Here is a 115,343-nt window from a genome sequence, read left to right as displayed (position 1 = left end):
ATCACATCAGATCGAGTTGCTCAGACTGCAACACTACTCTCCTCCTATTATCCGTTATTTTTGACCAAATGTAGAGACTTTGTAGAGAATATCTCAATTGGCTTAGATTTTAACCCAAATCAGAGAAAACCCCCACCAGAATTTTTTGTGAGGTTTTCTTAGCGTGTTCAAGTTTTCAAGTAGAACTAAAGATTTACTTCAGACTAGAAATTTGCTTCGCCATTGCAAAATCTTTTTCGGTTAAACCACCCGCATCATGGGAAGTTAAACTAATCGTTACTTTGTTGTAAGAAATGGCAATATCTGGATGATGTCCTGCTGCTTCAGCCGGTTCAATCAACTTGTTCACAAAATCCATTGCAGTGACAAAATCCTTAAATGTCATCACTTGCTTTAATTCTTTTCCTTCAACCTTCCAGTCAGGAACCTGAGTCGCCATTTCCTTGACTTGAGTTTCTTTTAAGACTTCAGACATATTCAAGCTCTCTCCTCTTAACTACTGAGGTTTATTACCCCTAAAATAACTATCCGCTCTTACCCGGAATAGCCTCAGCACTAAGCTTTAGCATTTTAAGGATAAGAGCGGTCTAGCGGGTCATCTGAATTGGAACCTGACTGCCGGAAGAACTCTTGAGTGCAGCCAGTCCTTCTAGAACATCCGTAGCTCCAGAGGGAAACTAGCCTGACTCTAATTGTCAGCTCCGGCGCACAGCCGGCATTTTCCAATCAGGTGACCCATGCGTTTACTACTATCAATCATGGGCATCACCTCCTTTTTTCCTGTACGGTTTGTTATTACTTCAACGCTAGCTAGCATAACACACACTCTAGGCTTTTGTGCAACCCCTTTCGCAAAAAAAGTTCTGAAATGCCGATTAGGGTTGGATTTTAGGTTTTGGGTTTTGGTTCGGGGTTCGGCCAGCTAGCCCCTCAACCCCACAGAGGAAGTCAACCCTTCCCCTTGAACAACTTGGGAATTTCTGCGATCGCCAGTCTCGGAGTTTCGCTCACCGCCACTGCCAAACCTCCTTCCATGATGCCGCGCAAACCTTCTAGGGGATGACCTTTGGCCGCCAATTTTAAATTCCACAAATAAGAATCGATTTTTAACGCCCTTTCCCTCTGTTGCACCGGGTTTATATTGGTTTTTGCGGGTTCTTTTTTATCGGCTTTTGCTTCCCAGACTCGTTGATACAAATCTTCAATTCCCGCCAATGTTTTATCCCAAGTCAAATAATTATTAACAGTTTCCAGACCCGCTTTCGCTAATTGTTCGCGTAAGTCCTCCGATTTTAACAGACGAGAAATAGCATTAGCCGTCGCTTCTGCATCGTCTTTTGGTACTATTAAACCGTTGACACCATCTTCTAGATAATCTTTAACAATTCCGACCGGTGTGGTGACGACCGGAACACCACAAGCCATACAATTTAACACCGGAACCGGCCCGCCTTCAACTTTTGAGGTGACCACATAAAGGTCGAGAGCATTATAACAAATTGGCATTAATCTATCGGGCAGAAAAGGGAAATAATAGACCTGATTAATCCCATAACTTTTAATTTCCTTAACCACTTTATCCCAACCCGGTCCCGTGATTAAAACTCCGAATTGTTCTCCTTGATTTCCCAACTTTTCTAAGGCTTTTAAGAGAATATTTACCCCTTTTCTTCCATCAGTATTGCTGGTATATTTGGCACTGTATCCGATCAGGGGAGTCTCGGAATTTATCCCCAATTGTTTCCGGGCTTTTAAGCGGTTGTTCAGAGGATAAAACTTAGATTGTTCCACCCCATTATTAAACAAAAATAACTTCTCTTCGGACACTCCCTGTTGACAAACAAATTCTTTCCATTCGTTGGCAACCATCATAATTGCATCGCTTTTTTCTGCGATCGCAATTAGCTTAGGCCAATTGGTAACGTGATGGATAGAACCGACTAAGGGGAGAGGATCGGGTAGAGTCAATTTATCAAAATCAAAGTCGCTTAAAACGTGAACTATATCGACTATTTTGATTAAAGATTCCCACTCTTTTTGATGGTAGGGTAACATCTGTTGGGAGAAAAAATAATAATCGTGTTGGCTTCCGACTCGGACAATTTGTTTCGCCCAAGTTCCCAGAATCCAAGTTAAGTAATCCGGCACCAGTAAAACTTTTAATTTAGTCACTTTTTTTGATAAAATGTAGGTAAATTAAACGGATTAAGCTCTCACAAAAGGACTGATAAACCGACCAATTCTTGCTTGTAACTCGCAAGCTTTCGTTAAGTCTGAATCAAATTCATGGCGATAACGTAAGTAATAATAAGCCAGTTTATAACCATCGGACAGCAAATATAAAGGAGTTAGTAAAATCATCAAAGGTCGCTGCCAGGGGTAGAGTCGAGTCAGTCTTAATTTATGATTGGCTAAACCAAAACCTCGGGAAAGCTTCAGCAAATATTCTTTTTCTAAACGTTTGCTCGGCAGATGATGCCAGATTTCCCAGTCACTATTTTGGATATAAAAAAAAGCTAAAGCGATCGCCCCGTTCCACTTCAACTTGACTTAAGCTTTTGTTTTAAATTCGGAACGTTAACTGTCGGCGAAGTGCAAAACTAATTAACTTCATCGGATGAGTTTATCAAGAATTACCCAACCAGCCCGTACCCTGAAATCTTCAATTTTCGGGGTTCAGAGTTCCTGACGGGCTATACCCATGAACCCCAAACAATTAACGACTACCAGCCAATTGCCCCGTGATTAACGACGGGGAAACCCATTGAAAATGGCTGCGGGGGTCGTCATTGCGATTAACCCTATTTTATCAAAACATTTTCTACGATCGCGTTAAGATTCTTAATTAGAAGCGAGCATCTGCGAATCACAATAACTCCTCAGTATCTTCTCCTACTCTACCCCTTCATATCGCCAAGGTACCGGATCAACCGCTTGAGCGTGAACATATAACCCCCAGTGCAAATGCGGCCCGGTGGAAATGCCCGTCGAACCCACTCCACCGATCACTTGACCAGCTTTCACCATATCCCCTTCTTTGACATCAACCCGACTGAGATGAATCAAAATACTGCTAACTCCTTGACCATGATCAATCCCCACCGTATTCCCGTGTAGTTCAAAACCTTGAGACTCTAACCCCACCAACGCGATCCGACCCGCCGCCGGCGCCATTACCGGAGAACCCGTACCCGCCGCATAGTCAACACCTCGATGGTAATAATCTTCAGCAAATTCACCGTTGTAATAGCGACGCACCCCATAAATGGTACTCACATAACCCTCACTCGGTCGCATAAACGGCCCATTCCAGTATTTTTCCGGCGTGACTAACGCTTTGAAGGCATCCACTCGGTCAAATTCAAAATCAGTCCCCTGAATGCTGTTCTTATCGTCTGACAGCCAAATAGACTGGGTAGGGAAACTGCGATCGCGCACTTGTACGGTGAGACTCTGCTGTTGAGTTCCGTCACTGACTTGGAGTTGTCGAGTTCCGGGCTGATCTAACGGTATTGTGGGGATTAACGCTCGATAACGATTTCCACTGAGAGGAAACATCGGATAAGTTTTACCATTTAATACCACAGTAGGGTTAGAACTCGGTGTATTTCCCGTTGCATTTAAAGTCACCGAAACCGTATCCCCTAACTGCGGAGAAGACGGCTTCACCTGAACTTGAAAAGAAGCGCTCGCCGGAATTGCCATGGTCAAACCGACAGTCATCAAACCTAGCATCAAACTTTTCAGCCAACGTGATTTTCTCAACCCCCCGCTAGAAAAAGGGGAAAATGCGAATACATTTAAAATTTTCATTAAAACACCTCTTTTGAGTTATCACTCACCCGTGATCATTGATCATTCTTCCCGGTCATCGGTTCCCTGTCCATATGGCACTCCCATCTTGGAGTTGCTACCCTAATATTTAATTAACACGTTGTTACATTTTGTCGTTTTATTTAAAATCCGTGCAAGAAGACTTTAGATTAATTGTTGATTTAGTGATCGTTCTCGCCGCCGCCACAGCCGGAGGTTTACTCGCCTCTTTGCTGAAACAACCTGCCCTCTTGGGTTATCTGATTGGCGGTGTCGTCATTGGCCCTTCGGGACTGGGTGTAATCAAAGAGTTAATACAAGTCGAAACCCTTGCCCAGTTTGGGGTGGCGTTTCTGCTATTCGCCCTCGGTGTAGAGTTTTCTTTTGCCGAACTCAAGAAAGTGCAAGGGATCAGTTTAGGGGGCGGGGGTTTACAAATTGTCCTAACTATGCTGCTGACAACCGTTGTTTCTCTGGGTGTGGGTTGGGTGAGTTCTCCGGTTCAAGGCATCTTTCTCGGGGCAATTTTATCCCTTTCCTCAACGGCGGTTGTCCTCAAATGTTTGATGGAACGGAACGAAACCACCACCCCTCATGGTCAAGTGATGTTGGGAATGTTGGTGGTGCAGGATTTAGCTTTAGGCTTAATGTTAGCGGTTCTGCCTGCTTTAGATCAACCCCCCGAAGCCCTGGGTTTAGCCGTTGGGCGTAGTTTATTGTTAATTGGATTATTTGCGCTTGGTGCTGTTGCTGCGGGTATTTGGATTATCCCCTCATTATTGCGTTTTTTGGCTCAAACTGAAAGCCGCGAATTGTTTTTATTAGGTGTGGTTGTTTTATGTTTAGGAATTGCGTTATTAACTGAACATTTAGGATTTTCAATTGAAATGGGGGCTTTTGTCGCCGGGTTAATGATTTCTGAGGTAGAATACGCCGATCAAACCCTGACTTATGTTGAACCCCTGCGTGATATTTTTGCCGCTTTATTTTTTGTTGCTGTAGGAATGTTAATTGATCCGGTTTTCTTGTGGCAACATTTAGAACTGATTTTAGGATTAGTTTGTCTGGTTGTGCTGGGAAAATCACTGATTATTATTCCGATTGTTCGGAGTTTTGGTTATACCATTAAATCCTCAATTATTGTCGGATTAGGACTCGCTCAAATTGGAGAATTTTCTTTTGTACTCGCCAGCGCCGGACAAGGTTTAGGCTTAGTTTCTCGTCGAGTTTATCTCCTAATTTTAGGAACAACAGCCGTAACCTTAGTGATTACTCCTTTTGTCTTACAACTGATTCCTCGTCTATTAGACTGGATGGAAAATGTACCTTGGTTGTTTGCACTCTTAGAAGAAACCTCTTTACCCATTGCAATTTCTGACGATTTACCTCAACAAAATCATGTGATTGTTTGTGGGTATGGACGAGTGGGACGAAACTTGGTACAAATCTTGACTAATCATGACTATCCCGTGACTGTCATTGATCATTCTGAACGGAAAATTCAAGAGTTGCGCCATGCTAAAATTCCCTATTTGTATGGGAATGCTGCAAGTTCTCATGTGTTAGAAGCGGCTGGAGTTGATCGCGCCTGTACAATGGCAATTGCGCTTCCTGATCCGATGAATACTCGACTGTGTTTAAAGCGATCGCTAGAATATTCACCGGACCTCGATATTACCGTGATGGCATACCGAGATAAAGATATCGAACTGTTGTACCATTTGGGCGCCAAAGAAGTCGTACAACCCGAATTTGAAGCCAGTTTAGAATTATCAACTCATTTGTTGGTGAGTATGGGATTACCCCTCAATCAAATTCAACAACAAACCCAGAAAATTCGCAACAGTCATTACCTCGATCTCCGCCCAGAAGAATCTCCTGTAAAAATTTCTCGCAACTTACAGCAGGCGGCGCAAAATATGAATAGTAAATGGTACACTCTCCCCGAAGGTTCTCCCTTAGAAAAAATGACGATTCAACAAACGGATTTACGTCATCTCAGTGGAGTAAGTGTGATGGCAATTCGCCGATCTAATGGAGAAGAAATTGATTATCCCAATAGTAATACAACGCTGGAAAAAGGTGATCGTTTACTATTAGTGGGAGAACCCGAAGCTTTAGGGATTTTAGATCAACTGGCAAAAGGAGAGGTTAAACTTCCCTCTGATAGTGTGTCTTGTCAGTGGTTAGTAGTCCTCGAAAATAGTCTGGCGATTGGGAAAACCTTAGCAGAAATTGATTTACTTCGACGCTACAGTGTTCAAGTGCAAGCCTTACGCCGTGAAGGAAAATTTATGCGTTGGCCTCATCCGACAATGGACTTACAAGCTGGCGATCACTTGTTGCTGTGTGGTGGTTTCCAAAATCTAAATCAGGTTCGTTGTGATCTCATTCCAATTATGACTTCAGGGAATGCTAAAACAGTTGCATCTTCAACAAAAACCGAAAGCAATCCCTCGGAAACGAAACAACCAGCCACGCTTTAGATCTGAGGTTTAATATAAGCGATCGCCTGTCGCCAAACGAGTATCGGTTGTTGATGTTCGTCTTGGAGGCAGATACAGTGATGATCTTGCCAAAATACGGTGCCTACAAGGATATCATTCGTGAGTAGCTTGATTTCGATCGGCTGTTTCTCTTGAGTATAGGTTTGAACTTGGCGAATACTGGGTAAACCTGTGTCAAAGTCAGACATGATGGATTTGTTTTTGGGGGTGAAGGATAAGACAAATTTTATCTTAACCTGCCGAAGACCTGATAGAAGGTTGAGTGTCAGTTTATGCAAAAATTCTATGTCTAGTTCAAACTCTAGTTCAAAACAAACAGGTAGACAAACGATGCCTACCTGAAAGTGATTTTATTCAGTTGTTATCTTTTGAGGGTTATCCCTGACAAATCGATGAAACCATGGCAACGGCACTACCCATCCAACTGTGGAAATGATCGCCGAAAGCGGTAACAATGTGATGAGTCACGGGTAAACTATCAATCACCATTCCAGTACAAAGCAACATCATGTACAAGATGGAATATTTAAACAAAGAACGAGCAACTTTTTGATCTTCAGGAGACTGTAACAACTGCCAAGCTTTCTGAACAAAAATAGCTCCTAAACCCAAAGCGATCGCGGCGTAAACGATACCACTGGTATGTAAAGGATAAACCAGCATGAAGGTGAAGGGAATCATAATTAAAGTGTAAACCCAGATTTGTTTGGCAGTGGGTTCATCTCCGGCAATCACAGGTAACATGGGAACACCGACTTCTTTATATTCATCGCGAATCATAATTGCCAACGCCCAGAAATGAGGGGGAGTCCACAAAAAGATGATCAGAAATAGAAGCCAAGCCGCCCAGCTTAAATCTCCAGTAACTGCTGCCCAACCGACTAAAGGAGGAATGGCACCGGCTGCACCACCAATGACAATATTTTGAACACTATTGCGCTTTAACCAATGGGTGTAGATCACGACATAGAAGGCAATGCCTAACATCGCTAATACGGCTGCCAATAGGTTGGCAAATACAGTCAGTAAGGAAAAGGAAAGAACCGCTAGAGCGATCGCAAAGAATAAAGCATGACGGGGTTTGACTCGTCCAGAGGGAATCGGCCTCCAGCGTGTCCGTTCCATGATGTAGTCGATGTCGCTGTCATAGATACAGTTGATGGTGTTGGCTGAACCTGCGGCAAAAGTACCACTCGCCAGAGTAATCACCAATAACAGGGGATCAACTTCTCCTTTGGCTGCTAACCACATCCCGGCGGCGGTGGTGATCAGGAGTAGAAGAATAATTCTAGGTTTAGTAAGTTGATAGTAACTCTGAACCACTTGTATCAAGTTTTCGTGGCGCCGAGCGCTGCTGTTGCTAATAATCTCTTGCATTGATTTTCTCTTGTGAAGTGTTCTTCGATGGGGAATGAGTTAATTCATTCAGAGTTCCAAATTCTAAGTTAGGACTTGGCTGAAGGGATGAACGTATTGCTTGTTTTATGGCTGTTGCGATCGCGAAAGGCCAGAACGGTCAAAGCAATCAGTATTCCGAGCAATGTGGCTGCAATCACTTGATGAGTAACAGTTAGAGGTTCAACTTGCAGATGTAGGCGGAAGGTGGCAACTCCCACTGCAATCTGAGCTATTACACAAATACCAGCCCAGTTCGCTAAGTTTCGTAGCATTGGATGCAAAGCTGAAGTTCGCCATGCTAAAAACACAACAATTAAGGTGGCAACGGTAGGAGGAACAACCCCTGCAATGTGGCTATTCATGACGGTACAGAGTTGAGTGCCGCCGAAACATTGGTGTAATGCCCATTGAGAGGCAACCAATCCGCCGATCAAACTTTGAAGATAAACTAAAATTGCTGCTGTTAAACTTACCCAAGGGAGTTTTCCACACTGGCCTGTGCCTTTGTAGGGCATCATCGAACAGCCGATGATCAGCAAGGTGGTGAAAAATAACAGGGCAGTTCCGAGATGAGCGGTGACGATATCAAACCGTAGAAGTTCAGTTACTGTTAAGCCACCGAGAATACCTTGAAACACAATCAAACTCAGGGCAAAGGTAGAAGCCCAAGGTAGCCATTTGGGTAACTCTTGTCGATACCACCAGGATAAGCCACACAGAGCCAGCGCCCCGAAACCGATGATGGCGGCATCTAGACGGTGAAACCACTCTAGAAACACCTGTAAGTTCATTTGAGCCGTTGGCACCAATTGACCATAACACAGGGGCCAGTCCGGGCAAGCCAGACCCGCATTCATTACTCGTGTGGCACTGCCGATCGCCATTAAAATTAAAGTGGCAATACAGAGTTTCCAGACCAGGCGACGAATGCGATCGGCGGGCTGAACGTCAGTAGAAATATTTCTGTTGTGAAGGACAGTATTAGCCATGAATTCTGTCTATAGTTTGAATTGACAATGAATGTTTGAGCTTTTGTCTCTAAGCTTTGTGCTGTTGACAACCCAACTCCTTAGAGGACTCTCCAGGTTAACGGATTGATTTTGCCATTGGTCTTTTTTATCCTCATACCCCATCGATTAATCACTCATCATTAAATCTCTAGTCTGGATTCACGGTTCTACTGATCTACCTTAGCGACACAATCGGCAGATGGACAGACTTTTACAAAGTTTTCGGATTTTATTTGTTTATTAAGTTATGTAAACCTCACCTGAAATATTTTTAAGAAAAATGTTAATTTGAATTCAGAAAAGCAATGAGGTTTGTATTATTACTGTGACTTCAGATTCAGATTAGGCGGAATCCTAAAGAAAAGTCTAAGAATTAGTAAATAAGACAGCTTGTCTTGGTGATCTGCTATACCTTATAGAGTGAGGTTTTAGGTTAAAAATTGAACAGATTTTGCCATTAATAGTCTTCTCATTATCCCCAATTTCCCCATCACCCCGGTCTAAAATCATCATTCACTAGACAAAATTGCATCGCAGATCTCTAGTGTATAAAAACAAGGGAGTGCCAAACTAAGGAGGTATCACAGTGAACATTCCCGGTTCAATCTTAACCATGCTGTTTGGGATCGCCATAACGCTCATCAGCCTCTGGTACGGCCAAAATAACGGTCTTATGCCTGCTGCGGCATCAGCAGAAGCTTCAAGTGTCGATAGCTTATTTCAACTAATGCTAACGATTTCTTTTGGCTTAACCCTGCTCGTTCAGGGAGTTCTGGTCATTGCATTTTTTAAATTTCGCCGTCGTCCCGGTGATAACAGCGATGGGCCACCCATTCATGGCAACTTATCGCTAGAAATTCTGTGGACAGCAATTCCCGCTGTTACCGTGTTAGCCGTCGGGATTTATAGTTTCGAGATCTATAACCAAATGGGTGGACTTGACCCCATGGTGTCGGGTCAACACTCGATGGAAGCGCACGCCAAAATGCGAGGAAGCGCGATCGCCGCCCCTTTACCGGGAGAAAATGGGGCAACTTCCCCAGGCGAACGTTCTCAAATTGCTTTGGGAATTGGCGCCCGTCCCGATGAACTGGGTCAAAATGCAGATGTTGTGGTTGATGTTTCGGGGCTGCAATACGCCTGGTTATTCAACTACGCCGATAGTGGCGTCATAGCAGGTGAACTGCACGTTCCCGTCGGTCAAGATGTACAACTCAACATCAACGCCCAAGATGTCATTCACGCTTTCTGGTTACCCGAATTGCGTCTGAAGCAAGATGCGATCCCCGGTATGACCACAGAACTACGGTTCAAAACGACAAAAGTGGGAACCTATGCGGTTGTCTGTGCAGAACTGTGCGGAGGCTATCATGGCGCGATGAGAACTCAGATGATTGTTCAGACTCCGGAAGACTATCAAGCCTGGGTTCAAGAAAACGCTGTGGCTCAAAATCCGAACTTAGCGGAAACTTTAGCCGTGAAGCCTTCTGAAATGTCAAACAGTGAGTTTCTCGCCCCTTATGCAGAAGAAATGGGTGTAAATGAGGAACTCCTGGCACAAATCCAGACAGAAGTTCATCCCCAGTAACCCCTTTGAGGTTAGAGGTGAATTAGGTTTGCGTGTTAACTCACCTTACCTGACACCTCCAACCCAGATAGACGTTACCTGCAACGTCAAACCCTGAAATTATCACTCAATTTCCCTCTAGAACGGATTTGGGAATTGTCGAATTCTCAACTTTTGCTAGAAACCGATGACAAAAAACGGATTAAGTGATCGCGGGGAAGCAAACATTTTTGCAGCCCAGTATAGAGGTAATCCGTTACAACCACTTTTTATCCGTTTTCATCTTTTTTTCTTTTCCCATGACACAAGCACAGTTAGATGTAAGCACCAATCTTCCTGAATCTCATGCTCATCAGGAAAGACACTGGCGAGACTTTTTTGGTTTTAGTACCGATCACAAAGTCATTGGCATTCAGTATATTGTCACCGCCTTCATCTTCTTCCTAATCGGAGGCGTGATGGCTGGTGTAATTCGTGTTGAACTCGCAACACCCGATCCGGATTTCGTCACGCCGGAAATATACAACAGCCTGTTCACCCTGCACGGAACGATCATGATCTTCCTGTGGATCGTGCCTGCGGGTGCGGGTTTTGCCAACTATCTGATCCCCTTAATGATCGGGGCGAGAGATATGGCGTTTCCCAAACTGAACGCCGTCGCCTTCTGGCTGGTTCCCCCGTCTGGAATCTTGCTGTTGGTGAGTTTGGTGATTCAAAACGCCCCGCAAGCGGGTTGGACTGCTTATCCCCCTTTAAGTTTGGTGTCGGGTAAAATCGGCCAAGAACTCTGGATTATGAGCGTTCTGCTGGCTGGAACGGCTTCGATCTTGGGTGGACTCAATTTTGTGATCACCATTTTCAAAATGCGGATTCCGAGCATGGGCTTGTATGATATGCCCCTGATGTGCTGGGCGATGATCGCCGTTTCCGCCTTAATCTTACTCTCGACTCCTGTACTTGCAGGTGCGTTGGTACTCCTATCGTTTGACTTACTGGCCGGGACGAACTTCTTTAACCCAGCCGGAGGAGGTGATCCGGTAGTTTACCAACATTTATTCTGGTTCTATTCGCACCCGGCGGTTTATATCATGGTTCTGCCCTTCTTTGGGGTAATCTCTGATGTGATTCCGGTTCATGCTCGCAAGCCGATTTTTGGTTATCATGCGATCGCCTTTTCCAGTCTGGCGATTAGCTTCTTAGGCTTAATTGTCTGGGCGCACCATATGTTCACCAGTGGAACTCCCGGTTGGTTGCGGATGTTCTTTATGATCGCCACAATGATCATCGCGGTTCCCACCGGAATTAAGGTGTTTGGGTGGCTGGCAACGATTTGGGGCGGTAAACTGCGCCTCAACAGTGCCATGCTGTTTGCAATGGGTTTCCTGTCTACCTTTGTGATTGCTGGGGTAGCGGGAATCATGTTGGCATCTGTTCCTTTTGATATTCACGTTCACGACAGCTATTTTGTAGTTGCTCACTTCCACTATGTTCTGTTTGGTGGGGCGGTATTTGCGATCTATTCGGGAATTTATCATTGGTTCCCCAAAATGGTCGGACGGATGCTGAATGAACCCCTGGGTATTGTTCACTTCATTTTGACCTTCATTGGGACAACGTTAACCTTCTTACCCATGCACTATCTGGGGTTACAAGGAATGCCCCGTCGGGTGGCGATGTATGACCCCAAATATGCCGATATCAATATGATCTGCACCATTGGGACTGCGGTGTTAGCGGTTTCCACCATTCCGTTCTTAATTAATGCGATTTGGAGTTGGTTCAAAGGCCCCTTAGCCCCGGATAATCCTTGGGATGGACTGACTCTAGAATGGATGACAACTTCTCCTCCGCCGATTGAGAACTTTGTAGGTACACCCGTACTCAGAACTGGCCCCTACGACTATGGAATGAAGAAAACTCTAGCGATTCGTGAACGCTTAAAAGCAACGAATGGTTCAACTCGGGGTAAACAAGATGGTGTTCCCCTCTCGCAAGCGAAGTCTTCTTCGTTGTTGGATGAGTAAACTTCGCTTCAACGTCAGGAGAGTTTCTAGGAATGAGGGTTAGGATAGTCAATCAGTTGTCCGTTCGTCACATCGGCATCACACAAACACCGATTCTCGCCTAACCTCTCCTCCTGATGATTTTTGATTTGTACCCTAATTTGTCGTAGAGATTCATGCAAGGTTCAACGATTGACAACACAAAAACCGCGATGGGTTATCAAGCCCAAGAAATATCTGCTCATGGCCATGAAGAACATCCCGATCTCCGTCTATTGGGGGTGATCGTGTTTCTGGTGGCGGAGAGTATGATTTTTATGGGGCTATTTTCTGCCTATCTGATTTTTAGAGGGGAATCGACAGTCTGGCCCCCTGATGGCATTGAACGCGAACTCTTACTTCCTGGAATTAATACCCTGATTCTGATTAGCAGTAGTTTTGTGATGAATAAAGGCACCGCTGCCATCAAGAAAAATGATCAGGCTGGTTTGAGAACATGGTATATCATCACGGCTCTGATGGGGATTGCATTCCTCGCGGGTCAGATTTTTGAATACAGTAATCTAGAATTTGGCTTGACTACAAATGTGTACGCCAGTTCCTTTTATGTGTTAACTGGATTTCACGGAATGCACGTTACCTTTGGAGTGCTGTTAATTTTAGGGGTTCTGTTTCGAGGTCGCAAAGACGGTCACTACACCAAAGAGTCTCACTTTGGCCCGGAAGCGGCAGAGATTTACTGGCACTTTGTTGATGTGATCTGGATTGTACTGTTTCTGTTGTTGTATATACTCTAAATTATCAGATCACTTTTGTTCAATTTATTACCGCCCCTGATGGGGTTTTTTTATTGCTATTTTTTTGTAATTATATAATAGTTAAAAATCTAAAGTTAACTCAAAATGTCAAGGTAAGAAAGCAATGTTCTGATTAATCGTTAGAGTTTGTTCCTGATGCTGCAAAAATTTAAAGATATTAGAGGAATGGAGAAATAACAATCATTGATCGTCGATTCTATGGGGTCGTCGGGCGGTGATTGATTTGTACAAAGCAACAGTATAAACTGAATTATTGCCAATAAACCCACAGTATCCAGCATTTCTCTAGATGTTGAAGAACCAATTACAATGAATCAAAATTTACTCAAGCAAGCAATTAACCGGGACAATGTTTTTAAAAAACTATTACAAACTGAACTGAATCAGGGTGCTAACGCCAATCATTTAGCTTTTTTGGATCGAGGAATAGAAAACTCTCCCTATCGAAATGAAATTGATCACTATCCGACATATCTGCTTCAGAAATCTATGACATTTCGCCCCTATCCTCAACTGGGGAAAATTCCTGAAATTAATCCAGATGCACTCTTATTTCTGCATGAAGAAATTACCGAAGCTTGTATTTGTCTGGGTCGTTGGGAACAGGAAAAATTACAAACATTATGGATGGGTAAAAATTCGCTCAGAAAAGCTCAATTTTGGAGTTCGACAAAAATTATTGCGATTTTAAATGTATTGAGTCAAGTCAACTCAAGGTTTCCCTATTCTGCTGTGGAAAATTGGCAGATTCAAAATCCAGAAGATGAGTGTATGAAAGCTAGTTTTGATGCCATTGTTGAGGATATTGTTAGCTATGAAAAACAAATTGCGAGTTCTAATGCTTTATCGGCGATGTTTAAGCGGTTTGAAACTCGGGAAAAACTAGAGAAATGGTTACAGAATATTACTGGAAACTATGATTTAGAGTTTCAGGGGGATTATGGCGAAAGTCCTTGGATGATGAATCCTGAATTGGTGGATTGTAAACGACAAGAGGTTTTACTGAAGGCTGTTTCTGAGACTGAAAAAGGTGAAAATTTATTGTCGGCTTATGATTTAACTCGAATTATTTCTATGGTTGGCTGGCATTATTATCTTGATCCCAGTCTACAAATTCCGGGAGTCAATTGGAATAGTCTTCAACCTATTATTAGGGGATTGGGTAAAGATACGGCTCGATTTGTTGATGTGGCGTTGGAGATGTTGGGGTTAGAAAATGTGATTCGTTTTCCGGTGATTCTTTCTAAGTTAGGTCATGGGCCAAGTTCATTAAGACAAACGATAGAAACTACTTATATGGCTTTTGTACAGTTTGTTGATCCTTTACCCAAAGCTACAGGAAATTCGGCAAAATTGCGATCAATTGCGATGACGTTACGGGGTGTAATTCCTATTCAAGATATGGAAAATTTTGATGATGAGTCCATTCGATTGGATGCACGAATAGCAGCAGAAGTCACTGAAATTCTACGACGAGTGATTACTGAGGAATTAGATGAAGTGGTTTAAAAGGTCAGGGAGTTAACGTGATCTCTATTGAAATGGGAGTGGAGTTGCAACTCTGATTTAGAACGAGTTAGAATAGATAGACGATGCTAGACTCGTTAATAGCATCGTTACTGTTGTTTTTGTTTGTCAATTTTATTTAAAAGTTGGCAGTTAAATCAAACTTCAGGGTGGAAATTAAAAAAGTAATAAACTGATGACGAACGATCTCAAGATTGTTCTATTTGTGATCTGAACTTAACAAATTTATTGAATAAGTTTAGTTTAAATAAACGTTGAATTAGCTGAAATATACTCATTTTTACTGATGAATATTAGGGTGGAATCAAAATTAATTAAATCAGAGGTCAAATAATTTATGGACGATGAAAACAGAGGTAAAAACAACAGATCTTTCAAGACAATATTAAGAATAATCAATCATTTTTCAGATGAATTTTCTTTAGTTTTAGCCTGTTGCAACTATCGTAGTTTGCGCGAAAAAGTTATGCGGAGCTTACGAAAGAAATGTTTAGTTGAAATTCAAGAAATTACTTTAGATGTAGAAACCAAGACTCTTTATACAACTATAAAACAATGTTTAGGAGAAACACAACCTCATGCTTTGATGATTTTTGGATTGGAATCTGTTAATAATATTGAAGAAGTTCTCAAAGCAACAAATCAAATCCGAGAGGAGTTTAGTCAGTTTAAATTTCCGTTGATTATCTGGATTGATGACCATCTTTTACAAATGATGATTCGCTTGGTTCCTGATTTTCATAGTTGGGCAACAACGTTTGAGTTTGTGATTAGTGAAAAAGAACTGTTGAAGTTTCTTAAAAAAACAACAGATGATGTCTTTCAAACTATTTCAGATAGTGGAGCGAGTATTTTTTTAGAAGATTCAAGCTTAAAGTTAGGAAAAGGTTCACCCCTGAGAAATGAACTTGAACTCGCTCAAGAAGATATCCAGAAACGTAATATTCAACTTGACATAAAACTAGCTGCCAGCTTAGAATTTGTATTAGGTCGAATCACTGATAATTCGACAGAAGCAGCACGAATACATTATGAAAAAAGTTTGGCATTATGGGAAAAAACGGATAATTTAGAACGTTGGGGTTATCTTTTATTTTATCTTGGTTTTTGGTGGCATAGTCATGCCTTCTTAAATCATTCAGGACAAGAACAATCTCATTTATTGGCTAAAAATTATTATCAGCAATCTCTCCAGAAATTTGAACAAGATAATCGTCCAGATTTAGCCTCAAAATTTATCAATGCGTTAGCGTTAGCTTTATATCGTCTCAAACATTGGGATGAACTCGAAGATGTTGCTAAAAAAGCGGTGGGCTTACATAAAGTTTATTCTCATCCGTTTCGACAAGCGAGAGGTTATCATTTTCTTTCTGAAGTCGCTTTAGCAAAGCATAACTGGAAAAAAGGAAAAAAATTAGCAGAAAAATCCCTCAATATTTTTGATCAGGAAGTCAAAGAAAGACTGACAACAATTTTACATGAAGAAGTCACTTATTTAACCTGGGAAAAGTCTTTTCATAAAGCTTGGTATTTATTCTCACTTGCAAAAGCTCAAAAAGAGTTACGTGAAATTGAAGAAGCTATTACCACTTTAAAACGCGCTCAAAAAATCGCTAAACCTGAATATGATCCAGAGTTTTATGTTGATACTTTAAATCACTTATGGGAGTTATACTTTCATAATCAGCAATATTTGGATGCGTTTACAACGAAGCAAAAACGGCGAGAAATTCAACAACAATTTGGATTAAGAGCGTTTATTGGAGCGGGTCGTCTGGTTCATAGTCAATCGATTACAAATCCCGGTTTACCTTTTGTTGAAAAAAATCAAAAAGTTAATCCTGAAATTGCTGCATCTGGACGAGTGCGAGATCTTGAACGTTTAGTTAGACGTATTCGCTTAAATGACCGAAAATTAATTGTGATTCATGGACATTCTGGGGTTGGAAAAAGCTCGATTATCCAAGCGGGTTTAATTCCTCAACTCAAAAATATTTTTGTAGAAGAACGTCGAGTTTTACCGATTTTACAACGATATTATACAAACTGGGTTCAAGCATTAAGTCAAGCCTTATCTGAAACTTTTAGTCCTCTAAATTTTATTCAATCAGACTCGAAAAAATTTCAAACCTTAGACGAAATAAAAACTTTTCTTCAAAAAAGTCTCAAGCATAATTTATTAATTGTGATCATTTTTGATCAATTTGAAGAATTTTTCTTTGTTTGTAAAGAACCTGAGCAACGCAAACAGTTTTATCAATTTCTTGAATTTTGCTTAAATACTCCTTTTATTAAAGTCGTTCTTTCTTTAAGACAAGACTACTTACACTATTTGCTAGAAGCCAATCGTCTCAAATACTTTGAAGCGGTGAATGATAATGTTCTGGATAAAAGTATTCTCTATCATATCGGAAATTTTTCGCCAGATGAAGCCAAATCTGTAATTAATCAATTAACAGAAACTACTCAACTTAAGCCAGAAGCAGCTTTAATTGATGAATTAGTAAAAGATTTAGCTCAAGAATCAAATGAAGTTCGTCCGATTCAATTACAAGTCGTTGGTGCCCAGCTCCAAGCCATGGAAATTACTACGCTAGAACAATATCAAAGAGAGGGGCCAACTCGCAAGCTTGAAGAAAAATATTTGGAGGAAGTGATTGATGAATGTGGTACTGAAAATAAACAATTGGCGGAATTAGTGCTTTATTTGTTGACTGATGAGAACAATACTCGTCCCTTAAAAACCCGCTCAGATTTAATTCGAGAAATCAGAGAACTTGCTCAATATCTAGAACAAAAAACCCATGATTTAGATACTATTCTCAAGATATTTGTCGCTTCAGGTTTAGTCTGTTTATTTCCAGAAATACCCGTAGAACGTTATCAGTTAGTTCACGATTACTTAGTTTACTTTATTCGTCAACAACATAGTGAAGAAATTATTGCTCAACGAAATTACGAACGCAGAAAACGAGAGCAAGCAGAAGCCGAACGTAAAGAAGTAGAAGAAAAACTTAATCAAGTTCTTCAACAAAGACTCAAAGAAGCACAAGCGAATATTCAACGGAAGAAAAAACAGTTAATTCTATCATTGGGTGTAAGTTTAGCAATGGTTATTCTTTCGGCTACAGCAATCCTCAGTACCATCACGGTGAGAGAACAAAAAGCTCAACTCAGAAGTCAAAATATTGAAACTGCAAACTTTAACTATACTGCTTTTTTAATTGATAACAATCAGTTGGAAGCTTCTTTAAGTATTTTAAGAGGAGCAAAATATTTCAGAGAAAGCTTTACTGAATCTTCTTTAGAAAAAGAAACTTTACATAAACTTTGGGCCGTGGTAAATTTACTCCAAGAACGGAATAGATTAGAGGGAGATTTCGGTAATGCAATTGGAGTGAGTGTGAGCAACGATGGTCAACTTATTGCTTCTGCGGGAGAAGATAAAAAAATTAAACTTTGGAACTTGAGGGGTCAACTTATTAAGGAAATAGAAGGACATGATGCAGCAATTTTATATGTAACCTTCAGTCCTAATAGTCAAATAATAGCTTCAGCAAGCTTAGATAAAACGATTAAACTCTGGACACGAGAGGGAACTATAATTCAAACAATTAGAGGACATGAAGATGTTGTTCAGTGGGTCAATTTTAGTCCGGATGGTCAAACGATTGCTTCTGCAAGCAGGGATAACACAGTCAAACTTTGGAGGCTTGATGGGACTTTAATTACCACTTTAAAAGAACATAAAAGTCCGGTTTCTAGCGTAATTTTTAGTCCGGATGGTAAACTGATTGTCTCCGCAGATGAAAATGGAACTTTAATCTTTTGGAACCGTCAAGGTCAACTGCTGAAAACCTTCAAAGCTCACGAAGGAAAAATTTGGAGTATTGCTTTTAGTCCGGATAGTCAGACGATTGCATCTGCTAGTGCAGATCAAAAGGTTAAACTCTGGGGTCGTCAAGGTCAACTTTTGAATAGTTTAGAGGAACATAAACACCCCGTTTATAGTATTAGTTATAGTCCGGATAGTCAATGTATTGTGACAGCAGACATTAATGGTAAGATTATTTTTTGGAGCCGGGAAGGAATCTTAAAAACCACGATTCGAGGTCATCGAGATGCTGTCAATCAGGTCAGTTTTACACCGGATAATCAAATGCTTGTTTCTGCGAGTCGAGATAGCACCGTAAGACTATGGAACTTGAATGGTATTCCTCAGGTTTTTCAACCAGATAAAAAAGTTTACAGTCCTATTTTTAGTCCAGATGGTGAGATTATTGCTTCTGTAAGTGCAAAGAATCAAGTAATTTTATGGAAAGTGCATCGGAAGATAAAACAACAGCTTCCTTATAAATTGAGTACGCAACTCTCCTTTTCAGCACATCGAGATATTGTTAATAATATTAGTTTTAGTCCGAATGGTAAACTGATCGCTTCTGCGAGTCAGGATCAAACGGTAAAACTTTGGAATCTTCAGGGTGAAGTGATCAAAAACTTACCTCATAATGCTCCGGTTTGGACAGTTAAATTTAGTCCGGATGGAACACTAATTGCTACGGCTAGTGAGGATCAGATTGTTAGACTTTGGGATAATAGGGGTAATCTTTTACAGATGCTTCAAGGACATCAAAAACAGATCAATGATCTCAGTTTTAGTTCTGATAGTCAGTTGATTGCATCAGCGAGTGATGATAATACAATTATTCTGTGGAACCGTGATGGTAAACGTCTACAAACACTAATTGGGAATGGAAATAAATTTTCATCAGTCAGTTTTAGCCCTTCTCGTGGGGATGAACAACTGATTGTGGCGGCGATGGCTGATCGATCTCTCGACTTCTGGAAAGGTCAAAATACTACCTGGAAAAGGCTAAATACAAGAACAGCAGTGGGTGGACATACAGGGGAAATTTATGAGGTTAGTTTTAGTCCGAATGGTGAAATTATTGCTTCTGCAAGTAGCGACGGTACGGTAAAACTCTGGGATCGCTACGGAAATTTAATTTCGACTTTGAGAGTTGGTTCAGCGCCGATACTCTCGGTGAGTTTCAGTCCCGATGCTCAAACTTTGGTCGCCACAGATCAACAAAATCGAGTTGTTTTCTGGAAGTTAGATACTAGCAAATTTAACAGTATTAATTTTTTGCTTCGACAGATTTGTATTCAATTTAATGATTATTTAAAATATAATTCGACGGTTGATCAAACCGATCAGGTACTTTGTGAACAGATTACTCCTAATTAAACAATCTCATAAAAAACTGCACCTAAAAAATCAGGTGAGTTAATTTTGATTACGGACTTGATTGCGGATGGAATCGATATTATATCTTGACAAAGTTTAGAAATGTCACACACTAAGGGTTGATTAGATAGTTTATCCTCTCGGTGGACGAGACGAGCCTTGAGGAACTCCAGTTGACTTTGTTTCTTCACTAGCAAAGACCAAACTCGTTGATTTATCTTTTTCTAAAGAAACTTGACCGTGTTGCTCATTAACGGTGTGTGATGGTACAATATTATAAGTTATTGGCTTTGTTATTGCTCTAACTGCCATTGTAGGCATCAAACTTACTGCTAATAATGTAGTAAATCCTAAACAAAATAGTGTTCTGTACGACATGGTAAGCTCCTTTTTAGAGTTTTAGGTTTTCGTTAGACATTCGCTCACATCTCCCCAAAGCTGAGTTCTCACATTACACAGAAATCAACTTGATTTTAAAAAAATAAAAAGGGAGTGAAAGGCGGATGTTAAATTCTATTCACTGCGAGAATATTTTTCTCAAAACTTGAATAAGATGAAAATAACTTCCAATCTTAATCAAGTTTTCTAGATTGAGCAGTTTACTTCCGGAAAACAAGGGAAATATGAGGAAATTTTAAGAATAGGTTTAATCAGATAAAGGCGACGGAGGATTATTAAAATTTCTTCATCAAAGGTCTGGGTTTCTTCCTTCTATTGACCTAAGATCGGATTTAGGGTTCCCGTTATATATTGCTGGATAATCTGTGACTTGACTTCTGTTCAACCCCTCGAAAACAACGACGTTTATACTACAATATTAATACATGAGATTAACCCTTGAAAACCGCAGTTTTTTTGCTCCTTTTCATTTAATCTTACCACAGAGTCTAGAGTTGGCGATCGCTCTCAATGTGGCACTTATCGGTAATTCTGATTCTCCGACGGGTACCGTCGCTAAGTCTTGGGACTTTGCAGAACACAGGGGTTCTAACTCTTTAATGCGTTGATGCGCCGCTAGAAGCTCCTCATGGTACATTTTCGATAATTCCAGGTTTTCAGTGCAATCTGTATTTTGCCACATATGCGAGGCTAAACTACGCCGCTTTCGACACAGGGTTAACTCCATTGATGCGATCGCCGCCCGAATTTCCAACGGTGTCCGTCTCAAATTGGCGATTGGTTTATCGTCTAAATAAAGTAAATGATCGATTTGTTGCTGCTGATCAGGAAACTCTAACAAATGATCTTGTAATCTCGAAATTAAATCAATTGATTCAATTGCTCCTTCTGAATTTTCTTCGATTTCCAAAATATTTCGCCACAAAAAGCGATGATGGGAAAAACTAAACTGTAAATTTCCGATTTCTAACGCTTCCACAATCGTCTGACGATGCTGTGAACAGTGTAGATAAATTCGCAGCAGTAACGCCTCAGCTTCGGGTAATAAACTCTGTTCAGCTAAAACTGGAAGTTCGATATCTGAAGATTCTTCCGCTTTAAATTCATCCCGTCGTCGCAACTTTTGAAGCTGCTTTTGTAGCGTTTTAACGAGAAATGGAATTAACCGTACTTCTCCTTGACTTAAAATGGCTGCACAAGACTGAATATATTGCGATCGCTGAAGATCTTGTTCAATTTTCTGCAACAATTTTACCATATTTTGTGCGACTTGTTGCGCTTCTACCACTTTGGTTAAATCTCGCCCGACTAACATCTGACTAATTTGCCAGTCAATCCACAAGGGCGCATTTTCTAATAAATTTTGATAATCTTCTGACGAAGAACTATATAAAAATTCATCGGCATCTTTTCCATCACTGAGATTCAAAATCCGCAGTTGTACACTGCCTTGATACGCCAAATTTTCAATCTCTCCGATTGCCCGTTCAGCTGCTTTTGCCCCGGCTGTATCTGCATCGAAATTGAGGATAATTTGTTTAGATTCGCTATAGCGTAAAAGTTGCCGAACTTGAGTCATACTCAACGCCGTTCCTAGTGCCGCCACAACATTTTCAATTCCAGCAGCATGGAGGGCAATCACATCAAAATACCCCTCAACAACCACTGCTTTATCCTGCTTAGAAATTGCTGTTTTTGCCTTGTCTAACCCAAATAATGTTTTCCCTTTATCAAATAACTCCGTCTCTGGAGAGTTCAAATACTTCGGTTGTTCATCGGATAATGTTCTTCCCCCAAACCCAATCACTCGCCCTTGAATATCGTGAATCGGAATCATCAAGCGATCGCGAAATCGATCATAATAACCATTCCCTTTTTTGCGAGGAAGAATTAAACCCGCTTGTTCGACTAAATGAACCGGAAAATGCTTTTGTTCGACTAAATAATCATAAAGCATTTCCCAACCTTTGGGGGCGTAACCGAGTTGAAAGTGTTGAATAGTTTCTGTACTTAAGCGTCTTTTAGAAGTTAAATAATCGAGTGCTTCTATTCCTTGAGACTGAGACAAAGCGTGTTGATAAAAGCTCGTTGCAATTGCTAAAATCTCATAAAGTTGTTCTCGTAGAGAAAGCTTTTGTTGTAACTCTTGACGTTGTTCAGGAGACTCCGTTTTCACCGAAACCTGATAACGACGCGCCAAGTCCAAAACAACATCTGCAAACGAAGATTTATCCAACTCCATCAAGAATTTTATCGCATTTCCACCCGCCCCACAGCCAAAACAGTAATACATCTGTTTGTTGGTACTGACGGTAAAACTGGGGCTTTTTTCTTCGTGAAATGGACACAACCCCGCAAAATCTTTCCCTTGACGTTTGAGGACAACTCGTTCAGAAACGACATCGTAGATATCCGCCCTCTGTTTTACTTCTTCTATGGTGTCGGGATGGATGCGGGGAGTTGACATGGATGCTTGACAATAACCCTTGATATCATTGAGAGATGGTAAGTGTTATTGTGACATATCTATTCAAATTTTGGGAATAATGATGCTGAAATCTTAACAATTAACGAGGAAAAATCCCCTGATCTTCCATGATCATTTTTACAGACGGCGACTCCAGCAAAGCATAAACTCCAGCAACGGTAATATTCACCCCAATAGAACCAAAAATATTCGGATGTTCGCTCAGAAGTTCTGCTTGATATTTTGTTAGAATTGGGCGAATATTATTAAGTTTATTTTCCGCAATTTCTTGAACTTCCTGGGGAGATTTTTGTTGGGCTTCAGTTTCTGTTTCCAAAAAAACAATAACTCGAATCATTTTATTTGAGTTCAGACGAGTTAACCGGACTGCAAATTCTGAGCTAATTTTCATAGAGTTGAGTACATGAACTTCACTGATCATTGTATTAGGAAATTCAGCAGATTGAATCAACCAGAGGAAAGAAATCATCGCCGATAAAAAACTTTTAGGGGCGCAAGGCTTGCACCCTCAATTCACTCTAAATTAATAGAAAAAAAGAGCAAGGGCAGGTTTATTAATATTGTTTGTAAGAAACATACATTCGTAAACCTCCCCTACACTGGTGACTAATTATTTAAGTGCTTCTAACGCTTTTACTGGTTGAATTTGACCCCAACCCCAACGATTATCTGGGCGCATTTCTTCACCACCGGGATGATAGGCGGTTTCTTCGAGGGCTTTCATAATTGCACTCAAAGGTGCTTTCGGACAAGCTGACATTAACAACGCCACAACACCAGCAACATGAGGTGTCGCCATTGAAGTTCCATCCATGTAAGTATATTGATAAATTCCATTGGGCTGTTGAACCGGAGGAATACAAGAATAAACCTGAGTTCCTGGTGCTGCAACATCGGGTTTTGTTACCCATTTATTCGGCGAATCTTCAGGGAAAACTAAACTCGCACCACTACTAAAAAAGGCAATTCCTAATTCATCATTAGGATACTTTTCTAATGCCCCAATTGAAAAGGCATTATGAGCGCTTCCGGGTGAACTGGTATTACCGTGATTTTCGTTACCAATCGCAACAACAGGTAACACATTAAATTGGTTGAGAAGCATATCAAAAACTTCAGCAAACAAGGGTTCATAATAAGTCAAACCCAACGACATATTAATCACGCTAGCGCCTTTTTCAATCGCCCAAGCCATGCCTTCAATTAAGGTTTGTAAGGTTGCATCTCCAATTAAAACACCACCCGCCAATAAATCGACTTCTGGAGCAACACCAATTGATACTCCTTTATCAGTTTTTCCACCTCCAATCGTTCCACAAACATGAGTACCATGTTGTCCGGCATCAAAATAAGGTGTTGCTGAAATTCGTCGTCCATTTGGGTCTACAATAATAAAGTCTTTGACTCGATCTTTTAGAGCCGGATGATCACTATAAACACCTGTATCTAATACCGCAACTTTAACGCCTTTTCCTTTAGTGGTTTCCCACATTTTAGCAATGTCTAAAACTTGCAAACCCCAAGTCATTTTTTGCTTTTCTTCTTGAGCCATCAAATCAGAATATTCGATTTGTTGGGGTTTAATCAGTTTGATTTTTTGGTTGGGGATAACTGCAACAATTTCTGATTGTTCAGCGAGGGCGGGAAGGGTATTACGAGTCACTTCTATCGTCGCGATAGGTAATGCACCAGAACCCACTTTTGTCGCATTTAATGACTGACCTGTAGCATTTTGATAATTCGTCGCCATTCGAGCAACAACATCCGTGTTTTGTTGGCTGTTTTGTTGCATGACTTGAAAACGTCGTTCATCACCCCGAGAAGGTATTTCTTCGGGTGGACGTTCGCTTCTATAAATGACAATTGCATCCTGTTTGCTGTTGGGATCACTATTCCCTAAAGCCGGGAAAAAAGCGGAAGAAATTTTCGGCGTATTCATCGGGTTTCACTCCTGAATAGATTGATTGAATTATACATTTGAAAGGTCTAAACACTCGTAGACGTGCAAGGATTGTACCTTAACGGTCAGGAAAAACTTAGATTTTTTCTGCTGTCATCCTGAATCTAATGAAGTCTCTGGGAGATTCTTCGCTGCGCTCAGAATAATAGAAGTTTATCTGTATTTAGAGATTATTTGCTGTTTCGGGTGGGTTGGGAGTATTTCCGGACAGTCTGCAATTATGAATTATTCTCTAACATCGCAATACAATCAATTTCGACTAACACATCTTTGGGTAAACGCGACACTTCTACACAAGCCCGAGCAGGTGCGTTTTCGGTTTCAAAATACTGTCCATAAACGCTATTTATCGCCGCAAAATCATTCATGTCTTTGAGGAAAATAGTTGTTTTTACGACTTCTGACCAACTGGCTCCGGCTGCGCTTAAAACTGCTTCTAAATTCGCCATAACTTGTTGAGTTTGTTTAGCAACATCTTTGAGATGAACAATTTGATTTGTTGCGGGATCAATTGAAATTTGACCTGCTACAAATACCATCCCATTCGCAATTACCGCTTGATTGTATGGGCCAACGGGGGCGGGTGCTTTCTCTGTCCGAATAATTTGACGTGTCATCGCTTGAATTTGTGTGAGTTGAGTTAAGCTTGTATCCATTTCACAGATTTCTCCATCGGGCATAACAGCCCCCAAAAATTCTGCATTTTCGAGGTTCGCCCCGTAGAGGTTCGCATCGGTTAAATCTGCTCCAATTAAACTCGCTCTACTCAGATTAGCACGAATTAAATTCGCTTGATTAAGATTAACAATTCTTAGGTTTGCGCCCTCAAAACTGGTTTCTAGGAGATTGGCATTTTTGAGGTTTGCACGATTAAGATTTACTCTCGCTAGATTTAATCTTGACAAATTAATCCCGGTGAGGTTGGCTTGTTGGAGTTTGGCTCCTTCTAAGTTGGCATCTTGTAATCGAGCGTTACTGAGTTCTGCTAAACTTAAATCAGATTCTAATAGAATTGTCCGAATTAAGTTGGCATCTTGTAAGTTGGCTTTGTTTAAGTTGGCGCGAGTTAAATTGGTTTCGAGTAAATTTGCACCACATAAGTTAGCTTCTGATAAGTTGGCTTCAGTTAAATCTGCTCGACTTAAATTAGCAACAACTTTATCATACCAACTCAAACTGGCTGAACTTAAGTCTGCACCTCTCAAATCTGCACTAATTAAATTCACTGCATCTAAGTCTGCATTGTGAAAGTTTGCTTGTTTTAAATTCGCATGGTTTAGACTCGCTCCGGTTAAATTTGCTCCCGTTAAATTTGCTCCGGTTAAATCAACTCCATGTAGCTTTGCTCGCCCTAAATCTGCTTCACTTAAAGTTGCATAAGAAAGAGTAGCTTGACGCAAATCTCCCCGTAAATTAGCAGAAGTTAAGTTAGCATGAGAAAGATTTGCTCGCATTAACTTTGTTTCATTGAGATTGGCGTCAGTCAGATCAGCATTTTGTAAGTTGATATCACTTAAATCGAGGCGATCTAGGCTAGCTCCTGCAAGTTCAACGCCTTCAAAATCTCGTTCTCCTTTGGTGTATCGTTCCAAAAGTTCCTCAGCGTTCATTGTCGATTTCTCCATCACCCAATGAGTTTTAGTTTACAACCAAACTGTAAACTTTCTTATCTTGTTATTTTATATTAATATTTATGACTTTTTCCCCTTGCCCCCTAAATCCCCCAATAATGGGGGACTTAGAATATTCTTTTCCCTCGAAAATTGGGAGACTTAGAATATTGTTTTCCCCTCAGAATTGGGGGGACAAAGGGGGTGCGGATGGGGGTCAGGCGATGGGGAAATTTTTAAGAGTATTAAATATCTAAAACCATTAATAAATCCTCCCTTTAACTCAAGTCTTTATTTCAGTTCCCTCTCCTTTTAGGGGAGGGTTAGGGAGGGGTAACAAATCCAATCACTTAACCTAACGACTCAACGCTACACATTCGATTTGAACGAGGGCATTTTGGGGAAGTTGAGCGACTGCAACGCAAGCACAAATCGGAGCAGTTTCAGCATCGAAATAGTTAGCATAAATGGCGTTCATTGCTGCAAAGTCACTCATATTTTTTAAGAATATTGTTGTTTTAATAACATCCGCCCAAGTTGCTCCCGCTTCGGCTAATATTATCTCTATATTTGCCATAATTTGTTCGGTTTGTTTAGCAACATCTTCTACATCTAAAATACTATTCAGTCGCGGATCGATGCCAATTTGTCCGGCTAAAAATACCATTCCATTCACAATAACCGCTTGATTTCGAGAGTTAGGCGGTTCGGGTGCTTTGTCCGTATGAATAATATTTTTACCTGTTACTTCTGTCTGTTGGCGCGATTCTTTTGTCTGTGTAGATTTAACTCGGTAACGTTCTCCATTCGGCATTATGGTATTTGTTAAATCTGCTCCTTCTAGACTTGCACCATAGATATTTGCTTCAGTTAAGTCAGCTTTTTTGAGATTGGCGTCATCGAGTTGAGCAGAAATTAAATTGGCTGATTTTAGATTGACTCTTTCTAGGTTAGCATTTTTAAGATTAGATTTTTTGAGATTAACTTTCTCCAAATTTGCTCGTTCTAAGTCAGCCTCATACAAATTAATTTCAGACAAGTCTACATTAGAAATATTAATTAATTGCAATTTTGATTTCTGGAAATTTGCCCCTTGAATTTTTATGCCTTGTAGGTTTGCACGACTCAGATTAGCTTGCTCTAAGTCTGCTTCAGTTAAGTTTGCATTAGATAGATTACTTCCCATTAAACTTGCTTCAATCAAAAAGGCTTGACTGAGATTTGCAGAGCTTAAACTTGTATTATCTAACTTGGCTCCATCTAACTTGGCATGAGATAGATTGGATGAAGTCAAATCGGCTCCACTTAAATCAGCCTCAGTCAAATCCGCCCAACTTAGATCAAGAGATCTTCCTTGTACATCAACTAAATTTGCACCTTCTAAAAATGCTCTGCTCAGTTTTGCAGCACCCAAATTTGCACCTGTTAAAGTTGCTTTGCTTAAATCGGCTCCTGTCAAGTCAGCTCCTGTCAAGTCAGCACCACTTAAGTCTACTTCAGTTAAATCAAGTCCTGTCAGTACAGCTTTTTGAAAGTTTCGTTCGCCTTGAGCATATTTCTCTAACAGTTCTTTAGCATCCATGTTATATTCTCCAAATCATGCCAGAATTATAAAGCCATCAGTGACACCTCAAATCTTAAGATTATCACTGAATATTCAACTTTAAATAATAGATTAATATCAACAAAAATTGTTAGATATGGATTAAATTGAGAAAACCAAATATTATATTAGTGCAAGAGTGTTGCTTGATATCATAATCCGATGAATTGTGTAAAATATCTGCTTGTAAAAAGCACTCATGCAAGAGGTAAAATCATTTTAGATTTTTTGGATGAGCAAAAATTCCGAGTCAATTGAGCTTGTTTTTAAGAATAATTTAAGAATTAAATGCGATCGCCATCCGCAAAAATATAGTTTCGTAACAAGTTATGATAGAACATTAAACTTGAACTCCTACAGGAAATCCTAAATATGGCTCAAAATGAAACCCGTAACGAAGCCGAAGTCCGTTCTCGAAAAGTAGACGACTTGCGATCGCTGGGAATTGACCCCTACCCCAGTCAGTCCTTTGCGCGATCGCACACCGCCCAAGCCATCAAAGATCTATTCTCCCAGTCCGAAAATGAACTCCAAGACGGCGAAGCAGACCCCAACGAAGCCCCCCTCAAAGTCTGCGGACGCATCACCTTCAAGCGCGATAGTGGGAGTATTGGCTTCATTGGGTTAACCGACACATCGGGAACAATTCAACTCAAAATCGAGAAAAAACTCGTTACAGGTGAAGCGGGAGGATTATCTTTTAATCAAATCAAAAAATTATTGGATACCGGAGATTTTATCAGCGCTGAAGGAATAGGTTGTCGCACAAACCGAGGCGAACTTTCCGTACAAGTTCAACGATTAGACGTACTTTCAAAAGCAACAATTCCCTTTCCTGACTCCTATTATGGTGTTAATGATCCCGAAATTTGTCGGCGCCATCGAGAGTTAGGATTAGTCAGTAGTCCTGAATCTTTTGCTACATTTAAACTTCGTAGTCGCATTATTAAAAGTATGCGAACCTATCTGTGGAATGCAGAATTTGATGAAATCGAAACCCCGGTTTTACAAGCGATTTACGGGGGTGCTGCGGCGCGTCCGTTTATCACCCATCACAATGCTTTAGATATTGATTTGTATCTGCGAATTGCGACAGAATTGTTCTTAAAAAGGGCAGTTTGTGGGGGATTTGAACGGGTGTTTGAGATTGGGCGAGTGTTTAGAAATGAAGGAATTGATAGCACTCATAATCCTGAGTTTACATCCGTTGAAGCGTATCAAGCCTATGCTGATTATTTTGACTTGATGACTTTAGTTGAAGATTTAATCTGTGTTGTGACGAAAGATGTATTAGGTGATGTTACTGAAGTAGACTATCTCGATGATAAAATTAGTCTAGAGCGGAAATATGACTACACCGATATTTATCCCAGTTTTACCGGAAAGCATTGGAAAGTGCAAACAATGGTGGAAGCGGTGCGGGAAAAAACAGGCTTAGATTTCGACACGTTGGAGTTGGGAGAAGCAATTAAAGAAGCGGAAAAGTTGGGTTTAAATCCCTCAAAGCTAAACACTCAAACGTTAGGATATTTGCTCTATGCAGTGTTCGATCAAAAGGTAGAATCAACACTGATGGAACCGACGTTTATTATTGATTTTCCTGTGGAAGTGAGTCCTTTAGCCAAGCGTCATCGTTCTAAGCCGGGATTTGTTGAACGGTTTGAATTATTTATTCACGGCACCGAATATTCTAACGGATTTTCGGAGTTAAATGATCCGGTTGATCAACGTAAACGGTTTGAAGAACAACTCGCCCAAAAAAATGCAGGGGATGAAGAAGCACACCCGATGGATGAAGATTTTATTCAGGCGTTATCGTTAGGAATGCCAACTTGTGGCGGGATGGGAATTGGTGTAGATCGAGTGATTATGTTGTTAACTAATACTCAAAGTATTCGAGATGTGATCATGTTCCCAACCATGCGTTCAATGTTGAAAGAGTCTTGATTTTTGACTAAGTAAAGAGTAGGGTGGGTTATTCCCATCTTACTTAGATTCTTCGCTTCTCTGAGAATGACAAGATTATTTATTCTGTTGAGTCAAACGAAACATCTCTATTAGATTCTTCACTTCTCTGAGAATGACAATACTATTTATTCTGTTGAGTCAAACGAAACATCTCTATTAGATTATTCGCTTCTCTGAGAATGACAATACTATTTATTCTGTTGAGTCAAACGAAACATCTCTATTAGATTATTCGCTTCTCTGAGAATGACAATACTATTTATTCTGTTGAGTCAAACGAAACATCTCTATTAGATTATTCGCTTCTCTGAGAATGACAATACTATTTATTCTGTTGAGTCAAACGAAACATCTCCATCTAAAGTTAGACATTTATCTAAAATTTACAGAAACCCCTGAAAGTTTTACATAATCCTCTGTAATTTCACGGAGATGGATGCTAGATTATTTAACATCAAGATTGTTTCAAATAACCAGAGTGTCATCTATGTCTCGCATCTACTCGTCTCATCTCGCTTTTAGCACTTCTTTATTGGGGTTGTTAACTGTAGGAACTGTTTCGGTTCAAGCCGCTAGTCTGGATTCTCGTTTTAATCAAATCTTTGTTTTTAGTGATAGTCTTTCCGATCCGGGTAATATTAGTAACCTCACAGGTGGAGCCGTTCCAGAAAATCCTTTATCTTTCGATGGACGCTTTTCTAACGGGCCAGTTTGGATTGAATATTTGAGTCCAAAATTAGGCTTAAATCCCAGTGCTTTTACCAGTCCAGTTCAGTCTTCCGATGGGATAAATTATTCTTTAGGAGGGGCGACTTCTGGAAGTTTTAATATCATTAATATTCTCCGTCCTGATATTCCCGTTGTATTTCCGGGATTAACTCAAGAACTTAATTATTTTATCGCCCCATTATTAGCACAAAATCAATCGGCTAATTCTGATGCGCTTTATGTCGTTTTTGCGGGTGCAAATGATTATCTATTTGGTGGCGTGAGTGATCCGACAATACCTGTTAATAATGTATCACAGGCTGTTCACTCGCTGTATGACGTTGGCGCTCGGAACTTTTTGCTTTTAAATTTACCGGGTTTAGGCAATACTCCATTAGTTTTAAATAGTGATTTCCAGGACCCTTTAAATCAGTTAACTGTAGCTCATAATTTCTACTTAAGTTCAGCCGTGAATGGTTTAAATCAATCCTTAACAGGTGTTAATATTGGTTTAGTTGATATTAATGCTACGGTTAACAGCATTTTGCAAAATCCCGGCGAATTTGGATTGACAAATGTTACCGATAGTTGGTCAAATGCAGTCGCAGTTTGTCTAGAAGTGGGTTGTGAGGAGTTTCCCAATCCTGATGAATATTTTTATTGGGATGCAGTTCATCCAACCACTGCGGCTCACGAAATTCTTGCAGATGTAGCTTATTCTACAGTACAGTCGCAATTTGCCAAAGTTCCAGAACCGACATCAACACTGGCTTTGAGTGCATTAGCTGTAGGATTTTTGTTCAATCAAGTTTCATCTCATCGCCGCAAAAACTAAATTCTGATTGGCGAATCTTCAGAGGAGTGTTGAAGGAATGGGTTAAGAGCAGGTAAATAACTTCAAGGTGCGTTAACCTAACGCACCTCTAGAAATTTAAAATTCCAAGTGAAGAAAAGGAGAGAGCGAATCCATAATTTACGACAAAATCGAGGGTTTTTCATACTAGAGGGAAATGCGTGAGAAGCGGAACTATATCAGTCGATTAAACCCTTATTTACCATCATTCTCCCTTTCAGATAGAACAGAGAAATCTGTAAATTAATTCCTGATTAGAATGAAAACACGACCTTAATATAGGTGATCGAATTCAATCGACTTTTTTCAGTTGATAGCAGTCAACATTGTAAAGCGTAACCCATCAAACTTGACCAAACAGATAAACTACTGAATCATCGGGGATGAGTTAGTCGGATGTGCTTTCAGGGTATGATTTTGAACATCCCTTTAGACATCTTATAAAGAAGAATTGTTTTCCTCCTCAGATACGGCTTCGGAATTGGGTGCAGGAGGAACATGATCCATATGACGAATCAATTCCACGAGAGCATTTGCTAATCGAGCGGCTACAACTGTACCTTCAAACTCAAATTCAGGATCTCTAAGTGCTTGGATTAACATTTGTTTTCCAGTTTCTGTCATCGAAACCATCGGCACCTGATTTTCCTTTTCTATTTGGATTGCTCCAGCGGTTTTGAGTTCATCATAAAGCCCCTGATAAATACCCACTTTTTTACCTTGGCGTTTTTGCTTAACCTTACTGGTGAGTTCGCTTTTCTTAACCTTGGCTTGAATTCCTCCTAGCGCCCACAATGTTAAAAGCAAGCGAGTTCTTGCCTTGGCATCCGCTTCACCTGTTACCGAATTTGCTGTCTCGTTATAAGTCATTGTTGACATATCAATCACTTCGGAACACGAAAATACCATCAGATTGTACACCAAGATATAAACAGTCAAGTTGCTGGATTGGGGGTGGCTTAGGAGACTAGGGTTAAAGAGAGTACAACCTCTAGAAAAAGTGATGAATCCGTCAACGATTAAGACTTTATAAATGATTAAGTTGATTTGATTAAAGCTTGTCAGGATTAGCGACAAGGAATGGCACACTAGAAATGATATAGTGTGTATCCGACAAACACCGCAATCATGCCACTGCCGAACCAGGAACCTCAATTAATCAAACTTAAACACCGTTTGAGTGAGATTAACGATATTGAATCGGTGGTTTCCCTACTACATTGGGATCAAGCCACCTATATGCCCTCTGGGGGGGCTGCCTCTAGAGGACGTCAAATTGCCACCCTCAAACAGATTGCTCACCAAAAGTTTACAGATCCAGCTCTCGGTCAACTGCTAGAAGATTTACATCCCTTTGAGGCTTCTCTTTCCTACGATTCCCTCGCCGCAAGTTTGATTCGCGTTACTCGCCAAGATTATCAACGAGCAATTCGAGTTCCGGCTGAATTTATAGCAAGGCTATCTCAGCATCAAGCAGCCTCTTATCAAGCCTGGTCAAAGGCTCGCCCGGAGAATGATTTTGCCACAGTCCAACCCTATTTAGAGAAAACTTTAGATCTGTCTCTCGAACTGGCAAGTTTTTTTAGCCCGACTCAACATATCGCTGATCCGTTAATTGAGCAAAATGATCACGGTATGAGCGTCGCCATGATCAAACCCATTTTTCAGCAGTTGCGACAACAGTTAGTTCCTCTAGTCGAAGCGATCGCGGACGCCCCCCCGATTAATAATTCCTGTCTGCATCAGTTCTTTGCCGAACAAGAGCAACTCAGCTTTATCAAAGGCGTAATTTTTCGGTTGGGTTATGACTTTAATCGAGGACGTCAAGACAAAACCTTACATCCCTTTGCCGCCAAGTTTTCGATTGGCGATGTCCGAATTACCACCCGAGTTTATGAACATCACCTCGATCAAGCCTTATTTAGCAGTATCCATGAAATGGGTCATGCCATGTATGAACAAGGACTTGCACCCGAGTTGGAAGCAACACCACTGGCTAGAGGAACTTCTTTTAGTGTCCATGAAAGTCAGTCACGGTTATGGGAAAATCTCATCGGTCGCAGTCGAGGGTTTTGGGAGTGGTTTTATCCGCAACTCCAAGGAACATTTATTCGTCAGTTAGGACAAACTTCCGCAGAGCAATTTTACCGGGCGATCAATACAGTCCAACCTTCTTTAATTCGCACGGATGCCGATGAAGTCACCTACAACTTACACGCCATGATTCGCTTCGATCTGGAGTTGGCAATGTTAGAAGGCACTTTAGCCGTGCGCGATCTACCGTCGGCTTGGAACGAACGATATCAGAAGGATTTGGGTCTGATTCCCTCAAATGATGCCAACGGCGTTTTACAAGATGTTCACTGGTTTGTCGGGTTAATTGGGGGAATGTTTCATGGGTATACGTTAGGAAACTTAATGAGCGCTCAATTTTATGAAGCCTTAATTGACAGCGACCCAGAAATTCCCGTGCAGATCGAACGAGGAAACTTTCGCCACTTGCATGACTGGCTGAGATCTCAGATTTATCAACATGGCCGAAAGTATACGTCTCACGAACTTCTGGAAAGAGTTACAGGTCAGGGGTTGAGTCTTGACCCATTTATGAATTATATTAGGAACAAATACGGATATCTTTACAACATTAAATTATAGATTTTAACGTTTTGTAATTAAGAGTCCTTTCCGGTACACCCAACCATGATTTTGCAATTAGACTTAAATAGATCTTCTATCTTTTACCGGATTTTTTGATCGGAGGTAGATGATAAAATTCAGATAATGTGTATCGGCTCTGTACATCAACTGCCAATAAAGTTTAGGATAACTTCTCATGTTTATCAGAAATACTATCTTAGCAGGCTCACTGATTGTAGCTGTTTTGGGGTTGGATTCCACGGCTCGGGCAACATCTAGCATTCAGCCCGAAGATCTCCCCAGAAAAGAGTTCAGTTTTAGTGAAGACCTGCAAATTCCGGTCAGACGCTCTCCAGAGTTTGTTCCCGCAGAACCCCGTCAAGACCGACTGTTTTCTGAGCCTTTTTATGAAGGTTCGTCTCAACCGATCCGACGTTATACCCTTGAGCCGGGAACACGAGGCACACAGGTAACAGGCTTACAACAGCGTCTACAAATTCATGGTTTTGATCCCGGTCGTGTTGATAGTGTCTTCGGCTCCCGTACAGAACAGGCCGTCAGAGCCTTCCAACAGGCCCGAGGACTAGAAGTTAACGGGATTGTAGATCGGGGAACCTGGAAGTTATTAGAAACTACTCCCAGGCCCGTAGCAACGGCTCCAAGGCCCGTAGAAACTGCTCCCAGGCCCGTAGCAGTCGCACAAGAAGTATTAACAAAAGGAACCAAGGGATCTAAAGTCAGAACCCTGCAAACCCGTTTAGAAATCAAAGGCTTCGATCCGGGTCCGGTTGATGGTGTATTTGGAAGTCGCACCCAAGCGGCTGTCATCGCCTATCAACAGACTAAAGGTTTAGAAGTCAATGGAGTTGTTGATGAGCAAACTTGGGTGGCGTTGAGTCAAGAGTGGCGGTGACATCCTCCCGACACCAAACAAAAACTGCGTTTTATGGTGCAGGCTTCTCAACTTCACAGTTGAGCATTTCTGGATAAGCACTTGTCTAGGCTATTCACCCCCGACAGACCGCCATTACCAGACAGTTTCCGTTCCCCAAAGTCCTTGGGTACTGATTCCAACCCTCGCAATCTCACCATCTGAGCCGCTGCATGATCTCGATGCGTTTTGTAGTTGCATTCCGGGCAGATATGCTCTCTTTCCTTGAGAGCTTTCTGCACGGTCGCACCGCACTCAGGACAGGTCGCGCTCGTTCCACGAGGGTCTACTTTTTGGAAATAGCAACCCCGCTTCCAACAAACCCACTTGAGCAGATCGAGAAACTGACCAAAGGAAGCGTCAATACACTCTTTTCTCAGCATCCCTCGATTGAGTCCGACCGTATTGAGATCTTCGGCGAAAATAGTTTCCGCCTGGTCACAGAGAAGATGTGCAGTTTTCAGGTGAAAATCTTTGCGGGTGTTGGCTATTTTATGATGCAATCTTGCCACTTTGATCTGAGCTTTCTCCCAGCTTTTAGAACCCTTATGTTTCCTGGAAGCCCTCTTTTGCAGCGATTTAAGCTTGCCTTTGAGATCTTTCAAAAACTTTGGGCGTTCAACCGTGAAATTGTCAGACGTTGTGACAAACTTTTCCAACCCTAAATCAACCCCAATCGCACGACCAATCGGAGGATTTTCGGGGATTTCTACGTCGAGCGCAATTGTGATAACCACATACCACTGAGTATGTCTTGCTCTTGATAAAACCCTGACCTGTTTAATCGTGAATCCGTCGGGAATCGGTCTGTGCAGATTGATTGCTACCTCGCCAATTTTAGAAAGCTTGATACACCCATCCTTAAGAGGATTCTCTTTGAATTGAGGGTATAAAAAGGACTTGAATTGCCCAAACTTTTTAAAACGAGGAAATCCAAAACTACGAGAGCGAAACGCATCCCAAGTGTCATGCAACCTTCTAATGGTTGTCTGCAATACTTGAGAGTGTACCTCTTTCAGTTTTGGGTTGATTTTTTTGGCTTTAGGCAGGTTATTTTGCTGAAGATGATAACTGGGAAATGGCGTATCAGCCGGAATAATGTATTCTTTCGATAGCGAGCATCTATCCACGTCACATTTTCGACTTGCAATCCAATCTTTTAACTCTCGCAAAGCGTAGTTGTAGACTCCTCTGCAAGTTTCCAACCAATCAAGTATTTTGGCTTGTTGGTCGGTGTTTGGATAGATTCGGTACTTGTAGTTCATCATCAGCATACAGGTATGCTACCACACCTGGTCTATACTGGTAAATGTATTTTGATCACCCCAAAAGGGGTTCAAAAATACCTGGGGGATGTCCATGTATCCTGACGCCAAATCATAGATTACAAAGACTGACGAATATAGTTAATCCCGGTTTTGACTGCTTCATAACCATAAACCAGGATCAGTGTAGAAAGAGTAAGTCCCATCGCACAAACCACCAATCCCCCTAAACTAATCGCCCCATCATCATCAAGTAGACCAAACCCGGTAATAAAAACCCCAATCGCAGGTAGAGTATTGGTTCCAGGAATCGGAATCATCATGGACATAGACATCAAAGCGATCGCCAATCCGATAATAATCCGACCCGGAAAGCTAGTGCAAATAAAGCTTAAGCGGGGACGAGAAACCAATTCAATTTTTTGTAACCAGGGAATTCCCGCTTTTAAAAAACCTTGCACTTTCTTGAGTTCTATCGGATGATTTAGCCATCCTTGAGGAAACCAAGGTTGCTTCGCCCCAATAATCAGCTGAACCGCTAAGAGAAAGAGCAAAATCCCAAAAGGAACCGAATAACCCGGCGCAGGAACAGGTAAAGCCGAAGGTAAAGCCAACAAGACAAACAAAAACCCAAAGATCCGTTCGCCGCCAATATCGAGAATATCAGCAAGGGTCACTTGGGGATTACGTTCTTCATCAAAGAAGTAACGCTGGAGTTCAACAGAGAGTTTAGACACGGGTAGTGGGAAAGGGAAGGTAAAAATTCAGAGAAAATACGCAACCCAGATGGTAATTTTTTAGGAAACAGGGAACAGGGAACGAGAAACAGTTTTTTGATCACCCGTCACCTGTCACCTGTCACCGATCACTGGTCACTCAATTCAATTAGGTACCAGACGCCCAAGAGTTGGTGTACTCAATTTGTTCAGCAGTTAGGGTATCGAGATTGATACCCATTGCCTTCAGTTTGAGTCGGGCAATTTCCTGATCAACATCAGTCGGAATCGAGTACATTCCGGGTGCCAGCTTGCCTTTATTCTTAACCAAATACTCGCAAGCGAGGGCTTGGTTAGCAAAACTCATATCCATCACCGCACTGGGATGACCTTCAGCAGCGGCTAAGTTAATCAGTCGGCCTTCTCCGAGTACAATTACAGACTTACCGCTTTGTAACTTGTACTGTTGAGTGAAGTTCCGAACTTCTTTAACTTCTGTCGATTTTTGCGCCAGGGACTTAAGATCGATTTCAATATCAAAGTGACCTGAATTACAAACCATCGCCCCGTCCTTCATCACATCAAAATGTTCAGAACGGATCACGTGTTTGTTTCCAGTAACAGTGATAAACAAATCTCCAATCGCCGCTGCTTGTTCCATCGGCATTACCCGGAAACCATCCATTACCGCTTCAATGGCGCGTACCGGATCAACTTCAGTGACGATCACATTCGCACCCATACCCCGAGCGCGGAGGGCGCAGCCTTTACCACACCAGCCATAGCCCGCAACAACGATATTCTTTCCAGCCAGCAGAATATTAGTGGCTCGAACGATACCATCGAGTGTAGATTGACCCGTACCATAACGGTTATCAAAGAAATGCTTGGTATCCGCGTCATTAACGTTCATCGCTGGGAAGGTCAACACACCATCATTAAGCATTGCCTTTAAACGAACAATACCTGTGGTGGTTTCTTCAGTCGTACCAATCAAATCAGAAAGTTGATGTTGACGATTTTTAACTAAAGTGGCAACAACGTCACTGCCATCATCGATGATGATATTGGGGCGATGATCCAGAGCAGTTTCAACGTGCCGCAAATAGGTTTCTGTATCTTCTCCCCTGATTGCAAAAACAGGAATACCGTGATCAACGACTAAGCTAGCCGCAACATCATCCTGAGTGGAAAGAGGATTACTTGCAATCAGAATCCCATCTGCACCCGCTGCTTTGAGAGCGATCGCCAGATGAGCCGTTTCTGTAGTGACATGGCAGCAAGCAACCAAGCGGATACCCGCAAGTGGCTTTTCTTTAGCGAAGCGTTCTTGAATCAACCGCAGAACGGGCATTTCCCGTCCAGCCCAATCAATCCGCTGTTTTCCTAGAGTTGCCAAAGAGGGATCTTTGATGTCGTACTTAGTACGTTCGGTTGTTGCAGTCATGCAATTTTGCCTCGAAATTATTATTTTTTCAACGTTTAGCTGTAACAACAGGAATCGTCACAGCACTAGAGCGTATATCCCCGACCAAAGACGGGAGATTAACTTTTTGTTACCGCAGTTTCAATTTTGCAGTCCATAATACAGACTAACCTGATGTTGTCAGATTGGCTAGAGGGATCTCGCTTGGCAAACGAGTCTTCAAGAGAGACAATATAATCTTAAGTCCCTCTTAAGAATGGCTTGTGAACAACATCCGTACCGTCTCTGATACCAAACGCGCTTTTTATAACACTCACACTCGTCCGATCAATTCAGTTTACCGTCGGGTGATCGAGGAGTTGATGGTTGAGATGCACCTACTGTCGGTCAATGTGGATTTCCAGTATGATCCCATTTATGCTTTGGGTGTCGTGAGCGCTTTCGACCGTTTCATGCAAGGATATCTACCCGAATCCGATAAGGAGTCTATTTTCCATGGTTTGATCAATGCTCTACAGGATGATCCTCAGCGCTATCGAGCCGAAGCCCAGCGATTGCAGGAGTTTGCTCAAACTCTCTCTGTTCAGGATATTGTCTCTTGGGTTGATGTTGCAGCCAACTCTGAAGTTCATAACGACTTGCAGAGTTCTTTTCAAAAGATTGCCACTAATCCCAAGTACAAATATAGTCGCATCTTGGCGATTGGTTTATTCACCCTGATTGAACAAGCCGATCCTCAAGCAATGGAAGACAAGGAAGCAACCCAGCAAACTCTGGCTCAACTTGCTTCGGGATTAAACTTACCCCTGGACAAATTACAAAAGGATCTAGAACTCTATCGCAGCAACTTAGAGAAATTGAAGCAAGCTCGCATTGTTATGGACGAAATGACTCAAGCCGAACGTAAACGGCGAGAACAACGGGCTGCTAAACCCCCCGTTAGTCCTACTCCTGAGTCTGCGCCGTCAGAGGTTTCTTCTGACTCCTGAAAATGTCTATCATCACTTGGCTCTAACCAGTCCTCGTTCGCGTCTAGACGAGGATTCTTTAATCTAAAAGGAGCCGGAGTTGAACCACTTTTAGGTAGAAAGCCTAGCCTTTTGACCTGTATGGATGGAACGATTCAATTTCTTCTTGGTGACAATTTCTGCGGGGGTTCAAGCTGTGCTGCCCAGGTTGCCATGGTAAGAGCCGCGATCATTTCCACTTGCTTTTTTGGTGTGCGCTTTACCGCTTCTCGAATCTAAGCACATCAACTGTCTCACTAATGCCAGAAGCTTATATCCCCCAGTTTAAAATGCGGGGGATCTTAAGCATTATGGTTCGTAATTTTCAGCATAAGTCTTGAGCAAGTCACCGATGTTATCCAGGATGCCTTTACCGGAAGATTGTCCGAATACAGTTTTGTTTTGTGCAACTCGGTCTAGATTTAGATTAATGGCCTCTTTGACCTGACCAGAAATCATTTCATAGAGGTCTTCTCTGGCTCTTGAACGCTGATATTGGGCGCCTTCTTCGGTGGTCGCATAGAGAGGAGGAAGTCGGTTGAGTGCATAGGCGGCGATGTCTCCGACATCAAGCGATGGTTCATTGTTATCCTCAATATCGGCAATTCTAGCGATCGCTTCACTGAGAACCAACTCCTCCATGACGTTGATAAACTGTTTACGGGGTAGAACAACCACTTCACCCGTTAACAAGGCTCCCATGAGGCGATCAAGTGCCATGTACTCCTCGATGGAGAGTTCGGATGCTGTATTGCAAATGCGTCCTACTTCAGCCTCCATAGAAGGCGTTAAGTAACCATCTTGTAAAGCTTGCTCAACAATTTTCTCAATACTCATAAGACCTTTAATACTGAATCGCAGAATGGAGTGAACTTGTCTGTATTTGTCTGACTCAGGAGAAACAGCAATTGAGCCTCTCCGACGACCTTGAGTCGGACAAATGTTTTCAATGATTTAGATTTAGCTGTTCGGTTTTGTTGGAGGGGCTGCGAGAAAGCGCTTGAGACATTTTCTGTCTGTTCTAGCACATTGGCTAAGAATAACATAATAACTCCCCTGTTCCCTATACAGAACACAGAACGTTATCTTCTGATCAATGTTTTTATGGGGGCGATGCTTATATCCCCCGCGATTCATCCGGGGGATATAAGCAAAAGTGCCATTTTTAAATGGCAGTGGATATTTTTATCTTAATGAAGTGAGAAGACCCGCGCCATAAGCGAACAGCGTTGGCGACGGGATGAATCGCGACCAAACAAACAGCTTACAATTTTTGTGGTAAGATGTAAGACATGGTTGAAAAAGCTCTGAAATTTCGCTTCTATCTTAATCGTCGTGAGAGGACTCCCGCCACAGCGTAAGCTTGGCGGTGAGATGAATCACGACAAAACAAAAAACATGAGTGGTGACGAATACGATTTAATTTTCCGGGGTTGCTTGTTGTTCAACATATTTTTTTAACTGTTCAACCGTGACACCACCGCAACTTGCAACAAAGTAAGAACCCGTCCAAAAACAAGGTTTGTCATAAAAATATTTCGATGCCAATCCAGGAAATTCTTGGCGAATTAGTCTGCTACTAACAGTTTTAAGATTACCAATCAATGTTGATAGTGATTGATCGGGTTTGTAATCAATCAGCAAATGAACATGATCAGATTCTCCATTGAACTCTAGCAATGTACAATCCCATTTCTTGAGGGTATCAACAAATATTTCCTGTAATCTTATCAAGATCTCTTTACTAATTGCTTTCCTTCGATATTTCACGACCAGTACAATATGAGCGTTAAGTCTGTAAACTGATCTAAAACCCTTGCGATACATACTTGACACTCTCTAACACTAAACGGTATGATCCCAGACAGATTGATGTGTGAGTAGAAATGTTAGACGTTCTCAAGGTAAGGTTATACCCGAATAAGGAACAGCAAACAGCTTTAGCAAAAAACTTTGGCTGTTGCCGTATGGTATGGAATTATTACCTAGAGAAGACTAACAGTCAGTACAAGGAAACAGGAAAAGGGTTGAACTATAACGAGATGGCTGCATATTTAACCCAACTTAAAAAGCAACCAGATTACCTGTTTCTGAAAGAAGCGACTGCTGCCACATTACAACAATCATTAAAGAATTTGGAATCAGCGTTTAAAAACTTCTTTCAAAAAAGAGCTAGATTTCCTAAATTCAAAAGTAAACATAAAAAACAATCCATTCGTTATCCCGAAAGTTGTTCAATTCAAGGGAATGGTTTGAAACTTCCCAAATTAGGGATTGTTAAAGCCAGAATCTCAAAAACAATTAGCAGTAAAATTAAATCTGTTACCGTGTCCAAGACAAGTACAGATAAATATTTTGCTGCTATTTTGTTTGAATCTGACGATTTAACCGCTAAGAAAACTGGGAAAATCTCAGGGATTGACTTAGGGTTAACAAGTTTAGTGACAGTGTTTGACGGTGAAACCTATACAAAGGTTGATCCGATTAAACCCACTAGAAAATCTGCCAAGCGATTAAAAAGAAGACAGCAAGCATTGTCTCGAAAGACAAAAGGGTCTAATAATCGCAAGAAACAAGTCAAAAGAGTTGCTAAAGTTCATGAAAAGATAGCGAATACAAGACAAGATTTCCTGCACAAACTACGAACGAAAGTTAGTTGACGAGAACCAAGTCATTGTAGTGGAAGACCTTTGTGTTAAAGGATTAGCGCGTACCAAGTTAGCAAAATCTGTATTAGATGCTGGCTTTGGAATGCTAATTAACTTCCTGGGCTACAAACTAGAAAGAGAAGAAGGAAAGTTAATTGAAGTTGACAGGTTCTTCCCGAGTACAAAGCTTTGCCATTGCTGCCAATTTAAAAACAATTCATTGAATTTAAGTGTCCGGGAATGGGTTTGCCCAAATTGTCAAACCCACCATGATCGAGATGAAAACGCAGCAAAAAACATTAGGAAAGAGGGTATAAGAATACTGTCAACAAATACCGTAGGGCATACGGAATTTCAAGCTGGTGGAGAGGATGTAAGACTCGTTGGTGCTTGCACCGAAAAGCATTCTTCTGTGAAACAAGAATCCCCCGTCACAGTGTAACTTGACGGGGGAGTGTCAACCAACTCTTGAACAGGAAAACCTGTTAAGGAGGACGTTGGGTTGTGTGCGATTGGTGTACAACAAAGCACTAGCAACACGCACTGAGGCGTGGTATGAACGGAAAGAACGGGTTGGCTATTCTCAAACTTCTTCAATGTTGACAAGCTGGAAGAAAGAGGAAGAATTAGACTTCTTAAATGAGGTTAGCTGTGTTCCGCCTTCTTCAATGTTTAAGGCATCTGCAAACTGCTTTCAGTAACTTCTTTGCGGGTCGGGCAAAATACCCAAACTTCAAGAAAAAGCGACATGGTGGAAGTGCAGAGTTTACGAGCGTCAGCATTTAAGTTTAAAGAGAGCCAAGTTTACATTGCCAAATGCAAAGAACCTTTGCCTATTAGATGGAGTCGTCAAAAGCCAACGCCTCTCCGTAATGGAAAAGGATATGCTAACAGACTCACGGTACAACGGATTGTAGAGGTACAAGTAGTGGTAAATAAGCCTAAAACAGATTCAAAACTGAAGACTGTGGGATGTAAACCGCCAACAGAATCACCCGAAGACATCAACGCCCAACTTAATTGGGTAACGATTGATTGGGATGACTTAGAGAAGCGTGTTTATAAGCTACAAAAGCGCATTTACAAAGCGTCTCGTCGTGATGATGTCAAGACAGTTCGCCGACTCCAAAAAACCCTAACCAAATCCTGGGCTGCAAAATGCCTAGCGGTGCGTCGTGTTACCCAAGATAATCAAGGTAAAAAGACGGCAGGTGTGGATGGTGTTAAATCACTGACCCCAAAGCAACGATTTAAATCAACTAAAAATGGGTACAAAGGTCAAACCCACTCGGAGAGTATGGATTCCGAAACCTGGGACAGAGGAAAAAAGACCTTTAGGAATACCGACCATGTACGACCGCGCATTGCAGGGACTTGTCAAACTGTATTAGAGCCAGAATGGGAGCGCTCTTTGACCTAACTCTTATGGGTCAGACCAGACGCTCATGTCAAGATGCTATTGGAGCAATATTCTTAGCAATAAACAAAAAAGCCAAATATGTGCTTGACGCTGATATTGCTAAATGCTTCGACCGCATCAACCATGAACAACTCTTAAGAAAACTAAATACCTATCCAACCCTACGAAAACAAATCCTCGCTTGGTTAAAAGCTGGTGTCATGGATGGAAAAGAGTTGTTCCCAACATCTGAGGGTACGCCACAAGGAGGAGTAATATCACCCCTACTGGCAAATATAGCCCTTCATGGGATGGAAAACGAAATCAACAAACTTGCTGATACATTCGATATGAAACGTCCTGACGGCACACAATTAAGCAAGAGGGACAAAAGACAATCAGTTAGTCTAATTCGTTACGCCGATGACTTCGTAATCCTTCACGAAGACATAACCATTGTCCAAAGATGTCAAGAGTTTATTTCTGAATGGTTAAAAGACATGGGTTTGGAATTGAAACCAAGTAAAACCCGATTAGCCCATACATTAGAGGAATATAATCAGGAAAAACCTGGATTTGACTTTCTGGGATTCAATATCAGACAGTTCAAAGCAGGTAAATACACCTCCGGTAAGGTAAGAGGAAAACTACTAGGTTTCAAAACCATTATAACTCCAAGCAAGAAAAGCCAGAAAAGACACTACAAAAAAGTTGCAGAAACAATAGAAAAGCACAAAGGGAAATCACCGGCAATTCTAATAAGAAACCTTAACCCAATAATCAGAGGATGGTGCAACTACTTCTCAACCGTAGTAAGTCAAAAAGTCTTTGAAAGATTATGGCACTTAACTGTTTGGAAACTAATCAAATGGGGTACAAAACGCCATCGAAACAAAGGAAGGAAATTTATAGTTTCCAAATACTTCCAAAAGATAGGGGATAACAATTGGGTATTCGCAACCAAGCAAGAGGGTAAAAACCCGATGCGGTTACTACAACATAGCGATACAACAATTAGTCGTTATGTAAAAGTTAAAGACGATGCCAGTCCATGCAACGGCGACCTAATTTACTGGAGTACAAGAATGGGCAAACACCCTGAGATGCCAAAGCGAACGGCATTGCTGCTCAAAAAGCAAAAAGGGAAGTGCGCTCAATGCGGATTGTTCTTCAAAGAAGGAGATGTAATCGAGCTAGACCACATCATTCCTAAGTCAAAAGGCGGAAAGAATGAGTATAAAAATTGGCAACTTCTCCATCGACATTGCCATGATGAAAAGACCAGAAATGATGGCAGCATAGACAGAAAACTGTCACACAAACCCATCAGAATCCCTGAGAATTATCGATGGGAAAACGATCTGCTGGTGACGTGAATCATGACAATAGCCGTGTTACTGAGGAGCCGTATGATGGGAAACTATCAAGTACGGTTTTGGAGAGCAGTGGAGGGGGCGACTCCTTCACTGACTTTAATCATCTTAAAAAAGGCTCTCAGTACGGTCGGGCAGACCGGATCTTTAAAGCTTGGGGAGATTGAACCGCTTTTAGTGTTGGAGCAATCCTGTACTAGAAAGTTTGATCTGTGAACCAAGAATCCCCGTAATTTATTGCGGGGAGTGTCAACGCTAGACTCAATGGCCTTTTTGAACAATCAGATAGGTGGGTTTGTAGCTGATAATAAAATTGGTCATTATCTCTTGTTCTGCGGGAGTTGGTGTAGCGAGACAGCCTGCTGTTCCCGTTTGCGAGTTGTGTTCAAAGGTAGAGGGATCATAGTGTATCCCAAATCCACCCCGGTTTGTCTCAAAAGTCGGAGTAACGGGCGACCACACTCCTCCAAATTCTCCGGGAGCATACTCTACATGACCTGGATAATCAAAGGTGTATACCCCAAATGGTATCGGAGTTTGAGATCCGGGTTGTTCGGAGGGATCTTGTAAACCGACCCGACCTGAAACACAGCGTATCCGATCAATCACCTGACCTGTCGTATCGATTAATTCAGTTTGATAGACTTTTAACCCGGACGCAATGATTTGGTTCGTTTGAGTCGAAACCACTTTTGCACCACTGAGTCCAAAGTCGGTTGAGGAAGGCTGTTCGGAAGGGGGGACAAAGGTGAGAAACTCCATCGCTACCCAACGATTTTGGCCAATCGCGACCCAGTTCCAATTTCCGGCTTGAATGGGAGAACCTATAACTGTAACTTTTGTACCGTTTTCTAGAGTATCAACTATCTCACCATTCGGACGATAACGAACATTTAAAGTATCACCTTGCGTTCTCACAATTGCAGTCTGACTCATCAATTTTTTCTCCTTTTAGAAATAGATGAGGTTCAAAAACAAAACCATCAACGGCTTGATTAAATTGCACTTTTGTTTAAACCTGAGTCGGTAAAGGTTTAATCCAGAGGGCTGTAAAAAAGATGGGTGTACCGCCAATTAATCCCAAAATTAACCAGCGATTAAAACGACGACCTTTTTGTTTGGCAATTAAAGCGGCAATTCCCCCGATCAAACAATGAAAAAAGAGTAAAAATAAAGTCAAAGCTGGATCAACTTCTAAGTTAAGCATTAGAAATAAGTCGTTACGCATTTGAATTTTAATCAACAACTAGACTGAGAGATGGAGTTCAATATTAGGCTGACATTGAGCAGATGATCACGTTTTATAGAATAACACAAGTCTCTAAAGGGATTCAAGTAGAGTTGTTAATTTCTATTAAATCAATAGACTCAACTCAAACCCCTTGACTAATTTTATTAACCTCTATAGACTCTAGCTTTTTGATGGGAAAATTCCAAGATTCCTGTAATGGTTTTGTGGAGAATAATTTCATTGACAAACGCTTTGGCTTCGCCTCGATGCTGTAAATTCCAAGCCGCATATAAACTCGGTGTATAGCGATCATCTTTCCCAACCCCAAAATCATCATAAATTACCCAAAAAACCTCAAGAGTGTAATGACGATCTGTATTCAGAGTAAATCGCTTTAGGAGTAAATCTGCACCTTGAATTCCTCCAACTGTCGCAAATAACGTTAAGTCTGCTTTTCCCGGTTTAAAAGAAAAATGAGGAATAGAAACTTTTAGCTGATGAACATCAATATTGTGAACATTTGCTTGAGATTGAAGTTGGTGTTGAACTTGAGGAATAACTTGATCAAATGCCTGATTAAAGGGTTGTGAATTTTCAATCAAACGAGATAAAGGTGAATCAATGCTATGTTGATAAATACCGCCTTTCCCTTCTAAAAAATGTTCGATTAGAGGTTTAAGGATTTTTTGATTAACAATTAAATTCGAGGGAGAATAGCGAATGAAAGCTTGATAAAAATTGCTCAAAATTGGTGACAAAGGACTCAACTGATCAGATGAAAAAAAATCGTCTCCCTCCCCATATCCAGAGGTGGGATGAAATCGTTGACCCATTTTAATCGGTAGATAAACCCTTTGACCTGCTTGCAGTTCAGACATCTCTGCGGAAGTAAAACGAGTTCCATTGGGTTGACGAATTTCTCGCCAGCGATCGCGATTTCCAAACCCTTTTTCAGCGATACTTTTGAGTGTGTCCCCGAGTTGGACGGTGTAGGAAGTATCAAAAACAATCTTAGTCATTTTCAATGTTAACTTAACATGATCTAATCTTTCAAGTCTTAAACGAAACCTTCCGTAAAATTTGACCTTAAACTCAAACCGGAAAAAATCTACATTACACGATATCTGATCAGTCTAGAGATTAAATCTAACTTCCAATCTGAGAAATAGCCAGTCACATATTCAAGGGACGTTTACCCTGAAGACATTTCAGACATTCTGTAGAATCAAAATAATTTAACCGGATGACATTCACAAGAATACGCGATACATTAAGCTAACAAGGATTCAAAATCAAAAACAAGCTGAGGATTAGCAGATGAAAGCGGTTATTTTTAATCAATATGGTTCGTCTAATGTATTGGAATATCGAGAGATAGACACCCCCAAAATTAAACCGGATGAATTATTAGTTAAAATCTCCGCTACCAGTGTAAACCCCGTTGACTGGAAAATCCGACAGGGACATTTACAACTGATCTCCGGTTACAACTTCCCCAAACAAATTGGCGCCGACTTGTCAGGGGTTGTGGTAGAAGTTGGAGAACGAGTTACAGGCTTTCAAGTGGGTGATGAAGTCTACACCAGCCTTAACCCGGTTTCTGGCGGTGCTTGCGCCCAATACGCTGCGGTTCCGGCTTCTATCGCCGCCCTCAAGCCTACAAATATAACTCACGAAGAAGCGGCGGCTGTTCCCATTGCGGGCTTAACTGCGCTACAATCTTTGTTTGATTTGGGTCAAATTCGACCTGGACAAAAAGTATTAATCAATGGCGCTTCGGGTGGTGTCGGAACCTACGCGGTACAAATTGCCAAAGCGATGGAAACCGAAGTAACGGGAGTGTGTAGCACCGCCAATTTAGAACGGGTAAAACAGTTAGGCGCCGATATTGTTCTTGACTATACACAAGTTGATTTTACCCAACAAGGCACGCAATACGACATTATTTTAGATGCGGTGGGAAAACAAATTTTTTCTAACTGTGAGAAGGTTCTAAAACCTGATGGAATTTATATTTCTACCCTTCCCACTCCTGAAAATATTCTCGCCTCTGCTCAAACTTGGTTGTTTCCAGGTAAATCTGCTAAATTAGTTTTGGCACAACCCAATCGTCGAGATTTAGATGCGTTGCGAGACTGGATAGAAGCGGGTAAAATTCAATCGGTAATTGCTCGGGTTTATCCGCTTTCTGATATTATTGAAGCCCATAATTACAGTGAAACCGGGCGAGCGGTTGGGAAGATTGTTTGTGTAGTTGAAACTGATTAATCAACCTGTAGGGGCGCAAGGCTTGCGCCCAAAATAAAATCAGGTGCATCAGACAAAAAGGTTTATGATGAAACCGTGAAATTAATTATCTGATTCACCCTACCCATTGAGTGGAACCTGTAGAGTCCATCAGACAAAAAGGTTGATGGTGAAACCTTGAAATTAATTATTTTGATGCACCCTACTAGGGATTAAATTTTAGTGCATCAGACAAAAAGGTTGATGGTGAAACCTTGAAATTAATTATTTTGATGCACCCTACCCATTGAGTGGAACCTGTAGAGTGCATCAGACAAAAAGGTTGATGGTGAAACCGTGAAATTAATTATCTGATGCACCCTACTAGGGATTAAATTTTAGTGCATCAGACAAAAAGGTTGATGGTGAAACCTTGAAATTAATGATCTGATTCACCCTACCCATTGAGTGGAACCTGTAGAGTGCATCAGACAAAAAGGTTGATGGTGAAACCGTGAAATTAATTATCTGATGCACCCTACTAGGGATTAAATGTTAGGGAGTATAAACCCTGTACAATGGTTAACCTGTAAATCTTGATTAATGCTATCAACAGCTTGATTATAACTCCCAATATTCGCGTCTACTTTGTATTTCTCCTTTTTAATTTGTTCAAGTTTACGTTCAGCATCCTTTTCTATGTTATGTTCTAGCCGAACATGAGCGGCTTTAAAGTGAGCAATAATGACTCCTACTAGATGATCTGCACCGGGTAAAAGATGATCGTTAATGGTTGCATTAATCGTAGTCCGAAATCGGTACATAATGGTGTGATGAACCTTTTGTTTAAAATCAATCTCCAAAAGTTGTCGAACAGCAGGTTCAGCAGTTAACATTCCTTGAAAATCTGTGCTTTGACAAGCTTGATATAGCGTTTGTCGCAGTTGAAAAGCTGGAACGGCTCCTTCTTGGTAAAATAAAGCGGTTTCTCGGATATAGGGTTCACATTCGGTTCGAGCTTCGTTGATAATTGCATGAATTACTTTTTCACGCAAATCTTGATCGAGATAGTGATAAATTCCCGCATCATTCCCCAACAAATTTTCTAGCCGTTGGTAATATTCAGCACTGGAGACATTGTGAGTTAATTGATTGAAGAAATTATTCACCAATTGTTGAGAAGATGCAGTTAAAACTTTCTTCAGTCCATTGGTGAGATAGTAAAACGCTTCTGACAAAATCGCCATCACCGGAACAACGACATTTTCTTCGTGGCTTCTCAACGCCAATTGATGCGTTTCTTCAACAGAAAAGTTAGCAATCAAACGATCAAGTTCATGCAGCATATTTCTCTGAATTTGACGATAATCTCGTTCTAAACGATTATTATTGTTCGTCGCAAAAGCTTCATTGAGTTGTTCCTTAATATGTTTGGAAAATTCTTCACTAATGTCAAACAAGTCTTTGCCCAGTTTGCCTAAAGCTGCCTTTTTAATTGCCGCAATATCAACGGGTTGACTTTCCCACTCATTTCTCAAGTCTGAGTAATAGTCTTTCAATTCCTTACAGATGGGTTGAAGATCCTCTGCTAATGCTTGAAAGAGTTGAGGTTTACGTTCGTGCATGAGATAATAATTCAGCTTTTCTTTAAACCCTTCAACTCCACTTTCTTGAATTAACTGATTCAGCAAATCATCACCATACTCATTGATAATTGCTTTAAATTTTTCTGGTGTATTTGGTGCAGCCTTAATTTCAGGAGTAGTAGTAAATCGAGTATGAGATACTTTCTCGGGAGTGTCAAAGTATCGATTAAACTCGCTCTTAAATTCATCTGGTACTTGAAATGTAAGATCATTTCGCAGCAAAGAACCATAAAACCCTAACATTGCACTGGTTTTATAAACTCGTCCTTTTTGCTGTTCTTGGTGAAAGTGGGAATTAATTACCTTTTCCAGCAGATCACGACGTTCTTGCTTGTACCATGTTGCATCAATATGATTGAATACATAGAAAATGCGATCGCGTACTGCTTCGCTATCGTGAATGTGTTTAATCAGCTTAATTTCCGCTTCTGTTAGCGAGCCTTTTAAAGCTGTTTGCAATACACAAACCACTGCGGAAGTATCAGGGTGAGTGATTTTATCGTAGGTGATTTTAGTATGAATTGATAGAGGCGCATCTATCCCCGGAGTGTCTACGATAACAATTCCATTTTCTAATAAGGGATGATTACAGTAATATTTGATTTGCTTGAAAACGGCTGCATTTTCCCAACGAACATAGTTTTGTGCGTCCTCTAAATTGATATCTTTGATCGGATCGTTTTGAATATTTTCTTTGTTCTTTTCAAAACCCGTAAGCAACTGTTGAAGTAATTCGGCTTGTTTTGCTCGTTCTAAATTTCCAATTGCTTGTGCCTGTGTTTCTATATTTTCGGCTTTTTCTCGTAGGTTTTGAATGCTAGTAGGTTCATCCAAGTTTACGCTGTCTGCTAACTTTAGCTGATCACAAAGTTCGGAAATTTGTTGTTGAATTTCGGTTTTGCTAAAGAAGTAAAGAACTGCTTTTTCGTCACCTGGATTTTGAGCATATTCAACGTAACATTCTGTTCCGGTTGCAACTCCTTCGGAAGCAAAAAGCAATTTCCGCTCTAACAACGTATTAATTAAGGTAGATTTACCCGCACTAAAGGTTCCCGCAAAAACGATTTCAAATCGGGGAGAAGTGGCTTTGTGTAGAGAACGTTGAACTGCTGCTGTATCTACAGTAATCTTGGCTTGAGAGATTTGATTTAGTAGAGCATCAACCTGATTTTGTAAGGCAGTCATTGTGTAACCTGTTGGGGTAGAGTTTTGTTTTTATTTTTCTATAAGCAAGCTACAGAATTCGTCGGGATTATTTCGGAAAAAATTTGAGATTTTTTTAGCTAAAAAATATTAAGTATTTATTCGTATAAAGAACCATATATTGATGTTTATATGACTTGATATAAACGAGTGTAAAAAATATAGGGGCGCAAGGCAATGCGCCCAAAATAAACCTGTAGGGTGCATCAGACAGAGAGGTTGATGGTAAAACCGTAAGATTAATGCTCTGATGCACCAGACTTTGCTACTTGGCATCAGACAGAGAGGTTGATGGTAAAACCGTAAGATTAATGCTCTGATACACCAGACTTTGCTACTTGGCATCAGACAGAGAGGTTGATGGTAAAACCGTAAGATTAATGCTCTGATGCACCAGACTTTGCTACTTGGCATCAGACAGAGAGGTTGATGGTGAAACCGTAAGATTAATGCTCTGATGCACCAGACTTTGCTACTTGGCATCAGACAGAGAGGTTGATGGTAAAACCGTAAGATTAATGCTCTGATGCACCAGACTTTGCTACTTGGCATCAGACAGAGAGGTTGATGGTGAAACCGTAAAAGTAATTATTTTGATGCACCCGACCCATTGAGTTGAAAAAAACCGAGTTTCGCAAGAGTTACCGGGTTTTTGGGTGCATCAGACAAAAAGGTTGATGGTAAAACCGTGAAATTAATTATCTGATGCACCCTACCCATTGAGTTCTGGAACGAGTTCACCCAATGTTGGGTCAATGAGGTACATTAGCATCATGGGAACCCTGATGAGATTGAGGATATAGAACTCGTGGTAGCGAACAAGCCGACAACGGTAAGCGATCCAACCGTTTTAGAAGATGCACTGATGCTGAAGGTAAAGCGACTCACATCAGCTAGAGGACAACTCGTTTTACCCTGTGTACCCGCACTCTTAGACCAATATGTAAAACAGTTTCACGGCTTACTGGTGGCGTTGGGACAAAATTTCACACCGCAGGAAATGCAGGCTTTGCGTCAGCTTGTTCAGAAGAAACTGACAGAAGGATACAACGCTTCGCCTCATGCTCGTTTAGTCTTCAAATACGAGCCACCTGAACCAACACATGGACTGACTCAGGGGCTAAGATTAACAGTAACAACAGAAGTCCTCACTATTGAAAACAAATATCAACGTTGGCTTTCAACTCGCGAAGGGCCATTGTTTGGTTCTCATCCAGATGCTAAACTCATGGCGATCGCTTCTCAACTGAGAAATGCGGCGACCACTCCGATTTTAGACGTGGGTGCAGGAGTCGGGCGCAATACGGTTCCTCTAGCTCAACGAGGACATCCGGTGGATGCGGTAGAACTCACCCCCGAATTTGCTCAAATTATCGCTAATACGGTAAAAGCCGAAAATCTACCCGTGCGGGTGGTTCAAAGTAATATTCTCAACCCGTCTCTGAAACTCCCGCAAAAATATTATAAATTAGCCGTTGTTGCTGAAGTGATTTCCCATTTTCGTACCCTTGAGCAAGTGCAAACTTTATTGAAAGTGATGTGCGATGCTATTCAACCCGGAGGTTTACTGCTGTTTAGCACATTTATTGCGATCGATGGCTATGAACCCGATGAAAAGGTGCGAGAAATGTCTCAGGTGCAATGGTCTTATCTGCTAACTCGCCCAGAGTTAAACGCAGCAATGCAGGGTTTGCCCCTACAGGTGTTGTCGGATGAGTCGGTGTATGAATATGAACGGACTCATTTAAGTGCCGAAGCATGGCCGCCTACGCCTTGGTTTGAACATTGGGCTTTGGGTCGCGATGTGTTTCCGATTCCTAACCCACCGATGTCTTTACGATGGATATTATGTCAAGTTAATGAAAATCCCGCTCACTGAATTGTAAACGGTAAACAGATGAAATTCTAGTTGATCTTCGCTTGAGAAAAGTTACCATAACATATTAATCAAAAACCGATAATATCTCACGATTAACCCCTGAACATTGACAACAAAGCAAATTCCATCATGGTTAAGCAACGGATCACTCAATTCGCCCTCTTGCTCGGTGCTGCGTCTGTCGCCCTAGCAATTGGTGTCTTTTTCCCGATCACCCAGTTACAACGATTTTTGCCGTCTCGCGAGGTATCAACCCCAGAGTCTGATGCGAATGAGATGGTGATTTTGTTGGCATCGATGTCCCCAGAAGAACGTCAAGACGAACTTATCGATATTGCTGAAACGTCTAAACCCTCTACTGATCGCAGTCGGGCGCGTTATTTACTCGCCAGTGATTTTATTCAACAAAATCAACCCTCTGAAGCCATTGGGCTTTTAGACGGACTTGAAAAAGAGTATCCACTTTTGGCGAGTCATATCCTTCTGAAACGGGCGCAGGCTTATGAACAGATGGGCGATACGGCGAATGCTAAACAAACTTGGGAAGCTTTAGTCAAAGGTTATCCCAAAGATCCCGTTGTCGCTGAGGCGTTGTTTGTTTTGGGGAAAGAAAACCCCGAATATTGGGATCAAGCGATCGCCGATTTTCCGGCTCATCCTCGGACTGTTGAAATTGCCGAAACTCGCTTAAAAGAAAATCCCAATCAACTTCCCCTGTTATTAATTATTGCTCGACATGGCATTTACTTAAAAGACTATGGCACTTATTTAGAAAAGCTGCGCCTGAACTATGCTAGCCAGTTAACACCTGAAGACTGGGAAGCAATGGCTTTTGGATATTGGGAAAAACAGGATTATGGTAAAGGCGCTTTGGCTTATGCAAAGGCACCCCGCACTCCTCGCAACCTCTACCGCCATGCACGGGGTTTGTGGCTTGAGGGGAAGATTCCAGAATCTCGCCAAGCCTATGAACAATTGATTCAAGCCTTTCCCGATCAAACAGATCCCGGTGGGGAAGATGCGGGTTTTGGGTTAATTCGTTTGTCTCGGTTAAGCGATCGCAAAGATGCGGTAAAATATCTCGATCAAGCGATCGCTAAGTTTCCGTTTCATCGCCCGGAAGCGCTTTATGATAAGGCGCAATTGCTCGATAAATTGCAATCAAAACAGTCTGCGTCTCAAGCCCGACAAATGTTGTTAAGTCAGCATAGTGAGTCGGAACCTGCGGCGCAATTGCGGTGGAAAATTTCTCAGGATTTTGCCAAAGCTGGAAAAATTAAAGAGGCGTCTAAATGGGCGAAGGAACTTTCTACCCAAAATCCCGATAGTGAGTTAGCCCCAGAAGCAACATTTTGGATCGGAAAATGGGCGCAACAAATTGGCAATTCCGCAGAGGCTAAAAAGGCTTTTGAATATTTATTGGCTCGTTATCCCGATTCTTATTATGCTTGGCGAAGTGCTGTACAATTGGGTTGGCCTGTGGGGGATTTTACCACAGTTCGTCCGCTCAATCCTCATGTTGAATATCCAGAGACACATCCGGTTCCGACTGCGGGTTCTGAGACGTTACAAGAACTTTATCAACTCGGTAAGCATCAAGAGGCTTGGAAACTGTGGCAAATTGAGTTTACAAACCGAATGCAACCGTCTGTTTATGAACAGTATACGGATGGTTTAGTGCGCTTGGGTGTGGGGGATAATTTGGATGCGCTGTGGATGTTGTCTAGCTTGAGTATGCGCGATGAACCCGAGGAACGTGAGAAGTATTTGGAGTTAAAGAAAACACCGGAATATTGGCAAGCTTTGTATCCTTTTCCTTACTTAAACACGATTGTAAATTGGTCGGAGGAACGTCAATTAAATCCGGTGTTGGTAACAGCTTTAATTCGTCAAGAGTCCCGGTTTATGCCGGGGATTAAATCAGTGGTTGGTGCAACGGGTTTAATGCAAGTCATGCCGGAAACAGGCGAAGAAGTTGCCCAACAAATTCAACTGACGAATTATTCGTTGGAAGATATTGAGGATAATGTGAATTTGGGAACTTATTATCTCGATTTTACTCATCGGGAATATAATAATAATTCGTTACTGGCTGTGGCGAGTTATAATGCTGGGCCTAATGCGGTTTCGGGTTGGTTAGATCGATTTGGTTTTCAAGATGCGGATGCTTTTGCTGAGAAGATTCCCTATCCTGAAACCTATGGTTATGTGAAGTCTGTTTTTGGCAACTATTGGAATTATTTGCGGATTTATAATCCTGATATTGCGGCGATGATGGCAAAACATAAGGCTTCTTACAAGGCAAAGTAGGGGTTTATTCATGTTGTAAAAAATTAAAAAACCTGTAGGGTGCATCAAACCAAAAGATAGGGGAGAAAACCGTTAAGTTTTCTATCTGATGCACCCTACCAATATGGGGTTTAAAAGCAGATATCAAACCGATCTGTTTTATTTTGTGCCAAACTAGGGTACACTGTCCGATAGAATAAAATTCATTGAATTAACATCTGGGTAAACTTTGCTGAATTTATCTTTAGAAAAGTCTTCGAGTCGTCAAGTTAGGCTATGGTTCAGTCTAAGTTTAATTGTGGCGATTGTGTGTGGAATTTGGGCGTTTTTTAAGGGTTGGGGTCAAGAATATATTATACAAGATGATGCGCGATCGCACGTTGTTTGGATGCTCAGATTTTTAGATCCTGAACTGTTTCCGAATGATCTGATTATCGATTATTTTCAGTCTGTTGCGCCGCCAGGATACGCTAAATTTTATCAATTTTTTGCAGGGTTGGGGGTGAGTCCGCTTTTATTAAATCAAATATTACCGACAATTTTAGGGGTGATTACAACGGGGTTTTGTTTTGGGGTGTGTTGGGAGATTTTCCCGGTTCCGATAGCAGGATTTTTGAGTACATTACTTCTCAATCAAAATCTGTGGTTAAAAGATGATTTGATTACAGCGACACCCAGAGCGTTTTTTTATCCAATATTTTTGGCTTTTTTATACTTGCTATTACGGCGATCTATTATCGGTGTGGGAATTGCGATCGCGTTGTTGGGAGGATTTTACCCGCAAGGGGTTTTAATTGCGGTGGGTGTGTTAATTTTACATACAATTTGGAGTGAAAAGATTTTTGAGTCTCGCCAGAAAAAAAGCTATTTAATTCTATTTACGGGGTTGGGAGTTGGGGCGTTAATTTTACTTCCTTATCTGATCAATTCTTCTCAATGGGGAGAAGTGATTAATCTCACTCAAGCCAAAACATTACCAGAATTTTATCCGGGAGGGCGGGCTTCCTTTTTTACCGATAAACCGTTGGATTTTTGGTTAACCGGAGATCGTTCGGGTTTATTACCCCAAGAATGGTTTAGAAAATCTCCAATTCCCCCTCAAGTTTTTGCCGGAATATTGTTACCAATTTTATTGAGATATTCATCAAAATTTCCCTTAACTCAGAAAATTTCTCGTTCTATTCTAATTTTACCTGAATTACTGTTTGTCTCAACTGGATTATTTTTACTCGCTCATTTGTTGGCTTTTCGGTTACATCATCCTAGTCGTTATAGCCAGCATAGCTTGAGAATTATCATGGCAATTGCAGGGGGAATTGCAATTACATTACTTCTAGATGTCATTCTCCGCAAAATTAGCGAACAACAGAATAAGAGTTTCCTCAAACTGGGTTTAGTGGTGTTAGTATTTCTCGGTTTATGTTATCCTATTTTAATCAGTCGCTTCCCCATTACCAATAATGTTGTTGGGAAAATTCCGTTACTGTATGAATTCTTTGCCATTCAACCCAAAGATACGCAAATTGCATCTTTAGCCAATGAAGGGAATAATATTCCCGCCTTTTCTCAGCGTTCAATTTTAGTGAGTTCTGAATATATGTTACCCTATCATCAAAACTATTATACACCGATGAAACAACGAGCAGAAGGGTTAATAAAAGCACAGTATAGTTCAAACTTAGAAGACGTTAAACAGTTTATTCAAGAGTATGAAGTTGATTTTTGGATGCTAGAAGAAGATGCACTTACTTTAGAGTTTGTTCAACAACAGGAGTCTCTCAAAAAACTCAGTCCAACCGTTACTACAGAGGTCGAAAAAAATCTCAAAACTGGACAAAAACCAGTCCTTTCCAACTTAACAGATCGTTGTACTGTTCTCCAGGTTCAAGAGTATATTATTCTTGATGCTAACTGTATTCTCGACTTTTAATTTCAGGCTATTAAACTATTATCAAATCTAAGTCTATGTCAATGACTCGTTTACACGCTTTTTTAACGTCTCCACTTGATAAAACACCTCGTTCGAGAGTGATTTTTTGGTTTAGTCTGAGCATGGTATTTGCTGTTATCTATGCCGGGATGGCGTTACACCGTGCTTTTGAGAGTTCGGGTGTAATTCAAGATGATGCCCGTCAGCATATTTTCTGGATGCAAAGATATATTGATCCAGAGTTATTTCCGAATGATTTAATTGCTGATTATTTCCAATCTGTTGCGCCTGGCGGATATAAACTTGTTTATTTTATCGCAACGTTTTTAGGAATTCACCCGCTCGTTTTTTGTCGAATTATTCCTTCATTTTTAGGGATTATTAGCACACCTTTTGCCTTTGGAATGAGTCTAGAAATTTTGCCTGTTCCTCTGGCGGGTTTTGTGGGGGCGTTGTTGATGAATCAGATTATTTGGTTGAAAGATGATGTCGCCTCTGGAACACCGAGAGCTTTTATTTATCCGATTTTTCTAGCGTTTATCTATTATGTTCTCAGAAATAATATCTGGGGTGTAGCGATTTCAATTGGTTTAACGGGGTTGTTTTATCCGCAATATGTGTTTGTCGGATTAGGGATTTTAATTTTGCGTTTGTTCGCCTGGAAAGAAGGACGATTATGTTTTTCTGCTCACCCAAAACACTTAAAAATATTTGCAGTTAGTTTTGCTGTAGCGTTTGTTGTGATCTTGATTTATGCCTTACAAACTCTAGAATTTGGGCCAGCTATGAATCGAGCAGAAGCCCTACAATCTTTAGAGTTTTTTGAGAATGGACGCAATCCCTTTTTTGAGGAGAATCTGTTTGATTTTTGGTTTAATAGTAGACGCAGTGGGATGTTTCCAAAGTCGTTATTTACTCCGGCAACTCAGTGTTTAGCGTGGTTATTTCCCGTTTTATTCTTATTTCGTCCCGCTTTTCCTTTAGTGGATAGAATCAAGCCTGGAATTTGGGTGATGTTTCAATTACTCATTTCCTCGGTTGTGATGTTTTTGTTGGCTCATGCGTTTCTGTTTAAACTGCATCTTCCTAGTCGATATACCGGAATCAGTTTTAGAATTGTAATTGCTGTCATTACGATTGTAGCGTTTACGATCATTCTCGATGCTTTGTTAAATTGGATAGAGGTTAAACGTCAGCCAAAATCAGAAAAAAAAGAAGTTTTTCCCCGAACAACTCAGAAGATTATTGCCGGGGGATTAATTGGAGTGATGACAATTTCTCTACTATTTTATCCGAGTTTTGTGCCGTTCTTTCCGCTCGTAAAATATGAACAAGCAGATCGACCTGAACTTTATGAATTCTTTCAGCAGCAACCCAAAGATGTTTTAATCGCATCGGTATCTGGAGAGGTGAATCAACTCCCCACTTTTGCTCAACGTTCAATTTTAGCAGGTCGAGAATATACGATTTCTTATCATACGGGATATTATCAAAAAATGAATGAGCGAACCACTGATTTAATTCAGGCTCATTATAGTCCAGATTTGGAAGAACTCAAAGCCTTTATTCAGAAGTATGGGATTGATTTATTCCTAATTGAACTGTATGCTTTTGTTCCTGAATATTTCTTTTTTAACGATTGGATGAATGAATTTGAAGAAGGAAAACAAGCTTATCAGTTTTTGAAAATAACGGGGGAATTTCCGGCTTTGGCAAAAACAATTAGCAAGTGTTCAATTTACACCGCCGAAGAATGGTTTATTCTGGATGCAAGCTGTATTTTAAAACAGTAGAAACCCGCAAATATCAATCAGATGTTTGAGCGAACTAGGCGGATAAACTGACAGGTTGAACCGGAAACTAGACTTTCAAATGTACCGTTTTCTTGAAATCCGGCTTTAGCATAAAAGCGACGCGCTCGATCATTGGCCGCAATTACAACTGTCCAAGCCGGACATCCAGTAATATTTAGAGCTAACCTCAACAAACGTTTTCCAACCCCTTGATTTTGATAATCTGGATCAATATAAAGTAGGCTAATATGGTTTTTGTAAACAGCCACAAAACCGACTACTTTGTGATCATCACAAGCTACAAACTTTCGACAAGGATAAAATATTTTGTTGAGATAAGGATTCTCAGCCAGAGGAGTCAAGCCACGAGGAACACATACCCCTGCAAATTCGCCAGGTTGCGCCCGGTCGTGAACTTGACAAACGGCTTCCCAATCTATTTCAAAATAGGGACGAATTTTGATCATTTAGGGAACAAAAAAACCCTATTCCAATTTTAACTCAGGAATGGTAACAGAGGGAAGAGAAGCGGCAATAATTTCGGGCCGTTCAATCGTATCAGGGAATAGGGCAGAGAAAGCGGTTTCACCGTCTTCTGTTCCGGCTAAAGACTTCAACGTTTCATAGAAGAAGAAAGAGACTCCAGCAAATTTCCGACGACGACTTTCAGCGACTTGTTCTTGAACCGTTGAAAGCGGAACCGATTGATTTTTCAAGCCGGTTAAAATTCCCACAGCAACCGGAATATTAACTTTAGCATTCAGAACTTCTGCTGCTTCTAAATCAGCTTTAAATGCTTTGGGGTCATCCCGATAAACTTGCAGCACTAATTCCTCAATAAATCCAGATTGTTCCCAAGTTGGCCAATCTTGTAAATAATTGTCGTAGGCGTAGGATTTGGGATTAGGTGAAAGGGAAATAATACAATCGGGTTTGTAATCTTTGACAACCCAAAATAGGCGCATCATAAAGTCAGTGAGTTTATCAGCACGCCACTTCACCCAATCCTGATCTTTGGGATCACTGGGAGGCAATTTACCGTCGTTTTCTCGTTGGTAAAGTTTACTTGTAAACTCATCATAACCCAACTCAAAAGGTAAGCCAAAGTGATCATCAAATTGAATGCCATCAATATCATATTTGCTGACAACTTCAACGATTAAATCTAGGATAAACTGTTGAACTTGGGGGTTAAATGGGTTGAACCAAACGCGATATTTATCTTCTTCTTTTACAAAAGGAATTCCTTCTTTATTTGTGGTAATCCAATTGGGGCGACTCTGTAAGAATTGGGAATCTTGGGGAACCATGAATCCAAACTCAAACCAAGGCATAACACTCATATTTTTTGCTTTTGCTTGAGTGATAATTTCTTGGAGAACATCTCGTCCGGCAAGTTCCGGTGCCGGATCAAGTTCAGTCCCAATAATACGCTTCATTACTTGACTCGGAAACTGGGTAAAACCGCGATTCCAAACCACTGGATAAAGGGTATTAAAGTTCAACTCAGATAAGGAGTCAATCGCTTCTACAACTGAGGTGGGGGAAAACAAAACATCACTGTCAATATTAGTCAACCAAACCCCTCGAATTTCTCCATTAGGGGCATCAATTTCTACTGCTTTGACGAGGTATTCCTTGGGAACAGAAGACTCTTCCTCTGCTTTCAATAATGCTTGAGATAAAAAAGTGGTAATTTCTCCCCGAGTGGCAAATTCTTCGGGCTTGAGGAAGTTGAGATCCGGGTAATTAACAACTAGACCATTTTCAGTGGCAGCCGCGATCAGGCGTTTAGCATAATCGGGAATTTTATCGTCATCAAGATAGGTTTTTTCGAGAGTAAAATCAACGGGTTGAATGAGATCAAGTTTCAACCCGCTAGAAAGTGCAACTAAGGCTTGAACCCGAGGAATTTTCTGTGTGGGCTTAAATGTTTTATCTTGATAACCACTTAAAAATCCTGTACGATAGGCTTTTTGAATAACTTCATAAGCCCAATAATCATCAGCAACATCTTCAAATTCAATTCCTTCTCGAATTTTGGGTTGATCGGGAAATGCTTTGTTTAACATTGCGGCAAATTCTGCGCGGGTTACAGAATTATCGGGTTTGAATGTTCCATCTTCATAGCCGCTAATAATCTCATCATCCGCTAATTTTTCAATACAGTCTTTTGCCCAATATTCTTTGATATCACTAAAATCTGCCATGATTTATACCGTGTTGGTTGAGTTATAAATAGTCCGTTGGGTTGTCGATTTCTAGAAGTTTCTCATCACGCAACCCTGTGGGTTATTTCGATACCCATCTTAAGGATTCAGGGAAAAATGATAAATTTGATCAGTTTATTGGGTGTAAGCGAACACTCAAGTGCGATGAATTAGCTTCTACCATAGTATTAGATAGACTTTGTATAGATTTTATGAAGGAAATTTGAAGTCTTTTTTGCTCGAAAAGATGCAAGTTCTATCCCCTCAGCCTAGCTCCAGTAGCCTTGGGTTCAGAGGCGGGTTCAGGTCGCGGAGTCGGAGTCTTCCCAAATACTTCCTATTTCCTTGATACGATTCACCTACTATTCGGGCTATTAATTTAGAAGTAAACAAGATTAATTTGTATAAGTTCTGCTGTTTTATTCAATCTTGATTTGATCAAAATTTTAGTTGTTATAAATATTTATAAGCTGTTACACATCTACATCACATATAATTATTTCAGTTGATTACGATTAAACTTCTCAATTTTATTAAGGATAATGTATGATAGTATCGATCAAGTCAGCGTATTTAAAAATTGGTTGTGAGATGAAAAGACTTCAACAAGGAATCGCGATTTCAATTGGATCGATGACCGGAATTTTTTTTAATGTCACCTCTGGAATGGCTCAAATATCAGAAGTACCGGAACCGAATAATAATGGTGATTTTATGACAGCTAAGGTTATGGGAAATCGAGGTTATTACAATAATAGAATCTGGCTAGTGGTTGATCCAGAAAATCTCAATTGTCGAGATACACCCGGAGGAAAGATTAAAACGCAGTTAACAACAGGGGCAACCATGACCGCAATTTTTTCACAAGAAGGTCGGGAAGATGCTATTGTAATGAGAAATAGTAAGCCTTGGTTGCGGGTGCGTAGTGTTAACCCCAACTTTAATACTGATTCTGGAACTTGTTATGTTCGGGCTAATATTAAATATGTTTTCCCGATCAATAATGATTATCTTAAAAGTTTGAACTAGATTGACAATAAGATTGATTAATCCTATGGGTTCGGCAGAAAGCAAAGATATTCTTGTTAGCTTTTTGAATGCTTTGATTGATAATGCTGACGAAAGTTCCTGTCAATTGCTGAATATTTTAGATAATGAAACAATCAGTCAAACAATAGGACTCAGTATTGAACAAATTCAAAATTTATGCTAAATTAATTTAAGTTAATCTACGGAGTATCGTCCATATTTGGCAACATAGTTATGTTCAGTTTTCTGCTGATTTGTTAACCAAACCCACATTTGATCACCAAAAGAAAAATGCCACCATTCATTCGGGTGTTGTTGAAATCCGGCTGAAATCATTACTTCTGCTAACAGTTGGCGATTTTGATGATATTGTTGTTCGACTGGATGAGAACTTGTAGCAAAATGATTCGGATAAGAACGAGGAGAAAGTTCATCAATAGGTGAACCCATATTAACAGTTTTTCCGGTATTATTCACTAATGCAATATCTATCGCCGCACCTGTACTATGAGGTGGAGGAGTTGCGGGTTCAAGACTGGGAACCGCCCAAAATTGATAGACTTCTGCTAAGATAGCTTGGTGTTGTTCTGGGGAGATTAAATCGGGCTTAAGTTCTCTATATTTTAAAGTTTTAGCAAAGGTATAATCTACCATAAACTGTTGTACTTCAACAGGGCGGTAAGCATCAAAAATTAAGATTTTCCAACTTGGATAGTTAGATTGTAAATCAGTTTGAGCATTAATTAAACGTTCGAGAACTTCTTGACGTAAATAATAGGGAGAATTAACACCAGAAAGATGATAAGGCGCGCCTAATTTTTGATAAGCATGAGGAGATTCAACCGCAAACTGTTTGTGAGGAATAAGCACTAACGGTTCACCACAATCTTTAATTGGTATTTGTTGGTAAGGTTTGGTCATGTTTTTAGGCTTTGATAATTTACCCAAATTACAGCTTATAAAAAAGGGGAAATTGGAGGTTAATTTCCTTTTCCCCTGGCTCTAATTATTTAGTTTTGACGATAGGCGATCACAGCATAAAACGGATCTCCACCTCCCAAACCTAACATCTGTAAAATAGACGGAACTGAAGACTGTTCAGCAATCACTTCAGGAATACTAAACCCCGGTAAACTTTGCCCTTTAACGGAGTTAAAATATCCCTTTACCAGTTCCACTCGACTGTTTTCGGTTCCGTCTCGCCAAGCGGTAATTGCTTTTTGATAAAACATCCGATTTGAGAAGCTAACAATTGCAATTCCACCGGGTTTAAGAATGCGATACATCTCATAAAAAATGGCTTCAGGATACTGTAAATATTGCACCGAAACACAGTTTAAAACCGCATCAAAATCACAATCTTCTAAGGGTAATTTAGGGTTTTCATTCAAATCCTGAACAAAGTAATGATCAAGTTGAGGATTTTTTTTCAATTCTTCCTCATTCATCCCATGTCCTTCCAGGTGAGCAAATTCTATCTCCGGAAGATGAGACACCCAACTACTCATCATATCAAGAATTCGAGTATTCGGTTTAAGACGTTCGCGGTAAAGATTTGTTAAGCGATCAATAAACCCCTCATCGACATGAGTGACAAAGCGAGGATAGGAGTAAAATTGGGAATCATCTGTCTGATCGAGTTTTTTGCGGTCTTGAGCTTGTAGCAACATCGTGGCAATATGGTATAAACTACTCTCTATATAGTTTAAAAAGAATATTACGGAGTGTAAAGTAAGTTATTTAGAGAGTGAAGTGCTTAGAGAGATAACCAAAAGTCAATATAGGTTAAACGTGAATTATTTTTGTTCGTTTATTTAAAAGTTTAATGTCGCCTCTATTAGAAGTTCATAACTTAGAAACTCGCTTTTTTACTCCTGATGGTATTGTCTGTGCAGTCAATAATATTTCTTATGCAGTAAATTCGGGGGAAACGATAGGAATTGTTGGGGAGTCAGGTTCAGGTAAAAGTATTAGCGTGTTGTCAATTTTGCGGTTAATCCCTTCACCTCCCGGTAAAATAACTGGCGGCAAAGTATTGTTTGAAGGTGAAAATTTATTAACAACTTCCTCAGAGGAATTACGAAAAATTCGCGGTAATCAAATCTCGATTATTTTTCAAGATCCGATGACTTCTCTAAATCCAGTTCTAACAATTGAAAAACAAATTACAGAGTCCATTAAGCTTCATTTAGGACTGAATAAAAACCAATCAAAATCAAGAGCAATTGAATTATTAAAAAAAGTCGGAATTTCCGATGCAGAAAGCAGGATAAAAAACTATCCCTATCAATTTTCGGGGGGAATGCGTCAACGAGTAATGATTGCAATGGGGTTAGCTTGTCGTCCTAAATTATTAATCGCAGATGAACCCACAACAGCTTTAGATGTCACCGTTCAAGCCCAAGTTGTAGAGTTGGTTAAACAGTTAAAAAAAGAACTTGGAATGGCGGTGATTTGGATTACTCATGATTTAGCATTATTAGCCGGATTAGCGGATCGAATTTTAGTGTTATATGCAGGTCAAATTGTTGAACAAGCTTCTATTCATCAACTCTATAAACATCCTCGTCATCCTTATACAATAGGATTACTAGAAAGTTTACCGCGTTTAGAGGGAAATATTCCCGAAAAGTTACCTGCAATTGAAGGTGTTCCTCCCGATTTAATTCATTATCCAAAAGGTTGTCCGTTCGCGCCTCGATGTCGTTTTGCACTGGAACATTGTTTTGAAGAAAATCCTCCGTTAGAATTAGTAGAAAATGGACATCAGGTGGCTTGTTGGGTAAAGCCTGAAATGTAATCTTATTAACGAGAAAATAAAATGATTGAAACTGATATTAATCAACCTAAAACCAATCCCAAACAAGATACATTAATTACCATTCAAAATTTACAGGTACATTTCCCCATTTTTCAAGGAATTTTAGTTCAAAAAATAGTCGGTGCGATTAAAGCGGTTGATGGTTTAAGCTTTGAAATTAAACGAGGTGAAACCTTAAGTTTAGTCGGAGAATCTGGTTGCGGAAAAAGTACAACGGGACGGGCAATTTTACAGCTTATTCGTCCAACAGTCGGAAAAGTATACTTTGAAGATACAGATTTAACTAGACTAGAAGCTGAAGAATTACGAGGGATGCGTCGGCGAATGCAGATGATTTTTCAAGATCCCTATGCTTCCTTAAATCCCCGGATGACGGTGGGCAAAATTATCGCCGAACCTTTAATTATTCACAACTTATCGACTCCAAAAATACATGATCGCGTAGAAGAATTATTAGAATTAGTCGGATTAAACCCTCAATTTATTAACCGTTATCCCCATGAATTTTCAGGCGGTCAACGACAGAGAATTGGTATTGCTAGGGCTTTAGCCGTTAATCCTGATTTTATTGTTTGTGATGAACCGATTGCTTCATTAGATGTTTCTATTCAAGCCCAAGTGATTAATTTAATGAAATCTTTGCAGAAAAAATTAGGGCTAACTTATCTATTTATTGCCCATGATTTGAGCGTTGTTCGACATATTTCTAAGCGAATTGCTGTGATGTATTTGGGTAAAATTGTTGAACTAGCAGATAGAGTTAGCCTTTATCAAAATCCCTTACATCCCTATACTCAAGCTTTACTTTCTGCGATTCCGATTCCCGATCCCGAACTCGAAGCTAAACGTGAACGAATTATTCTTAAAGATGATATTCCTAGCCCAATAAACCCCCCTAAAGGCTGTCGATTTAATACTCGTTGTCCGCTCGTTGTTGATCGTTGTCACCAAGAAGAACCCGAATTTAGAGAGGTTAGTTCAGAACATTTTGTGGCTTGTCACTTAGTTGAGGATTCTCAGCAGATGAATTCAAATCTGGTTTAAAAATTTGTAACCATTGACCATGATTAAGTTGTAAATTACAAAAGGTTTCTTTCTCCTTAATTTTACAGTATCCTTGTGCTTCATATTTATCCCAATACTCTCGCATTGCTTCGGGAAAATTGTATTGCTGTTCAGTGACTAAAAATTGAGATTCAGAAGTATGATTTCCGAGTATTGCTGTAGTATCAAAAGTTGTTTTAAACAAAATTTTCTCAGAATTTACTTCTAGCCAACATTCTCTCCAGGTTAAATTTGAAACATCAAGTTCTTCTCCTATCGAAGCAAATTCACTCGAACATTGACCTTTAATACCAGAAGGATCAGGTGGAACAGTTGCATTAGCACAATCTTCTGCGGTCATTTTTTGCCACATTTGATAATTTTTTTGAGCTTCTGGCCCATATTCACCCAAAACTTGATTTAAAGCTTCCTCGTGAGAGAGGGTTTGACAAGCTTTGAGAATTTGACTATGAATCATTTCCTCAATTGTTGGCCAAGCGAACACCGGAAAGGATACACTTAAAAAGGAGCTAGTTGCTAACAGACAAACCATCCATTTTTTCATCAGAATATTTACACATTATGTTTGTTAGTGCTAGAACCTATAATAGCGGTAACACTTCTTATTCTCGACTAGCATTATGACAAAAGATAATACTGACACATCCGTAAAAACAGAGACACTGACGAAAACAGAGACTTCTCAAACTCGTACACCTCCTTGGGGTCAGGTGACAGTTTTAGAAGAGGGTGATCGCTATCGTATTAACCGGATTATTGTGAATCCGGGATATCATATTAGTACCCAAATGCACTATCATCGCAGTGAACATTGGATTGTTGTTGCAGGTACTGCTAAGGTGATTTGTGGGGGTGAACACACAATTTTAATTCCGAAACAATCCACCTATGTTCCTATGAATACTCCCCATAGACTTGAAAATCCGGGCGTAATTCCCTTAGTCATGATTGAAGTACAAAATGGGGAATATTTGGGAGAAGATGATATTACTCGTTTTCCAGAAGAAGGAGGTTATGGCGGAAAAACAGAGAAATAGTTCATCGGTAAAAATAGGCTCACAAAACAGACTGTAAATATTTTGCATTGTCAAAATCATGTAGCTAACTATTTTAGTTTTCTCTGTTGATGAGTCAAATTGTTCTTTTTAGGGGCGATCTTTTCTGCCCCTATTTATCCAGTAATTTTTGTGTAAAAAACAAACTTTAAATCTTCTTTAAAAACTAAAATTTTCTTGATAAGATTATCCTCGTAATACTGAGTATTAATGTCTAATTCACTGCTAATTAACCTTTCTGTTCTTATTCCTGAAGCGACAGGTATTTCTGTATATGCAAGTCAAATTTTACCCCAACTTAAACGACTCAATCCAACTCTATTAGTAGCAGAATCTCCAACGGGTTACTCCTCCTATCCGGTTCCCAGTAATATGACACCCGCTCAGGGAACAAAAGGACATTTTCGCCGCTTACTTTGGACTCAATTTAAACTTCCTTATATTTACCGTAAACTCAAAGGAAATCTCGTCTTTTCACCACTCCCAGAAGCTCCATTATATTCTTCCTGTCGTTCGATTGTCATGGCTCATGATTTAATTCCTCTAAGGTTTCCAAGACGGGGTTCTCGCCTAACTGCTTACTTTAAATATTACATTCCAATGGTGTTATCTCAAGCTGAACATATTGTTTGTAATTCTCAATCAACGGCTCAAGATTTAGTGCAGTTTTTTAAAATTCCTGAAACTAAAATAACACCTATTGCTTTAGGATATAATCCTGAAACATTTCAATTTCTTGATTTACCAACAAGCAATTATTTTCTTTATATTGGTCGCCATGATGCTTATAAAAATTTATCCCGATTAATTACTGCATTTTCCCGATTACCTGATCGTGATCATTATGAGTTGTGGTTTGCAGGGCCAACTGATAAAATCTATACTCCAAATCTAAAAGTACAAGTCGCAGAATTAGGATTAAATCAACAGGTTAAATTCTTAGATTATGTTTCACCAAAAGAGTTTACAAAAATCATTAATCAAGCCATAGCACTGGTTTTTCCGAGTCTTTGGGAGGGGTTTGGTTTTCCAGTTCTTGAGGCGATGGCTTGTGGAACTCCTGTGATTACTTCTAACCTTGCTTCTTTACCGGAAGTTGCGGGAAATGCGGCGTTGTATATCAATCCTTTGGATGTAAATGAAATCACAGAAGCGATGAAAACTTTAGCTAATGATAGTCAAATACGATCAGATCTTCGCCATTTAGGATTAGCGAGAGCGAAAGAGTTTCAATGGGAAAAAACAGGAAAAAGAACGGCTCAGATTATTGAGTATTATCTTTAAGACGGATAGAATTTAATTTAACTTGACAGTCGCATGGCTTGAGTCACCTCTACCGGAATTTCTGAGCCAATTTGCGTTAAATTATCTGTTTCTGCATCATAAGCCCAAACTTTTAAGATGGTATTTCCTAAAGGTAAAACTGTTGTGGGAACTCGAATAAACCAACCCGATTTACTATACTCAAATACCGATAAAACCTCAGCCACATCTGAACGATTTTGATTCACTTTTCCCACTGTAATCAGTTTATTTTGATCGCCGTAGCTGAGATAAACTGCATCTGCGGGTTTTTGCTTTTCGGGTAAAACCGCCCATCCACTCATTTCTATGACATCATTTCTATAAATACGTTGAGGGGGTAGGACTTCTACAAATCCATTTTTTAGGTTAGTTTGAGGATTGGTTTCAATCAAACTCAAAGGGCGATTACTGCGCTTCCAAAACCAATGAGATTGAACCAACTTATAAGGTCTATACTGTTGTAAAACATTTTCATAAATTAAAGCCGCAGAATCAGATTTTAATACTCGATCCCAAGGATTTTCAAACCACATTTCATTAGTAAGTAAAATAATATTCGGTTGAGTTTTTTCTAGCTCTTGAACGACTACTTTTTGAGCTTCGATAGGTTTAGAATAGAGAACATAGCCATATTTAGAGCAAGAGGGTTTATTAAATAAATAATACCATAATCCTTCAGACGTGAGGTTGAAAAAGCAAGATTGTTGATCAATTTCGGGTTTCATTACAGTGAAAGCTTCTAAGTAATCTGGTTTTAGAATTTGAGCATCAGTAAAAGATAATCGACTTGGTAATTTGACAATTTTATTCGTAGCCGTTTGGAGATTAAATCCAGGTTCAGAACGAATTAAGCTGAAAACTAAAACAACAATTATAACTTGATAAATTAAACTAAGTTTAAGTGTTTCTAACTGCGGTTGCAAATATTGATTAAAGCAGATATAAATCAAATAAGCTAGTAAAAAAACCGTCGGAATTGTACCATGATAAGCATGACCTAAATCACTGCGATCAAGCGTAATTCGCATATAAACAACAGATGCAGAAAGAAGTAAAATCAGTAAATAATTTTTCTGAACAAAAGGACGCAGTTTTAAATTTTCTGTCATTAAATCCAACACTAAATAAACCAGCACAACAGTTTGAATCAGCATCGCTAACCAAAAGTTTTGCGAAATAAAAGTCATCTCCAGAGGAGGTAAAGGAATAAAAGAAATATATCGACCGTATTTTCCCCAGTAGAGAACCTGTGAACCGATAGCTAAAACCTGTTCAGTTCCTAAAATTGCTGTGATTAAAATTAGAGAAAGAGTTAAACCGAATAGAGAACTAAAAATCCAACTTCTAGCCGTTTTCTTCTCTAAAAATAAGCTCAAAAACAGACTAACAATATAAACTGCTAAAAAATAAATAGCTCGATCATAAACATATAAAAAACTCGTCGGAAGTGATGCGCCTAAAATAATTCCTAACAGTTTTGCTTGTTTAGGTTGAATATAAATGACTCTAAAAAATCTGAGTGTGAGAGCTAACTGAAGAATGAAAAAAGTTCCTCGTCGTCCATCAAATTTAAAGAAAATTCCATCTAAGATACAAAATAATAAACAGGATGCTAAAAAAATCGGTAAACGGGATTTTTTAAGTTTTGTAGTTCCGGTAAGTTCCCAGAAAATCCATAAATATCCTAAACTGGTTATGACATTTTCTAAGTTAACAAATAAACGAGTTAGAGCAATACCATTATCATTAAAAGTTAATAGAGTTGCTAACCAAGTCGGTAGAACATCCATTCCCCAACCATGAATTAAAACAGTATTAACAAAAGGTTTTTCTAGCTGAATAAAATTAGGTAAAAATCCTAGATATTCTCCTTCGTGAAAAGAATCAATTAAAGTCTCTTTAATCTTAAATTGATCGAAGGGAATATTAATCACCCAAGCTGTTAATAGTATTCCTGTTGTGACAACCCAAACTCGTTGATCTTTGACAAAAGATAAAATAGCCTGAAAAATTGATTCAACTGTTTTTCCCTTTATTTTTAAACTCAAAACCGCTAAAAAAGGTGGAACTAACAAAAGAATCAAATATTTTACATAGTCTGTATAAGGACTAATATTTTCGAGATAAGCTAGTGAAATGACTTCGGTATTATTTCCCAGTGGAATCTGAATTTGATTCACAATTGGAACCAAAATAATCCAACTAACTAGGGTAATACACAACACCCAAGCAAAAGAAGGCTTAGAACTATTTTCACGATTAAACATTAGCGTTTAAGTTAGAGTTTAAGTCTCAATTTCTGAAAGCTTAGAAGCCGATTGTGGTTGAGAAAAAGAATACAATTTATGACCTGTAAAACTAATCATCGCTACACAAGCGGAACTCACTAAACGAGCGAAAGTTGGATTCCAATCTACTTCATTAATTAACAGTTGCAACAGTCCTAAATTCGCTAATAAACTATTCAATGCAACGGAAGCAAAAACTGCATATTGAATCCACCAATTATTCCAATAAATTCCAAAAACGAAGCGACGACTCAGCCAAAAGTTGGTACTCAATCCAAAAAACCAACTAATTCCCAAAGCATAAACATACCATAAACCTGCTTGAGTTAAGATCGAAAACACCAGAACATCAACAACAGTTGCAGTTCCTCCTGTAAATAAATAAGCACCGAATTGTTGTAGCAACTGAGGGAGGGGAGGACGTCGAGAACCTGTTTCTTTAGCGGCTGTTGTCGTGGCTTCAACGTTTGCTTCTTCCACATATTCACTATCACTATTGACCGCCCAAAGATCATGCTTATTGGGTGTAATAATATTTTCAGCCGCGAGAATTCCCATTAATAAACTATGGTCTTGGTTGTTATACTTAAATGCACCATAGCGACCAATTAATTGTAGGTTTTCAAAAGATTGCAAATAACCTTTAATTTCTGCTAAGGCTTCTTTGTAGTTTCCCGCATAAATCGGATAAGTTCTAGGTAAACGCACCACAAAACCATCAACAATTTTCTCTTGTTTTAATAATCCAATTTTTCTCAGTTCTTCTTCAGCTTTGATTCGCAGTTCATCTTCTGGACATTGCCATAAATTATCCTCAAAGTTGCACCAATATTCACAACAAAGCGGAGTTTGCTGAGAGTTAGGAAGCATCTCTGGCGACCAATTAGCAAAGTTTGTGACTCGTCCTAACTGCACTCTAGGATCATTAATATACAGCCAATTATCGGGAAATAAATCACCAGATTCTACAATCAAATACACTAAGATTGTATTGCGAAATTTGAGAGATTTTGCAGCTTGAATTACTTCTACAGTCGGAGGGGATTCAATTTGCTGCATTAAGTGAGTGATCGGAATTGAAGAAATGACGTTACCACAAGGAACGGTTTTCTGTTCTTGAGTTTGACGATTTTTGAGAGTAACATGAGTCACTTTAAAATTATCGTGATGAACTCGAACCACTTCAGTATTTAATAAAACAGTTTGATTATTTTCCTGGAGATAATCGACAATTTTTTCATAAAGTTGACCCGAACCTAAACGGGGAAATTGAAATTGATCAATTAGAGTTTTAACTTTGCCATCATTGCCGAAAATTGCATTCCAAGCTGCTTTTATAAAAGATAAACCTTTAATTCTTTGAGCCGCCCAATCTGCGCTAATCTGATTACAAGGAATTCCCCAAAGTTTTTCAGTATATCCTTCAAAGAAAATCTCAAATAGTCGCCGCCCAAACTTATCGATTACCCATTCTGCAAAGTTATTTGGACTTTTATTTGGAAACAAACGAGCCGCAAAATAAGAACTAATAATCCGTAAGTTTTCCAGCCAACCGAGAGCGAATAAAACCTGTTTAGCTTTGAGGGGATAACTAAAATATTTCCCTCCGTAATAAATACGAGTCAGGCGGTTAACCGTGACTTGTTCCTCTTTTAAAACCTGATTCCAAAGTTTCAAAACCGGAGCCAGTTTGGTATAAAACCGATGTGGCCCGTAGTCAAGAATAAATCCTTTATATTCAAAGCTTTTCGCGAGTCCACCCACTTGAGTATCTCGTTCGACAACGACAACTTGTTGACCTTGCTGCGTTAAATTATACGCTGCTGCAAGTCCCGCAGGCCCACCACCTAAAATGTAAATCGGCTCCATCACACCAAACTTAAAATTTGCCAAATTGTAATAATGATACCTCATTCATTCCGAATTGTGGTGAAACCTGAAATATTGAGATTAAATTCAGTGATCTCATTTATTCTAGAAGAAATAGAATTTGATCAGATCATTACGGTCACTATTAAGTGAATGTGCATCTAGATTTTAGATCTATTTGGTTCTAGAAAAGCGTTCAATTGATATTTTGATCTTTCTATCTCTCCACCTCTCTATCACCCTTAATTACAAATTTTAAGGCGTGATATTTTAGCGGAGTTTAAAGTTGGTTAACTAATTTACCTGACGAATAAAACACTAAATTTTTGGTTCTTTCGACATCTATAAACCGGAGTTCATATTGATGATATTCTAAATTTGTGACTTGGTAGCTTTCTGTCTCCAAATCATTTTTCTTCCAGGCATAAAATGAAGCTTGGGGATTAGAAAGTTGAAATTGATAAACACCCACTTCAGGATTATTCACTAAGATACTATCATTCGGTTCCACTAAACTATGATTCATCACAATCTGAATATTGTTGGTGGTGAATTTCACATTTTCAAATGCAGGATTAAATCTTTTCCGGCTAAACTTGATCTCAAATTGATTACTTGAATCAAACAAATAAAGACCTTGAATCAGTCCAGTTCGATAGATATAAGCACCGTGATAGTTATCCGGTAAACTATTAATAATCACTTTGTTTTTAGGAATTTCCTGCAAACTCACTAAAATATCTTCAGAGATTTTTGCTGCTGTATTCCAGTTTTGATTGAGATCATAGACTGACGTGCCAAAATACAGTAATATTGCACTCGACACGATTAAAATTAACGCCAAATTTTGTAAAATCACAATCAGAATAATTGCCAATAAAATTGCTGCAAATCCTGAAGCAAAATATAAATATCGTTCTCCTTGAGTATCAATCATAGAGACAGAAACCGTAATTGCAGGTAAAACAAGAGTGAAAAAAGCCCCAATCAAAAAAACTAAAATCGGGGGAACTTCAGAAAACTGAGGACGACGTTTCCAACAAACAATCAAACTTAACAGAAATAATACAACTAACCCTAAAAATGCAATGAACCAAAATGTAAAATCTGATTCGAGTCTGGGAGTGACAAAAGTTCGAGTCGGGTAAATCACAAAATTTTGTAAAATTCTATTAATATCAAAACTCAAGTGAACTTCTTCTCCATATCCGCCAACCAGTTCACCCAATTTCAAAAAACGGCTACAAAAGTAAATAATTAAAACCCAAATATAAAGTGAACAAATTGAAAACCGTCCGGCTAAAGTATTACGATTATTTTGTCGAATAAAATATTCATAGAGTTCAAAAAGTATAATCAAACCGGGATAAGTAACAACGGATTCTTTGGAGAGTAAAGCCGCAAAGAATGATAAAGCTGAAAAAATCAATAATCGAGGGGGAAAATAATATTTATAGCTGAGATAAAATACAAAAGAAAGTAAACCAAAAAATGTCGCTACTCCATCAGTTCGAGCGGAAATCCAAGAAACAACTTCGGTATGACAGGGAAGTAATAAAAAAATAAATCCAGCTAAGTAGGGAAGTAATCGCTGATCCCTTGACTTAAATCCGATATTTTTTCCCAAGAAAAAAGCAATCATTCCCACCCATAAACTATTCATCAAATGTAGTAAAAAATTAGTCAAATGATACCCAAAAGGATTCAGCCCCCAAGCTTGATAATCTAGAAAACTAATTAAACTTAAGACAGGTCGAAAAAACAAAGATTGACCATGTTGCTGATTCACCCACAATCCCCAAGGCCCCAACTCGGAAAATAAAGCAATTAGCACAAAATCATCAGAGAGAAAAAAATCATTAAAAACAGAAGAATAGGCAAAAACACCACAACTGATAATTAGACTAACAATCAATAGAGAATAAATCCAGTGGGGAAACTGCTTGAATGATTGTTTAGATTCTGACATCGACGATTTTAAATCCGATTGAGAACTCATTATTTCCACCTTGATTAAAAATTAAAATAAAAACCAATAATCGTAGTTTATACTCAGGAAAATTAGGAGTGATCTAGACTCTTTAAAAATGGATAATCGAGCCGGAATATAGATCAATTCCGGGTGAAGCAAACCCTTCCCGATGCAACCCATTAACTACAAACTTGTATTCTATCTTGATGAATCAGAAATTGAATCAAATTTCTCAGTTCTGGATACAATAGAGGCAAGCTTTACAAATTAACCTTGCATCTTTAGAGAACACCTTCACTTAGCCCCCTGTAAAAATCCATTTAGTATTCATCTTCAGTTCCGGACATGGTATCCTCCACAATGAATGTGTGAGTACCTTGAGGAGTGAACTGATTATGGTCGTAGCATCCGCCCCAACTCAAGATGGAGGACTGCATCAGCCCGCTAAACCAACACAATTTATGAGACAATCTCCAATTAGCTTTTTTGGCAGTATCACCGAACTCCCGGCTACACCCTTATTTGGCACCGATGGTATCCGAGGACGAGTCGGAGAACTTCTCAGCGCTCCTTTGGCCCTACAAATTGGCTTCTGGGCAGGACAAGTTCTTCGTCAACAAACTCATAATCGGGGCCCGGTACTTCTCGGTCAGGATAGCAGAAACTCTGGCAATATGTTAGCAATGGCATTGTCAGCAGGTCTAACGGCCGCTGGGCTTGAAGTCTGGTATTTAGGCCTCTGTCCGACTCCAGGCGTTGCTTATCTGACCAGTACCAGTGAAGCTATCGGGGGCGTGATGATTTCCGCCAGCCACAACCCTCCAGAAGACAACGGAATTAAATTTTTTGGTTCAGAGGGTACAAAACTTTCTTCAGACGTACAGCAGCAAATAGAAGCCGCTCTGCGAGGACAAGCAAACTTTCCAGTCAGCTTCGGGAACTGTGGACAACATCACCATCGCTGTGAACTGGTAGAGGACTACGCCCAATCTCTACATCGTCCCCTACTTCCGACTTTAAACCTCGAAGGGATGCGAATTGTTTTAGATTTAGCTTGGGGTGCTGCGGTTCATCTGGCGCCGAAAGTCTTCCGGGAAATGGGGGCTGAAGTCATTTGTCTCCATGACCAACCCGACGGTCATCAGATTAACGTTAACTGCGGTTCCACCCATCTCGGACGCCTACAACAAGCCGTTTTAGAAACAAAAGCCGATATGGGCTTTGCTTTTGATGGCGATGCAGACCGAGTGTTAGCCGTTGATAGTCAAGGTCGGGCGGTTGATGGCGACTACATTCTCTACTTCTGGGGCCAAACTCTCAGCCAAGCCGGACAACTTCCCGAAAATTTGATTATTTCTACCGTGATGGCAAACTTAGGCTTTGAACGGGCTTGGCAACAAAAAGGAGGTCAGTTAACTCGGACTGCCGTTGGCGACCAACACGTTCACGCCGAAATGAAACGCACCGGGGCAATGTTAGGGGGCGAACAATCAGGTCACATTCTCTGCCATCATTATGCGATGACAGGAGATGGTTTATTAACGGCTCTACATATTGCTGCATTAGTCAAGCGCTCGGGTGTGACTCTGGCGACATTAGTAAACGAAAGTTTCCAAACCTATCCCCAACTCCTGCGAAATGTTCGGGTAGAAGACGTTAACCGTCGTCGCAACTGGAAACAGTGTGAACCCCTCGTTAATGCAATTCAAGAAGCAGAAACCGACATGGGCGATCAAGGCCGGATATTAGTACGGGCATCGGGGACTGAACCTGTCATTCGGGTAATGGTTGAAGCCATTCGCAACGAACTCGCTAATCTGTGGGCAGATCGTTTAGTTTCCGTCGTTCAGAACCATCTAGCCGTCTAAACAAACTCACTTTAAAATTTCAAATTTTTTAAATCGGGTCGTCGGAAGCGATCGCATCATTAGATGTTCAATTTCCGGCGATCCGATTGCTATTTGTCTTGACCGTTTGGCAGACCAGACATTTTGAATTCAATTGTTATAATGGCTAATTAGTGCAAAATTATCTTAGCTTTGATTAACAAAAGCTTGATTTTAAGTTGCTCAGGGGTTGTTGCATCAAAACAATAAAAATAAACATCAGATAATCTTGTTAAAAGTCATAAACTCGAATTGATTTCTCAGCTAGGGTAAGCAAAAGATGGTTGTCAAACAAAAATCTAAGCGCAAGAAATCCAAGAAAAAAAAAGCAAGTTCTCAACCTAAAATTAGTAGAAAAGAACTCAAAATCCGCAAACAGAAAACCGCCAAAGAAATTAAAAAACTAACGTCCTTAGTGTCTTCGGTTGGGGTTTTAGCGGTACTGGTTGGTGTGGCTTTATTTTTTGTCAAAGATGAGAAACTCGCGATCGCAGGCGGTGGCGGTATACTTGTTGCTGCATTGTCCTACAAATACCCCATGCAAGGACTGTGGGCGTTCCTGATCTATCTCCCTTTTTCAGGAACAATAACCTACTGGATCGGTGGGGGAAATGCACTCTTTCAACTCGCCAAAGATGGCTTTTATTTTCCTGCCCTCATTGCCCTTGTTCAACAATTAAAACGTCAACATCAACCCTTTTTTGTTCACAAAGCAGTTAAAACCCCACTCTTTATTCTACTGGGTTTTTGTCTACTGACTATCATTTTAGTTAACGGTTTACAACAACTTGATCCGCCCTATCCCAATGACAAACCGATATTAATGGGACTGCTGGGACTCAAAGTTTTTCTCGGATATTTTCCGTTAATGACCTGTGCTTATTATCAAATAAAAGACAAAAAAGACTTGCTGTTTCTCACCCGAATGACCGTAGTTTTAGCGATTATTTGTTGTGTTTTAGGAGTAATGCAGTATCAATTTCTGGTTTCTGGGCGTTGTAAAGGAACCGATCACTTTACTGGAGATGATTTATTTAAAGCCACCCTTGATGCTAAATGTTTAGTTGGGGGATCTTTAGTCTTTAGTCCCTCTCAGAATATGGTTCGTTTACCTGGCACTTTTGTCGCCCCTTGGCAATGGGCTTGGTTCCTCATTGCTAATGCCTTTTTTACCTTTGCAACCGCCTTTAGTGATCCTTCTCCCCTGTGGCGAATGGTCGGCTTGGGAGGGATGGCGTTAGTGTTTGTAAATTCGGCAATTTCAGGTCAACGAATTGCCCTCGCTTTAGTTCCTTTAGTAACAGTAATTCTTCTGGTTTTAACCGGTCAAGTCACCAACTTAAAACGGTTTCTTCCCATTGCAGCAGGTCTAGGTTTAGTCTTAGGAATTGCAGTCATTGCTAACCCCCAAATTATTCAAGAACGGATTGATAGTTTTGTCTCGCGTTGGGAAGCTTCACCCCCAACCGCCTTTATCGCCGAACAGTTTGAACATAGTACAGGACGACAAGAAGGAATTTTTGGAAACGGACTCGGACGGGCCACCAATTCCACCCGAATTTTTGGGGAAACAAAACTGATCGAAACCTACTATCCTAAACTCATTTATGAACTCGGCCCGATTGGAACCCTTGGCTTTTTAGGATTAGTCACAACTCTCACTTTCACCTGCTTTAAAACCTATCGTTCCCTCAAAGAAAAAAATATTCGCAGCTTTGGGGCCTCATTTTGGGTGTTTGTATTAATCATTAGTTACAACACTTACTATTATCCCCTAGATGTTGATCCCGTTGCCGTTTATTATTGGTATTTTGTTGGGGTAATTTATCGACTTCCCGACATCGACAAGCAAGAACTCAAACGACTCAAAGAGGAAGAAGAACAAGGAGGTTAATTCGTGAACAGTCTTTGCAATCACCCTGAACGAAATGAAGGGGCTTAAAGAATTTCTGGATACATTCAGTTCAACCTCATCAAAGATCACAGTTCCCCTATGCTTTAACGGAACTTAACTAAAATCGACTTGGGTATTTGAGATTAAGGGGGTACAATATTGATAGACAAACTCACAGTTTAAATTAAGTCCCCTTTTCCCCTCATTACTCGTTTAGATTTTTGCTAAAATCACCTATGGACTGGCCTAAAATTTCTGTCATTATTCCCACCTACAACCGTGAAGAAGCTTTGCGGGAAACCTTAGTTGATGTTCTCAAACAAGACTATCCCCAGTTTGAAGTCTTAGTTGTTGATCAAACTCGTTCTCATCAAAGCGAAACTCAAACCTATTTAGAAGAACTTGCTAAGACAGGTAAAATTACATGGTATCGTCTAGAATGGGCAAGTTTACCCGGCGCCCGCAACTACGCAGTTCGACGTTCAACCGGAGACATTATCCTGTTTATTGATGATGACGTTCAACTAACCGAAAACTTTCTCAAAGCTCATGCGAGTAATTATATCGAAGCTGGAACCTCTACCCCAAAAAATATTGGTGCCGTCGCTGGACGAGTTTTTGATCGGATGAAATTAGGAGATTCTGGTGGAGATTTAGTCATCGAAGAATTACCCCCTCAAGCTTCTGATCCTGGAATTGCTTGGTATCATATTGATTTAGTTCATACTGTTAAACCCCAACAAGTGATTTCCGCCCGAGGTTGCAATATGTCTTTTCGGCGAGAAATTTTTGATCAACATGGTTTACATTTTGATGAACGGTTTAAAGGGAGTGCTGTTCGAGAAGAATCAGATTTTTGTTTGCGAGTGCGAAAAACAGGCTATATTATTTGGTACGATCCTGAAGCTCATTTAGTTCATTTAGGCGAAGAAGCGGGAGGGTGTCACGATATTAGTACCCGTTCAATGCAATATCAAATTACCTTCTACCACAATCACTTTTTTATGGGGTTAAAAAACCTCACCTTGGGTCAATGTTTGCGCTTCTTTGCCAAACTATTTGATTGTCATGTTCTCGGACATCCTCCCTGTAATAAAAGTGGTTCTCCCATTAAAGTCTTAAGCCGATTTGTCTTTTACACATTAGGATTTTTTAAAGCCATTGGAACTCAGATTAAATCCCTTTGGAATCAAGGTCAAGTTTACACTCAGCAAGATGAATTAGCCAAAACTTAAAGTGTTTTGATGATTTAAAATTCTTTTTTACTGTATTCCTTATTCTTTAATTTAGGCTAAACAATGAAAATTTTAGTTGCTAGCCATACTTATATCGTTGATCTCAACCGGGAAAAATGGCGGGCTTTAGCCCATCTCTCACCCGAAATCGAAGTCACTCTTGTTGTTCCCCGTCGTTGGAAACCAGGAGGCGTTCAAAACAAAATTATTGATTCTGAATATGTAGATGAAGGATCATTTAAAGTCGTTCCCCTTTCTAACTTTAGTCAAAATAATCAAGGCTTACTCACCTTTGGGCTAGATTTAATTCCCCTTCTGAAAAACTTTAAACCGAATATTATCCAAGTTGAACAAGGTTCCAAAGCCATTACCTATTCTCAGTTTATTACCTGCAATAAACTCTTAGGACTAAACGCTAAAAATATCTTCTTTACTTGGTGGAATCTTCCCTATACCCTCAAATTTCCGATTTCTCTCCTAGAAGCCTACAACCTCAAAAATACTGATGGAATTGTCGTTGGAAATCAAGACGGATCAGATATTTTACGACAACGGGGTTATACGGGGGCGATGGAAGTGATGCCTCAACTGGGCGTTGATGAAAGTCTATTTAAACCCGATCCTCAACCTAAATTAAAAGCAGAATTGGGAATTAATTATGATGAATTTGTAGTAGGTTTTGTCGGACGATTTGTGGAAGAAAAAGGACTTTTAACTTTAGTTGAAGCCTTAGCAAAATTAAAAGAATTATCTTGGAAAGCGTTATTATTGGGTCGAGGAGAATTAAAGCAACAAATCCTCGAAAAAGCAGTAGAATTTGGGATTAAAGATAGGTTGATATTTGTAGAAAGTGTTCCTCACGACGAAGTACAACGCTATATTAACGCCATGAACGTGTTGGTTCTTCCTTCGGAAACCACTTACAAATTTAAAACCCTCACCGCAGTCGGCTGGAAAGAACAATTTGGTCATGTTTTAATCGAAGCAATGGCTTGTAAAGTTCCGGTTATTGGTTCAGACTCCGGCGAAATTCCTCATGTAATTGGGGAAGCGGGGTTAATCTTTCCTGAAGGAAAAGCTGAAGCATTGGGTGAAAGTCTACGTCAGTTAATCGAAAATCCCCAACAAACTGAAGATTTAGCCCAACAAGGTTATGAACGGGCTTTGAGAAGTTATACCAATCAAGCCTTAGCCCAACAGTTACTAACCTTCTACCAACAATTGATCTCCCCAAAATAAAGTCTCTATCTCCTCTAGATTGATTGGTTGCTCAAATCTTGGTGTTTTTCTTTGTGTCTTTGAGGTGAGTTGATGAAAAATTAAATCCTGAGTAAAGTTAATCAAAACATTAACTTTATTTAACTCGATTATAATTTTGGGATTCATAAAAATAGAAAATCAATCTATTAATCCAGTCAATCTTTTTGAATTTTGATATTAGTTTCTACAGAAAAATTCAAGATTTAATTTCAGACAGAAGCGATAAAATAAGAAAGATATCCAGACAGAGAGAAAAATCAACATTCACAATAGGGAGGAAATCCGAAGAACCCAGGTGACTAAAAATGTCCCGTTTTTCGATACAATGCAAGTTATGTACCCCATGCGATCAAAACTCTGAGTGTGGCAAGTCCAAACCGCAAAACCATCCTACTTGACTTTGAAAAGCCTCTAGCTGAACTCGAATCTCGCATTGACCAGATTCGCCAGTTAGCAGAGGAAAATAGCGTTGATGTCTCCGATCAAATTCATCAGTTAGAAGCCCGTGCGACTCAACTGCGACAGGAGATTTTCAGCACCCTTTCTCCCTCCCAACGACTACAACTCGCTCGTCATCCGAGGCGTCCGAGTACCTTAGATTATATTCAAGCCATGAGCGAGGAATGGCTCGAACTGCATGGCGATCGCTCGGGTTCCGATGATCCAGCGTTAGTCGGTGGAATTGGACGGTTAGCCGGACAACCCGTCGTGATTTTGGGTCATCAAAAAGGCCGTGATACCAAAGATAATGTCGCGCGAAACTTCGGTATGGCTGCACCCGGAGGCTACCGCAAAGCAATGCGGTTGATGGAACACGCCAACCATTTTGGAATGCCAATCATCACCTTCATTGATACACCGGGAGCCTGGGCAGGTGTAGATGCAGAAAAACTAGGACAAGGAGAGGCAATTGCCTACAACTTGCGAGAAATGTTTCGCCTGGATGTACCGATTATTTGTACTGTGATCGGAGAAGGGGGTTCTGGAGGAGCGTTAGGGATTGGTGTTGGTGAACGGTTGTTAATGTTGGAGCATTCTGTATATACAGTGGCTTCTCCTGAAGCCTGTGCTGCAATTTTGTGGAAAGATGCGTCCAAAGCGGCTCAAGCTGCACAAGCCCTAAAAATCACGGCTCCCGACTTAAAAGAATTAGGAATTATTGATCGTATCGTTCCCGAACCGGAAGGCGGCGCTCATGCTAACCCGATCAAAGCGGCTGAACAGCTCAAACAAGCCTTGTTAGAATGTTTAGAGGAATTGATGAGTCTGAGCAGCCAGCAACGGCGAGAAATGCGTTATCAAAAATTCCGACAGATGGGGATTTTTGCCGAAGAACTCGCTTAACGCTATTCTTCAGAATTTTAACTTTTTTTCAGGTTGAGCGAAGGTCGAAGTGATCAGACACTGTTAAGTTTTTTCAGCTTCTGTATCGACAAAAGTTATGCAGATCTTGCTGATTCCTTCTACTTCATTCTTGATTTAATCTCTGTTGTCCGATCAATCTCATCGAGATTTGGGATAAACCTGAAGATGGTATAATAGCTGAGTAACAAATCTTTACAAATTTCTCAGATTTGTCAGAAATAGATTTGCTACAGCATCTCCAACGTCATAACCACTGTTTTTCAGCAGTGGATCAAAGGTGATGGATTGCGAAAAGCTTGCCTGTAACCAACTGAAGTTGCAGGAGTGAGTCTCTAAAATCAGGTCAATACCCCAACTCCAAATGTTTTAGAGATGAGCGTGTGTCACAAAAGTTCAAGATACAGCTCAGGTTGCAGATGACGGGCGCCGTGGAAGCGGTGCGAACCCCTAAAAGGTTCGGTCGTTCCGTGACCATGGGGGAACCTGCCCCAAGAAACAACGGAGCCTAGTGTGTAACCGTTGCTCAAACTTGAGGCTTGGTCTTTAAGACATGATGACCGTGCCAAATCCGTCCAATCCATGAGCCAGACGTTAAAAAAATGTATCAATGATACATTGATTAACGTCCACTCTCAAAATCTCTGTGTTTTCCAACCAGAGAGATGTCAAATTCATTCAGTCCAATCGGAAACTACTCAAACCGTTAATGACTTCTCCCATCGAACGACGTGCCTTAATTACAGGGGCAAGTAGTGGGATAGGTAAAGCAACAGCTCTTGCCTTTGCCAAAGCTGGAATTCATGTCGCCTTAGTGAGTCGATCTCACGAAACCCTGGAAACCATTGCCCAACAAGCTCGGGCTTCCGGGGTAGAAGCGAATGCCTATGCTTTAGATCTCGCTAAAGTTGAGCAAGTGCATGAGCAGATCGACACGATTGCTGCTGCTTTCGGTCCTATAGATATTCTCGTCAACAATGCTGGAATAGGCTACACCAGTCCTCTCGTCAGTACACCTCTAACGGAGTGGCAACAGGTATTAGACCTGAACCTCACCAGTGTATTTCAGTGTGTGCAAGGGGTTTTGCCGGGAATGCGCGAAAGAGCCAGTGGAACAATTGTCAACGTTGTCTCCATTGCCGGACAGCAAGTTTTTCCCGACTGGGGAGCTTACTGTGTCAGTAAGTTTGGCTTGATGGCGTTATCAAAAGCTTTCGCTGCTGAAGAACGCCAGAACGGTATCCGGGTAACAGCGATTTGTCCGGGTGCTGTAAATACTCCGCTTTGGGATACAGAAACAGTTCAAGCTGACTTTGATCGCGCCACGATGTTGACACCAGAAATTGTCGCTGAGTCGATTTTACACGTCGTCATGTTGCCTCAACAAGCGGTCATTGAAGAATTGACACTCATGCCCCATGGGGGAGCATTTTGATCGAGTAATCAACTCCAAACTCTCACCACTAGGGTGATTGATACCGCTTGTTGCTCTCTTGCATCAATGTCTCAATGCTCAATTGTTCACTCTTTTTTCTATCGTTTACGGACTTGTTATGACTATTGCTTCCAATGGAAACGGTTCTAAACCCGCAAATGGTTCGAGTCCCATTCTCAGCCGACCCGATCGCACAACTTCTGCTTTGAATGATCATCCTGTTCAACAGCAACCCCTCACTGAAGTCTCAGATGATCAAATGATGGAAGCGGTGCGGACAATGCTGCTGGGTGTTGGAGAAGATCCCGAACGGGAAGGCTTGCTAAAAACGCCTAAACGGGTTGCGGATGCGATGCGCTTCCTCACCAGTGGCTACAATCAATCTTTAGAAGACCTCGTTAATGAGGCGATTTTTGATGAAGGTCACGAAGAAATGGTGTTAGTTCGTGACATCACCGTGTTTAGTATGTGCGAACACCATATGCTGCCGTTTATGGGGAAAGCCCATGTCGCTTATATTCCCAACCAAAAAGTGATCGGACTCAGTAAGTTGGCTCGCATTGTCGAAATGTATGCCCGCCGCTTGCAAGTTCAAGAACGCCTCACTCGCCAAATTGCTGAAGCAGTACAAGGGGTTCTCGATCCTCAAGGCGTCGCAGTGGTGATCGAAGCCAGCCATATGTGTATGGTCATGCGAGGGGTACAAAAACCCGGGTCTTGGACGGTGACTAGCGCTATGGTTGGTGTCTTCCAAGATGAGCAAAAAACCCGTGAAGAATTTCTCAACTTAATTCGTCACCAACCCAGTTTCTAAGGTTCTAGCACTGGGAAATACAGGCAATCAATTTTAATTCCATTATCGGGACGTGCAATGCGCGTCTCTTGTTTTATATCAATTGGCGATCGCTTTATCCAATAGAAAGGAAATAGTCAACTTCCGGTTTCCTTGCCCTGGGCTAGAGATGTGAGATAATCGAAAAAAGCTGATAATTTCTAAAATCGGCTGGTAAAAGCAGATCAAAATTCGATTTCCCCGAACCAAAATATTAGGGGCATGAGTTTAATCTGAGGGGGTGTGGGGTTGTTATCTATTAACACTCCGCGATCGCTGATTCACATTCCGTTGTACCCTGAAAAAATTTTCAATCCTGAGATATGTCTAAACCGATTAAGTTTGGCACAGATGGCTGGCGAGGTGTCATTGCTGATGATTTTACCTTTGAACGTGTCGCTTTAGTTGCTCCTCTAGCTGCTCAAGTGTTAGAAGAAACCTATGGTCATAACGCTGAAACCCGCACAGTATTTGTAGGATATGATCGACGCTTTTTGGCTGAAGAATTTGCTCAAGTGGCAGCGATCGCCATTCAAGCGGCCGGATATGATGTTAAACTCTCTCAAACCTACGCGCCGACTCCTGCTTACAGTTTGGTCGCTCACCAACAAAAGGCTTTAGGGGCGGTGGTGATCACGGCGAGTCATAATCCGGGTAAATATTTAGGTTTAAAAGTTAAGGGTGCTTTTGGAGGGTCGGTTGGCCCGGACGTTACACAAAAAATAGAAGCTCGACTCAATCAACCTCAACTCAAAGCAGAAACCCCTGGAACATTAGAGTCTTTTGATCCTTGGCCTGCTTACTGCGAAACGCTTCAGTCAAAGGTTGATATTGAGGCGATTAAAACGGCTATTAATCAGGGGAAATTGACGGTTTTTGTTGATGTAATGCACGGGGCGGCAACAGGCGGTCTGGCTCGGATTTTTGGCGATTCTATTATTGAAATTAACAGTAATCGTGATCCGTTGTTTGATGGGGGTGCGCCCGAACCCTTGCCGAAATATATCCCTGAATTGTTCCGTCAAATTAAATCTCATAAACGTTCTCAAGATAGTTTAGCGGTGGGGTTTGTTTTTGATGGAGATAGTGATCGAATTGCTGCGGTTGATGGGGACGGAAATTTTCTCAGTTCTCAAATTTTGATTCCGATTTTAATTGAACATTTAGCTACTCGTCGGGGTTTTAGTGGTGAAATTGTTAAAACGGTAAGCGGATCAGATTTGATTCCTCGAATTGCCAAATTGTACGATTTATCCTTGTATGAAACACCGATTGGTTATAAATATATCGCGGATCGGATGTTGTCGGCTCAAGTGTTAGTGGGAGGTGAAGAATCTGGTGGGGTTGGTTATGGGGTTCATATTCCTGAACGAGATGCTTTACTTTCGGCTTTGTTCTTGTTAGAAGCAATTGTTCAGTCGGGAGAAGATCTCAGTCAAATTTATCGCCGTCTTCAAGATAAGGTTAATTTTTCTTCGGTGTATGATCGGATTGATTTACCTCTGGCGAGTATGGATGTACGATCACGTTTGGTGGAACAATTAGATCATAATCCTCCTCAAGAAATCGCTGGACAAGCGGTTAAAGATTGTTTAACGGTGGATGGTTATAAATTCCGTTTGGCTGATGATCGTTGGCTGTTAATTCGCTTTAGTGGAACGGAACCTGTTTTACGGCTTTATTGTGAAGGTGCTGATCAAAAACAGGTGAATCAAACGCTTGCTTGGGCGAAAGATTGGGCGAGTCGCTATCAGTAAATTCGGCGTTAGTTGTTGTGCTTGATCGCATTTTATAACCCGATGATGATCTTGAATATTGATCGAAAAATTAGGGTGCATTGATAACAAATCAGGGCGCACAGCCATGCGCCCCTACAAAATAAATTGGGTTTTATAGCCAAATGTGTATAAATCCTCTATGATAAAAGATCAATATACCTGGGATTTTTGGTATCTCTATGAACCAGATAAACAACTCTATCACGTTTATTTACTTGCGGCTGATTGGCAATATAAATACACAGAAACTCATCATCTTTATTCTCAGTTAACCTACGCAATCACTTCGGATTTTGAAAGCTTTAAAATACAACATCAAAATATTATTAACTGTCGTAAAAATCAATCAATTTGGACAGGTTGCACGATTAATATTAATCCAAATAATTACTTGATGTTTTATACTGAACGTCAAACAGAAGGAGATTATTTCGCCATTCAAACTATTAAATTAGCTCAATCTAATCATCTAAAACAATGGATTATAGATGATCAGTTTAGTCTTTCTCCTGAATTCATTGATCCAGATTTTAAATATTTTACGAGAACACAAAACCCTGGAGATAGAACTTCTCATGCTTGGCGTGATCCTTATATTTTTAAAGTCGAAAAGAGTTATTATATGTTAGTGGCGGCTAAACATATTATTGATCAAAACCATCCTCAACATAAAAATGCTTGTATTGCTTTACTCAAAGCTGATGAAAGGAACTTAAAACACTGGACGTTAGTTCATCCGAGTTTAATAACCGGATATGAAGAATTAGAACTTCCTCAACTTTATCGACATCAAAAGACAGACGAAGTAATATTATTAGTTTCAACTTGGGATGAACAAGATTATCAACAAAGTGTAGAACAGGATAAAATTTATCGAGAACGAGGTCAACTGTTAGCCTTTTCAGCAGCCAGTCTAGAAGATGCTTTAGGGGGAAAGTTTCATCAAAAACCTCAAATCATCATTGGAGGAAGGGGAAGCATTCAAGCCTCAATTTATGGCTGTGTTTGGATCTCAGAACTCAAGGCTATTGTTGGTTTTGATTTCAAACAGGGAGGTTATCAAGTCATTCACACAACACAATTACCAAGTCTTTGTCAAAATCTAGTCTATCTGAATTCAGAAACTCGTCAATTAAGAGAAATGGGTTGAACCAAAAGAACCATTAAATTTTAAAATAGAGTGAGTCTCAAATTAGAATAACAATTTAAACAAGAGTCAGATCAAACCGATGATTAAAACTTTAGTCGTAGCAACAGGTAATCCGGGTAAATTGGAAGAAATGAAAGCTTATCTGTTGGCATTGAATCTAGAATTACAACTCAAACCCGAGGAAATAGAAGTTGAGGAAACTGGAGAAACTTTTATCGAAAATGCTTGCTTAAAAGCATCAGAAGTTGCCAAAGCCACCGGAAAATGGGCGATCGCAGATGACTCCGGTTTAACCGTTGATGCCCTCAACGGGGCGCCTGGAGTCTATTCTGCCCGCTATGGAAAGACTGATCGCGATCGCATTGATCGAGTTTTGCGTGAACTAGGCGACTCTACAAACCGCAAAGCCGCCTTTGTTTGTGCCGTTGCGATCGCCCGTCCCGATGGAGAGATCGCCATCAACCTCGAAGGAGTCTGTCCCGGAGAAATTCTAGAGAGTCCAAAGGGTGATGGCGGGTTTGGATACGATCCAATATTTTATGTTCCTAGCGAACAAAAGACCTTTGCTCAGATGTCACCGGAACAGAAGCAAGTCATTTCCCATCGAGGCCAAGCATTTAAGGTTTTGCTTCCCCAACTGCAAGAACTTGTCAAACAACCTTGAGAGTGAACAGGGAACAGGGAACAGGCATTCATGCAATATCTCCCCACTCCCTATCTTTCCACTTCCGGTTAAATCGCTTCTTGGTTCTTCTCTCCAGTCCGAATCCGAACAATTTGTTCAACAGGAGAGATGAAGATTTTACCATCACCAATTTCACCAGTGCGGGAAGCGGCGATGATTTTATCAACAACCATATCGACTTGATCATTTTCGACAACGATCTCTACTTTGAGTTTTTGCAGGAACTCCACAGTATACTCAGAACCTCGATAACGTTCAGTTTGGCCTTTTTGTCGTCCAAATCCTCTAACTTCAGAGACAGTCATCCCGACGATACCCGCATTGACGAGGGCAATTTTGACTTCATCGAGCTTAAATGGCCGAATAATCGCTTCTATCTTTTTCAACGTTCTTCACTCCTAATGTTTTCTGGCTGATTTCGCGTGACATAAGCTTGATATCACCGCGTCATCAAAAAAATTAGTAACATATGATACACTATATGCTGTAATCTAGTATCCATAGTACGACACCTGAGAGATTTTGAGGATACTCATCTCAATCGTCAAGAGAATGGACAAACGAAAGTGACACACTCTCAACAGAATCACTCAGATTTAGGCCCAACTTAGGCAAAGGATCTAAAAATAGATGGAACAAACTGAGCAATTCATCAAACATCTTCTAAAATTAATAGAAGATTGAGGGAAACTTTGTCTTGATCAAAAATACTGAAAGTCTGTGTAAAATGTTGTTAAAAAAAGCACACTAAAAAAAATAGAAACCTTATTAGTATTAAAATAGTAACTTTATCTCGAAATTAAAACTTACATAGAGGAAATTCTATGCAACTGAGAACTCAAGTAGCAGCAAAACGTGCAACGGGTGCCTTTGCTCTGATGGACAGCTTAACCCGTCACGGAGTCGAGCATATCTTTGGTTATCCGGGTGGAGCAATTTTACCGATATATGATGAACTCTATCGGGTGGAAGCCACAGGCGCTCTCAAACATATTTTAGTCAGACACGAACAAGGTGCAGCCCATGCGGCGGATGCTTATGCTCGGGCGACGGGTCGAGTCGGGGTATGTTTTGGCACCTCTGGTCCGGGAGCGACGAATTTGGTTACAGGGATTGCCACCGCTCACATGGATTCAATTCCGTTAGTGGTGGTCACCGGACAGGTTGCTCGTAAAGCCATTGGAACGGATGCGTTTCAAGAAACAGATATCTTTGGAATTACTCTACCGATTGTCAAGCATTCTTATTTGGTGCGCGACCCTAAAGATATGGCCACGATTGTCGCGGAAGCCTTTCATATTGCCAGTACCGGAAGACCTGGGCCGGTGTTGATTGATGTTCCCAAAGATGTCGGCTTAGAAGAATTTGATTATATTCCCGTTAACCCTGGAGAAGTCTCGCTCACTGGATATCGACCCACGGTTAAGGGCAATATGCGCCAAATTAACCAAGCGATCGCTCTAATTCGCAAAGCTGAACGTCCTTTATTGTATATTGGCGGAGGCGCGATTTCTGCTAACGCTCATGGTGAAATTCACGAACTGGCTGAACTGTTCCAAATTCCCGTCACCACGACGTTAATGGGGAAAGGTGCGTTTAATGAAAATCACCCCCTAGCGGTGGGAATGTTGGGAATGCACGGCACGGCTTACGCCAATTTTGCCGTCAGTGAATGTGATTTGTTGATCGCAGTGGGGGCAAGATTTGATGATCGGGTCACAGGGAAACTCGAAGAATTTGCCTCGCGTGCAGAAGTGATTCATATTGACATTGATCCGGCAGAAGTCGGGAAAAATCGCGCCCCTCAAGTTCCGATTGTCGGAGATGTCCGCCAGGTGTTGATTGATTTGTTACGTCGATGTCGGGAAACAGAAGAACCTGCACCCCAAACTCAAACTGAAGCGTGGTTAAACCGGATTAACCGTTGGCGGGAAGATTATCCCCTAGAAGTTCCTGAATATCCCGATAGTCTGTCTCCTCAAAAGGTGATTTCTGAACTGGCAAAAATGGCGCCGGATGCTTACTATACTACCGATGTGGGTCAACATCAGATGTGGGCTGCTCAATATCTCAAAAATGGGCCGCGTCAGTGGATTTCTAGCGCAGGTTTAGGAACGATGGGCTTTGGACTTCCGGCAGCGATGGGCGCAAAAGTTGCCCTTCCCGATCATGAAGTGATTTGTATTGCTGGAGATGCCAGTATACAGATGAATATTCAAGAGTTGGGAACGTTGGCGCAGTACGGTATTCATGCCAAAACTGTGATTATTAATAATGGTTGGCAGGGAATGGTACGCCAGTGGCAGCAAACTTTCTATGGCGAGCGCTATTCTTCGTCGAATATGGAAGTGGGAATGCCCGATTTTGTCAAGCTGGCTGAGGCTTATGGGGTTAAGGGAATGTTGGTTAAACGTCCCGATGAATTGCATCAGGCGCTAACGGAAATGCTGGCTTATGATGGCGCTGTATTGATGGATGTGCGGGTACGTCGAGATGAAAACTGTTATCCGATGGTGGCACCGGGTAAGAGTAATGCTCAAATGTTGGGACTACCCGAACGCAAAAAGTTAGAACAAGCGGCAGAATTAATGTATTGCAGCAATTGTGGAACTAAGAATGTCGCTAGCAATCATTTTTGTCCAGAATGTGGGACTAAGCTTTAATGGATGTTTGATCTAAAATCAGAGGGCGGACTTTGATGATGGTTCGCCTTTTTTGGGTTAAGTTTTAGGATTTAAAATGGATGAAGGCGTTATCAAATATCACTGTCACTGGCTAAAAGATAAATCGGTTCAGCCTGAAATTATTCAAGAGTTGATGCAGTGGCGTGATCATCTTTATTCGTTAGGTTTAATTGGCGTTTATGACAATGGAATTGGGTTTGGGAATATTAGCATTCGGTTACAAGATTCTTTAGAATTTGTTGTTTCTGGGACTCAAACCGGACATTTACCTCATCTTACCGCTGAACATTATACTCGCGTCACTGAGTTTAATTTGACTGAAAATTCCCTCACTTGTCGAGGGCCGATTAAAGCTTCTTCTGAGTCTCTAACTCATGCCGCTATTTATAGTTTTGAATCTAAGATTAAAGCGATTATTCATATCCATCATGCCGAATTTTGGCACAAGTTATTGTTTCAGGTTCCGACTACTCGCTCAGAGGTTCCTTATGGTACGCCCCAAATGGTAGCAGAAATGTTTCGTTTATTTGAACAGGAAGATTTAAGTCATCTAAAAATACTCGCCATGGCAGGACATGAAGATGGTGTATTAACCTTTGGGGAGAGTTTAAAAGAAGCGGGTGAGGTCTTATTTCAGTATTAGGAAGGGGGTTGATTTCCCAGCCGATTTTTGGTATGATTGTAGGTAAGTCAAATAATGGGATGTTTAAAAAAATAAAATTTTAGCCAATAATCCCATTATGAGACAATTATACCCGATTTTCGCCAAAGTTGTCAACCCCCCCAACCCCAAAAAAGGGCGAATTGCATAAGTTTTTTCAATAGCTTTTGTAAAAATAGTTTTAATCTTCAAAACGCCATCGAAAATTCTCACATTTTTATTGAAAATAATTCCTAAAAAGTTGACGACAGTATAGGGGTTCTGGTATGCTTATAAAAACAGCACCCAAGGGCTTCTAGTGTCTTGAGGTCAAAATAGAAGCTAAAACCCTGATGATTGCGTTAACTTTCAGCATTTCCTGACAAAGTTTGGCGAGGGGTAATACACGAGTTTTTGAGAGATCACCAAGCGTCCAAAATCACCCTCTTGACAAAATGCACAAGATAAGCAGGTCAGAGAATTACAAGTTTTCAACTCTAGGGTGAATTACCGGATAAACACCCCCCAATTAATCATGAAAAGAGTGACTATTATTTTTGCCTGTTTCGGGCTAATGGTGTTGTTTTTATTGAACTTAAAGATTGAGGCGAACTCAAGCTCAGAGGAAAGCTTAAACCTCCCTTCGATTATCGCTGATCACATGATCCTTCAGCAACAAACAAATGTGACTATTTGGGGATGGGATAAACCGGGTAATACTGTAACAGTTCAATTTAGAGATCACGAAGTCAAAACGACCGTTGAAGTGGATGGGAAATGGCAGGTTAAAATCCCCAGTGGTAAGGCAGGAGGGCCGTTTAATTTAACGATTCAAAGTTCACAACTGATTACCTTAAAAGATGTGTTAGTTGGGGAAGTTTGGGTTGCGGGTGGGCAAAGTAATATGTGGTGGTTTGTCAGTCGCAGTGATCATTCTCAACAAGAAATTTCTCAGGCTAACTTTCCAAAGATTCGGGTTTGGGATGCGAATACTTCACCTCAAGAAAATGGGTGGCCTGCAAATACACCTCAAAAAACAATTCCGGCAAAGTGGGAATTAACAACGCCAAAAACGGTTAAAGATTTCCCTGCAACCGCTTACTTTTTTGCCAAAGAACTCCATCAAAACTTAAACGTTCCAATCGGAATTGTACATCTGGCGGTTCCCAACCGAGAAATTGAAACCTTTTTATCTCAACCGTTACTCGCGGCTAATTTTCCCGAAACTATCGCCTTTTGGCAGCTAGAAAAAGATGCTAAAACCAGACCCGCCCAGCTATTTAATGGTATGGTTTATCCGGCGATTCCCTATACACCCAGAGGGTTTATTTGGTGGCAAGGAGAATCTAATGCAAAAGAGGCGATGCAATATCGAACTTTATTTCCGAGTTTAATTCAAGAATGGCGAAGTTTGTGGGGAAATGATAACGCTCCTTTTTTATTTGTTGAACTTGCTAATTTTTTGGAAAAACAAACCTATCCCGTAGAAGATGACCCATGGCCGAGATTGCGATCAGCCCAAAAAGAGGCGTTAAAGTTGCCCAATACGGCGATGATTTCTACCATTGATATTTTAGATGAAAATAATGATTTTAATAATATTCATCCCCCCAACAAACAGTTGGCCGGAAAGCGGTTATTTTTAGCAGCAATGGCGACAGTTTATGGTCAGAAAGATTTAGTTTGGAGTGGGCCTGTTTATCAGTCGGTTGAATTTAAGGGAAATCAAGCGATTGTAACCTTTGATTCTGCGGGAAAAGGATTGAAAATCAAAGGAGAGGAGTTAAAAGGATTTGCGTTAGCGGGAAGTAATCATCGTTTTTTTTGGGCGGATGGAAAGATAGAAGGAAATCGGGTAATTTTAACCAGTGAAGCCGTTAAACAACCCGTAGCGGTTCGTTATGGTTGGGCAAATAATCCGATTGGAAATCTTTACAACTCAGCCGAACTTCCAGCATTTCCGTTTCGTAGTGATTACTGGCTTTTAAATTGGGATGAATCTCGTTTTCAGCAGATGAATGTGTTAGAGTTAGCAGCATATATTCAAACTGAACTCAAACCCGTTGAACCTCCTTTAGAATCCCTTTGGGGTGAAGTTTATCAAGCGATAAAAATAGATAGCCAAGATTTAGCAAGTCAACGGCTGCAAACATTAATGAGTCAAAAATTGTCAGATCAAAAATTAGCGATCGCGTTAGAAATTCTCTCGGAAAAGCTAAAATTTCCTTTTCTACTCTAAAAATTCGTCAAAACTCCAAAATCTTTTCATCCACGAATCATTCTCGGGAGGAATAAAACATTCTCGAGAGAGGAGTGAAAACCTCAGTCCTGTCCGAATTCCCCAACACATTCTCGGGCCTTGTCCAAAGGTGCAAATACGAGCCGCAATGGGAAGATGACCTTTGGGAGCTTCTTCAAGATGGTTCCAAGCTAATTCCGAATAGTTCAGCCATTTTTCATCTTTCAACCATCCGACATCGGTAGCAAATTGTTTGTGTCCGGTTGTCCAGTCTTTAAATTTAATTTCTTCTTGATTATACCCTTCCAAACTCTCATTATTTTTCAAAAAGACTTGCCTTTGAACCGTAAAACCAAAGCGTTTTTTGCTATAGTTTAACCAAAGCTTGTCAATTTTTTTTAATTCTTTACAAGGAATCTGCTGCTGCAATTCAATATCAAACCAACCCGGTTCAGTCCGATCAAGAATATTCAGTAATATTTCCCCAGTAATCAGATCGGCAATTTTCCAGTTTTCTCTTTTTAACCAATATTCTAAATCTTTATAAAGTTTATTGACTTTATCCTTGTCGTAGACTAATTCATCCTCAAGTTCCCCCTTTTTATCTTCGGCTTTGGAAAGATTATCCTGAAAAAAGATAGACTTTGTTATCGAAGCCACTCTCTTTGATTCAATATATAACAATCCCAGGAATAACAATAAAGTAATGCTCCCAATCACCGAATATCTATTAAACAGTTTTGACATAAAAAACCTTGAACTGCGTACACCCTAATTCTAGGCAATTTTTTGCCAGATTACTATCTATTGGTAACTCAATTCTGAGGGGTGAGTAAACTGAGGGGGAAAGTTAACACTCCACCAAAAGTTTTTAGTTGCATTCCCCGCAAAAGCCCCGAAATTATTCTGGGCTGCGGGAGATGAACTTTGTAAATAAAAGTTAGCATTCATTGTATTTTCAAATAAAGGATCAGCTTCGATAAAATCCTCTCCTTTGGTTGCATAAACTTGATCATTTGCCCATTCATCGAGATTAACAGGATAAGTCACCGTATTGTTATCAAAAAATAAATTCGATTCAATTTTAATATTTTTCGTCCGAAAAGCATCCGGTTCAAATTCGCTGCTGTAACCAATTTGAAACCAGGCGTTATCACTAAAAATGTTATCTCTGACAACCACATTTTCTAGGTTTGTGCTATAAAAATAGAGTCCACCTGTTAACCAATAAGGGTCAGGCGTATTTTTCAAACCATATCCATTATGATTAATGGTATTGTTATAAATTTGAATATTAGTTTTCAGTCTATCTTTCCCCCAACGAGAAATAAAAATTCCGGTTGCCCGATTATTAAAAACCAAGTTATGATGAATTTTAATATTATCAATTTTCGGCCCGTCTTCGGCAGAAATTGCGATTCCCGTTTCGCAGTCGTGGACGACATTTTCATAGAATTCTAGATCTTCCAATACATCCCGCCAAGAGTCCGCATAAAGACCCTGACGCCGACAGTGATGGGTATAATTATGATGAATTTTTCCTCTCTTCGGTGTTCCTTTACAGTCTATTCCCTCTTTGGCACAGTAACAAACTTGATTGTAAGCGACTTCAAAATCTTCAACACTTCCAATAGTAATCCCTTCGTGTGGGCCGACACTACTCTGATAGGGATAGCCGGGATGTTCAATTAACATTTCATTCGTATTGGCGTTAATTACCGTATTCCCCAAAACTTTGTGCTGATAGCATCCTCTACCGATAAAAATTCCTGATGAAAATGTGTTGATGGTTGTGTTATTATAGAAGTCGATATGATGACTATCTCGAACCACAAATCCACCGTTATGGGAATTTTTCAGGGTTAAGTTTTTGATCAGAATATGATGTTTTCCTTCAATCTGAAATGCACCTTGATCGCGTGGAAAAGGCGGTTCACCCACAGGCGGGCCAACATAGACATCATCCGCATCAATAATTGCCGTTTCACCGGGATATCCGGCGTAAATAATCCACTGATTTTCTGTTCCTGAATTTCGTGGATAAATTTGTTTAGAAAGGGGATAAGTTCCCCCACGAATATAAACCTTATCCCCTGCTTTTAAGGTTTCTGCGGCTTTTTGAATCGTCGCCCAAGGTTGTTCAAACGTACCGGGATTTGTATCGTTTCCCGAGGGAGAAATATAATAGATTTGTTTTTCCGCAGCAGTTGAGGATGAGGTGATTTTGGCAAGACTGACACCAACTAAAGTGGCAACAGCTTGAATAAATCGGCGTCGAGTAGCGGAAGACAGACGTTGATTCATTTTGAGAGATTAGACTGACATTTTTTAATCATTTTAACATGAGAAATTCCCGCTTCGTCAAACCTTTCTCCCACTTGCTCAAATCCCAGATTATGATATAATTGTTTAATATATTCTTGAGCATGAACTACCGTTTCTTCAACTTTTTTTGATGCGATCACTTCCAAGGCAACTTGCATTAATTCCCGACCAATTCCTCGTCCTCTGGCTGTTGAAAGCACAGCTAACCGTTCAATTTTAGCAGTTTGAGGAGATAAATACCGAATTCTAGCAGTGCCTACCGGTTGATAATTTAAGTAAGCCAGTAAATGTTGGGCTGTGTCATCGCCATCAAATTCAAGTGTTGATTCTACGCCTTGTTCTACGGTAAAAACTTGATGTCGGATGGTTCTTATTTCAGTTACCGCTTCCGCATAATGAACAATTTTAATCTCTAAATCGCTCATTGTTTCTCCTGTTAATTTAGATATCTCTCCCCCATATTTTGAGAAGGGAGAGAAGTATTTTAGGGGATTAAACCTTAGACTTTTGAGCGATCTGTCAGAATTTCATAACCTGTTTCTGTCACTAATACAGTATGTTCAAATTGAGCCGAAAGCGCATTATCAACAGTAACAGCCGTCCATCTATCAGACAAAATGCGAGTAAACCGAGAACCTGCATTTAAAATCGGTTCAATAGCTAATGTCATCCCTGCTTTTAGTTTAACATTCGGTAAATCATAAGTTCGAGTATTAAAAACCGAGGGTTCTTCGTGTAAGTTTTCTCCAACTCCATGACCTGTAAATTCTTCAACAATCCGAAACCCATTAGCTTCTGCATGATCTTGAATTGCCCCGGCAATATCGAGTAAAAAAGCACCTGCTTTCACTTGTTCAATACCTGTATATAGTGTTTCTTCGGCGACTCGAATTAATTTAGCCGCCTCTGGGGTCACTTCATCTACGGGAATAGTAATGCAAGAATCTCCATGAAACCCTTGATAATAAGCCCCAGTATCAACTTTTAAAACATCTCCAGCCCGAATCACTTTACGACGATTGGGAATGCCATGAACGACTTCATTATTAATCGAGGAACAAATCGAACCGGGAAAGCCATAATACCCTTTAAAACTTGGGGTTGCGCCCATTTCTCGAATTCGTTTTTCGGCATAAGCATCTAAATCTGCGGTAGTCATTCCTGGCTGCACCATCGCCGCAATTTCTTTCAGAATTGTTGCTACAATTTTACTAGATTGTCGCATAATTTCAATTTCTTGAGGCGACTTAATATGAATTCCTCGACGCTTCTTTTTAATCCGGGGAGGTTGAGGAGAAGTGGCTTTTGCGATTAGATTACTCAGAATTTTCATTGTAAATTGAGATCAATAGGATGTGAGGTTATTAAAAACAGTGATTGTCTTTATCTAGATTACCTTAAAAGCTAAATTTCGGGTACAACTTTTAAGCTAAAACTCCAACCATGCTGTTGAAAACCAAGGGATTCATAGAAGGCATGGGCGCGATCACGACTAAGATTAGAAGAAAGCGTTACTTTGTAACATCCGGCTTCTGCACTCAATTTTAAGGCAGTGCGAATCATCGTTTTACCGATACCTTGACTACGATAAGCTGAAGCCACGCTAACGGCATCTAAGACTGCAAACTGATGAAAACCTGGGTGCATCATGGTCGGAACATACAATAAACTAAATGTCCCTACTGCTTTTTTGTCTAACCAAACCAAATAAATTTTATAGTTAGGAATTTGATTGATTTGGTTAAAGATTTCCTCTATTTTACCATCGGCAAGCCAGGGTAGATCATCCATTTGGGCGTAAAGATCATTGAGTTGCGGTAAATCTTGGTGAGTTGCAACTGTAATTTCTAGGTTTAAGTGTTCAGATCGAGTTGAAACCATTCTTCAATCCCTCTCATAATCATATCAATCGCAAATGTTCCAATGATTAACGCAGAAGTTCGGCCAGCAATATCAATATAACGTTCAACAATTGCTTCATTGTGGCTACGAACATAATCATGAAGCCATTTCATTAGAATAATTGAAATCACTGTTATAAACAGCGCCATAATAATTGATAAAGCTGAAAATAAAGGAGATAAACGACTTCCCGCAATCACACTTGCACTCACCGTTCCCGGCCCAATCATATAAGGCATTGCAATGGTAATTGCTATACCTCGGGGCTGTCCGCGTAGTTGTCCAAGAGCTTCACTTCCTCCAAAGAAAAACCGTAAACCAATAACTAAAAAGATGATTCCTCCAAAGATGAGAAAAGATTCAAACCGAACTTGTAAAATTTTTGTGAAAACCGTTTCTCCTGTCCAAGCAAAAGTGATAAAAACAATAGCACTAATTAGCGTTCCTCTCAACAGATAAATGGAAAAGGTTCTTAAATCAAACTTTTGAATCAAATCCATTAAATAGATACTCATCAAAAAGGGGTTGAGTAAAACTAACAAAAGCGCACTTGAATTAACAATATCGTCGATCATTTGTTTCAATACTCCAGTTGATTAACTTTGGATCTATATACACATCTGCGATCGCCATTTTTTTGCTCTGATTGATTTTAATCGCAATTTATCTATTGTTTCATAAACAAGTGATTTTTATCATGATCTCAATCTTTTTTGTGTTAGCCGATCTCATCAGTCAAGAGGATGCGCTGCTTTTTTCTGAAAGTTATGTTAAGATTTATGTAGATTACTCAAATCAGTCATTTCTGATTTTTTAAAATTTTTCGAGTGCTGGATGCTGAATACAGCTTTATATAAGGGTTTCAGAGAATAAACTCCACAGATAGGCAGATTCAGTCCAAAAATCTACTGTCATCATTTTTGACATTTATTTACACAACATCACAAAATCATGCAAAAAATTAATCCCTTGTTTGTACTCAGGCGAACTTCAACTGTAGTCGCGGTATCAATTTTAACTTTAACGCTGGTTTCCGCCCTGACGGGATTACTGATCGCCATCAACTATCAACCCATTGCAGGTGGGGCTTATCACTCTCTAGAACAAATCACCCAACAGGTAGAATTTGGCTGGTTAGTGCAAGGTTTACACAAGTATGCAGGAAACTTTGTAATTGCGTTAGGCTTAGTTCAATTAGTTCTAATGTTTTTAGGACGACAATTTCGCAGCAGTTGGCTAATAGCTTGGATTAGTGGTATCTTTCTAATATTAGCCTCCATTGGTTTAGACTGGACAGCAATGGCTTTAAGTTGGACTCAAGAAGGTTTTTGGCGACTCAAAATTGAGTTAGGAACCATTGAAGCCATTCCCTTTATCGGTTCAACCCTGCGAGAAATTGTTACAGGTGGCGGTGGAATTAATACCTCAACATTGTTGCGACTTTACACCCTCCATAGTTATATTTTATCGCTGGGGGCAATGGGTTTAGCCATCGCACATTTAGTCGGAATATTATTCCAAGATCGACAAGAACAACAAACCAAAGAAGAACAACGTAAGCGCCTCGTCGAAGACAGTTTAAACCGTTTAATCGAAGAAAAAGATCGTTCAGATGCAGCGACTCAAAAAGAATCTGCTTCTCAAACTTAAAATCAGACTAAAGTTAGATTCAGATTCGATCAAAATCAAAGATAATATCTATCAGTCTATCCGGGATTAAAACCCCGATCTCAATGTTGAAGTCCTTTCAATGACAAGACTGATGACTGAAAACTCTCTAATCAGTGGTTAAGCTAATTTTAGTTTGATCGCTGATATTTAATTTTAGACTCAGATCACAACCTGTTCAACAATTTTAGGAGGTCAATATGTCTGTATTAGAAGGAACTTGGACAAGTAAATATATTACTACAAATGGCGTCAAACTGCATTATGTGACCCAAGGCGAAGGGCCATTAATGCTAATGTTACATGGGTTTCCTGAGTTTTGGTACTCTTGGCGTTATCAAATTCCTGAATTTGCCCAAGATTATCAAGTCGTTGCGTTAGATTTACGGGGTTACAACGAGAGTGATAAACCCAGAGAATTATCCGCTTATAATATGAGGGAATTAATCCAAGATATTCGCGGAGTGATTACAGGTTTAGGATATAACCATTGTATCTTAGTCGGTCACGACTGGGGCGGTGCAATTGCCTGGAATTTTTCCTATACTTACCCGGAAATGGTCGAGAAATTAATAGTCATGAATATTCCGCATCCAGCAAAGTTTGCGGATGGTTTATGGACAATTGATCAACTCCAAAAAAGTTGGTATGTGTTTTTATTTCAACTCCCTGTTTTACCCGAGATATTGTTACAATCAGATGATTATCGGGCAATTTCATCTGCTTTTATTAACATGGCAATTGACAAAAGTGCCTTCACAACGACTGACTTAGAAGTATACAAAGATGCTGCGGCAAAACGAGGTGCATTAACAGCCATGGTCAACTATTATCGTAATGTTTTTCCCGCTTTTTTCACTCCTCAAGATCGACCTGAATGGGGTTTATTAACGGTTCCAACGTTAATGATCTGGGGAGAAAATGATGCAGCTTTAGGCAAAGAATTAACCTACGGAACCGAAGAATATGTACAGAATTTCAAAGTTCGTTATATCCCCAATTGTAGCCATTGGGTACAACAAGAAAAACCCGAGTTAGTGAATGAATATATGCGAGAATATTTAAACGACAATACTTAAAGTCAGGTCAAATTATAATGGATAAAAATAAAGTCAAGTTTGAGGAGGTGATCAAATAAGTCTTTATCCTTTTTGTTTCACATAGTGACATACTCCCACACTGTAATCTTTGATTACAGTGTAGGCTTCTCAATCTCGCGACTGAGCATTCCTGGATAAGCACTTATCTATGAGCGATCATCCCACCCGACAGTACGCCATTACCAGGCAGTTTCCGTTCCCCAAAGTCCTTGGGTACTAATTCCAATCCTCGCAATCTCACCATTTGAGCCGCTGCATGATCTCTATGAGTTTTGTAGTTGCATTCCGGACAAATATGCTCTCTTTCTTTGAGAGGTTTCTTCACGGTTGCACCACACTCCGGGCAGGTTTGACTGGTTCCGCGAGGGTCTACTTTTTGGAAGTAACAACCCCGCTTCCAACAAACCCACTTGAGCAAGTCGAGGAACTGACCGAAAGAAGCATCAACACACTCTTTGCGGAGCATTCCTCGATTCAGCCCTGTTGTGTTGAGATCTTCTGCAAAAATAGTTTCGGCTTGGTCACATAAAATATGTGCGGTTTTCAAATGAAAGTCTTTACGAGTATTGGCAATTTTATGATGCAATCTTGCCACTTTTATCTGTGCCTTTTCCCAGTTTTTAGAACCCTTATGTTTTCTAGAAGCTCTCCGTTGCAGCAATTTAAGCTTGCCTTTGAAGCCTTTTAAAAACTTCGGACGTTCCACCGTGAAATTATCTGACGTTGTGACAAATTTTTCCAGTCCCAAATCGATTCCAATCGCACGTCCAATCGGAGGATTTTCGGGAATTTCCACATCAAGCGCGATAGTAATCACTACATACCACTGAGTATGTCTTGCTCTCGACAAAACCCTGACTTGTTTAATCGTGAATTCATCAGGAATTGGTCGGTGCAGATTGATTTTTACCTCGCCAATTTTAGGAAGTTTGATGCGCCCGCTATTCAAAGGATTCTCTTTGAATTGAGGATACAAAAACGACTGGAATTGTCCAAACTTCTTGAAACGAGGAAACCCAAAGCCTCTAGAGCGAAACGCATCCCATGTGTCGTGCAACCTTCTAATGGTTGTTTGCAACACTTGAGAGTGTACCTCTTTCAGTTTTGGGTTTATCTTTTTGGCTTTAGGTAGGTTGTTTTGCTGAAGATGATAACTAGGGAATGGAGTGTCAGCAGGAATAATATACTCTTTCGATAACGAACATCTATCCACGTCACATTTCCGACTCGCAATCCAGTCTTTCAACTCCCGCAAAGCGTAGTTGTAGACTCCCCGACAAGTTTCTAACCAGTCAATCATAGACGATTGCTGGTCGGTACTTGGGTAAATTCGGTATCGATAGTTCATCATCAGCATACACAACAGTCTACCATAGCTGAGTAGAATTGGTAAATGTATTTTTGAATCCCCTGATGGGGTGAAAAAATACTTGGGGGATGTCCATGTATCCCGACGCTAATTCGGAGAATTTAGCGTGGGACTTATCGCCTCCCCCAATCCCCCACCATCAATTAAACCCAAAAAAAAGCGACACCTCTATAGATGTCGCCTAGAACTTAATTAAACAATGACGAATTAACGATGAGTGGTCACCGCATATTCAGGTGCATCTTCCGGTTGACGTTCACCGAGAGAGACTTTCACCTTCCCTTCCTCATCCATGTCAACTAACGCATGATTTCCTTCTGTCAATAAACCAGATAACATTGCTTCGGCTAAGGCATCTTCTAACAGACTCATCACCGCACGACGCATCGGTCTAGCCCCGTAATTTCGGTCATAACCCACTTCAATCAGATGTTCCTTAAACTTGTCGCTAACTTCAATCGTCATGCCTTTTTCACGCAGACGTCTGAAGACTTCTTGCAACATAAGATCGGCAATGTGACGAACTTCTTCTCGTTCTAACTGACGGAAGACAATAATCTCATCCAAACGGTTGAGGAATTCTGGGCGGAAAAATTGCTTCAATTCTTCATTCACCAAGTTGCGAATGCGAGTGTATTGTAAATCTTCTCCCGGTTCGCCCAACTCAAAGCCCAGTCCACCGCCACCTTTTTCAATCACCTTCGACCCAATATTAGAGGTCATAATTAACAAGGTATTCTTAAAGCTAACAGTACGTCCTTTGGCATCGGTTAACCGTCCGTCTTCGAGAATTTGCAGCAACATATTAAACACATCGGGGTGTGCTTTTTCGATTTCGTCAAACAATACCACCGTGTAAGGACGACGCCGCACCGCTTCAGTCAGTTGTCCACCTTCATCAAACCCGACATATCCAGGCGGTGAACCAATCAACTTAGACACCGTATGACGTTCCATAAACTCCGACATATCCAAGCGAATCATCGCTTCTTCTGAACCAAAGAAATAGGCTGCTAACGCTTTGGTTAACTCCGTCTTACCCACCCCAGTCGGGCCTGAGAAGATAAAACTCGCGATCGGACGGTTGGGGTTCTTCAAGCCGACCCGCGCCCGTCGAATAGCCCGAGAAACCGCACTCACGGCTTCATCTTGACCGATGAGACGTTGATGGAGAGTCTCTTCCATATGCAGCAATTTCTGAGACTCAGACTCAGTAAGTTTACTCACCGGAATACTCGTCCACGCGGCTAACACTTCCGCAATATCTTCCTCACCCACCATCAGTTGCAGGGGTGCTTTGCTGGTTTCTTTGCCTGTTGTAACCGCTTCGATTTTCTCTTTGAGTTCGATTTCGCGATCGCGTAACTCTCCGGCTTTCTCAAAATCTTGCTTTTTAACCGTTTCTTCTTTTTCGCGGATAATATCAGACAATTCCCGCTTCAGTTCTTGAGTTTCCGGTGAGGGTTTAGAATTCATCACCCGCACGCGAGAACCCGCTTCATCGATTAAATCAATAGCTTTATCGGGTAAAAAGCGATCGCTAATGTAACGATCAGATAAAGTTGCTGCGGCGTATACCGCTTGATCGGTAATAGTGAGTCTGTGGTGTTGTTCATAAGCTGAACGCAACCCGAATAGAATTTCAACCGTATCTTCAACACTCGGTTCACCGACCATTACAGGTTGAAAGCGTCGTTCTAAAGCCGCATCTCGTTCGATATGCTTGCGATATTCATCGAGGGTTGTCGCGCCCAAACACTGCAATTCTCCTCGGGCAAGGGCAGGTTTCAGCATATTCGCGGCGTCCATGCTGCCTTCAATTGCCCCGGCACCGACAATCGTGTGAATTTCGTCAATCACCAGGATAATATTTCCGCAAGAGCGAATTTCTTCAACGATCTTTTTGAGTCGTTCTTCAAATTCTCCTCTAAAACGAGTTCCGGCAACTAACGACCCCATATCCAAGCTAAACACTTGCTTATCGGCTAAGAGTTCAGGAATATCTTCTTGAACGATACGTTGGGCTAGCCCTTCGGCAATAGCCGTTTTCCCAACTCCCGGTTCACCGACTAATACGGGGTTATTTTTAGTCCGACGCCCGAGAATTTGGATCACCCGTTCAATTTCCCGTTCCCGCCCGACAACCGGATCAAGTTTACCTTCTGCGGCTAATTTACTTAAATTGGTCCCAAATTCATCAAGGGTAACAGTCCGTTTGTTTCCGGAAGCCCGCCCTCCGGCTGAAACAGTTGACCCCGCATCCTCTCCCAAAGCTCTGATAATATCAGTGCGAAGTTTGGCTCTCTCAATGCTAAAATTTTCTAGAACTTTTGCGGCAACACCTTCTTCATCCTGCAATAATCCCAGTAAGATGTGTTCTGGGCCGATGTAGTTGTTTCCCAATTGGCGAGCTTCTTGCAGGGAACCTTCAAAGACCCGTTTGGCTCGGGGTGTGAAGGGAATTTCTGCGGGAATAAAGCCCGAACCCCGTCCAATAATCGATTCAACTTCTCGTCTGCCGTCTTCGAGGGTAACTCCTCTATCCGACAACAGTTTAGCTGCGACACTGGTTCCTTCTCCCAGAATCCCTAACAGCAGTTGTTCCGTACCGACAAAGTTATGTCCTAAGCGACGAGCCTCCTCTTGAGACAGCATCACAACTTTAATGGCTTTATCTGAAAAGTATTCAAACATGATGTTTCGGTTCCACCTATAGAGCTTATGGCCTCTCCTATACGGAGTTGCTAGATCAGAGAGGGTTTTTTATCTGACCGTTGTAAATTTTTGTGTACTTGTTTGTTACTATCACTGTACCGTTATTTTAAACTACGATACAGTGAGGAGAGCCGTAATCTACCGAACGGTCAAGATTTACTGACAATGACCCGTGACCAGTTTAGCTTTGTTTCATTTTGGCAAGTAACCAGTTGGCTGCGGTTGCACGACGGGCCTGAGCCGGAGTAAATTCACCCACTTTGTATCCGGTAAACCCTAACTGTTCTTTGAGTAACTGCTTATATTCTTTGGGGATAGACCGAGTTAATTTCACCGTTGCAGGGCGACTGTCAATAAAGTCTGGAGGTTCGGGATACTCCTCTTGCCAAGCGGGTTCAACATTGGTACAATCCCAACTTTGGTATTCTGAGTTGTAGCGATAACCGAGATGATACCAAAGCAATTGATTAACGGTGGCATCATTGAGATCTTCGTTAAGGATTGCCCAAATGGTATCAGTATTCAATGGCGGAAGTTCGGACATAGAGTTCAATCGTAATTTTAAGAGCAATTGTTAGGGTGCAATTTAACCCTTCAAAAGTTAGTTAATAAAGTCAAATTTTTAAACAGATAGGGCGAGCATTGCCCACCCTCACTCACCGAGTTTACAATAACCCGTCTTTCTTCGCGATCAATAACATCAAATCAACCACACGACAGGAATATCCCCACTCGTTATCATACCAAGAAACGACTTTAAAGAAGTTAGAATTCAACTCCATTCCCGCATCCGCATCAAAAATACTGGAGTGAGAATCCGTAATAAAATCAGTTGAAACAACCGGATCTTCAGTATAACCTAAAACGCCTTTCATCGCCCCTTCCGATGCCGCTTTCATCGCTGCACAAATCTCTTTGTAACTGGTCGATTTCTCCGTTTTAAAGGTTAAGTCAACAACAGAAACATTAGGAGTCGGTACCCGAAACGCCATCCCCGTTAATTTTCCTTTGAGTTCAGGTAAAACCAATGTGACCGCTTTTGCAGCCCCAGTAGAAGCCGGAATAATATTTTGGGCGGCACCGCGTCCTCCGCGAAAATCTTTTTTACTCGGGCCATCAACCGTCGGTTGCGTCGCCGTCATCGAGTGAACCGTTGTCATCAACCCTTCTGCTAAACCAAAGTTATCTTGAATGACTTTGGCAATCGGGGCTAAACAGTTCGTGGTACAACTGGCATTAGAAACAATTAAATGGTCTTGGGGATTAAATTCTTCGTGGTTGACCCCCATCAACAACGTTTTTACTTTGTCAGGGTCTTTGGTCGGGGCGGAAATAATCACCCGTTTGGCACCGGCGGTCAGATGATTGGAAGCGCCATCGTAAGTAGTAAATAGCCCTGTTGACTCAACTACATAATCTACTCCCATCTCCTTCCAAGGCAATTCTGCGGGATTTCTGACCGAAGTACAACGAATTGAGTGTCCATCAACGATGATGTGATCATCCTTTGCTTCAACTTGGCTTTCAAGCTTACCGTGAGTCGAATCATACTTGAATAAATAAGCTAAGTTTTCAGCAGGTACGAGGTCATTAATCGCAACAAACTCAATCTCAGGATTTTTAATCGCCGAACGCATTACTAAACGTCCAATGCGACCAAATCCATTAATTGCGACTTTTATAGCCATAATTGAAAACTCCTCGTTGTCAATGCTGGGTTTTTACAACTTTAAGCGCATTTTAAGCGCATTTTTCGGGATAACTGTAACATAATTAAAACAGTTTCCAGATGTTCTTCGTAATCTTTTAATATGGCAGGGAAATGAGTTGTCACCCTCTAAAAGTACAAGCGTTCTCTCCTATTATACTCAACAACTTACAGTTTTATTTTAAATAAAAGTTTTTATCATATTTTTAGGTATTTGTCAAAGGAAAGTTCTGTATTTTTGCGTCAGATTGTCGTTAAGAAACAATACAAAATATACAAAATATAAAGTTTATAGAATAAAATAGCAGAAAAGATTGAATAACTTGCGTAAAAATCTCCACAAAAATCAACTCAACTCAAAAGGAAAAATTTGTTCTGAGTCTGATTTGACTGGAGTTTAGATTAACTAACCTCAAAGGGCTTGTACTTTGAAATCAACTTAGTTTTCAATTTTTATGCGTCTAAACTCCAGTTTTCAATCAATTCAATGTCTCAAATCAAATTCCTTAAAGAAGTCAATCGATCTGAATAACTTCTCATCACTTCTAAAGCAAACATCGGGGTTTGTTGCACTGCAAACATAAACCGTTCTTTATCTAAAATTGCTAAGACACAATCCGTTTTCGCCGTAGCCGTTGAACGTCGAGTATGATCCGGGCTAACAATTGCCCCCTCTCCAAACACATCTCCAGCTTTGAGAGTTTCAGCTTGTTTTCCATCAATGATAAACTGCACTTCCCCTTCAATAATACCGTACATTACATTACCGGGTTCACCTTGTTTAAAGATCACCTCTCCGGCTGAAACTGTGTGGGGTTCACAGTTCTTATTGAAAATCATCACCGTTTGTAAAGGTTCTAGCATCAGTTTAAAGTCCTAAAATTTTTGCAATTTTTGTGATTAAATCTTGTCAGAATAAGGCAGTCAAGCCACTCAGATAATAACTTTAAATCAGCCTTCAACTGTGAGCTTAACCCCGACTTAAGAGTTCGTCGTCAACAATTGATTGGGATCAACTTTGAAACTCGCTTTAGCTTGAACATAGTCCTCAAGTTTCACAGGAACCGCTTGAACATTCCAAATATCTTGACAATATTCTCGAATGGCGCGATCGCTGGAAAACTTACCCATACGAGCAGTATTGAGAATCGATATCCTTGTCCAGTTGTCCCAATCCCGATAAGCTTCACTGACCTGATCTTGACAGTCAATATAAGACTGATAATCGGCCAGCAACATATATTCATCGTGGTATAATAGTGAGTCTACCAGAGGTTTGAACAGGTTGGAATCTTCGGGAGAAAAATAACCGGATGAAATTTGATCAATAACTTCTCGCAACGCCTGATTAGAACGATAAAGCTCCCAAGGATTATACCCGTGAGACTTCATTTGATCGACTTCATCCGTTGTCAAACCAAATAAGAAAAAGTTGTCCTCCCCAACTTCTTGACGAATTTCGACATTCGCCCCATCAAGGGTTCCAATCGTTAAAGCTCCGTTCAGAGAAAACTTCATATTTCCGGTACCAGAAGCTTCTTTCCCTGCGGTTGAAATTTGTTCAGATAAATCCGACGCCGGATAAACAGGTTGAGAATTGGTGACGTTATAATCGGGGATAAACACCACTTTCAACCGTCCCTGGACATCCGAATCATTATTAACCACTTCCCCAACCGAATTAATCAGTTTAATGATTAATTTTGCCATAAAGTAACTCGGTGCCGCTTTTCCGCCAAAAATAAATGTGCGGGGAACAATGTCTAGATTGGGATTTTTCTTAATGCGGTTATAAAGCGTGATAATGTGGAGAACATTCAAATGTTGACGTTTGTATTCGTGAATCCGCTTCACCTGCACATCAAACATCGAATAGTTGGGATCAACTGTAATTCCACAGCGTTTTTCAATGCGATTCGCTAACCGACTTTTAACCTGCTGCTTCATCTTTCGCCAAGCTTCTCGGAAACTCGGATCATCAGCAAAAGGTTCTAACTTTCGCAGTTCATCTAAATGAGTCATCCAATTATCTCCAATTTTTGAAGTAATTAACTCAGTCAGTTCAGGATTAGATAACACCATCCAGCGACGGGGAGTAACACCATTAGTTTTGTTGCTAAATTTATGGGGAAAAAGTTCATAAAACCCTCGCAATATATTTTTTTTCAGCAACTCTGTATGTAATTGAGCAACCCCATTAATTGCATGAGAACCCACACAGGCTAAATGCGCCATGCGAACGTATTTTTCACCACTATCATCAATTAAAGAAAAGTTAGATAATTTACCGGGATCATTAGGATAGCGAGTGCGAACCTCATCCAAGAATCGACGATTAATTTCGTAGATAATTTCTAAATGACGAGGAAGCAGAGAACCAAATAAACTCAAAGACCATTTTTCTAGAGCTTCTGGTAATAAAGTATGATTAGTATAAGCAAAGGTTTTTTGGGTAATTTCCCAAGCGGTTTCCCATTCACAATCATGCACATCCATCAACAATCGCATTAATTCCGCGACACCAACAGAAGGATGAGTGTCATTGAGTTGGGCGGCAAATTTTTCCCCAAAGTTATCTAAACTATCCTCTTGGAGTAGATGAAGACGAATCATATCCTGTAATGAACAGGAGACAAAAAAGAACTGCTGTTCTAAACGCAGTTGCTTTCCTTGCATCGGTTCATCGTTGGGATAGAGAACTTTAGTAATATTTTCAGAGTAAGTTTTTTGGTTAACAGCACCGTAGTAATCTCCCACATTAAAAGCTTGTAAATTAAAAGATTCTGGGGCTTCTGCTTTCCAGAGACGCAGGGTATTGGCGGTGTTGGTTTGATACCCTAAAATTGGAGTATCGTAGGGAACACCTTTGATAATGCGATCCGGATTCCAACGCACCCGATAACGATTGTTTTCGTCATAGTAAGATTCTGTATAACCGCCTAATCCAACTTCTACTGTGGCTTCAGTCCGAGGAATTTCCCAAGGATTACCATAACGCAACCATTTATCGGTAATTTCAACTTGCCAACCCTCGCAAATTTCCTGATCAAAAATGCCAAATTCATAGCGAATTCCATAACCAATGGCAGGAATATCAAGAGTGGCTAATGAATCCATATAACAAGCAGCTAATCGTCCTAAACCGCCATTTCCTAAACCGGGTTCTTCTTCTTGTTCGATTAAATCATCTAAATTTAATCCACTTTCTTCTACAGCTTGACGAACTTGATCAACAATTCCTAAGTTAATTAAATTTTTACCTAAATGGGGGCCAACGAGATATTCGGCAGAGAAATAACAGACAATTTTAACATCTTGTTTGAGATAGGTTTGTTGGGAGTTTAACCACCGTCGCAATAAGCGATCGCGAATTGTATAGGCTAAAGCCATGTAAAAATCATTTTTGGTGGCAATTTCTGGAAATTTTCCGAGAATATAAAAGAGGTTATCTGAAAAGGCGCGTTTGAGCGTTTCGACATCAACTCCGGTGCGATCATCTTCGATTTGAATTTGGTTTTCGTTGGGTAGATTTTGGTTCATGGTTTATTTTTGCAGTTTTTAGCGGTTAAGATAATTACTCTCAGAGCCTGAATGGATAGATATTTATACACAAACAAAGCGATCGGTTGTTCTCAGGAATTTGATTTTAAAGGGCGCTAACTCTTTATTTACTTCCTGTTCACGAATTACCGATCGCACCTGACAATCAAAACTAAATTTTCCCAGATGAAAAAATCACAATGATTGCTATTTTAATTCAGCAAAATTTTAAGAAGCTAACCGAAAAGCTGCCCCTAAACCTGCTGCCATTTCTGCGGGTGTAATTTGACCATCTTTGTTTTCATCGAGGGCATCAAAAACGGCATCTGTTCCCGCCCATTCTTCCCGAGTGATAAAGCCATCGCCATCGAGATCGTAGATGCGGAAAAGATCTGCCGCCGCCTGAGAAACCGGACTTTCATTTTCCATGCTAGTCAGTCGCTCGGCTAACAGTTCTTCTAAGGCTTCTAAAGCTTTGGAGAACCCTTTAATCCCTTCTTCTAACTTTTCGGCTGCCATGCGATCTTCGCTGTGCATCCGGTCAAAAGTTTCCTTGTCTATCGAGATTTTTTCCATCTCAATGTCGGCGACTTTTTCGGGATCGAGTTTGCGAGGTAGATTAGCCGTTGTTGCATTCAACTCCTCTAAAAATTTAGGAGAAATGGTCAGCAAATCACATCCAGCTAACTCAGTAATTTCGCCCAGACTTCGGAAACTTGCACCCATGACTTCGGTTTCGTAACCGAACTTTTTGTAGTAGTTATAAATGGTCGTGACAGAAACTACACCAGGGTCTTCTGTTGCAGGATAGGATTCTCGTCCGGTTTCTTTTTTGTACCAGTCTAAAATCCGACCGACAAAAGGAGAAATCAGCGTTATTCCCCCTTCGGCACAAGCGATCGCCTGATGAAGACCAAACAAAAGGGTTAAATTGCAGTGAATTCCTTCTTTTTCGAGAACTTCTGCGGCTCTAATTCCTTCCCAAGTCGAAGCGATTTTAATTAAAATGCGATCGCGGGAAATTCCGGCTGCTTCATATTGGGCAATCAGTTCACGGCCTTGAGCGATGGTAGCATCTGTATCGTAGGATAGCCGTGCATCGACTTCGGTTGAGACTCGTCCAGGAATAATCTCTAAAATCTTGAGTCCAAAGGCAACTGCCAATCGCTTAAATGCCAGAGTTGCTACATCTGACGCCGCTGCTTCTGCACCTAGCTCTTGACGTGCCTTTTTGAGTGTATCATCGACAATTTCCTGATATTCACTCATCTGAGCCGCCGCCGTAATCAGAGAAGGGTTTGTGGTCGCATCTCGCGGCTTAAAGACCTCAATCGCCTTAATGTCTCCTGTATCTGCAACAACAACTGTCACTTCACGTAACTGCTCTAGCAATGTTTTCGCCATATTTCGCTCCTGTGAAGTTTATTTCTTCAAAGCACAATCTGATAATACTATCAACCTTTGACAGAGATGGTTAAGAAAACGTTAGGTTCTGAGATTTGAGACGTTTAACCTTGTTTCTTAGCATAAATAGACTGACATTACAGTATCAACTGCTTCTCTCTGTGAAATCAGAGTAACCTTAAATCCAAAAAAATTTATCTCTCTCGATAGATGTTCAGTTTGTCTAATTGTGCTGTGAGAATCCAAACCTCTACTCAATTAACAGTCTATCTCCGATCCAGTTCCCCCCTCAACTCTTTGGAAAGATTTTACATTTGTTCGAGTTCTAATCCTTTTGTTTCTCGAATAAAGAACCAAACAAAAAAGAAAGAAATCGCTGCTGCTGTGGTATACAAACCATAAGCTGTACCTAACCCAAATTGCGCGAGTAAGGGTGGAAATGTTGTCGAAATCATAAAATTAGCCACCCACTGAACTGATGCAGCCACCGCTAAAGCAATTCCCCGAATTTGATTATTAAACATTTCCCCCAACATCACCCAAACAACAGGCCCCCAAGAAAAACCATAACAAAAAACATAGAGATTTGCTGCAATTAATGCCGCAATTCCTGCTAAACCTGTTAACGTCGGTTCACCACTCGCATTAACTGTGGCATTGCTAAATAAAACCGCCATTGTTCCCAGTGTAATCGTCATTCCCACTGAACCCAATAAAAGTAATGGCTTGCGTCCAAACTTATCGATAAAAGCGATCGCCACTAAAGTTGTAATAATATTTGTGACTCCCGTAATCACCGTTATTGAAAGAGAATCCGCTTCTGTAAACCCAACGGATCGCCACAATACACTACTATAATAAAAAATCACATTAATCCCAACAAATTGTTGAAAAACAGATAAACCAATTCCGATCCAAACAATCGAAATTAATCCACCTCCACGACTAATGAGATCAGAAAGTTGAGATTTATGTTCTCGTCGAATCGTGCTGCGAATCTCAGTAATTTTAGCTTGTACATCTCCTCCAATCACCTTTTCCAAAACAGTTGCAGCTTCTGCTTCTTGTCCTTGAGCAACTAAATATCGAGGGGATTCTGGAATTTTTAATGCACCCACACCATACAACACTGCGGGAATAATTTCTGCCCAAAACATCCATCGCCAAGCATCCAGTCCAAACAAAAACGGATTGTCAGCCGAACCGGAGAAACTCACAATCAAAAAGTTAGTTAAAAGTGCCATAAAAATCCCAGTAACAATGGCAAGCTGTTGGAGAGAACCCAAACGTCCTCGTAGATGGGCAGGCGATATTTCTGCAATATAAGCAGGGGCAATCACACTCGCAACACCCACCGCAAACCCCCCTAATAATCGCCAACCAATAAACACCCATAAATTTAACGGTACACCCGAACCAATCGCACTCAAAGTAAACATTAAAGAAGCAACGATCATCGCTTTAGATCGTCCATAGCGATCAGCAATTGATCCGGCCAAAAAAGCCCCCACTGCTGAACCCAGTAAGGCTAAAGAAACAGCTAACCCAATTTGTAAGGAAGTAGCATTAAAAAAGTTTTGTAGCGCAATAACAGCACCATTGATCACCGCCGTATCAAAGCCAAATAAAAAGCCCCCTAAAGCAGCAACCCCGGCAATTAAAATTACAAAGGTTGTACTAGGATTGGAGGTGACAAGATTTTCAGGTTGGGGTTGGGAAGTCATAGATTTAGGTCAGATACATCTGGCCGTTTTGAATTGTAAAAATTGCAGTTAAAGGCAGCCATTAGCCGCCTTAATTAAAAAGTTTTGGAGGTCGAAAATCAGGATAATTGAGCCGCACATAAAGCCGCACCAATTAACCCCACTTTAGGGTTGAGAACAATATAAACCGGGACTTTTTTCATTAACGGACTAATCCGACCTTTAGAAGTAAAAGCTTTCATAAAAATACCTTTCTCCATCAGAGCCAAATTTTTTGCTGCAATTCCTCCAGCAATATAAAGTCCACCGTAGGGTAAGAGTTTTAATGCTAAATTTCCAGCTTCAGTTCCATAAGCATCAACAAATATTTGCATGGTTTGTTCACAGAGATAATCTTCCCCACTGGCTGCGGCTTTAGAAACTTCTGCTCCGAGATCAACAGTTTTCTCTCCTGTACCAATTTCTTGTTTCCACTTCTTAAAAACTTCCGCCATTTGTGGTGTTTCTAAGGAAGAATTGCGATCGCGCATAAACTGATAAATCGCCGCAATTCCCATCCCGGAAATAATGCGTTCGACGGAAACTCGGGGGATATTTTGCAGTTCTCGCACATAGCTTAACAGTTGAAATTCGAGTTCAGAACGTGGGGCAAAATCAACGTGTCCGCCTTCAGTTGAAAAAACAGCATAACCCCCAGTTGTGGGAATCACAAAGCCCTCTCCGAGTCCAGTACCCGCCCCAATCACCCCAATGGGTGCGGTGGCATCGGGTTCGCCTGCTTGTAGGGTGTGTAAGTCTTCTTCAGTTAAACCAACAACTCCATAACCCACTGCGGCAAAATCGTTAATTAGTTTAACTCTAGAGAGATTTAATTCTTGTTCAAGGGTATTGGCATCGAGAAACCAGCTTAAATTGGTGAGTTCGCAGGTATTATTAACAACTGGCCCGGCAATTCCAAAACAAGCTTTTTCGGGGCTGTATTTTTGGCTTAGAATTTTTTCAGCACTGTCCAAAAACTCGATAACGATGGGAATGAGGTCACTATAGGCTTGGGAGGAGTAACTGTCTTCGTATAGGGTTGTGAGTAAAGGCAGGGGTTTTAGAGACTCGCTGGGTTCGGCTTTAACGAGACGTAGAATGGTTTTGGTGCCGCCAATATCTCCGGCTAGCAAAATGGTCATGGTTAAAATACTCCTATTGTCTATAACACGGTTAGTTTATCAAACTGTCTCCGAATTCTAGGCAGATGTGGGGTTTTGGTCTAGTATCTCCGGGTTGAGTTTTAGAAACCCGATTTCTGAGCTAATGGCGACAGCCCCGCGTTCTATCGAAGATGAACGTCGGGAAGGATAGCCCGACAAATTAAGGACTCGATGTCCGAAATTTTGTCAATTAGGAGTTTTTTGATTCTCAACATATTCTTTTAATTGTGAAACAGTTACACCTCCGCAACTAGCAATAAAATATGATTCATTCCATAAAACTGACTTTCTATAAACATCAGCTAATTCTGGAAATTCAGTTCTTAAACGACGACTGGTTATAGATTTTAAGTTACCTACAAACTTAGGTAATTCTAATTGTGGGTAATATTGGAAAAGCAAATGAATGTGGTCTGTTTCCCCATTAACTTCAATCATCTGACAATCCCATTTACGGCGTTCCCATATGATGGTTTGAAGTCGCTCTATTATAGCTCCTGTAAACACTTTACGTCGATACTTAGTTGTCAAAACCAAGTGGGCTTTTAAGTCTGATATTGCTCTCCCGCTAGAGACAAAATCATCTTTCATGTTGTCACCGTGCCTGTTTTATGTTACAGTCATTGTAACAGGTCGAGGTTTACCATGATAATTTCTTACCAATATCGTTTAAAACCTAATTACGAACAACGTTGTCGTCTCAACAGTTGGCTAGAAAAATTAAGGTGTCAGTACAATTATTTGTTAGCTGATAGATTTGATTGGTGGGAAAACAACAGAAATTACGTTAATTCTTGTCCTTTAGTTTGTAGTATTGCTGAACCTAGAGAACAACCAGAATACTATAAACAAAAAAGATCCCTTGTTCAATTAAAACAAGAGCGACCTTGGTATAAAGACATCCATGCTCATGTTTTGCAAGATATGGTCAAAC

Annotated in this window: 90 protein-coding genes and 1 pseudogene; 43 read left to right on the top strand and 48 right to left on the bottom strand. The window is 40.6% G+C overall.

Annotation, left to right across the window (positions count from 1 at the left end; all coding sequences use genetic code 11):
* Nucleotides 1–193: 193 nt before the first annotated feature.
* From L8106_RS14520 to L8106_RS14505, 4 genes are all read right to left on the bottom strand, one after another.
* On the bottom strand, nt 194–475 hold the full coding sequence (locus L8106_RS14520; RefSeq protein ID WP_009785087.1) for a 4a-hydroxytetrahydrobiopterin dehydratase: 282 nt from the start codon (nt 473–475) through the stop codon (nt 194–196).
* 473 nt (nt 476–948) lie between these two features.
* Nucleotides 949–2,172, bottom strand: a complete 1,224-nt coding sequence (locus L8106_RS14515) for a glycosyltransferase family 4 protein (protein WP_009785086.1) — start codon at nt 2,170–2,172, stop codon at nt 949–951.
* A 33-nt stretch (nt 2,173–2,205) separates the two neighbouring features.
* Nucleotides 2,206–2,544 carry a hypothetical protein gene (locus L8106_RS14510; protein WP_009785085.1) on the bottom strand — a complete coding sequence of 113 codons (339 nt, stop codon included), beginning with the start codon at nt 2,542–2,544 and terminating at the stop codon, nt 2,206–2,208.
* A 348-nt stretch (nt 2,545–2,892) separates the two neighbouring features.
* Nucleotides 2,893–3,813 carry a M23 family metallopeptidase gene (locus L8106_RS14505; RefSeq protein WP_009785084.1) on the bottom strand — a complete coding sequence of 307 codons (921 nt, stop codon included), beginning with the start codon at nt 3,811–3,813 and terminating at the stop codon, nt 2,893–2,895.
* Between the two features lie 152 nt (nt 3,814–3,965).
* Between L8106_RS14505 and L8106_RS14500 the strand changes: the two genes are divergently transcribed.
* Nucleotides 3,966–6,299 (top strand): cation:proton antiporter, encoded by a 2,334-nt coding sequence (locus tag L8106_RS14500; protein ID WP_050779123.1) that lies wholly within the window; start codon nt 3,966–3,968, stop codon nt 6,297–6,299.
* Here L8106_RS14500 and L8106_RS14495 read toward each other — a convergent pair.
* From L8106_RS14495 to L8106_RS14485, 3 genes are all read right to left on the bottom strand, one after another.
* Nucleotides 6,296–6,508 carry an RNA chaperone Hfq gene (locus L8106_RS14495; RefSeq protein ID WP_009785082.1) on the bottom strand — a complete coding sequence of 71 codons (213 nt, stop codon included), beginning with the start codon at nt 6,506–6,508 and terminating at the stop codon, nt 6,296–6,298. The two genes, L8106_RS14500 and L8106_RS14495, sit on opposite strands and share 4 nt — an antisense overlap.
* A gap of 187 nt (nt 6,509–6,695) precedes the next feature.
* Entirely contained in the window at nt 6,696–7,697 is a 1,002-nt protein-coding gene (locus L8106_RS14490) for a heme o synthase (RefSeq protein ID WP_009785081.1), read from the bottom strand.
* 68 nt (nt 7,698–7,765) lie between these two features.
* On the bottom strand, nt 7,766–8,707 hold the full coding sequence (locus L8106_RS14485; RefSeq protein ID WP_009785080.1) for a heme A synthase: 942 nt from the start codon (nt 8,705–8,707) through the stop codon (nt 7,766–7,768).
* A 634-nt stretch (nt 8,708–9,341) separates the two neighbouring features.
* Between L8106_RS14485 and L8106_RS14480 the strand changes: the two genes are divergently transcribed.
* The 5 genes from L8106_RS14480 to L8106_RS14460 all read left to right on the top strand — a co-directional run bounded on the left by L8106_RS14480 (nt 9,342) and on the right by L8106_RS14460 (nt 19,891).
* Nucleotides 9,342–10,316, top strand: coding sequence for a cytochrome c oxidase subunit II (locus L8106_RS14480; RefSeq protein WP_083798412.1), 975 nt, complete (start codon nt 9,342–9,344; stop codon nt 10,314–10,316).
* A gap of 278 nt (nt 10,317–10,594) precedes the next feature.
* Complete coding sequence (gene ctaD, locus L8106_RS14475; RefSeq protein WP_009785078.1) at nt 10,595–12,319, top strand: cytochrome c oxidase subunit I; 1,725 nt, start codon at nt 10,595–10,597, stop codon at nt 12,317–12,319.
* A 155-nt stretch (nt 12,320–12,474) separates the two neighbouring features.
* Nucleotides 12,475–13,095 carry a heme-copper oxidase subunit III gene (locus L8106_RS14470; RefSeq protein ID WP_009785077.1) on the top strand — a complete coding sequence of 207 codons (621 nt, stop codon included), beginning with the start codon at nt 12,475–12,477 and terminating at the stop codon, nt 13,093–13,095.
* A gap of 330 nt (nt 13,096–13,425) precedes the next feature.
* A complete protein-coding gene (locus L8106_RS14465) occupies nt 13,426–14,625 on the top strand; it encodes a hypothetical protein (protein WP_009785076.1) in 1,200 nt (399 codons plus the stop codon).
* A 484-nt stretch (nt 14,626–15,109) separates the two neighbouring features.
* The gene (locus tag L8106_RS14460; protein WP_232228482.1) at nt 15,110–19,891 is read left to right on the top strand and encodes a sugar-binding protein; all 4,782 of its coding nucleotides are present in this window, start codon (nt 15,110–15,112) and stop codon (nt 19,889–19,891) included.
* A 132-nt stretch (nt 19,892–20,023) separates the two neighbouring features.
* Here L8106_RS14460 and L8106_RS32195 read toward each other — a convergent pair whose 3' ends face one another.
* The 6 genes from L8106_RS32195 to L8106_RS14435 all read right to left on the bottom strand — a co-directional run bounded on the left by L8106_RS32195 (nt 20,024) and on the right by L8106_RS14435 (nt 27,930).
* Complete coding sequence (locus L8106_RS32195; protein ID WP_156803678.1) at nt 20,024–20,269, bottom strand: hypothetical protein; 246 nt, start codon at nt 20,267–20,269, stop codon at nt 20,024–20,026.
* 487 nt (nt 20,270–20,756) lie between these two features.
* The gene (gene dnaG / locus L8106_RS14455) at nt 20,757–22,757 is read right to left on the bottom strand and encodes a DNA primase (RefSeq protein ID WP_009785074.1); all 2,001 of its coding nucleotides are present in this window, start codon (nt 22,755–22,757) and stop codon (nt 20,757–20,759) included.
* Between the two features lie 100 nt (nt 22,758–22,857).
* Entirely contained in the window at nt 22,858–23,169 is a 312-nt protein-coding gene (locus L8106_RS14450) for a hypothetical protein (protein WP_039896359.1), read from the bottom strand.
* Between the two features lie 219 nt (nt 23,170–23,388).
* Entirely contained in the window at nt 23,389–24,717 is a 1,329-nt protein-coding gene (locus L8106_RS14445; RefSeq protein WP_009785072.1) for a S8 family serine peptidase, read from the bottom strand.
* Nucleotides 24,718–24,956: 239 nt separating this feature from the next.
* Entirely contained in the window at nt 24,957–26,348 is a 1,392-nt protein-coding gene (locus L8106_RS14440) for a Rid family detoxifying hydrolase (protein ID WP_009785071.1), read from the bottom strand.
* Nucleotides 26,349–26,703: 355 nt separating this feature from the next.
* On the bottom strand, nt 26,704–27,930 hold the full coding sequence (locus L8106_RS14435) for a Rid family detoxifying hydrolase (protein ID WP_009785070.1): 1,227 nt from the start codon (nt 27,928–27,930) through the stop codon (nt 26,704–26,706).
* 393 nt (nt 27,931–28,323) lie between these two features.
* Here L8106_RS14435 and lysS point away from each other — a divergent pair, with 393 nt between their 5' ends.
* Together lysS and L8106_RS14425 are read left to right on the top strand one after the other, a co-directional pair.
* A complete protein-coding gene (gene lysS / locus L8106_RS14430) occupies nt 28,324–29,898 on the top strand; it encodes a lysine--tRNA ligase (RefSeq protein ID WP_009785069.1) in 1,575 nt (524 codons plus the stop codon).
* Nucleotides 29,899–30,406: 508 nt separating this feature from the next.
* A complete protein-coding gene (locus tag L8106_RS14425) occupies nt 30,407–31,462 on the top strand; it encodes an SGNH/GDSL hydrolase family protein (RefSeq protein WP_009785068.1) in 1,056 nt (351 codons plus the stop codon).
* 456 nt (nt 31,463–31,918) lie between these two features.
* Here L8106_RS14425 and L8106_RS14420 read toward each other — a convergent pair whose 3' ends face one another.
* Nucleotides 31,919–32,359 carry a hypothetical protein gene (locus tag L8106_RS14420; RefSeq protein ID WP_232228481.1) on the bottom strand — a complete coding sequence of 147 codons (441 nt, stop codon included), beginning with the start codon at nt 32,357–32,359 and terminating at the stop codon, nt 31,919–31,921.
* A gap of 249 nt (nt 32,360–32,608) precedes the next feature.
* Here L8106_RS14420 and L8106_RS14415 point away from each other — a divergent pair, with 249 nt between their 5' ends.
* On the top strand, nt 32,609–34,135 hold the full coding sequence (locus tag L8106_RS14415) for a carboxypeptidase M32 (RefSeq protein ID WP_009785066.1): 1,527 nt from the start codon (nt 32,609–32,611) through the stop codon (nt 34,133–34,135).
* 178 nt (nt 34,136–34,313) lie between these two features.
* Nucleotides 34,314–35,030 (top strand): peptidoglycan-binding protein, encoded by a 717-nt coding sequence (locus tag L8106_RS14410; protein ID WP_009785065.1) that lies wholly within the window; start codon nt 34,314–34,316, stop codon nt 35,028–35,030.
* 53 nt (nt 35,031–35,083) lie between these two features.
* Here L8106_RS14410 and L8106_RS14405 read toward each other — a convergent pair whose 3' ends face one another.
* The 3 genes from L8106_RS14405 to ahcY form a co-directional block, all read right to left on the bottom strand.
* Nucleotides 35,084–36,316: a transposase gene (locus L8106_RS14405; protein WP_232228480.1), complete on the bottom strand. Its 1,233-nt coding sequence runs from the start codon at nt 36,314–36,316 to the stop codon at nt 35,084–35,086.
* Between the two features lie 116 nt (nt 36,317–36,432).
* A complete protein-coding gene (locus L8106_RS14400; RefSeq protein WP_009785063.1) occupies nt 36,433–37,050 on the bottom strand; it encodes an exopolysaccharide biosynthesis protein in 618 nt (205 codons plus the stop codon).
* Nucleotides 37,051–37,198: 148 nt separating this feature from the next.
* The gene (gene ahcY / locus L8106_RS14395; protein WP_009785062.1) at nt 37,199–38,476 is read right to left on the bottom strand and encodes an adenosylhomocysteinase; all 1,278 of its coding nucleotides are present in this window, start codon (nt 38,474–38,476) and stop codon (nt 37,199–37,201) included.
* Between the two features lie 242 nt (nt 38,477–38,718).
* Between ahcY and psb29 the strand changes: the two genes are divergently transcribed.
* Nucleotides 38,719–39,444 carry a photosystem II biogenesis protein Psp29 gene (gene psb29 / locus L8106_RS14390; protein WP_009785061.1) on the top strand — a complete coding sequence of 242 codons (726 nt, stop codon included), beginning with the start codon at nt 38,719–38,721 and terminating at the stop codon, nt 39,442–39,444.
* 327 nt (nt 39,445–39,771) lie between these two features.
* Here psb29 and L8106_RS14385 read toward each other — a convergent pair whose 3' ends face one another.
* Nucleotides 39,772–40,299, bottom strand: coding sequence for a late competence development ComFB family protein (locus L8106_RS14385; RefSeq protein ID WP_009785060.1), 528 nt, complete (start codon nt 40,297–40,299; stop codon nt 39,772–39,774).
* A 582-nt stretch (nt 40,300–40,881) separates the two neighbouring features.
* Complete coding sequence (tnpA, locus tag L8106_RS30560; RefSeq protein ID WP_071941392.1) at nt 40,882–41,289, bottom strand: IS200/IS605 family transposase; 408 nt, start codon at nt 41,287–41,289, stop codon at nt 40,882–40,884.
* 59 nt (nt 41,290–41,348) lie between these two features.
* On the opposite strand from tnpA (L8106_RS30560), the gene L8106_RS33675 reads away from it, so the two are divergent.
* The 5 genes and pseudogenes from L8106_RS33675 to L8106_RS14365 all read left to right on the top strand — a co-directional run bounded on the left by L8106_RS33675 (nt 41,349) and on the right by L8106_RS14365 (nt 44,885).
* Nucleotides 41,349–42,122 (top strand): RNA-guided endonuclease TnpB family protein, encoded by a 774-nt coding sequence (locus L8106_RS33675; protein WP_009785057.1) that lies wholly within the window; start codon nt 41,349–41,351, stop codon nt 42,120–42,122.
* A gap of 19 nt (nt 42,123–42,141) precedes the next feature.
* Nucleotides 42,142–42,552 (top strand): RNA-guided endonuclease TnpB family protein, encoded by a 411-nt coding sequence (locus tag L8106_RS33670; RefSeq protein ID WP_009785056.1) that lies wholly within the window; start codon nt 42,142–42,144, stop codon nt 42,550–42,552.
* Nucleotide 42,553: 1 nt separating this feature from the next.
* Nucleotides 42,554–42,969, top strand: a pseudogene (locus L8106_RS33665) (RNA-guided endonuclease InsQ/TnpB family protein); the annotation flags it as partial.
* Between the two features lie 69 nt (nt 42,970–43,038).
* Nucleotides 43,039–43,530 (top strand): reverse transcriptase N-terminal domain-containing protein, encoded by a 492-nt coding sequence (locus L8106_RS33660; RefSeq protein WP_232228485.1) that lies wholly within the window; start codon nt 43,039–43,041, stop codon nt 43,528–43,530.
* Nucleotides 43,509–44,885, top strand: coding sequence for a reverse transcriptase domain-containing protein (locus L8106_RS14365; protein ID WP_009785054.1), 1,377 nt, complete (start codon nt 43,509–43,511; stop codon nt 44,883–44,885). Before L8106_RS33660 ends, L8106_RS14365 begins: the two co-directional genes overlap by 22 nt.
* Nucleotides 44,886–45,143: 258 nt before the next feature.
* Here L8106_RS14365 and L8106_RS14355 read toward each other — a convergent pair whose 3' ends face one another.
* The 3 genes from L8106_RS14355 to L8106_RS14345 form a co-directional block, all read right to left on the bottom strand.
* Nucleotides 45,144–45,818: an SH3 domain-containing protein gene (locus L8106_RS14355; RefSeq protein WP_009785052.1), complete on the bottom strand. Its 675-nt coding sequence runs from the start codon at nt 45,816–45,818 to the stop codon at nt 45,144–45,146.
* 76 nt (nt 45,819–45,894) lie between these two features.
* The gene (locus L8106_RS14350; RefSeq protein ID WP_039896342.1) at nt 45,895–46,089 is read right to left on the bottom strand and encodes a hypothetical protein; all 195 of its coding nucleotides are present in this window, start codon (nt 46,087–46,089) and stop codon (nt 45,895–45,897) included.
* Nucleotides 46,090–46,277: 188 nt separating this feature from the next.
* The gene (locus L8106_RS14345; protein WP_009785050.1) at nt 46,278–47,132 is read right to left on the bottom strand and encodes a LysM peptidoglycan-binding domain-containing protein; all 855 of its coding nucleotides are present in this window, start codon (nt 47,130–47,132) and stop codon (nt 46,278–46,280) included.
* Nucleotides 47,133–47,430: 298 nt separating this feature from the next.
* Here L8106_RS14345 and L8106_RS14340 point away from each other — a divergent pair, with 298 nt between their 5' ends.
* The gene (locus tag L8106_RS14340; protein WP_009785049.1) at nt 47,431–48,381 is read left to right on the top strand and encodes an NAD(P)-dependent alcohol dehydrogenase; all 951 of its coding nucleotides are present in this window, start codon (nt 47,431–47,433) and stop codon (nt 48,379–48,381) included.
* Between the two features lie 506 nt (nt 48,382–48,887).
* Here the strand turns inward: L8106_RS14340 and L8106_RS14335 are convergent.
* Nucleotides 48,888–51,170, bottom strand: coding sequence for a dynamin family protein (locus tag L8106_RS14335; RefSeq protein ID WP_009785048.1), 2,283 nt, complete (start codon nt 51,168–51,170; stop codon nt 48,888–48,890).
* Nucleotides 51,171–51,996: 826 nt separating this feature from the next.
* On the opposite strand from L8106_RS14335, the gene L8106_RS14330 reads away from it, so the two are divergent.
* The 4 genes from L8106_RS14330 to L8106_RS14315 all read left to right on the top strand — a co-directional run bounded on the left by L8106_RS14330 (nt 51,997) and on the right by L8106_RS14315 (nt 59,079).
* On the top strand, nt 51,997–53,067 hold the full coding sequence (locus tag L8106_RS14330; RefSeq protein WP_009785047.1) for a bifunctional 2-polyprenyl-6-hydroxyphenol methylase/3-demethylubiquinol 3-O-methyltransferase UbiG: 1,071 nt from the start codon (nt 51,997–51,999) through the stop codon (nt 53,065–53,067).
* A gap of 129 nt (nt 53,068–53,196) precedes the next feature.
* Nucleotides 53,197–55,377, top strand: a complete 2,181-nt coding sequence (locus L8106_RS14325; RefSeq protein ID WP_009785046.1) for a transglycosylase SLT domain-containing protein — start codon at nt 53,197–53,199, stop codon at nt 55,375–55,377.
* Nucleotides 55,378–55,585: 208 nt separating this feature from the next.
* A complete protein-coding gene (locus L8106_RS14320; protein WP_009785045.1) occupies nt 55,586–57,286 on the top strand; it encodes a hypothetical protein in 1,701 nt (566 codons plus the stop codon).
* 35 nt (nt 57,287–57,321) lie between these two features.
* Nucleotides 57,322–59,079 carry a hypothetical protein gene (locus tag L8106_RS14315; RefSeq protein WP_009785044.1) on the top strand — a complete coding sequence of 586 codons (1,758 nt, stop codon included), beginning with the start codon at nt 57,322–57,324 and terminating at the stop codon, nt 59,077–59,079.
* A 17-nt stretch (nt 59,080–59,096) separates the two neighbouring features.
* Here L8106_RS14315 and L8106_RS14310 read toward each other — a convergent pair whose 3' ends face one another.
* Nucleotides 59,097–59,546: a GNAT family N-acetyltransferase gene (locus L8106_RS14310; protein ID WP_009785043.1), complete on the bottom strand. Its 450-nt coding sequence runs from the start codon at nt 59,544–59,546 to the stop codon at nt 59,097–59,099.
* 18 nt (nt 59,547–59,564) lie between these two features.
* Nucleotides 59,565–61,289, bottom strand: a complete 1,725-nt coding sequence (locus tag L8106_RS14305) for a family 10 glycosylhydrolase (protein WP_009785042.1) — start codon at nt 61,287–61,289, stop codon at nt 59,565–59,567.
* Nucleotides 61,290–61,880: 591 nt separating this feature from the next.
* Between L8106_RS14305 and L8106_RS14300 the strand changes: the two genes are divergently transcribed.
* Both L8106_RS14300 and L8106_RS32190 read left to right on the top strand, forming a co-directional pair.
* Nucleotides 61,881–62,318, top strand: coding sequence for a hypothetical protein (locus L8106_RS14300; protein WP_039896339.1), 438 nt, complete (start codon nt 61,881–61,883; stop codon nt 62,316–62,318).
* A 25-nt stretch (nt 62,319–62,343) separates the two neighbouring features.
* Nucleotides 62,344–62,502: a hypothetical protein gene (locus tag L8106_RS32190; protein WP_009785040.1), complete on the top strand. Its 159-nt coding sequence runs from the start codon at nt 62,344–62,346 to the stop codon at nt 62,500–62,502.
* Between the two features lie 11 nt (nt 62,503–62,513).
* Here L8106_RS32190 and L8106_RS14295 read toward each other — a convergent pair whose 3' ends face one another.
* Together L8106_RS14295 and L8106_RS14290 are read right to left on the bottom strand one after the other, a co-directional pair.
* Entirely contained in the window at nt 62,514–63,239 is a 726-nt protein-coding gene (locus tag L8106_RS14295) for a M15 family metallopeptidase (RefSeq protein WP_009785039.1), read from the bottom strand.
* Nucleotides 63,240–63,328: 89 nt separating this feature from the next.
* Entirely contained in the window at nt 63,329–63,988 is a 660-nt protein-coding gene (locus L8106_RS14290; protein WP_009785038.1) for a class I SAM-dependent methyltransferase, read from the bottom strand.
* 155 nt (nt 63,989–64,143) lie between these two features.
* Between L8106_RS14290 and L8106_RS14285 the strand changes: the two genes are divergently transcribed.
* Both L8106_RS14285 and L8106_RS14280 read left to right on the top strand, forming a co-directional pair.
* Nucleotides 64,144–65,118, top strand: a complete 975-nt coding sequence (locus tag L8106_RS14285; protein ID WP_009785037.1) for an ABC transporter ATP-binding protein — start codon at nt 64,144–64,146, stop codon at nt 65,116–65,118.
* 21 nt (nt 65,119–65,139) lie between these two features.
* Nucleotides 65,140–66,183: an ABC transporter ATP-binding protein gene (locus L8106_RS14280; protein ID WP_009785036.1), complete on the top strand. Its 1,044-nt coding sequence runs from the start codon at nt 65,140–65,142 to the stop codon at nt 66,181–66,183.
* Here L8106_RS14280 and L8106_RS14275 read toward each other — a convergent pair.
* Entirely contained in the window at nt 66,113–66,748 is a 636-nt protein-coding gene (locus L8106_RS14275; protein WP_156803677.1) for a hypothetical protein, read from the bottom strand. The two genes, L8106_RS14280 and L8106_RS14275, sit on opposite strands and share 71 nt — an antisense overlap.
* A gap of 76 nt (nt 66,749–66,824) precedes the next feature.
* Between L8106_RS14275 and L8106_RS14270 the strand changes: the two genes are divergently transcribed.
* Together L8106_RS14270 and L8106_RS14265 are read left to right on the top strand one after the other, a co-directional pair.
* Nucleotides 66,825–67,241 carry a phosphomannose isomerase type II C-terminal cupin domain gene (locus tag L8106_RS14270; protein ID WP_009785034.1) on the top strand — a complete coding sequence of 139 codons (417 nt, stop codon included), beginning with the start codon at nt 66,825–66,827 and terminating at the stop codon, nt 67,239–67,241.
* Nucleotides 67,242–67,469: 228 nt separating this feature from the next.
* Nucleotides 67,470–68,543, top strand: a complete 1,074-nt coding sequence (locus L8106_RS14265; RefSeq protein ID WP_009785033.1) for a glycosyltransferase family 1 protein — start codon at nt 67,470–67,472, stop codon at nt 68,541–68,543.
* Between the two features lie 17 nt (nt 68,544–68,560).
* Here the strand turns inward: L8106_RS14265 and L8106_RS14260 are convergent, their stop codons facing one another.
* The 3 genes from L8106_RS14260 to L8106_RS14250 form a co-directional block, all read right to left on the bottom strand.
* Nucleotides 68,561–70,831: a hypothetical protein gene (locus L8106_RS14260; RefSeq protein WP_009785032.1), complete on the bottom strand. Its 2,271-nt coding sequence runs from the start codon at nt 70,829–70,831 to the stop codon at nt 68,561–68,563.
* Between the two features lie 18 nt (nt 70,832–70,849).
* The gene (locus tag L8106_RS14255) at nt 70,850–72,721 is read right to left on the bottom strand and encodes a GtrA family protein (RefSeq protein WP_009785031.1); all 1,872 of its coding nucleotides are present in this window, start codon (nt 72,719–72,721) and stop codon (nt 70,850–70,852) included.
* A gap of 280 nt (nt 72,722–73,001) precedes the next feature.
* On the bottom strand, nt 73,002–74,720 hold the full coding sequence (locus L8106_RS14250) for a hypothetical protein (RefSeq protein WP_009785030.1): 1,719 nt from the start codon (nt 74,718–74,720) through the stop codon (nt 73,002–73,004).
* Between the two features lie 434 nt (nt 74,721–75,154).
* Here L8106_RS14250 and glmM point away from each other — a divergent pair, with 434 nt between their 5' ends.
* The 10 genes from glmM to rdgB all read left to right on the top strand — a co-directional run bounded on the left by glmM (nt 75,155) and on the right by rdgB (nt 88,189).
* Nucleotides 75,155–76,561: a phosphoglucosamine mutase gene (glmM, locus tag L8106_RS14245; protein ID WP_232228483.1), complete on the top strand. Its 1,407-nt coding sequence runs from the start codon at nt 75,155–75,157 to the stop codon at nt 76,559–76,561.
* A 298-nt stretch (nt 76,562–76,859) separates the two neighbouring features.
* On the top strand, nt 76,860–78,473 hold the full coding sequence (gene hpsL / locus L8106_RS14240; protein WP_009785028.1) for a hormogonium polysaccharide biosynthesis protein HpsL: 1,614 nt from the start codon (nt 76,860–76,862) through the stop codon (nt 78,471–78,473).
* A 236-nt stretch (nt 78,474–78,709) separates the two neighbouring features.
* The gene (gene hpsN / locus L8106_RS14235; RefSeq protein WP_009785027.1) at nt 78,710–79,708 is read left to right on the top strand and encodes a hormogonium polysaccharide biosynthesis glycosyltransferase HpsN; all 999 of its coding nucleotides are present in this window, start codon (nt 78,710–78,712) and stop codon (nt 79,706–79,708) included.
* Between the two features lie 63 nt (nt 79,709–79,771).
* Nucleotides 79,772–80,947, top strand: a complete 1,176-nt coding sequence (gene hpsO, locus L8106_RS14230; RefSeq protein ID WP_009785026.1) for a hormogonium polysaccharide biosynthesis glycosyltransferase HpsO — start codon at nt 79,772–79,774, stop codon at nt 80,945–80,947.
* 384 nt (nt 80,948–81,331) lie between these two features.
* Nucleotides 81,332–82,312, top strand: a complete 981-nt coding sequence (accA, locus tag L8106_RS14220; RefSeq protein ID WP_009785025.1) for an acetyl-CoA carboxylase carboxyl transferase subunit alpha — start codon at nt 81,332–81,334, stop codon at nt 82,310–82,312.
* Nucleotides 82,313–83,039: 727 nt separating this feature from the next.
* Nucleotides 83,040–83,765, top strand: a complete 726-nt coding sequence (locus L8106_RS14215) for an SDR family oxidoreductase (protein ID WP_009785024.1) — start codon at nt 83,040–83,042, stop codon at nt 83,763–83,765.
* 118 nt (nt 83,766–83,883) lie between these two features.
* Nucleotides 83,884–84,579, top strand: a complete 696-nt coding sequence (gene folE / locus L8106_RS14210; RefSeq protein ID WP_009785023.1) for a GTP cyclohydrolase I FolE — start codon at nt 83,884–83,886, stop codon at nt 84,577–84,579.
* A gap of 341 nt (nt 84,580–84,920) precedes the next feature.
* Nucleotides 84,921–86,354: a phosphoglucomutase/phosphomannomutase family protein gene (locus tag L8106_RS14205; RefSeq protein WP_009785022.1), complete on the top strand. Its 1,434-nt coding sequence runs from the start codon at nt 84,921–84,923 to the stop codon at nt 86,352–86,354.
* Between the two features lie 160 nt (nt 86,355–86,514).
* On the top strand, nt 86,515–87,525 hold the full coding sequence (locus L8106_RS14200) for a hypothetical protein (protein WP_009785021.1): 1,011 nt from the start codon (nt 86,515–86,517) through the stop codon (nt 87,523–87,525).
* A 79-nt stretch (nt 87,526–87,604) separates the two neighbouring features.
* The gene (gene rdgB / locus L8106_RS14195) at nt 87,605–88,189 is read left to right on the top strand and encodes an RdgB/HAM1 family non-canonical purine NTP pyrophosphatase (protein WP_009785020.1); all 585 of its coding nucleotides are present in this window, start codon (nt 87,605–87,607) and stop codon (nt 88,187–88,189) included.
* A 68-nt stretch (nt 88,190–88,257) separates the two neighbouring features.
* Here rdgB and L8106_RS14190 read toward each other — a convergent pair whose 3' ends face one another.
* Nucleotides 88,258–88,596: a P-II family nitrogen regulator gene (locus tag L8106_RS14190; RefSeq protein WP_009785019.1), complete on the bottom strand. Its 339-nt coding sequence runs from the start codon at nt 88,594–88,596 to the stop codon at nt 88,258–88,260.
* 438 nt (nt 88,597–89,034) lie between these two features.
* On the opposite strand from L8106_RS14190, the gene ilvB reads away from it, so the two are divergent.
* The 3 genes from ilvB (at nt 89,035) to L8106_RS29625 (ending at nt 93,773) form a co-directional block, all read left to right on the top strand.
* Complete coding sequence (gene ilvB, locus L8106_RS14185) at nt 89,035–90,873, top strand: biosynthetic-type acetolactate synthase large subunit (RefSeq protein ID WP_009785018.1); 1,839 nt, start codon at nt 89,035–89,037, stop codon at nt 90,871–90,873.
* 76 nt (nt 90,874–90,949) lie between these two features.
* Complete coding sequence (locus tag L8106_RS14180) at nt 90,950–91,537, top strand: class II aldolase/adducin family protein (RefSeq protein ID WP_009785017.1); 588 nt, start codon at nt 90,950–90,952, stop codon at nt 91,535–91,537.
* A 532-nt stretch (nt 91,538–92,069) separates the two neighbouring features.
* Nucleotides 92,070–93,773, top strand: a complete 1,704-nt coding sequence (locus L8106_RS29625; protein ID WP_009785015.1) for a sialate O-acetylesterase — start codon at nt 92,070–92,072, stop codon at nt 93,771–93,773.
* Here the strand turns inward: L8106_RS29625 and L8106_RS14170 are convergent.
* The 6 genes from L8106_RS14170 to L8106_RS14145 all read right to left on the bottom strand — a co-directional run bounded on the left by L8106_RS14170 (nt 93,765) and on the right by L8106_RS14145 (nt 98,575).
* Nucleotides 93,765–94,433 (bottom strand): GUN4 domain-containing protein, encoded by a 669-nt coding sequence (locus L8106_RS14170; RefSeq protein WP_198012946.1) that lies wholly within the window; start codon nt 94,431–94,433, stop codon nt 93,765–93,767. The genes L8106_RS29625 and L8106_RS14170 overlap by 9 nt on opposite strands.
* A 144-nt stretch (nt 94,434–94,577) precedes the next feature.
* Nucleotides 94,578–96,077: a right-handed parallel beta-helix repeat-containing protein gene (locus L8106_RS14165; RefSeq protein WP_009785013.1), complete on the bottom strand. Its 1,500-nt coding sequence runs from the start codon at nt 96,075–96,077 to the stop codon at nt 94,578–94,580.
* Nucleotides 96,074–96,523 (bottom strand): GNAT family N-acetyltransferase, encoded by a 450-nt coding sequence (locus L8106_RS14160; RefSeq protein WP_009785012.1) that lies wholly within the window; start codon nt 96,521–96,523, stop codon nt 96,074–96,076. Before L8106_RS14160 ends, L8106_RS14165 begins: the two co-directional genes overlap by 4 nt.
* Nucleotides 96,524–96,597: 74 nt before the next feature.
* Nucleotides 96,598–97,431 (bottom strand): type I methionyl aminopeptidase, encoded by an 834-nt coding sequence (map, locus tag L8106_RS14155; RefSeq protein WP_009785011.1) that lies wholly within the window; start codon nt 97,429–97,431, stop codon nt 96,598–96,600.
* 71 nt (nt 97,432–97,502) lie between these two features.
* Nucleotides 97,503–97,979, bottom strand: a complete 477-nt coding sequence (locus L8106_RS14150) for a GNAT family N-acetyltransferase (RefSeq protein ID WP_009785010.1) — start codon at nt 97,977–97,979, stop codon at nt 97,503–97,505.
* Entirely contained in the window at nt 97,952–98,575 is a 624-nt protein-coding gene (locus L8106_RS14145; RefSeq protein WP_009785009.1) for a MarC family protein, read from the bottom strand. The genes L8106_RS14150 and L8106_RS14145 overlap by 28 nt, the downstream gene beginning before the upstream one ends.
* A 376-nt stretch (nt 98,576–98,951) precedes the next feature.
* Between L8106_RS14145 and L8106_RS14140 the strand changes: the two genes are divergently transcribed.
* Nucleotides 98,952–99,650 carry a cytochrome b N-terminal domain-containing protein gene (locus tag L8106_RS14140; RefSeq protein ID WP_009785007.1) on the top strand — a complete coding sequence of 233 codons (699 nt, stop codon included), beginning with the start codon at nt 98,952–98,954 and terminating at the stop codon, nt 99,648–99,650.
* A gap of 218 nt (nt 99,651–99,868) precedes the next feature.
* Complete coding sequence (locus L8106_RS14135) at nt 99,869–100,747, top strand: alpha/beta fold hydrolase (protein WP_009785006.1); 879 nt, start codon at nt 99,869–99,871, stop codon at nt 100,745–100,747.
* 163 nt (nt 100,748–100,910) lie between these two features.
* Here L8106_RS14135 and L8106_RS14130 read toward each other — a convergent pair whose 3' ends face one another.
* The 10 genes from L8106_RS14130 to tnpA (L8106_RS14085) form a co-directional block, all read right to left on the bottom strand.
* Nucleotides 100,911–102,119, bottom strand: a complete 1,209-nt coding sequence (locus L8106_RS14130; protein WP_198012945.1) for an RNA-guided endonuclease TnpB family protein — start codon at nt 102,117–102,119, stop codon at nt 100,911–100,913.
* A 225-nt stretch (nt 102,120–102,344) separates the two neighbouring features.
* On the bottom strand, nt 102,345–104,831 hold the full coding sequence (locus L8106_RS14125; RefSeq protein WP_009785004.1) for an ATP-dependent Clp protease ATP-binding subunit: 2,487 nt from the start codon (nt 104,829–104,831) through the stop codon (nt 102,345–102,347).
* 202 nt (nt 104,832–105,033) lie between these two features.
* Nucleotides 105,034–105,396: a DUF1823 family protein gene (locus tag L8106_RS14120; protein WP_009785003.1), complete on the bottom strand. Its 363-nt coding sequence runs from the start codon at nt 105,394–105,396 to the stop codon at nt 105,034–105,036.
* Nucleotides 105,397–105,517: 121 nt separating this feature from the next.
* Nucleotides 105,518–106,540, bottom strand: a complete 1,023-nt coding sequence (gene gap, locus L8106_RS14115) for a type I glyceraldehyde-3-phosphate dehydrogenase (protein ID WP_009785002.1) — start codon at nt 106,538–106,540, stop codon at nt 105,518–105,520.
* 512 nt (nt 106,541–107,052) lie between these two features.
* Nucleotides 107,053–107,424 carry a cyclic nucleotide-binding domain-containing protein gene (locus tag L8106_RS14110; protein ID WP_009785001.1) on the bottom strand — a complete coding sequence of 124 codons (372 nt, stop codon included), beginning with the start codon at nt 107,422–107,424 and terminating at the stop codon, nt 107,053–107,055.
* Between the two features lie 117 nt (nt 107,425–107,541).
* A complete protein-coding gene (locus tag L8106_RS14105; protein WP_009785000.1) occupies nt 107,542–110,100 on the bottom strand; it encodes a glycogen/starch/alpha-glucan phosphorylase in 2,559 nt (852 codons plus the stop codon).
* Between the two features lie 228 nt (nt 110,101–110,328).
* Nucleotides 110,329–111,504, bottom strand: a complete 1,176-nt coding sequence (locus L8106_RS14100; protein WP_009784999.1) for a transaldolase — start codon at nt 111,502–111,504, stop codon at nt 110,329–110,331.
* 308 nt (nt 111,505–111,812) lie between these two features.
* On the bottom strand, nt 111,813–113,228 hold the full coding sequence (locus L8106_RS14095; RefSeq protein ID WP_009784998.1) for a sugar porter family MFS transporter: 1,416 nt from the start codon (nt 113,226–113,228) through the stop codon (nt 111,813–111,815).
* A gap of 98 nt (nt 113,229–113,326) precedes the next feature.
* Nucleotides 113,327–114,388, bottom strand: a complete 1,062-nt coding sequence (locus L8106_RS14090) for a glucokinase (protein WP_009784997.1) — start codon at nt 114,386–114,388, stop codon at nt 113,327–113,329.
* Nucleotides 114,389–114,595: 207 nt separating this feature from the next.
* Entirely contained in the window at nt 114,596–115,000 is a 405-nt protein-coding gene (gene tnpA, locus L8106_RS14085) for an IS200/IS605 family transposase (protein ID WP_009782306.1), read from the bottom strand.
* 54 nt (nt 115,001–115,054) lie between these two features.
* Between tnpA (L8106_RS14085) and L8106_RS14080 the strand changes: the two genes are divergently transcribed.
* Nucleotides 115,055–115,343, top strand: a 289-nt coding sequence (locus L8106_RS14080) for a helix-turn-helix domain-containing protein (RefSeq protein WP_009784996.1), incomplete at its 3' end; no start/stop codon positions are given.

Origin of the sequence: Lyngbya sp. PCC 8106, from assembly GCF_000169095.1 — a bacterium.
In the GTDB taxonomy this organism is placed as follows: Bacteria; Cyanobacteriota; Cyanobacteriia; order Cyanobacteriales; family Microcoleaceae; genus Capilliphycus.
The sequence above is the reverse complement of the archived record's forward strand: the minus strand, read 5'-3'. Positions and strand labels throughout refer to the sequence as shown.

Coding starts and splice junctions, on each gene's coding strand:
- L8106_RS14520 (WP_009785087.1), bottom strand. CDS start 475: ATGTCTGAAGTCTTAAAAGAAACTCAAGTCAAGGAAATGGCGACTCAG.
- L8106_RS14505 (WP_009785084.1), bottom strand. CDS start 3,813: ATGAAAATTTTAAATGTATTCGCATTTTCCCCTTTTTCTAGCGGGGGG.
- L8106_RS14495 (WP_009785082.1), bottom strand. CDS start 6,508: ATGTCTGACTTTGACACAGGTTTACCCAGTATTCGCCAAGTTCAAACC.
- L8106_RS14490 (WP_009785081.1), bottom strand. CDS start 7,697: ATGCAAGAGATTATTAGCAACAGCAGCGCTCGGCGCCACGAAAACTTG.
- L8106_RS14485 (WP_009785080.1), bottom strand. CDS start 8,707: ATGGCTAATACTGTCCTTCACAACAGAAATATTTCTACTGACGTTCAG.
- L8106_RS14480 (WP_083798412.1), top strand. CDS start 9,342: ATGCTGTTTGGGATCGCCATAACGCTCATCAGCCTCTGGTACGGCCAA.
- ctaD (WP_009785078.1), top strand. CDS start 10,595: ATGACACAAGCACAGTTAGATGTAAGCACCAATCTTCCTGAATCTCAT.
- L8106_RS14470 (WP_009785077.1), top strand. CDS start 12,475: ATGCAAGGTTCAACGATTGACAACACAAAAACCGCGATGGGTTATCAA.
- L8106_RS14465 (WP_009785076.1), top strand. CDS start 13,426: ATGAATCAAAATTTACTCAAGCAAGCAATTAACCGGGACAATGTTTTT.
- L8106_RS14460 (WP_232228482.1), top strand. CDS start 15,110: ATGCGGAGCTTACGAAAGAAATGTTTAGTTGAAATTCAAGAAATTACT.
- L8106_RS32195 (WP_156803678.1), bottom strand. CDS start 20,269: ATGTCGTACAGAACACTATTTTGTTTAGGATTTACTACATTATTAGCA.
- dnaG (WP_009785074.1), bottom strand. CDS start 22,757: ATGTCAACTCCCCGCATCCATCCCGACACCATAGAAGAAGTAAAACAG.
- L8106_RS14450 (WP_039896359.1), bottom strand. CDS start 23,169: ATGAAAATTAGCTCAGAATTTGCAGTCCGGTTAACTCGTCTGAACTCA.
- L8106_RS14445 (WP_009785072.1), bottom strand. CDS start 24,717: ATGAATACGCCGAAAATTTCTTCCGCTTTTTTCCCGGCTTTAGGGAAT.
- L8106_RS14440 (WP_009785071.1), bottom strand. CDS start 26,348: ATGAACGCTGAGGAACTTTTGGAACGATACACCAAAGGAGAACGAGAT.
- L8106_RS14435 (WP_009785070.1), bottom strand. CDS start 27,930: ATGGATGCTAAAGAACTGTTAGAGAAATATGCTCAAGGCGAACGAAAC.
- lysS (WP_009785069.1), top strand. CDS start 28,324: ATGGCTCAAAATGAAACCCGTAACGAAGCCGAAGTCCGTTCTCGAAAA.
- L8106_RS14425 (WP_009785068.1), top strand. CDS start 30,407: ATGTCTCGCATCTACTCGTCTCATCTCGCTTTTAGCACTTCTTTATTG.
- L8106_RS14420 (WP_232228481.1), bottom strand. CDS start 32,359: ATGTCAACAATGACTTATAACGAGACAGCAAATTCGGTAACAGGTGAA.
- L8106_RS14415 (WP_009785066.1), top strand. CDS start 32,609: ATGCCACTGCCGAACCAGGAACCTCAATTAATCAAACTTAAACACCGT.
- L8106_RS14410 (WP_009785065.1), top strand. CDS start 34,314: ATGTTTATCAGAAATACTATCTTAGCAGGCTCACTGATTGTAGCTGTT.
- L8106_RS14405 (WP_232228480.1), bottom strand. CDS start 36,316: ATGATGAACTACAAGTACCGAATCTATCCAAACACCGACCAACAAGCC.
- ahcY (WP_009785062.1), bottom strand. CDS start 38,476: ATGACTGCAACAACCGAACGTACTAAGTACGACATCAAAGATCCCTCT.
- L8106_RS14385 (WP_009785060.1), bottom strand. CDS start 40,299: ATGAGTATTGAGAAAATTGTTGAGCAAGCTTTACAAGATGGTTACTTA.
- tnpA (WP_071941392.1), bottom strand. CDS start 41,289: ATGTATCGCAAGGGTTTTAGATCAGTTTACAGACTTAACGCTCATATT.
- L8106_RS33675 (WP_009785057.1), top strand. CDS start 41,349: ATGTTAGACGTTCTCAAGGTAAGGTTATACCCGAATAAGGAACAGCAA.
- L8106_RS14365 (WP_009785054.1), top strand. CDS start 43,509: ATGGGAGCGCTCTTTGACCTAACTCTTATGGGTCAGACCAGACGCTCA.
- L8106_RS14355 (WP_009785052.1), bottom strand. CDS start 45,818: ATGAGTCAGACTGCAATTGTGAGAACGCAAGGTGATACTTTAAATGTT.
- L8106_RS14350 (WP_039896342.1), bottom strand. CDS start 46,089: ATGCTTAACTTAGAAGTTGATCCAGCTTTGACTTTATTTTTACTCTTT.
- L8106_RS14345 (WP_009785050.1), bottom strand. CDS start 47,132: ATGACTAAGATTGTTTTTGATACTTCCTACACCGTCCAACTCGGGGAC.
- L8106_RS14340 (WP_009785049.1), top strand. CDS start 47,431: ATGAAAGCGGTTATTTTTAATCAATATGGTTCGTCTAATGTATTGGAA.
- L8106_RS14335 (WP_009785048.1), bottom strand. CDS start 51,170: ATGACTGCCTTACAAAATCAGGTTGATGCTCTACTAAATCAAATCTCT.
- L8106_RS14325 (WP_009785046.1), top strand. CDS start 53,197: ATGGTTAAGCAACGGATCACTCAATTCGCCCTCTTGCTCGGTGCTGCG.
- L8106_RS14315 (WP_009785044.1), top strand. CDS start 57,322: ATGTCAATGACTCGTTTACACGCTTTTTTAACGTCTCCACTTGATAAA.
- L8106_RS14310 (WP_009785043.1), bottom strand. CDS start 59,546: ATGATCAAAATTCGTCCCTATTTTGAAATAGATTGGGAAGCCGTTTGT.
- L8106_RS14305 (WP_009785042.1), bottom strand. CDS start 61,289: ATGGCAGATTTTAGTGATATCAAAGAATATTGGGCAAAAGACTGTATT.
- L8106_RS14300 (WP_039896339.1), top strand. CDS start 61,881: ATGAAAAGACTTCAACAAGGAATCGCGATTTCAATTGGATCGATGACC.
- L8106_RS32190 (WP_009785040.1), top strand. CDS start 62,344: ATGGGTTCGGCAGAAAGCAAAGATATTCTTGTTAGCTTTTTGAATGCT.
- L8106_RS14295 (WP_009785039.1), bottom strand. CDS start 63,239: ATGACCAAACCTTACCAACAAATACCAATTAAAGATTGTGGTGAACCG.
- L8106_RS14290 (WP_009785038.1), bottom strand. CDS start 63,988: ATGTTGCTACAAGCTCAAGACCGCAAAAAACTCGATCAGACAGATGAT.
- L8106_RS14285 (WP_009785037.1), top strand. CDS start 64,144: ATGTCGCCTCTATTAGAAGTTCATAACTTAGAAACTCGCTTTTTTACT.
- L8106_RS14280 (WP_009785036.1), top strand. CDS start 65,140: ATGATTGAAACTGATATTAATCAACCTAAAACCAATCCCAAACAAGAT.
- L8106_RS14275 (WP_156803677.1), bottom strand. CDS start 66,748: ATGAAAAAATGGATGGTTTGTCTGTTAGCAACTAGCTCCTTTTTAAGT.
- L8106_RS14270 (WP_009785034.1), top strand. CDS start 66,825: ATGACAAAAGATAATACTGACACATCCGTAAAAACAGAGACACTGACG.
- L8106_RS14265 (WP_009785033.1), top strand. CDS start 67,470: ATGTCTAATTCACTGCTAATTAACCTTTCTGTTCTTATTCCTGAAGCG.
- L8106_RS14260 (WP_009785032.1), bottom strand. CDS start 70,831: ATGTTTAATCGTGAAAATAGTTCTAAGCCTTCTTTTGCTTGGGTGTTG.
- L8106_RS14255 (WP_009785031.1), bottom strand. CDS start 72,721: ATGGAGCCGATTTACATTTTAGGTGGTGGGCCTGCGGGACTTGCAGCA.
- L8106_RS14250 (WP_009785030.1), bottom strand. CDS start 74,720: ATGAGTTCTCAATCGGATTTAAAATCGTCGATGTCAGAATCTAAACAA.
- glmM (WP_232228483.1), top strand. CDS start 75,155: ATGAGACAATCTCCAATTAGCTTTTTTGGCAGTATCACCGAACTCCCG.
- hpsL (WP_009785028.1), top strand. CDS start 76,860: ATGGTTGTCAAACAAAAATCTAAGCGCAAGAAATCCAAGAAAAAAAAA.
- hpsN (WP_009785027.1), top strand. CDS start 78,710: ATGGACTGGCCTAAAATTTCTGTCATTATTCCCACCTACAACCGTGAA.
- hpsO (WP_009785026.1), top strand. CDS start 79,772: ATGAAAATTTTAGTTGCTAGCCATACTTATATCGTTGATCTCAACCGG.
- L8106_RS14215 (WP_009785024.1), top strand. CDS start 83,040: ATGACTTCTCCCATCGAACGACGTGCCTTAATTACAGGGGCAAGTAGT.
- folE (WP_009785023.1), top strand. CDS start 83,884: ATGACTATTGCTTCCAATGGAAACGGTTCTAAACCCGCAAATGGTTCG.
- L8106_RS14205 (WP_009785022.1), top strand. CDS start 84,921: ATGTCTAAACCGATTAAGTTTGGCACAGATGGCTGGCGAGGTGTCATT.
- L8106_RS14200 (WP_009785021.1), top strand. CDS start 86,515: ATGATAAAAGATCAATATACCTGGGATTTTTGGTATCTCTATGAACCA.
- rdgB (WP_009785020.1), top strand. CDS start 87,605: ATGATTAAAACTTTAGTCGTAGCAACAGGTAATCCGGGTAAATTGGAA.
- ilvB (WP_009785018.1), top strand. CDS start 89,035: ATGCAACTGAGAACTCAAGTAGCAGCAAAACGTGCAACGGGTGCCTTT.
- L8106_RS14180 (WP_009785017.1), top strand. CDS start 90,950: ATGGATGAAGGCGTTATCAAATATCACTGTCACTGGCTAAAAGATAAA.
- L8106_RS29625 (WP_009785015.1), top strand. CDS start 92,070: ATGAAAAGAGTGACTATTATTTTTGCCTGTTTCGGGCTAATGGTGTTG.
- L8106_RS14165 (WP_009785013.1), bottom strand. CDS start 96,077: ATGAATCAACGTCTGTCTTCCGCTACTCGACGCCGATTTATTCAAGCT.
- L8106_RS14160 (WP_009785012.1), bottom strand. CDS start 96,523: ATGAGCGATTTAGAGATTAAAATTGTTCATTATGCGGAAGCGGTAACT.
- map (WP_009785011.1), bottom strand. CDS start 97,431: ATGAAAATTCTGAGTAATCTAATCGCAAAAGCCACTTCTCCTCAACCT.
- L8106_RS14150 (WP_009785010.1), bottom strand. CDS start 97,979: ATGGTTTCAACTCGATCTGAACACTTAAACCTAGAAATTACAGTTGCA.
- L8106_RS14145 (WP_009785009.1), bottom strand. CDS start 98,575: ATGATCGACGATATTGTTAATTCAAGTGCGCTTTTGTTAGTTTTACTC.
- L8106_RS14140 (WP_009785007.1), top strand. CDS start 98,952: ATGCAAAAAATTAATCCCTTGTTTGTACTCAGGCGAACTTCAACTGTA.
- L8106_RS14135 (WP_009785006.1), top strand. CDS start 99,869: ATGTCTGTATTAGAAGGAACTTGGACAAGTAAATATATTACTACAAAT.
- L8106_RS14130 (WP_198012945.1), bottom strand. CDS start 102,119: ATGATGAACTATCGATACCGAATTTACCCAAGTACCGACCAGCAATCG.
- L8106_RS14125 (WP_009785004.1), bottom strand. CDS start 104,831: ATGTTTGAATACTTTTCAGATAAAGCCATTAAAGTTGTGATGCTGTCT.
- L8106_RS14120 (WP_009785003.1), bottom strand. CDS start 105,396: ATGTCCGAACTTCCGCCATTGAATACTGATACCATTTGGGCAATCCTT.
- gap (WP_009785002.1), bottom strand. CDS start 106,540: ATGGCTATAAAAGTCGCAATTAATGGATTTGGTCGCATTGGACGTTTA.
- L8106_RS14110 (WP_009785001.1), bottom strand. CDS start 107,424: ATGCTAGAACCTTTACAAACGGTGATGATTTTCAATAAGAACTGTGAA.
- L8106_RS14105 (WP_009785000.1), bottom strand. CDS start 110,100: ATGAACCAAAATCTACCCAACGAAAACCAAATTCAAATCGAAGATGAT.
- L8106_RS14100 (WP_009784999.1), bottom strand. CDS start 111,504: ATGGCGAAAACATTGCTAGAGCAGTTACGTGAAGTGACAGTTGTTGTT.
- L8106_RS14095 (WP_009784998.1), bottom strand. CDS start 113,228: ATGACTTCCCAACCCCAACCTGAAAATCTTGTCACCTCCAATCCTAGT.
- L8106_RS14090 (WP_009784997.1), bottom strand. CDS start 114,388: ATGACCATTTTGCTAGCCGGAGATATTGGCGGCACCAAAACCATTCTA.
- tnpA (WP_009782306.1), bottom strand. CDS start 115,000: ATGAAAGATGATTTTGTCTCTAGCGGGAGAGCAATATCAGACTTAAAA.